Source organism: Citrobacter sp. Igbk 16 (genome assembly GCF_028069755.1).
In the GTDB taxonomy this organism is placed as follows: Bacteria; Pseudomonadota; Gammaproteobacteria; order Enterobacterales; family Enterobacteriaceae; genus Citrobacter.
In genome coordinates this window covers 1-115,343 of record NZ_JANEWJ010000013.1, presented here as the reverse complement: position 1 = coordinate 115,343, position 115,343 = coordinate 1, and the positions used below count along the sequence as shown (strand labels likewise).

Annotated in this window: 99 protein-coding genes and 3 tRNA genes; 29 read left to right on the top strand and 73 right to left on the bottom strand. The window is 51.9% G+C overall.

What is annotated here, in order from left to right:
* Window positions 1–76: 76 nt before the first annotated feature.
* The 4 genes from NNO03_RS11115 to NNO03_RS11100 form a co-directional block, all read right to left on the bottom strand.
* Window positions 77–229: a Hok/Gef family protein gene (locus tag NNO03_RS11115; RefSeq protein ID WP_043017378.1), complete on the bottom strand. Its 153-nt coding sequence runs from the start codon at window positions 227–229 to the stop codon at window positions 77–79.
* Between the two features lie 340 nt (window positions 230–569).
* Window positions 570–806 carry a non-oxidative hydroxyarylic acid decarboxylases subunit D gene (locus tag NNO03_RS11110; RefSeq protein ID WP_271442480.1) on the bottom strand — a complete coding sequence of 79 codons (237 nt, stop codon included), beginning with the start codon at window positions 804–806 and terminating at the stop codon, window positions 570–572.
* Window positions 807–816: 10 nt separating this feature from the next.
* Entirely contained in the window at window positions 817–2,244 is a 1,428-nt protein-coding gene (locus NNO03_RS11105; RefSeq protein WP_271449533.1) for a non-oxidative hydroxyarylic acid decarboxylases subunit C, read from the bottom strand.
* On the bottom strand, window positions 2,244–2,837 hold the full coding sequence (locus tag NNO03_RS11100) for a non-oxidative hydroxyarylic acid decarboxylases subunit B (protein WP_271442478.1): 594 nt from the start codon (window positions 2,835–2,837) through the stop codon (window positions 2,244–2,246). Before NNO03_RS11100 ends, NNO03_RS11105 begins: the two co-directional genes overlap by 1 nt.
* A 159-nt stretch (window positions 2,838–2,996) precedes the next feature.
* On the opposite strand from NNO03_RS11100, the gene NNO03_RS11095 reads away from it, so the two are divergent.
* The gene (locus NNO03_RS11095; protein ID WP_271442477.1) at window positions 2,997–3,401 is read left to right on the top strand and encodes a MarR family winged helix-turn-helix transcriptional regulator; all 405 of its coding nucleotides are present in this window, start codon (window positions 2,997–2,999) and stop codon (window positions 3,399–3,401) included.
* Window positions 3,402–3,497: 96 nt separating this feature from the next.
* Here the strand turns inward: NNO03_RS11095 and rpoS are convergent, their stop codons facing one another.
* The 12 genes from rpoS to cysD all read right to left on the bottom strand — a co-directional run bounded on the left by rpoS (window position 3,498) and on the right by cysD (window position 13,372).
* Complete coding sequence (rpoS, locus tag NNO03_RS11090) at window positions 3,498–4,490, bottom strand: RNA polymerase sigma factor RpoS (protein ID WP_000081498.1); 993 nt, start codon at window positions 4,488–4,490, stop codon at window positions 3,498–3,500.
* A gap of 61 nt (window positions 4,491–4,551) precedes the next feature.
* Window positions 4,552–5,634 (bottom strand): murein hydrolase activator NlpD, encoded by a 1,083-nt coding sequence (nlpD, locus tag NNO03_RS11085; protein WP_249357549.1) that lies wholly within the window; start codon window positions 5,632–5,634, stop codon window positions 4,552–4,554.
* A 186-nt stretch (window positions 5,635–5,820) separates the two neighbouring features.
* Window positions 5,821–6,447, bottom strand: a complete 627-nt coding sequence (locus NNO03_RS11080) for a protein-L-isoaspartate(D-aspartate) O-methyltransferase (protein ID WP_061068474.1) — start codon at window positions 6,445–6,447, stop codon at window positions 5,821–5,823.
* Window positions 6,441–7,202 (bottom strand): 5'/3'-nucleotidase SurE, encoded by a 762-nt coding sequence (surE, locus tag NNO03_RS11075; protein WP_202037906.1) that lies wholly within the window; start codon window positions 7,200–7,202, stop codon window positions 6,441–6,443. Before surE ends, NNO03_RS11080 begins: the two co-directional genes overlap by 7 nt.
* Window positions 7,183–8,232, bottom strand: coding sequence for a tRNA pseudouridine(13) synthase TruD (truD, locus tag NNO03_RS11070; protein ID WP_271449532.1), 1,050 nt, complete (start codon window positions 8,230–8,232; stop codon window positions 7,183–7,185). Before truD ends, surE begins: the two co-directional genes overlap by 20 nt.
* Window positions 8,229–8,708 carry a 2-C-methyl-D-erythritol 2,4-cyclodiphosphate synthase gene (ispF, locus tag NNO03_RS11065; RefSeq protein ID WP_005130881.1) on the bottom strand — a complete coding sequence of 160 codons (480 nt, stop codon included), beginning with the start codon at window positions 8,706–8,708 and terminating at the stop codon, window positions 8,229–8,231. Before ispF ends, truD begins: the two co-directional genes overlap by 4 nt.
* A 63-nt stretch (window positions 8,709–8,771) precedes the next feature.
* The gene (gene ispD, locus NNO03_RS11060) at window positions 8,772–9,485 is read right to left on the bottom strand and encodes a 2-C-methyl-D-erythritol 4-phosphate cytidylyltransferase (RefSeq protein ID WP_271442475.1); all 714 of its coding nucleotides are present in this window, start codon (window positions 9,483–9,485) and stop codon (window positions 8,772–8,774) included.
* A gap of 18 nt (window positions 9,486–9,503) precedes the next feature.
* Window positions 9,504–9,815, bottom strand: coding sequence for a cell division protein FtsB (gene ftsB / locus NNO03_RS11055; RefSeq protein ID WP_003034163.1), 312 nt, complete (start codon window positions 9,813–9,815; stop codon window positions 9,504–9,506).
* Between the two features lie 215 nt (window positions 9,816–10,030).
* Window positions 10,031–10,354, bottom strand: coding sequence for a DUF3561 family protein (locus tag NNO03_RS11050; protein ID WP_271442474.1), 324 nt, complete (start codon window positions 10,352–10,354; stop codon window positions 10,031–10,033).
* Between the two features lie 67 nt (window positions 10,355–10,421).
* Complete coding sequence (gene cysC / locus NNO03_RS11045; RefSeq protein WP_271442473.1) at window positions 10,422–11,027, bottom strand: adenylyl-sulfate kinase; 606 nt, start codon at window positions 11,025–11,027, stop codon at window positions 10,422–10,424.
* Entirely contained in the window at window positions 11,027–12,454 is a 1,428-nt protein-coding gene (gene cysN, locus NNO03_RS11040; protein WP_271449531.1) for a sulfate adenylyltransferase subunit CysN, read from the bottom strand. Before cysN ends, cysC begins: the two co-directional genes overlap by 1 nt.
* Window positions 12,455–12,463: 9 nt before the next feature.
* Window positions 12,464–13,372: a sulfate adenylyltransferase subunit CysD gene (gene cysD / locus NNO03_RS11035; RefSeq protein WP_137382749.1), complete on the bottom strand. Its 909-nt coding sequence runs from the start codon at window positions 13,370–13,372 to the stop codon at window positions 12,464–12,466.
* Between the two features lie 254 nt (window positions 13,373–13,626).
* On the opposite strand from cysD, the gene NNO03_RS11030 reads away from it, so the two are divergent.
* Entirely contained in the window at window positions 13,627–14,670 is a 1,044-nt protein-coding gene (locus tag NNO03_RS11030) for an aminopeptidase (protein WP_271442472.1), read from the top strand.
* Between the two features lie 45 nt (window positions 14,671–14,715).
* On the opposite strand, the gene cysH is transcribed toward NNO03_RS11030, so the two are convergent.
* The 3 genes from cysH to cysJ all read right to left on the bottom strand — a co-directional run bounded on the left by cysH (window position 14,716) and on the right by cysJ (window position 19,063).
* Window positions 14,716–15,450 (bottom strand): phosphoadenosine phosphosulfate reductase, encoded by a 735-nt coding sequence (gene cysH, locus NNO03_RS11025; RefSeq protein ID WP_271449530.1) that lies wholly within the window; start codon window positions 15,448–15,450, stop codon window positions 14,716–14,718.
* Window positions 15,451–15,551: 101 nt separating this feature from the next.
* Window positions 15,552–17,264 (bottom strand): assimilatory sulfite reductase (NADPH) hemoprotein subunit, encoded by a 1,713-nt coding sequence (gene cysI, locus NNO03_RS11020; RefSeq protein ID WP_271449529.1) that lies wholly within the window; start codon window positions 17,262–17,264, stop codon window positions 15,552–15,554.
* Window positions 17,264–19,063, bottom strand: a complete 1,800-nt coding sequence (gene cysJ, locus NNO03_RS11015; RefSeq protein ID WP_271449528.1) for an NADPH-dependent assimilatory sulfite reductase flavoprotein subunit — start codon at window positions 19,061–19,063, stop codon at window positions 17,264–17,266. The genes cysI and cysJ overlap by 1 nt, the downstream gene beginning before the upstream one ends.
* A gap of 304 nt (window positions 19,064–19,367) precedes the next feature.
* Here cysJ and queD point away from each other — a divergent pair, with 304 nt between their 5' ends.
* Window positions 19,368–19,730 (top strand): 6-carboxytetrahydropterin synthase QueD, encoded by a 363-nt coding sequence (gene queD, locus NNO03_RS11010; RefSeq protein WP_041686189.1) that lies wholly within the window; start codon window positions 19,368–19,370, stop codon window positions 19,728–19,730.
* Between the two features lie 97 nt (window positions 19,731–19,827).
* Here queD and queE read toward each other — a convergent pair whose 3' ends face one another.
* On the bottom strand, window positions 19,828–20,499 hold the full coding sequence (queE, locus tag NNO03_RS11005; RefSeq protein ID WP_040232204.1) for a 7-carboxy-7-deazaguanine synthase QueE: 672 nt from the start codon (window positions 20,497–20,499) through the stop codon (window positions 19,828–19,830).
* A gap of 429 nt (window positions 20,500–20,928) precedes the next feature.
* On the opposite strand from queE, the gene NNO03_RS11000 reads away from it, so the two are divergent.
* A complete protein-coding gene (locus NNO03_RS11000) occupies window positions 20,929–22,038 on the top strand; it encodes an SDR family oxidoreductase (protein WP_271449527.1) in 1,110 nt (369 codons plus the stop codon).
* Window positions 22,039–22,107: 69 nt separating this feature from the next.
* Here NNO03_RS11000 and eno read toward each other — a convergent pair whose 3' ends face one another.
* From eno to rlmD, 5 genes are all read right to left on the bottom strand, one after another.
* Window positions 22,108–23,406: a phosphopyruvate hydratase gene (eno, locus tag NNO03_RS10995; protein ID WP_202037895.1), complete on the bottom strand. Its 1,299-nt coding sequence runs from the start codon at window positions 23,404–23,406 to the stop codon at window positions 22,108–22,110.
* Window positions 23,407–23,492: 86 nt separating this feature from the next.
* Window positions 23,493–25,130, bottom strand: coding sequence for a glutamine hydrolyzing CTP synthase (gene pyrG, locus NNO03_RS10990; RefSeq protein ID WP_005130912.1), 1,638 nt, complete (start codon window positions 25,128–25,130; stop codon window positions 23,493–23,495).
* Between the two features lie 350 nt (window positions 25,131–25,480).
* Complete coding sequence (mazG, locus tag NNO03_RS10985) at window positions 25,481–26,272, bottom strand: nucleoside triphosphate pyrophosphohydrolase (protein WP_271449526.1); 792 nt, start codon at window positions 26,270–26,272, stop codon at window positions 25,481–25,483.
* Window positions 26,273–26,343: 71 nt separating this feature from the next.
* Window positions 26,344–28,578 (bottom strand): GTP diphosphokinase, encoded by a 2,235-nt coding sequence (relA, locus tag NNO03_RS10980; protein ID WP_137382740.1) that lies wholly within the window; start codon window positions 28,576–28,578, stop codon window positions 26,344–26,346.
* A 100-nt stretch (window positions 28,579–28,678) separates the two neighbouring features.
* Complete coding sequence (gene rlmD / locus NNO03_RS10975; RefSeq protein ID WP_271449525.1) at window positions 28,679–29,977, bottom strand: 23S rRNA (uracil(1939)-C(5))-methyltransferase RlmD; 1,299 nt, start codon at window positions 29,975–29,977, stop codon at window positions 28,679–28,681.
* A 57-nt stretch (window positions 29,978–30,034) separates the two neighbouring features.
* Here rlmD and barA point away from each other — a divergent pair, with 57 nt between their 5' ends.
* Window positions 30,035–32,791 carry a two-component sensor histidine kinase BarA gene (barA, locus tag NNO03_RS10970; RefSeq protein WP_271449524.1) on the top strand — a complete coding sequence of 919 codons (2,757 nt, stop codon included), beginning with the start codon at window positions 30,035–30,037 and terminating at the stop codon, window positions 32,789–32,791.
* A gap of 554 nt (window positions 32,792–33,345) precedes the next feature.
* Here barA and NNO03_RS10965 read toward each other — a convergent pair.
* The 8 genes from NNO03_RS10965 to syd all read right to left on the bottom strand — a co-directional run bounded on the left by NNO03_RS10965 (window position 33,346) and on the right by syd (window position 41,727).
* The gene (locus NNO03_RS10965) at window positions 33,346–34,488 is read right to left on the bottom strand and encodes a glycerate kinase (protein ID WP_271449523.1); all 1,143 of its coding nucleotides are present in this window, start codon (window positions 34,486–34,488) and stop codon (window positions 33,346–33,348) included.
* A 78-nt stretch (window positions 34,489–34,566) separates the two neighbouring features.
* On the bottom strand, window positions 34,567–35,907 hold the full coding sequence (gudD, locus tag NNO03_RS10960) for a glucarate dehydratase (protein ID WP_202037889.1): 1,341 nt from the start codon (window positions 35,905–35,907) through the stop codon (window positions 34,567–34,569).
* Between the two features lie 20 nt (window positions 35,908–35,927).
* Window positions 35,928–37,268 (bottom strand): enolase C-terminal domain-like protein, encoded by a 1,341-nt coding sequence (locus tag NNO03_RS10955; protein WP_271441043.1) that lies wholly within the window; start codon window positions 37,266–37,268, stop codon window positions 35,928–35,930.
* Window positions 37,269–37,270: 2 nt separating this feature from the next.
* Window positions 37,271–38,623, bottom strand: a complete 1,353-nt coding sequence (gene gudP / locus NNO03_RS10950) for a galactarate/glucarate/glycerate transporter GudP (protein WP_271441044.1) — start codon at window positions 38,621–38,623, stop codon at window positions 37,271–37,273.
* A 342-nt stretch (window positions 38,624–38,965) separates the two neighbouring features.
* Entirely contained in the window at window positions 38,966–39,415 is a 450-nt protein-coding gene (locus NNO03_RS10945; RefSeq protein WP_271449522.1) for a flavodoxin, read from the bottom strand.
* 19 nt (window positions 39,416–39,434) lie between these two features.
* A complete protein-coding gene (gene truC / locus NNO03_RS10940; protein WP_271449521.1) occupies window positions 39,435–40,217 on the bottom strand; it encodes a tRNA pseudouridine(65) synthase TruC in 783 nt (260 codons plus the stop codon).
* A complete protein-coding gene (locus NNO03_RS10935; protein WP_149692202.1) occupies window positions 40,217–40,546 on the bottom strand; it encodes a YqcC family protein in 330 nt (109 codons plus the stop codon). The genes truC and NNO03_RS10935 overlap by 1 nt, the downstream gene beginning before the upstream one ends.
* Before the next feature lie 635 nt (window positions 40,547–41,181).
* Window positions 41,182–41,727, bottom strand: coding sequence for a SecY-interacting protein (gene syd / locus NNO03_RS10930; protein ID WP_271441047.1), 546 nt, complete (start codon window positions 41,725–41,727; stop codon window positions 41,182–41,184).
* A 68-nt stretch (window positions 41,728–41,795) separates the two neighbouring features.
* Here syd and queF point away from each other — a divergent pair, with 68 nt between their 5' ends.
* The 5 genes from queF (at window position 41,796) to xni (ending at window position 48,318) form a co-directional block, all read left to right on the top strand.
* The gene (gene queF, locus NNO03_RS10925; RefSeq protein ID WP_271441048.1) at window positions 41,796–42,644 is read left to right on the top strand and encodes an NADPH-dependent 7-cyano-7-deazaguanine reductase QueF; all 849 of its coding nucleotides are present in this window, start codon (window positions 41,796–41,798) and stop codon (window positions 42,642–42,644) included.
* Window positions 42,645–42,757: 113 nt separating this feature from the next.
* Window positions 42,758–44,122 carry a nucleotide 5'-monophosphate nucleosidase PpnN gene (gene ppnN / locus NNO03_RS10920; protein ID WP_005130941.1) on the top strand — a complete coding sequence of 455 codons (1,365 nt, stop codon included), beginning with the start codon at window positions 42,758–42,760 and terminating at the stop codon, window positions 44,120–44,122.
* Window positions 44,123–44,682: 560 nt separating this feature from the next.
* Complete coding sequence (locus tag NNO03_RS10915; protein WP_005130942.1) at window positions 44,683–45,972, top strand: HAAAP family serine/threonine permease; 1,290 nt, start codon at window positions 44,683–44,685, stop codon at window positions 45,970–45,972.
* 53 nt (window positions 45,973–46,025) lie between these two features.
* Window positions 46,026–47,393 carry an L-serine ammonia-lyase gene (locus NNO03_RS10910; protein WP_271441049.1) on the top strand — a complete coding sequence of 456 codons (1,368 nt, stop codon included), beginning with the start codon at window positions 46,026–46,028 and terminating at the stop codon, window positions 47,391–47,393.
* 169 nt (window positions 47,394–47,562) lie between these two features.
* Window positions 47,563–48,318, top strand: a complete 756-nt coding sequence (gene xni, locus NNO03_RS10905; protein WP_271441050.1) for a flap endonuclease Xni — start codon at window positions 47,563–47,565, stop codon at window positions 48,316–48,318.
* A 94-nt stretch (window positions 48,319–48,412) separates the two neighbouring features.
* On the opposite strand, the gene fucO is transcribed toward xni, so the two are convergent.
* The 7 genes from fucO to NNO03_RS10870 all read right to left on the bottom strand — a co-directional run bounded on the left by fucO (window position 48,413) and on the right by NNO03_RS10870 (window position 56,588).
* Window positions 48,413–49,561 (bottom strand): lactaldehyde reductase, encoded by a 1,149-nt coding sequence (gene fucO, locus NNO03_RS10900; protein ID WP_048213086.1) that lies wholly within the window; start codon window positions 49,559–49,561, stop codon window positions 48,413–48,415.
* A 27-nt stretch (window positions 49,562–49,588) separates the two neighbouring features.
* Window positions 49,589–50,236, bottom strand: coding sequence for an L-fuculose-phosphate aldolase (gene fucA, locus NNO03_RS10895; protein WP_005130946.1), 648 nt, complete (start codon window positions 50,234–50,236; stop codon window positions 49,589–49,591).
* Window positions 50,237–50,378: 142 nt separating this feature from the next.
* Window positions 50,379–51,377: a LacI family DNA-binding transcriptional regulator gene (locus NNO03_RS10890; RefSeq protein WP_271449520.1), complete on the bottom strand. Its 999-nt coding sequence runs from the start codon at window positions 51,375–51,377 to the stop codon at window positions 50,379–50,381.
* A 66-nt stretch (window positions 51,378–51,443) separates the two neighbouring features.
* A complete protein-coding gene (locus tag NNO03_RS10885; RefSeq protein ID WP_271441052.1) occupies window positions 51,444–53,024 on the bottom strand; it encodes an FGGY-family carbohydrate kinase in 1,581 nt (526 codons plus the stop codon).
* Window positions 53,025–53,077: 53 nt separating this feature from the next.
* Window positions 53,078–54,028, bottom strand: coding sequence for an ABC transporter substrate-binding protein (locus tag NNO03_RS10880; RefSeq protein WP_061068495.1), 951 nt, complete (start codon window positions 54,026–54,028; stop codon window positions 53,078–53,080).
* 73 nt (window positions 54,029–54,101) lie between these two features.
* Window positions 54,102–55,085: an ABC transporter permease gene (locus NNO03_RS10875; protein WP_271449519.1), complete on the bottom strand. Its 984-nt coding sequence runs from the start codon at window positions 55,083–55,085 to the stop codon at window positions 54,102–54,104.
* Window positions 55,086–55,088: 3 nt separating this feature from the next.
* A complete protein-coding gene (locus NNO03_RS10870) occupies window positions 55,089–56,588 on the bottom strand; it encodes a sugar ABC transporter ATP-binding protein (protein WP_271441054.1) in 1,500 nt (499 codons plus the stop codon).
* A 463-nt stretch (window positions 56,589–57,051) separates the two neighbouring features.
* Between NNO03_RS10870 and fucI the strand changes: the two genes are divergently transcribed.
* The 4 genes from fucI (at window position 57,052) to fucR (ending at window position 61,561) form a co-directional block, all read left to right on the top strand.
* Window positions 57,052–58,827: an L-fucose isomerase gene (gene fucI, locus NNO03_RS10865; RefSeq protein ID WP_271449518.1), complete on the top strand. Its 1,776-nt coding sequence runs from the start codon at window positions 57,052–57,054 to the stop codon at window positions 58,825–58,827.
* A gap of 104 nt (window positions 58,828–58,931) precedes the next feature.
* Window positions 58,932–60,350 carry an L-fuculokinase gene (fucK, locus tag NNO03_RS10860; RefSeq protein WP_271449517.1) on the top strand — a complete coding sequence of 473 codons (1,419 nt, stop codon included), beginning with the start codon at window positions 58,932–58,934 and terminating at the stop codon, window positions 60,348–60,350.
* Window position 60,351: 1 nt separating this feature from the next.
* The gene (gene fucU, locus NNO03_RS10855) at window positions 60,352–60,774 is read left to right on the top strand and encodes an L-fucose mutarotase (RefSeq protein ID WP_271441056.1); all 423 of its coding nucleotides are present in this window, start codon (window positions 60,352–60,354) and stop codon (window positions 60,772–60,774) included.
* Window positions 60,775–60,832: 58 nt separating this feature from the next.
* Complete coding sequence (fucR, locus tag NNO03_RS10850; protein WP_271449516.1) at window positions 60,833–61,561, top strand: L-fucose operon activator; 729 nt, start codon at window positions 60,833–60,835, stop codon at window positions 61,559–61,561.
* A 31-nt stretch (window positions 61,562–61,592) separates the two neighbouring features.
* Here the strand turns inward: fucR and rlmM are convergent, their stop codons facing one another.
* From rlmM to NNO03_RS10830, 4 genes are all read right to left on the bottom strand, one after another.
* Window positions 61,593–62,693: a 23S rRNA (cytidine(2498)-2'-O)-methyltransferase RlmM gene (gene rlmM / locus NNO03_RS10845; RefSeq protein ID WP_271441058.1), complete on the bottom strand. Its 1,101-nt coding sequence runs from the start codon at window positions 62,691–62,693 to the stop codon at window positions 61,593–61,595.
* Window positions 62,686–63,081, bottom strand: coding sequence for a DUF423 domain-containing protein (locus NNO03_RS10840; protein ID WP_005130969.1), 396 nt, complete (start codon window positions 63,079–63,081; stop codon window positions 62,686–62,688). Before NNO03_RS10840 ends, rlmM begins: the two co-directional genes overlap by 8 nt.
* Before the next feature lie 18 nt (window positions 63,082–63,099).
* Complete coding sequence (gcvA, locus tag NNO03_RS10835; protein WP_005130970.1) at window positions 63,100–64,017, bottom strand: glycine cleavage system transcriptional regulator GcvA; 918 nt, start codon at window positions 64,015–64,017, stop codon at window positions 63,100–63,102.
* Between the two features lie 362 nt (window positions 64,018–64,379).
* Complete coding sequence (locus NNO03_RS10830; protein WP_202037874.1) at window positions 64,380–64,607, bottom strand: YgdI/YgdR family lipoprotein; 228 nt, start codon at window positions 64,605–64,607, stop codon at window positions 64,380–64,382.
* Between the two features lie 192 nt (window positions 64,608–64,799).
* Between NNO03_RS10830 and csdA the strand changes: the two genes are divergently transcribed.
* Both csdA and csdE read left to right on the top strand, forming a co-directional pair.
* Window positions 64,800–66,005 carry a cysteine desulfurase CsdA gene (gene csdA, locus NNO03_RS10825; protein WP_271449515.1) on the top strand — a complete coding sequence of 402 codons (1,206 nt, stop codon included), beginning with the start codon at window positions 64,800–64,802 and terminating at the stop codon, window positions 66,003–66,005.
* Window positions 66,005–66,448: a cysteine desulfurase sulfur acceptor subunit CsdE gene (gene csdE, locus NNO03_RS10820; protein ID WP_271441060.1), complete on the top strand. Its 444-nt coding sequence runs from the start codon at window positions 66,005–66,007 to the stop codon at window positions 66,446–66,448. The genes csdA and csdE overlap by 1 nt, the downstream gene beginning before the upstream one ends.
* Before the next feature lie 68 nt (window positions 66,449–66,516).
* Here the strand turns inward: csdE and tcdA are convergent, their stop codons facing one another.
* Both tcdA and mltA read right to left on the bottom strand, forming a co-directional pair.
* Window positions 66,517–67,323 (bottom strand): tRNA cyclic N6-threonylcarbamoyladenosine(37) synthase TcdA, encoded by an 807-nt coding sequence (gene tcdA / locus NNO03_RS10815; protein ID WP_271449514.1) that lies wholly within the window; start codon window positions 67,321–67,323, stop codon window positions 66,517–66,519.
* Between the two features lie 108 nt (window positions 67,324–67,431).
* Window positions 67,432–68,529, bottom strand: coding sequence for a murein transglycosylase A (gene mltA, locus NNO03_RS10810; RefSeq protein WP_048213098.1), 1,098 nt, complete (start codon window positions 68,527–68,529; stop codon window positions 67,432–67,434).
* A gap of 205 nt (window positions 68,530–68,734) precedes the next feature.
* Between mltA and NNO03_RS10805 the strand changes: the two genes are divergently transcribed.
* The 3 genes from NNO03_RS10805 to NNO03_RS10795 all read left to right on the top strand — a co-directional run bounded on the left by NNO03_RS10805 (window position 68,735) and on the right by NNO03_RS10795 (window position 69,268).
* A tRNA-Met gene (locus NNO03_RS10805) sits at window positions 68,735–68,811 on the top strand.
* A gap of 151 nt (window positions 68,812–68,962) precedes the next feature.
* Window positions 68,963–69,039 (top strand) — tRNA-Met (locus NNO03_RS10800).
* A gap of 152 nt (window positions 69,040–69,191) precedes the next feature.
* Window positions 69,192–69,268: transfer RNA gene (locus tag NNO03_RS10795), tRNA-Met, on the top strand.
* A 128-nt stretch (window positions 69,269–69,396) separates the two neighbouring features.
* Here the strand turns inward: NNO03_RS10795 and NNO03_RS10790 are convergent.
* From NNO03_RS10790 to amiC, 10 genes are all read right to left on the bottom strand, one after another.
* A complete protein-coding gene (locus NNO03_RS10790) occupies window positions 69,397–70,464 on the bottom strand; it encodes a fimbrial protein (RefSeq protein ID WP_271449513.1) in 1,068 nt (355 codons plus the stop codon).
* A 12-nt stretch (window positions 70,465–70,476) separates the two neighbouring features.
* Window positions 70,477–71,079, bottom strand: coding sequence for a fimbrial protein (locus NNO03_RS10785; RefSeq protein WP_271449512.1), 603 nt, complete (start codon window positions 71,077–71,079; stop codon window positions 70,477–70,479).
* Between the two features lie 11 nt (window positions 71,080–71,090).
* A complete protein-coding gene (locus NNO03_RS10780; protein ID WP_271449511.1) occupies window positions 71,091–71,678 on the bottom strand; it encodes a fimbrial protein in 588 nt (195 codons plus the stop codon).
* Window positions 71,675–74,281: an outer membrane usher protein gene (locus NNO03_RS10775; protein WP_271449510.1), complete on the bottom strand. Its 2,607-nt coding sequence runs from the start codon at window positions 74,279–74,281 to the stop codon at window positions 71,675–71,677. The genes NNO03_RS10780 and NNO03_RS10775 overlap by 4 nt, the downstream gene beginning before the upstream one ends.
* Window positions 74,282–74,328: 47 nt before the next feature.
* Window positions 74,329–75,054, bottom strand: coding sequence for a fimbria/pilus periplasmic chaperone (locus NNO03_RS10770; protein WP_271449509.1), 726 nt, complete (start codon window positions 75,052–75,054; stop codon window positions 74,329–74,331).
* An 83-nt stretch (window positions 75,055–75,137) separates the two neighbouring features.
* Window positions 75,138–75,728, bottom strand: a complete 591-nt coding sequence (locus NNO03_RS10765) for a fimbrial protein (protein ID WP_271449508.1) — start codon at window positions 75,726–75,728, stop codon at window positions 75,138–75,140.
* Between the two features lie 9 nt (window positions 75,729–75,737).
* On the bottom strand, window positions 75,738–76,292 hold the full coding sequence (locus tag NNO03_RS10760; protein WP_271449507.1) for a fimbrial protein: 555 nt from the start codon (window positions 76,290–76,292) through the stop codon (window positions 75,738–75,740).
* Window positions 76,293–76,302: 10 nt separating this feature from the next.
* On the bottom strand, window positions 76,303–76,827 hold the full coding sequence (locus NNO03_RS10755) for a fimbrial protein (protein WP_271449506.1): 525 nt from the start codon (window positions 76,825–76,827) through the stop codon (window positions 76,303–76,305).
* Window positions 76,828–76,886: 59 nt separating this feature from the next.
* Complete coding sequence (locus NNO03_RS10750; RefSeq protein ID WP_271449505.1) at window positions 76,887–77,462, bottom strand: fimbrial protein; 576 nt, start codon at window positions 77,460–77,462, stop codon at window positions 76,887–76,889.
* Between the two features lie 399 nt (window positions 77,463–77,861).
* On the bottom strand, window positions 77,862–79,115 hold the full coding sequence (gene amiC, locus NNO03_RS10745; protein WP_137382705.1) for an N-acetylmuramoyl-L-alanine amidase AmiC: 1,254 nt from the start codon (window positions 79,113–79,115) through the stop codon (window positions 77,862–77,864).
* A 234-nt stretch (window positions 79,116–79,349) separates the two neighbouring features.
* Between amiC and argA the strand changes: the two genes are divergently transcribed.
* Window positions 79,350–80,681, top strand: coding sequence for an amino-acid N-acetyltransferase (gene argA / locus NNO03_RS10740; protein ID WP_271449504.1), 1,332 nt, complete (start codon window positions 79,350–79,352; stop codon window positions 80,679–80,681).
* Window positions 80,682–80,766: 85 nt separating this feature from the next.
* Here argA and recD read toward each other — a convergent pair whose 3' ends face one another.
* The 12 genes from recD to rppH form a co-directional block, all read right to left on the bottom strand.
* Window positions 80,767–82,602, bottom strand: a complete 1,836-nt coding sequence (gene recD / locus NNO03_RS10735; RefSeq protein ID WP_271449503.1) for an exodeoxyribonuclease V subunit alpha — start codon at window positions 82,600–82,602, stop codon at window positions 80,767–80,769.
* A complete protein-coding gene (gene recB / locus NNO03_RS10730) occupies window positions 82,599–86,144 on the bottom strand; it encodes an exodeoxyribonuclease V subunit beta (RefSeq protein WP_271449502.1) in 3,546 nt (1,181 codons plus the stop codon). Before recB ends, recD begins: the two co-directional genes overlap by 4 nt.
* On the bottom strand, window positions 86,137–89,025 hold the full coding sequence (ptrA, locus tag NNO03_RS10725; RefSeq protein ID WP_271449501.1) for a pitrilysin: 2,889 nt from the start codon (window positions 89,023–89,025) through the stop codon (window positions 86,137–86,139). Before ptrA ends, recB begins: the two co-directional genes overlap by 8 nt.
* Before the next feature lie 178 nt (window positions 89,026–89,203).
* The gene (gene recC, locus NNO03_RS10720) at window positions 89,204–92,572 is read right to left on the bottom strand and encodes an exodeoxyribonuclease V subunit gamma (RefSeq protein WP_271449500.1); all 3,369 of its coding nucleotides are present in this window, start codon (window positions 92,570–92,572) and stop codon (window positions 89,204–89,206) included.
* Window positions 92,573–92,584: 12 nt separating this feature from the next.
* Window positions 92,585–92,908 (bottom strand): prepilin-type N-terminal cleavage/methylation domain-containing protein, encoded by a 324-nt coding sequence (locus NNO03_RS10715; RefSeq protein WP_271449499.1) that lies wholly within the window; start codon window positions 92,906–92,908, stop codon window positions 92,585–92,587.
* Window positions 92,893–93,300, bottom strand: a complete 408-nt coding sequence (locus NNO03_RS10710) for a DUF2509 family protein (RefSeq protein ID WP_271449498.1) — start codon at window positions 93,298–93,300, stop codon at window positions 92,893–92,895. Before NNO03_RS10710 ends, NNO03_RS10715 begins: the two co-directional genes overlap by 16 nt.
* Window positions 93,297–93,860 (bottom strand): prepilin peptidase-dependent protein, encoded by a 564-nt coding sequence (locus tag NNO03_RS10705; protein WP_271449497.1) that lies wholly within the window; start codon window positions 93,858–93,860, stop codon window positions 93,297–93,299. Before NNO03_RS10705 ends, NNO03_RS10710 begins: the two co-directional genes overlap by 4 nt.
* Window positions 93,851–94,321, bottom strand: a complete 471-nt coding sequence (locus tag NNO03_RS10700) for a prepilin peptidase-dependent protein (RefSeq protein WP_271449496.1) — start codon at window positions 94,319–94,321, stop codon at window positions 93,851–93,853. Before NNO03_RS10700 ends, NNO03_RS10705 begins: the two co-directional genes overlap by 10 nt.
* A 183-nt stretch (window positions 94,322–94,504) precedes the next feature.
* Window positions 94,505–95,299: a thymidylate synthase gene (gene thyA / locus NNO03_RS10695; protein ID WP_005123418.1), complete on the bottom strand. Its 795-nt coding sequence runs from the start codon at window positions 95,297–95,299 to the stop codon at window positions 94,505–94,507.
* A gap of 6 nt (window positions 95,300–95,305) precedes the next feature.
* Window positions 95,306–96,181 carry a prolipoprotein diacylglyceryl transferase gene (gene lgt / locus NNO03_RS10690; protein ID WP_048213109.1) on the bottom strand — a complete coding sequence of 292 codons (876 nt, stop codon included), beginning with the start codon at window positions 96,179–96,181 and terminating at the stop codon, window positions 95,306–95,308.
* 190 nt (window positions 96,182–96,371) lie between these two features.
* A complete protein-coding gene (gene ptsP, locus NNO03_RS10685; RefSeq protein ID WP_115642935.1) occupies window positions 96,372–98,618 on the bottom strand; it encodes a phosphoenolpyruvate--protein phosphotransferase in 2,247 nt (748 codons plus the stop codon).
* Between the two features lie 12 nt (window positions 98,619–98,630).
* Window positions 98,631–99,161, bottom strand: coding sequence for an RNA pyrophosphohydrolase (gene rppH, locus NNO03_RS10680; RefSeq protein WP_003825602.1), 531 nt, complete (start codon window positions 99,159–99,161; stop codon window positions 98,631–98,633).
* A 684-nt stretch (window positions 99,162–99,845) separates the two neighbouring features.
* Between rppH and mutH the strand changes: the two genes are divergently transcribed.
* The 4 genes from mutH to NNO03_RS10660 all read left to right on the top strand — a co-directional run bounded on the left by mutH (window position 99,846) and on the right by NNO03_RS10660 (window position 102,842).
* A complete protein-coding gene (gene mutH / locus NNO03_RS10675; protein ID WP_137382693.1) occupies window positions 99,846–100,541 on the top strand; it encodes a DNA mismatch repair endonuclease MutH in 696 nt (231 codons plus the stop codon).
* Between the two features lie 74 nt (window positions 100,542–100,615).
* Entirely contained in the window at window positions 100,616–101,329 is a 714-nt protein-coding gene (locus NNO03_RS10670; RefSeq protein ID WP_040232169.1) for a TerC family protein, read from the top strand.
* A 146-nt stretch (window positions 101,330–101,475) separates the two neighbouring features.
* Entirely contained in the window at window positions 101,476–101,694 is a 219-nt protein-coding gene (gene ygdR / locus NNO03_RS10665) for a lipoprotein YgdR (protein WP_005123410.1), read from the top strand.
* A gap of 107 nt (window positions 101,695–101,801) precedes the next feature.
* Window positions 101,802–102,842 carry an NADP(H)-dependent aldo-keto reductase gene (locus tag NNO03_RS10660; RefSeq protein ID WP_271441071.1) on the top strand — a complete coding sequence of 347 codons (1,041 nt, stop codon included), beginning with the start codon at window positions 101,802–101,804 and terminating at the stop codon, window positions 102,840–102,842.
* A 215-nt stretch (window positions 102,843–103,057) separates the two neighbouring features.
* On the opposite strand, the gene lplT is transcribed toward NNO03_RS10660, so the two are convergent.
* Window positions 103,058–104,251: a lysophospholipid transporter LplT gene (gene lplT, locus NNO03_RS10655; protein ID WP_271449495.1), complete on the bottom strand. Its 1,194-nt coding sequence runs from the start codon at window positions 104,249–104,251 to the stop codon at window positions 103,058–103,060.
* Entirely contained in the window at window positions 104,244–106,403 is a 2,160-nt protein-coding gene (aas, locus tag NNO03_RS10650) for a bifunctional acyl-ACP--phospholipid O-acyltransferase/long-chain-fatty-acid--ACP ligase (RefSeq protein ID WP_271449494.1), read from the bottom strand. Before aas ends, lplT begins: the two co-directional genes overlap by 8 nt.
* A 597-nt stretch (window positions 106,404–107,000) precedes the next feature.
* On the opposite strand from aas, the gene galR reads away from it, so the two are divergent.
* On the top strand, window positions 107,001–108,029 hold the full coding sequence (galR, locus tag NNO03_RS10645) for an HTH-type transcriptional regulator GalR (RefSeq protein WP_202037850.1): 1,029 nt from the start codon (window positions 107,001–107,003) through the stop codon (window positions 108,027–108,029).
* Between the two features lie 22 nt (window positions 108,030–108,051).
* A complete protein-coding gene (locus tag NNO03_RS10640; protein WP_271449540.1) occupies window positions 108,052–109,053 on the top strand; it encodes a LacI family DNA-binding transcriptional regulator in 1,002 nt (333 codons plus the stop codon).
* 91 nt (window positions 109,054–109,144) lie between these two features.
* Here NNO03_RS10640 and lysA read toward each other — a convergent pair whose 3' ends face one another.
* Window positions 109,145–110,401: a diaminopimelate decarboxylase gene (gene lysA / locus NNO03_RS10635; protein WP_271449493.1), complete on the bottom strand. Its 1,257-nt coding sequence runs from the start codon at window positions 110,399–110,401 to the stop codon at window positions 109,145–109,147.
* A 117-nt stretch (window positions 110,402–110,518) separates the two neighbouring features.
* Here lysA and NNO03_RS10630 point away from each other — a divergent pair, with 117 nt between their 5' ends.
* Complete coding sequence (locus NNO03_RS10630) at window positions 110,519–111,454, top strand: LysR family transcriptional regulator (RefSeq protein WP_271441075.1); 936 nt, start codon at window positions 110,519–110,521, stop codon at window positions 111,452–111,454.
* On the opposite strand, the gene NNO03_RS10625 is transcribed toward NNO03_RS10630, so the two are convergent.
* Window positions 111,426–112,133: an aspartate/glutamate racemase gene (locus NNO03_RS10625; RefSeq protein ID WP_271449539.1), complete on the bottom strand. Its 708-nt coding sequence runs from the start codon at window positions 112,131–112,133 to the stop codon at window positions 111,426–111,428. The genes NNO03_RS10630 and NNO03_RS10625 overlap by 29 nt on opposite strands.
* A gap of 141 nt (window positions 112,134–112,274) precedes the next feature.
* Here NNO03_RS10625 and NNO03_RS10620 point away from each other — a divergent pair, with 141 nt between their 5' ends.
* Window positions 112,275–112,601 carry a cupin domain-containing protein gene (locus tag NNO03_RS10620; RefSeq protein WP_271449492.1) on the top strand — a complete coding sequence of 109 codons (327 nt, stop codon included), beginning with the start codon at window positions 112,275–112,277 and terminating at the stop codon, window positions 112,599–112,601.
* A 196-nt stretch (window positions 112,602–112,797) separates the two neighbouring features.
* A complete protein-coding gene (locus NNO03_RS10615; protein WP_271449491.1) occupies window positions 112,798–113,685 on the top strand; it encodes an Rpn family recombination-promoting nuclease/putative transposase in 888 nt (295 codons plus the stop codon).
* Window positions 113,686–113,740: 55 nt separating this feature from the next.
* On the opposite strand, the gene araE is transcribed toward NNO03_RS10615, so the two are convergent.
* A complete protein-coding gene (gene araE / locus NNO03_RS10610) occupies window positions 113,741–115,159 on the bottom strand; it encodes an arabinose-proton symporter AraE (RefSeq protein ID WP_271449490.1) in 1,419 nt (472 codons plus the stop codon).
* Window positions 115,160–115,343 lie beyond the last annotated feature (184 nt).

Here is a 115,343-nt window from a genome sequence, read left to right as displayed (position 1 = left end):
CTGGCGCGCACTTCGGGAATGGGTGCGAGAGGACAAAACCAGGCCATCAAGACGCGGGGTTTCCCCCGCGTTGTTGCTACTTCTTCGGTTCGTAAGCGAGAACAGCTTTAAACTCCATATTACGCTCTTTGATACTTAACTCGCACAGCGAATCTCGTACCATTAACGTAAATCCCAGCACCGTGAAACACAGCACTACAATTGCCACCAGGGCATATTTTGTCAGCATGTCTTGCCTCCCTGCAAAGAAGAGACTAACATCCAAATGGTCTAGGTTTGTACGCTAGCCTCAGGTTGATAGAACTATCTCCTGGGGCTTTTGTCTTTCCGGGACCTTGCAAATGCTCAAAGCTCAGAAAGCCTCAAGCACCCGCAGCTATTCTATTCCAGGTGTCATCTCCTCGAACAAATTAAGCCATTTGCTACGAGCCTGCTCGCAAAATAACAAGCCCCGGATATTCCGAGGCTTAATATTGGTATGTTCTGCCCGATGACGCTTTGCTTGTCGGGCCTACAAAATACCGCTATGTGCAGGCCGGGTAAGGCGAAGCCGCACCCGGCAATGTTGATTAGCGCTTATCTTCTGCCAGCAGCGGTGGAATACTTGGCACCATCGGTGCTTCATCAATATCCTTCTGCGTCATGCGAAACGCCTGCGGGTAGTGCTCACGGCTGGTACGACGTAGAGGTTCGGTATCACGCCAGGTGTACAGACAATGCTGACACTGATATACCGTCCAGACACCTTTCACCGGCGAGACCGCCATCAATTCTATGTGTTCATCAGCACAACGTGGACAAATCATCTGCATCTCCTTATTTACGGTTGGCCAACATGGCGGTCAGCTTTTCAGCCCAGGCTTGAGTCTCAGGTAAATCACATACCGGCTGGCTGTAATGGCCACGGTTATCCGGGGCAACCGGAGTAGTGGCATCAATAATCAGCTTGTCAGTGATACCTGCCGGGCTGGAGCCTGGGTCCAGTTCCAGTACTGACATATTCGGCAACTGCACCAGATCGCCCGCCGGGTTAACCTTCGACGACAGCGCCCACATCACCTGCGGTAAGTTGAACGGATCAACATCCTCATCAACCATAATCACCATCTTCACATAGCCCAGGCCATGCGGCGTCGTCATCGCCCGCAACCCCACAGCACGGGCAAAGCCGCCGTAGCGTTTTTTGGTGGAGATAATCGCCAGCAAACCGTGGGTATACATGGCGTTAACCGCCTGCACTTCAGGGAATTCTGCTTTCAGTTGCTGGTACAACGGCACACAAGTCGCCGGGCCCATCAGGTAATCAATCTCCGTCCACGGCATGCCGAGATAGAGTGATTCAAAAATCGGCTTCGTACGGTAGGATACTTTATCAATGCGCACCACGGTCATGTTGCGCCCGCCAGAGTAGTGACCGGTAAATTCACCAAATGGCCCTTCTATTTCACGCTTGCGACTTTCGATGACCCCTTCAAGGATCACTTCAGACCCCCACGGTACGTCAAAACCAGTGAGCGGCGCGGTGGCGATCGGGTACGGGCTTTCACGCAGCGCCCCCGCCATTTCGTATTCAGACTGATCGTACTTCAGCGGCGTCGCCCCCATCAGAGTGATGATCGGATCGTTGCCAAGGGTGATCGCAATTGGCAGATCTTCGCCGCGTTCTTCCGCTTTATGCAGGTGCAGCGCGATATCGTGCATCGGCACCGGTTGCAGGCCCAGCTTACGCTTGCCTTTTACTTCCATACGGTAAATACCGACGTTCTGCTTACCGAAATTATCGACATCCAGCGGATCGCGTGAAACCACGCAGGCTTTATCAAGGTAGAAACCACCGTCGCCATCGTTCAGACGAAACAGCGGCAGAATATCAAACAGGTTAATATCATCGCCGTCGACGCTGTTTTCCGCCCACGCCGGATTGGCGCGACGTTCTGGTGCAACCGGAAATTTATCCCAGCGGCGAATAAATTCATCGATCTGTTTTTTCACCGGCGTATTCGGTGGTAAACCCAATGAAATTGCGTGGTTCTGCCATGAGCCGATAGTGTTCATCGCCACTCGGGCATCGGTAAATCCACGAATGTTGTCAAACCACAGCGCAGGCGCGCCGTCACCAATACGTCCGGTGGCATTGGCAGCAGCCGCTAAATCCGGTTCGGCGTTCACTTCTTCACTGATTTTCAGCAATTGTCCCTGGTCGTCCAGCGCTTGCAAAAAGCTGCGCAAATCATCAAATGCCATTACTCATTCTCCTGTGAAAAATTCTGCGCCTGCCGTAATCCCTGCCAGCGACGGGCGTTTGGGTGTTCCAGACCAAACTGATCGAGAACGCGAGCAACAATATGCTGCGTAATGTCATCGACCGTTTGCGGATGGTTATAAAACGCGGGCATCGGCGGAACCATTGCGACGCCCATACGGGAAAGTGCGAGCATATTTTCCAGATGAATGGTGCTCAGCGGCATTTCACGCGGAACCAGCACCAGCTTGCGCCCTTCTTTTAGCACCACATCAGCAGCACGCCCCACCAGTCCGTCCGCATACCCAGCCCGAATACCGGCCAGCGTTTTCATGCTACAGGGGATAACAATCATGCCGTCGGTCCGAAACGAGCCGGAGGAGATACTCGCCGCCTGGTCCGCCGGATGGTGGCAGTAGTCCGCCAGCGCAGACACATCGTGAACGCTGTACGGCGTTTCCAGCTCAATGGTCGTTTTCGCCCACTTCGATAACACCAGATGCGTTTCCACTTCCGGCATTTGCCGCAGCGCCTGTAGCAACGCCACACCAAGCGGTGCTCCTGTTGCCCCGGTCATTCCTACGATGAGTCTCATTCAACCTCTCAATATTGTTCGTGTACGAACATTTTGCTTAACATACTCCCACAACCGACTCCGGGCAAGGACACCTGGCACAGATAGCTAAAGTCGCGCTTGTTAAAAAAGTGCGCGTTACCCGCTATGATAGAGACCGATCGTTTGCCCGGAGTTCCCATGGAGTTACGTAATACCGCGTTTCATTTACTACGCCAGCTTTTTCAAAAGCATACGGCTCGCTGGCAGCATGCGTTACCGGAACTGACTAAACCTCAGTACGCAGTGATGCGGGCCATTGCTGAACGTCCTGGTATCGAGCAAGTTGACTTAACAGAGGCCGCGGTGAGCACGAAAGCTACGCTTGCGGAAATGCTGAGCCGGATGGAAAGTCGAGGGCTGGTAAAACGCGAGCACGATCCGACAGATAAGCGCAGACGATTTGTCTATCTCACGCCAGAGGGTGATACATTGCTTACCCATGTGACACTGCTGGGAGACGGTATAGATAATGAGTTTCTCGGGCGGCTTAGCGCGCAAGAACGCGAGCAGTTTACGTATCTGGTGCGTAAAATGATGGGGTAATGTCCCGGATAGCGGCTCCGCCTTATCTGGCCTGCATATCCGCTAAAGAAAAAGGCCAGTCCCAATGAGACTGGCCTTTCTTGATAGAACTTGTGCTTACTCGCGGAACAGCGCTTCGATATTCAGCCCCTGCGTCTGCAGGATTTCACGCAGACGACGCAGACCTTCAACCTGAATCTGGCGAACACGTTCACGGGTCAGGCCAATTTCACGGCCCACATCTTCCAGTGTCGCAGCTTCGTACCCCAGCAAACCAAAACGACGTGCCAGCACCTCACGCTGTTTGGCGTTCAGTTCGAACAGCCATTTGACGATGCTCTGTTTCATATCATCGTCTTGCGTGGTGTCTTCCGGACCGTTTTCCTTTTCGTCGGCCAGAATATCCAGCAACGCTTTTTCGGAATCGCCACCCAGCGGGGTGTCTACCGAGGTAATGCGCTCGTTGAGTCGGAGCATACGGCTGACGTCATCAACCGGTTTATCCAGTTGTTCCGCAATCTCTTCTGCGCTCGGTTCGTGGTCCAGTTTATGCGACAACTCACGCGCAGTACGCAGATAGACGTTCAGCTCTTTTACAATGTGAATCGGCAGTCGGATCGTTCGGGTTTGATTCATAATCGCCCGTTCGATCGTCTGGCGGATCCACCAGGTTGCGTATGTTGAGAAGCGGAACCCGCGCTCAGGGTCAAACTTCTCGACGGCACGGATAAGCCCCAGATTGCCCTCTTCAATCAGGTCCAGCAATGCCAGACCACGATTGCCATAACGACGAGCAATTTTCACCACCAGACGCAGGTTACTTTCAATCATGCGGCGGCGAGAAGCGACATCTCCACGCAGTGCGCGACGCGCAAAATAAACTTCTTCTTCGGCTGTTAACAGTGGTGAATAACCAATCTCACCAAGGTAAAGCTGAGTCGCGTCCAACACACGCTGTGTGGCCCCCTGCGATAACAGCTCTTCTTCAGCCAGGTCGTTATCACTGGGTTCCTCTTCACTCAAGGCTTTTTCATCAAAAGCCTCTACTCCGTTCTCATCAAATTCCGCATCTTCATTTAAATCATGAACTTTCAGCGTATTCTGACTCATAAGGTGGCTCCTACCCGTGATCCCTAACGGAACTAGCACGTGAAAGCCTGGTTCCGCCGAATTATCGCTGCGGTAAATAGCGCAGCGGGTTTACGGATTTCCCCTTGTAACGAATTTCAAAATGCAAGCGTGTAGAACTGGTTCCGGTGCTACCCATGGTAGCTATCTTCTGCCCCGCCTTGATTTCTTGTTGTTCCCGGACCAGCATTGTATCGTTATGGGCGTAGGCACTCAGGTAATCATCGTTGTGTTTGATGATAATAAGATTACCGTATCCACGCAGCGCGTTACCGGCATACACGACGCGTCCATCTGCGGTCGCGACAATAGCCTGTCCTTTGCTGCCTGCAATGTCGATTCCTTTATTGCCACCTTCGGTAGCTGCGAAGTTTTCGATCACTTTGCCGTCAGTCGGCCAGCGCCAGGTAGAGATCGGCGAACTGGTAGAAGTTGAGCTTGCAGTCGATTCGGTTGCACTAACTGCCGGAGCCGTTACAGGCGCTGTGACGACGGTCCCAGCAGGCTTGTTGTTCGGCAACATTTTGTTAGCACTTTGTTCACCTGAATCCTCAGAATACGTAATTGTTGGTTTCGAAGCAACAGCAACGGTGGAATTTTGTGCAGGGTTGGTCACAACTCCTTGCTGTGCTGCATCCGCCTGGGTGATGGCATTTCCACCGGTAATCGGTGCACCCGACGCGTTGCCCACTTGCAGAGTTTGTCCGACATTCAGGCCATACGGGGCCGGAACGTTATTGCGTTGTGCGAGGTCACGGAAATCGTTCCCGGTAATCCAGGCAATATAGAAAAGCGTGTCGCCTTTCTTAACAGTATAGGTACTGCCACCCGTATAGCTACCTTTCGGAATATTCCCATACTGACGATTGTACACAATCCGCCCGTTTTCCATCTGGACAGGCTGTTCTGCAACCGGCTGAACCTGTGTCGGCTGAGTCGCCGGGCGTTGCACCGGTTGGATCTGTGGCGTTTGTTGTACTGTCGCCGTTGATCCCATTTTTGGTGGAGGCGTAATCAGCATACCGGAGCTGGTGTTCGATGATGAGTTGCCGCCAACAGAGCTGACCGGCGCTGGTGGATTCGAGGTGTTTGAACAACCTGCCAGCCATAATGAAACCAGTGACAATGCCGCAATACGGCGAACGGTAAATTTGTGGCTTCCCGCGCTCATTTATCCCCCAGGAAAATTTGGTTAATACCCAGTGACGTAATCACCGTGCAAGGCATCGGACTGGACACTGGAAAACGTGACCACGATACGCTTACTAATTCCAGAATATCCAGGAAAACTCCAGGTATTCAGCAGCGTTAGCTACGCTAACTCCCCTTTGACTAAGGGAACAAAGCGTACGGCCTCCACGGTGTCGATAATAAATTCGCCTCCCCGACGACGAACCCGTTTCAAAAACTGGTGCTCATCGCCCACGGGCAAGACGAGAATGCCGCCTTCATCTAACTGCATCATCAATGCCGTTGGGATCTCAGGCGGTGCTGCCGTCACAATGATAGCGTCAAACGGCGCTCGAGCTTGCCAGCCTTGCCATCCATCACCATGACGGGTCGAAACATTATGTAAATCAAGCTGCTTCAGGCGACGACGCGCCTGCCATTGCAAGCCTTTAATGCGCTCAACAGAGCACACGTGATGCACCAGATGCGCCAGGATCGCCGTCTGGTAGCCAGAGCCAGTACCAATTTCCAGTACCCGGGATTGCGGCGTTAGCTCCAGCAGCTCGGTCATGCGAGCCACCATATAGGGCTGTGAGATGGTCTGCCCCTGGCCAATCGGCAGGGCGATATTATCCCAGGCCTTATGTTCAAACGCCTCATCAACGAACTTTTCACGCGGCACGGCGGCGAGCGCATCCAGGACATGTTCATCTCTGATGCCCTGCGCACGTAATTGTTCAAGGAGAGTGTGTACGCGTCTGCTTACCATTGCGTGTCGACTCCCACGCTGTCTAACCAGTCAGAAACAACCTCATGCGCACCGTATGCGGTTAAATCAACATGCAGTGGCGTGATTGAAACATAACCTTCATCAACGGCAGCAAAATCCGTATCCGGACCGGCATCGCACTTTTCGCCCGGCGGCCCGATCCAATACAGCGTATTACCACGCGGGTCCTGCTGTGGGATCACCTGATCCGCCGGATGACGGCTGCCGCAGCGGGTGACCCGCATACCTTTGATCTGATCCAGGGGTAAATCCGGAACGTTGATATTCAGAATGCGTCCGGTGCGCAGCGGTTCGCGGCTTAACGCGCGTAAAATCCGGCAGGTTATCGCCGCAGCGGTATCGTAGTGTTTATGCCCATCGAGCGAGACCGCCAGCGCAGGGAATCCGAGATGACGACCTTCCATTGCTGCCGCCACGGTACCGGAGTAGATGACATCATCCCCCAGGTTTGGACCCGCATTAATCCCGGAAACGACAATGTCCGGACGCGGACGCATTAACGCGTTCACGCCCAGGTAGACGCAATCGGTAGGTGTCCCCATTTGCACGGCGATATCGCCATTATCAAAGGTGAAAGTGCGAAGCGAGGATTCCAGCGTCAGCGAGTTAGACGCGCCACTGCGGTTACGATCCGGGGCAACCACCTGTACGTCAGCAAACTCACGCAGCGCTTTCGCCAGCGTTTGTATACCGGGTGCGTGGACCCCATCATCGTTACTCAGCAATATACGCATAATCACCCATTGTGTTAATAAGTTCCCTTACAACACTGGTGGCGAAGCTACCTGCCGGTAGCCAGAAGCGCAACTCGACGGTTACGTCATCCCACCAGTTCCAGCTTAATTGTTGTGGATACAGCAACATAGCGCGGCGCGATGCCTCAACTTTCTCGCGCAATAACAGAGACTGTAGCGCGGTTTCGTCAGCAATAGCAGCCTCTTCAAACGCCAGAGCATCGCGCTGAGTTCCCCACTCACCGCAGCCCGGTAGTGCCGCTGTTACCATCAATTCTTTTTCATCAACACGACGCTGTAATTCGGTCTGTTCGTCCCGTGTGGCGACAAACCAGCTTCCGCGTCCCGACAATTGTAGCGCATCGCCGTCAACAACTTGATTAAAGTCTGTTTTTTTCAAGCGTTCATTGACTATCTGATTAAACAACGCGCTACGGGCTGCCGACAACCAAAAACTGCGTTTATTGCGATCGCGCACCGGCGCATCGCTTTGTGCCCAGCGCAGCGCACCTTGCAGGTTGCTGCCGCCGATACCAAAGCGTTGGGCACCAAAATAGTTCGGGACGCCGCGCTCGCTAATCGCTTGTAAACGCGCTTCAACATCATCACGCTCGCTCACTTCACGCAACACCAGCGTAAAAGCGTTGCCTTTCAGTGCGCCTAAACGCAGCTTACGCTTGTGGCGGGCGTACTCCAGCACTTTACAGCCTTCCAGCTCAAATTTGCTTAAATCGGGCATTGTATTGCCCGGCACGCGCGCGCACAGCCACTGCTCGGTGACAGCATGCTTATCTTTCTGTCCGGCAAAGCTTACTTCGCGGGCGTGGATTTTAAGGAATTTGGCCAGCGCGTCAGCCACAAAACGGGTGTTACAACCGTTTTTCAGAATACGCACCAGAACGTGCTCGCCTTCGCCATCCGGTTCGAAGCCTAAATCTTCGACGACGACAAAGTCTTCCGGGTTTGCTTTCAGAACTCCGTGGCCGAGTGGTTTACCATGGAGATAGGTCAGATTTTCAAACGCAGTCATTTCGTTGCCTTAATGAGTAACGCCACCGCTTCACAGGCAATCCCTTCCCCACGCCCGGTAAAACCGAGTTTTTCCGTGGTGGTCGCTTTCACGTTAACATCATCCATATGGCAGCCGAGATCCTCGGCAATAAACACCCGCATTTGCGGAATGTGCGGCAGCATCTTCGGTGCCTGGGCAATAATAGTGACATCCACATTACCAAGCGTATAACCTTTAGCCTGAATACGCCGCCAGGCCTCACGCAATAACTCGCGGCTATCGGCACCTTTGAACGCGGCATCGGTATCCGGGAAGAGTTTACCAATATCACCCAACGCCGCTGCACCCAGCAGGGCATCGGTTAGCGCATGTAACGCCACATCGCCATCAGAATGTGCCAGCAGTCCTTTTTCATACGGGATGCGCACACCACCAATGATAATTGGGCCAACGCCTCCAAAGGCATGTACGTCAAAACCGTGTCCAATTCGCATTATGCATTCTCCTGATAGACACATCATCCTTCAAGCCGCCTTTATGTTGGCCGCCTCGGTACATCATGAATGATGCTGTGTAGGGGTTGTTCGGGTCAGATAAAATTCCGCCAGCGCCAGATCTTCCGGACGGGTGACTTTAATGTTGTCAGCGCGTCCTTCAACCAGCAGCGGATGAAAGCCGCAATATTCCAGTGCCGAAGCCTCATCCGTAATGGTTGCGCCTTCGTTTAACGCTCGAGTCAGGCAATCGTGTAACAGCTCGCGTGGGAAATACTGCGGTGTCAACGCATGCCATAAATCAGTACGTTCGACCGTATGAGCAATCTCGGTCTTACCAGGCTCCGCACGTTTCATGGTGTCGCGTACGGGGGCCGCCAGGATACCGCCGATACGGCTGGTTTCACTTATTGCCAGTAAGCGGGCTAAATCATCCTGATGCAGACATGGCCGCGCGGCATCATGCACCAGTACCCACTGAGCGTCTCCAGCGGCTTGCAAACCGGCAAGAACAGAATCGGCACGCTCATCGCCGCCATCCACCACGGTAATTTGCGGATGCGCTGCAAGTGGAAGTTGGGCAAAGCGGCTGTCGCCGGGACTGATCGCGATGACGACACGCGTCACCCGGGGATGCGCCAGTAGCGCATCAACCGAGTGTTCAAGAATGGTTTTATTGCCAATTGAGAGGTACTGCTTAGGACACTCCGTCTGCATTCGGCGGCCAAATCCGGCAGCCGGCACCACGGCGCAAACGTCCAATAAAGTGGCTGCCATGTTAAATCCTTGGCTGGTTTATCGATTGTTTTGCCCTGCGGTCTGTGCGCGTTTAGACGCGTCAGGGACCAGGCGATAAAACGTTTCGCCCGGCTTAGTCATGCTGAGTTCGTTGCGTGCGCGTTCCTCGATAGCTTCCTGACCGCCATTGAGATCATCAATTTCAGCAAAGAGCTGATCGTTACGCGCTTTAAGTTTCGCGTTTGTAGCTTGCTGCGCAGCAACATCATCGTTGACGCGACTATAGTCATGTATGCCGTTCTTACCGAACCACAGCGAATACTGTAGCCAGACCAATAAAGCCAGCAACAGCAGCGTTAGTTTACCCATCCTGCCCCCTGAAAAACGGCATTAACATCCCATAACTTCCGTCGACGATTTTACGTCTGCGGGCGGGAATGCCGCGACAACGCGGGCAAATGTACCACATTTGCCCGTTGTTACGTATACCCCGTGTAAGGAGAACATAATCTCATTGTTGGTTACGGTTTGAATTAGAGCTGCTGGTATGCAGCACCACTCACCATGGAAAAAGGGAAGAGAACCTAGCCCAGCAGCCACAGGAACAATGCGCCAAACATCGACCCAACCACCAGCAGGGTAAACGTAACGCTTAGCAGCAGCCGTCCCTTCAAAAGCGAATGCAGGGCAATACCCGCCACAATGGCGACGGGCAGCAACGCGAGGAAAAAAGGCCAGGTATAAAGGAAGAAAAACAGCGTATTAGGGCCATACATCAGGCACGGGAACCCCAGCGCCAGCAACCACGCCGCAAAACCGACAACGGCACCCGGTAGTGACCAGGTGGTTTCGTCGTCGGCGGCGAAAGTCTCTGACTCTGTGATAGTAATGTTATGGCTGTTGCGCATATCTAATCCTGTGACCATGACTGACCGGGCGTACCTGTTTTAAAATCGCGAGGAGTCCGGTGGTGTCTCAGGATCTGATAATATCTTCCTGCCTCAGCAGGTCTAATAATTGAGAGACCAAATTTGTTACTAATTGTTCACCATTCAGATGAATCTCTGGCGATTCAGGCGCTTCGTATACCGAGTCAATTCCAGTAAAATTGCGCAACTCACCCGCCCGCGCTTTTTTATATAGCCCTTTTGGATCACGTGATTCACAAGTTGCCAGCGGCGTATCGACAAACACCTCTATAAAACGCCCATGACCCACACGTTCGCGAACCATCTGTCGTTCAGCACGATGAGGGGAAATAAAGGCAGTCAGTACCACCAGCCCCGCATCCACCATCAGGTTAGCCACTTCCCCAACCCGGCGAATATTCTCCTTGCGATCGGCATCGCTAAATCCGAGATCGCTGCACAGACCGTGGCGCACGTTATCGCCATCCAGCAGATAAGTACTAACCCCCTGCTTGTGCAGCGCTTCTTCCAGCGCTCCCGCTACCGTGGATTTACCCGAACCAGAGAGTCCGGTAAACCACAGCACAACACCACGATGGCCGTGGTGTTGCTCCCGCTGTTGTGGCGTAACAGGATGGGCATGCCAGACGACGTTTTCGTCATGCAGCGCCATTATTTTCCTCCCAGCAGATCGCGCGCACCCCAGTGTGGGAAGTGACGACGCACCAGCGCATTGAGCTCCAGTTCAAACGCACTGAACTGGGATGCCGTGGCCGGCTCCTGGACGATCGGCTCGCGAACCAGTCCTGCCCCAACGGTGACATTCGTCAGACGGTCAATGATAATCAGGCCGCCCGTGACCGGATTATGCTGATAGGTATCCAGCACCAGCGGTTCATCAAACGTCAATCTCACCAGGCCAATACCGTTCAGCGGTAAGGCTTCGACTTCACGCTGGGTCAGGTTATTGATATCAACCTGATACTCCACGCTATCAACACGCGCACGCGTCTTCTTGCCCGCCACTTTGATGTCATAGCTCTGCCCTGGCGACAGTGCCTGCTCCGCCATCCACACCACATCAACGGCAGCGCTTTGCACCGCCGGCAGCGTTTCCTGGGCATCAAGCAGCAGGTCACCACGGCTGATATCGATCTCATCTTTTAGCACAAGGGTAATGGCTTCACCTGCATGCGCTTCCTGCAAGTCGCCATCAAACGTGACAATCCGGGCGACGCTCGACTCAACGCCAGACGGTAACACTTTGACGCGTTGTCCTACCTTCACGCTACCGGAGGCCAGTGTTCCGGCATAACCACGAAAATCAAGATTTGGGCGGTTCACATACTGCACCGGGAATCGCATCGGCTGAGTATCGACAACACGCTGGATTTCAACGGTTTCAAGCACTTCCAGCAGCGTCGGACCGCTGTACCACGGCATGCTGAAACTTTGCGACGCCACGTTGTCACCTTCCAGTGCTGAAAGCGGTACAAAACGGATATCCAGGTTGCCCGGCAACTGCTCTGCAAAGGTCAGATAATCTTCACGAATCCGGTTAAATGTCTCTTCGCTAAAATCCACAAGGTCCATTTTGTTGATCGCAACGATCAGATGTTTTATTCCCAACAGCGTAGAAATAAAGCTATGACGGCGGGTCTGATCCAACACGCCTTTACGTGCATCGATCAGCAGGATCGCCAGATCGCAGGTCGACGCACCGGTTGCCATATTGCGGGTGTACTGCTCATGACCGGGAGTATCCGCGATGATAAATTTGCGTTTTTCGGTGGAAAAATAACGGTAGGCCACGTCAATAGTGATGCCCTGTTCGCGCTCGGCCTGCAAGCCATCAACCAACAGCGCCAGATCGAGCTTCTCGCCCTGCGTACCATGACGTTTACTATCATTGTGCAGCGATGAGAGCTGATCTTCGTAGATCTGTCGGGTATCATGCAACAGACGCCCAATCAGGGTACTTTTCCCATCATCCACGCTACCGCAGGTTAAAAAACGCAGCAGGCTTTTGTGTTGTTGGGCGATCATCCAGGCTTCAACGCCGCCTTCATTAGCAATTTGTTGTGCAAGTGTCGTGTTCATGGCGGCTCCTTAGAAATACCCCTGACGTTTCTTCAGCTCCATGGAGCCCGCCTGGTCGCGGTCAATCACGCGGCCCTGACGTTCACTGGTGGTTGAGACCAGCATCTCTTCGATGATTTCCGGTAGCGTCTGCGCGTTAGACTCCACCGCGCCGGTCAGCGGCCAGCAGCCAAGCGTGCGGAAACGCACCATCCGTTTTTTGATAACCTCACCAGGCTGCAGATCGATTCTGTCGTCATCAATCATCATCAACATGCCGTCGCGCTCAAGCACCGGACGCTCTGCGGCGAGGTACAGCGGAACAATGTCGATGTTTTCCAGCCAGATGTACTGCCAGATATCCTGTTCCGTCCAGTTAGAGAGCGGGAATACGCGAATGCTTTCGCCTTTGTTAATCTGGCCGTTGTAGTTATGCCACAGCTCCGGACGCTGGTTTTTCGGGTCCCAGCGATGAAAACGATCGCGGAAGGAATAGATACGCTCTTTCGCGCGCGATTTCTCTTCATCACGGCGTGCGCCGCCGAATGCTGCGTCAAAACCGTATTTGTTCAGCGCCTGCTTCAACCCCTCGGTTTTCATAATGTCGGTATGCTTGGCGCTACCGTGGACAAATGGATTTATCCCCATCGCCACCCCTTCCGGGTTTTTATGCACCAGCAGTTCGCAGCCGTAGGCTTTTGCCGTGCGGTCACGAAACTCATACATCTCGCTGAATTTCCAGCCGGTATCAACGTGCAGCAGAGGAAACGGCAGTGAACCAGGATAAAACGCTTTGCGCGCCAGATGCAGCATTACGCTGGAATCCTTGCCGATGGAATACATCATCACCGGATTCGAAAACTCGGCGGCCACCTCACGAATGATATGGATGCTCTCCGCTTCCAGTTGCCGCAGGTGGGTAAGTCGTTTTTGATCCATAACCGTTCCTATGTATTGCCGTTATTTTGCTAACGAAGTTCAGATAACCTGACTATAGGGAGGGCAAGAGAGCGAATGAAATTACGAATTGGAATGAGTAGTTCCTCAAAGGAATAACGATCTGGAAAAGCAAATATCAAAAAGTGCTTAAGCCGCCGGATTTCGGGCATTTAGGAGCAAATGAAATTGTTTTACCTCGATCACGGTTTCATACTAACGGCTGAAAATTTCTGCTTGGTATTTAAGGACTCACTATGTTTTCCGCATTGCGCCACCTGACTACCGCCCTGGCGCTCGGCGCGTGCTTTATCCTTCCCGCACAGGCAACCTCTTCGAAGCCCGGAGATATGGCAAATACTCAGGCCCGATATATCGCAACATTCTTCCCTGGCCGCGTGACGGGCTCTCCGGCAGAAATGCTCTCTGCTGATTATTTACGTCAGCAATTTCAGCAGATGGGCTATCGCAGTGATATTCGGACGTTTAATAGCCGTTATATTTATACCGCTAAAGACAATCGTAAGAACTGGCATAACGTTACGGGCAGTACCGTCATTGCAGCGCATGAAGGCAAAGCGCCGCAGCAGATTATTATCATGGCGCATCTCGACACTTACGCTGCGCAGAGCGATGCCGATTCCGATGCTAATCTGGGCGGATTAACCTTGCAGGGCATCGACGATAACGCCGCAGGTTTGGGCGTCATGCTGGAGTTGGCTGAAAAACTAAAAAATGTGCCGACACAGTACGGCATTCGGTTTATCGCCACCAGCGGTGAGGAAGAAGGCAAACTGGGTGCAGAAAATATCCTTAAACGCATGAGTGCGGCAGAAAAGAAAAATACGCTGCTGGTTATCAACCTCGATAACCTGATCGTCGGGGACAAGCTCTACTTCAATAGTGGGAAAAGAACCCCGGAAGCCGTACGAAAACTGACGCGCGACCGGGCGCTGGCAATTGCACACAGCCGCGGTATCGTCGCCAGTACCAACCCGGGCCTGAACAAAGACTATCCGAAAGGAACCGGATGTTGTAACGATGCCGAGGTCTTCGACAAAGCGGGAATCGCCGTGCTCTCGGTAGAAGCAACCAACTGGAGCCTGGGTAAAAAAGACGGCTATCAGCAACGCGCCAAAACTGCCTCTTTCCCCGCCGGTAACAGCTGGCACGACGTGCGTCTGGACAACCAGCAGCATATCGATAAAGCGCTTCCAGGCCGGATTGAACATCGCAGCCGCGACGTAGTACGCATCATGCTGCCGCTGGTGAAAGAACTGGCAAAAGCGGGTAAATCCTGAAGAGGTGGTCCGGTAGGATGTAAATCTTACCGGACCACTTTCCTGTTACCCTTCGTGCAGCCCACATTCGCGCTTCAGCCCGAAGAAGCGCGTCTCTTCTTCTGCCATGCCTGGCTCCCATTTACGCGTCGTGTGGGTATCACCGACTGACAGGTAGCCTTGATCCCACAGCGGATGATATTTCAGATCGTGTTTTTGCAGATACTGGTATACCGTACGGTTGTCCCAGTCGATAATCGGCAGCACTTTAAATACGCCGCGCTGAATAGCCAATACCGGTAGATGTGCACGGCTACCGGACTGCTCGCGGCGCAGACCCGCAAACCAGGTTTGTGCATTCAGTTCTTTCAGCGCCCGGTTCATGGGTTCGACTTTGTTGATGTCATTGTATTTCTCAATGCCTTCAACGCCCTGCTCCCACAGCTTGCCGTAGCGCGCTTCCTGCCAGGCCGCGCTCTCTTTCGCTCGGTAGACCTGCAGGTTGAGTTTGAGTTTATCCGTTAACTCATCAATAAACTGGTAGGTTTCCGGAAATAAATAGCCAGTGTCGGTGAGGATCACCGGGATATCCGGGCGAATCTGGTTCACCAGATGCAAGCTGACCGCCGCCTGAATACCAAAACTTGATGAAAGGACATATTCGCCGGGTAGATTTTCCAGCGCCCACGCCACGCGTTCTTCCGCGCTCAGCTTTTCCAGTTGGCTGTTGGTTTCTGCCAGTGCCATAACACGCTCAACTTTTGGCAGTGCGTTTAAGCCGTTTAGATCGAGTCTGGACATAAGTTCCTCGCTGTATGTCTTGCCTGATGGCGCTTCGCTTATCAGGCCTACAGTCTACGTAGGCCTGATAAGGCATTTATGCCGCCATTCGGCAATTCGGGTTATTCCCAGAAATCACGCGCTGGATCGAGCACCGGGCGAACAATGCCCGCACGCACTGTAAAATCACCGAAGCCTTCACCCGCTTCGCGCTCTTTCGCCCAGCGCCCAATCAGTTCATCCAGCGAAGCCAGAATTTCCGGCTCTGTGATATTTTCTTTGAACATCCGTGGGATACGAGTCCCGATACGGTTTCCGCCCAGATGCAGGTTATAGCGCCCAGGCGCTTTACCCACCAGCCCCACTTCCGCCAGCATGGCACGACCACAGCCGTTCGGGCAGCCCGTGACTCGCATGACAATATTTTCATCACTTAAATCATGCTTCGCCATCAACGTATCAATGTTGTCGATAAACGTTGGCAGGAAACGTTCTGCCTCGGCCATTGCCAGCGGACAGGTCGGGAACGATACGCAGGCCATTGAGTTTTCACGCTGTGGGGTCACCGCATTCATCAGGCCGCTTTTCTGCGCAATCTTCTCAATCTTCGCCTTATCACTTTCCGGGACACCGGCAATGATCAGGTTCTGGTTGGCCGTGATACGGAACTCGCCTTTGTGGATCTTCGCGATCTCCAGCAAGCCGGTTTTCAGCGGGCGCCCCGGGTAATCCAGAATACGGCCGTTTTCAATAAACAGCGTCAGGTGCCATTTATTGTCGATCCCTTTCACCCAACCAATCCTGTCGCCTCGACCGGTAAACTCATACGGACGAATCGGCTCGAATTTGATCCCCGCACGACGTTCAACTTCTTCTTTAAACGTCTCGACTCCTACCCGCTCCAGCGTGTATTTGGTTTTCGCGTTTTTACGATCGGTACGGTTACCCCAGTCACGCTGCGTGGTCACCACCGCTTCTGCCACTGCTAAGGTGTGTTCCAGCGGCAGATAACCAAACTCACTTGCGGTGCGCGCGTAGGTTTTCTTGTTACCGTGCTCAATAGACAGTCCACCGCCAACCAGCAAGTTAAAGCCCACCAGCTTGCCGTTTTCGGCAATCGCCACGAAGTTCATATCGTTAGCGTGCAGATCAATGTCGTTCTGCGGCGGGATCACCACCGTCGTTTTAAACTTACGCGGCAGATAGGTCTGACCGAGAATCGGCTCTTCATCCGTCGTCGCGACTTTTTCCTGATCCAGCCAGATCTCAGCATAAGCGCGAGTACGGGGCAGCAAGTGTTCAGAGATTTTTTTCGCCCACTCGTACGCTTCAGCATGCAACTCAGACTCATACGGGTTGGAAGTGCACAGCACGTTACGGTTCATATCGTTGGCGGTCGCCAGCGCGTCCAGCCCCACTGAATGCAGCATCTGGTGCACCGGTTTCACGTTCTTCTTCAGAATACCGTGAAACTGAAACGTCTGGCGGTTGGTCAGACGGATGCTGCCGTAAATGGTGTTGTCATGGGCAAACTTATCGATCGCCTGCCACTGTTTGGTGGTGATGACTCCCCCCGGCAGGCGGCAGCGCAGCAGCATCGCGTGGCGCGGTTCCAGCTTCTGTTCGGCACGTTCGGCGCGAATATCGCGGTCATCCTGCTGGTACATACCGTGAAAACGGATCAGCAGAAAGTTATCACCTTTGAATCCGCCGGTGAGGCCGTCATTTAAATCTTCGGCAATGGTGCCGCGCAGATAATTGCTCTCCAGCTTCATTCGTTCAGCGTCGGACAGCTTACCTTCGACCACCAGTGGTCCTGGATGTTTTTCGCTCATTAGTAGACATCTCGCTGATAACGGCGCTCAACGCGCAGCTCACTCAAAAATTCATCCGCCGCTTCGATATCCATAGCACCGAATTCGGCAATCACTTCCAGCAAAGCCTGCTCAACGTCTTTCGCCATGCGATTGGCGTCGCCGCAGACATAAATGTGCGCACCGTCATTAATCCAGTGCCACAGTTCTGCACCCTGTTGGCGCAGTTTATCTTGTACGTAGACTTTATCTTTTTGATCACGGGACCAGGCAAGGTCGATACGGCTGAGTACACCTTCTTTGACGTAACGCTGCCATTCCACCTGATACAGGAAATCTTCAGTAAAGTGCGGATTGCCAAAGAACAGCCAGTTTTTCCCTTCTGCGCCGTCTGCGGCACGTTGCTGCATAAAGGCGCGGAACGGCGCAATCCCTGTTCCAGGCCCGATCATAATGACCGGTGTTTGCGGATTTTCCGGCAGGCGGAAGTTGTCGTTATGCTCAATAAACACACGCACTTCGCCCTCTTCTTCCACGCGATCTGCAAGGAAGCTGGAGGCACCACCTGCACGCGCGCGGCCTTCAACGTCGAAACGCACGGCACCCACGGTGATATGTACTTCGCTTTCCACTTCAGCCTGGGATGAGGCAATGGAGTACAAGCGTGGTGTCAGCGGACGCAGCAAGCTAATTAACGCGTCGGCATCGAGTTGTGCCGGGGAGAAACGCAACATATCGACAATGGGGGTGGTTGTAGCGTAATGCTGTAATTGCGCTTTATCACCTACCAACGGCAACAGCGTTTCGCTGCGCGTCAGGGTGGCATAGTTTTCCACGATATTGGCCGTGTTGACGGTCAATTCGAAATGCCACTCCAGCGCGTCAGCGAGCGGCAGCGTTTTGCCATCAACGGTGACCGGCTCAGTACCTTTCAGCCACAGCAGTTCCACAATTTCTTTGACCAGGGCCGGATCGTTCTGATACCAGACACCCAATGCGTCGCCTGGCTGATAGCGCAGGCCAGAATCACCCAGATCAATTTCGATATGGCGTACATCTTTTTCAGAGTCGCGCCCGGTAATTTTCTGGTTCACCGAAAGTGTTGCACTCAACGGTGCTTCTTTGGTGTAAGGACTGGTGTGCACCTCGTTAACCGCACCGCTCGCAGCAGCCTGTGCAGACGGTGCAACAGGCGCACGCGCCTTCAGTAAATCAACCAGGCGGGCACGCCATTCTGCCGCCGCCGATTGATACTCGACATCAGCGTCAACGCGATCCAGCAAGCGTTCACCACCCAACTCTGCCAGTTTCGTATCAAAGTCTTTACCTGACTGGCAGAAAAATTCGTAAGACGTATCGCCAAGGCCAAATACGGCAAAAGCCGTGTTTTCAAGCTTCGGCGCTTTTTTAGAAAACAAGTACTTATGCAACGCAACGGCTTCTTCCGCCGGTTCACCTTCTCCCTGAGTCGATGCCACCACGACCAGCAATTTTTCATTGGCAATTTGTTTGAATTTATAATCGCCAGCATTGATCAGGGTGACATTGAGCTGCGCAGCGATAAGATCGTCGCGTAAGGCTTCCGCCACGCGACGTGCATTACCGGTTTGCGAAGCCGAGATGAGTGTAATTCCTGGCATTTCAGCGACAGGCGCAGGCGCTGCAGCATTCGTTCCCGGCTGCTGATTCAGCACGCCCCAGAAATAGCCAGACACCCACGCAAGCTGTGTGGGAGTGAAATCAGTCGTGGCCGCCTGAAGGCGTGCCAGTTGCTCCGGGTTTAGCGGGAGCAAAGCGGAAGGTGGGGCCTGTGTCGTCATGCGTTGTCATGTTCCAGTAAGCAAAGCGGATTTCAGCAATAAAACCCAAACTGAAGATAAGGTTAACGGCGGTGATAGTAACAACTAAAGAAGGGATAGAAATAACAAATAACCAAATGAACTAACCTGTTTTAGTTATCGTTATTAACAGCAAAACAGATTATATAAGCATTTGATATATAGCTAATTATCAAATATTAACATCATGAATGAATCGTTCTGATGCTCAGCGCCCTTTTAAATAATGATAAAATTTGCTCTTTACGTTACCCTACGGCGTTTTTTGCATTCTTGAGAGTAAATAATGTCCACCACCTTGTTTAAAGATTTCACCTTCGAAGCCGCTCACCGCCTGCCGCACGTACCGGAAGGACACAAGTGTGGCCGTCTGCATGGTCACTCATTTATGGTGCGTCTTGAAATTACCGGTGAAGTCGATCCACATACCGGTTGGATCATGGATTTCGCCGAGTTAAAAGCGGCGTTCAAGCCGACTTACGACAGGCTTGATCACTACTACCTGAACGATATACCGGGCCTTGAAAACCCAACCAGCGAAGTATTGTCTCGCTGGATTTGGGAACAGGTAAAACCGGTTGTTCCTCTGCTGAGCGCAGTGATGGTAAAAGAGACCTGCACAGCAGGTTGCGTTTATCGCGGAGAGTGATCCCGACCTTGCCGGATGGCGACGCATCGCGTCTGATCCCGGCCTACCTTATTTACAAGCGTAGGCCGGGCAAGCGATGCGTACCCGGCAAAACTCATCAGGCAATATTCAGGTATTTATGCGTTTGCATCGACAAACGCCAGTTACGCGCAATACAGGTATCAATACACAAACGCGTAGCATCTTCTTTCTGACTGATTGGCTGCAACGCAATAATGCGTGGTTTATCATCGCTCAACGTGGCCAGCAGTTCATCCAGCGCTTCAATATCGCGAACGCGACCCACCGGATGCTTGATTTCATTGGCTCGTTCCAGCGCCTGTGACAGTACGTCATAGCCACCACGCATATTCACCTTCGGCGATACCGTCACCCAGGTATTCGGCGTACAGCGAACTTCGTGTGTCCCGCTGGTCTCAATCTGGCAGCTAAAGCCGTTTTTTTCCAGTAAGTCAGTGAGTGGCATCAGATCGTGAATGCAGGGTTCACCACCGGTGATCACCACGTGTCGGGCGGTATAGCCCTGACGCTGAATAACAGCCAGCAGATCTTCACTGCTCGCCGCGCCCCATTTATCACTCTCTTTCGTCTTGGCCAGGATGCTATATAAGGAGACTTCCCGATCCTCAAGCTTATCCCAGGTGTGTTTGGTATCGCACCAGGCACAGCCAACCGGGCATCCCTGTAAACGAATAAAAATGGCGGGGACGCCGGTAAAGTAACCCTCACCTTGCAGGGTCTGGAACATCTCGTTAATCGGGTACTGCATAGTCATCTCTGTTTTGGGTTATGAACGCGTATTATTGCAGATTTGCACGCTCAGGTCTTGCCCCCGGCTGCGCTGTCCCCTGAGTTAAAAAATCATGAAACATGATCTCGTGTTTGCGTCTGCAATGATCGAATAGCTGTGATTTAATTTCATAGCTGTTCAGGCAGCGTTTTGATGTAACAAAATATTTTTAATAATAACCTTATAAAAATAGTATAAATATTTTAAAAGTAAAATATTTCAAGCATGTACAAACGGATACATGAAATTATGAATTTATTAGTATAATGCATAGTCAAATTCGATCCGCGGTATTTTTTATATTAAAATAGGCTTAAGAAACCTAACCTTACGCTAATTTTCCATTTAATCTCCGTTTAATTATCCGCGCCTAGAATCCAGTCAACCACCCCTAATGAGACTGCATTCATGAATACACTATTAATTACTGGCGCAACCGGTTTTTTGGGCGGAGCCGTTTTAGAAAACATTCTGAATCAGACAAATGGATTTAATCTGCTGCTTTTAGTTCGTGCCGATAATGATGTATCTGCGCTGGAACGGATAAAGGAAAATCTGCGCAAATTTAATATTGCAGAAGAAAAGCTGACCGCACTTAGCCCGCGGAATATCCTGTTGGGTGATTTGGTAGAACCCGAAGCGTTTCTTCACGACCCGCGTCTGGACCAGGTTACTCATGTCATCAACTGCGCCGCCGTCGCCTCTTTTGGCAACAACCCGCTTATCTGGAAAGTAAATGTCGAAGGAACGCTGAAGTTCGCCCGGAGAATGGCCAGTGTCAGCAGCCTGCAGCGCTTTCTTCACGTTGGTACAGCGATGTCATGCTCCCCAGAACCCGATTCACTGGTGGCAGAAAGTGCAGAATTTCGCGAACGTGCTGAGCATCTGGTTGAGTATACGCACTCTAAATCCACGATAGAGCGTCTGATGCAACAGGAATGCCCAACATTACCACTGGTTATGGCGCGGCCTTCTATCGTTGTTGGCCACACTCATCATGGCTGCCAACCCTCCAGCAGTATTTTCTGGGTATTCAGCATGGGTCTGATGCTACAAAAATTTATGTGTTCGATGGAAGACCGTATTGACGTGATCCCGGTTGATTACTGCGCCGATGCATTGCTGATGTTACTGAGCAGTCCGCTCGCTCGCGGTGAAGTAGTGCACATCTCAGCAGGAGAAGAAAATAGCGTGAGGTTTGCAGATATTGATAGCGCGATGGCATCTGCGCTGGAACAAGCTCCCGTCGGCAATAAATACGCACAGGTCAGCTATGAAACGCTGGTCCAAATGCGCCGTGAACTGAAGAATATTTTTGGCCCCTGCAACGAACGACTGATGCTTAAAGCCATGCGTCTTTACGGTGCGTTCGCAACGCTGAACGTGCGATTCAGCAATGATAAGCTGCTCAGCATGGGGATGCCGAAGCCGCCGCGTTTTACCGATTACATTGAGCGCTGTGTGCAGACGACACGTGGGCTGACTATTCCACAGCAAATGGCGGTGGACTTTAAATAGGTTGCGATTGTGCAGGCAAAAAAATGCCAGCCCGAAGGCTGGCATTTTTAAATCAGAGAAAGAACAGGATTACGCCTGACCTTTGATCTCTTTACGACCGTTGTACGGAGCGTGTTCACCCAGAGCTTCTTCGATACGAATCAGCTGGTTGTACTTAGCAACACGGTCAGAACGGCTCATAGAACCCGTTTTGATCTGGCCTGCAGCGGTACCAACAGCCAGGTCAGCGATGGTAGCATCTTCAGTTTCGCCAGAACGGTGAGAGATGACAGCAGTGTAGCCAGCGTCTTTCGCCATTTTGATCGCAGCCAGAGTTTCGGTCAGAGAACCGATCTGGTTGAATTTGATCAGGATGGAGTTAACGATGCCTTTTTCGATACCTTCTTTCAGGATCTTGGTGTTGGTTACGAACAGATCGTCACCAACCAGCTGGATTTTGTCGCCCAGTACTTTTGTCTGGTATGCGAAACCGTCCCAGTCAGACTCGTCCAGACCATCTTCGATGGATACGATCGGGTACTGTTTGGTCAGTTCTTCCAGGAAGTGAGTGAACTCTTCGGAGGTGAACGCTTTGTTGCCTTCGCCAGCCAGAACGTATTTACCGTCTTTGTAGAATTCAGACGCTGCACAGTCCATCGCCAGAGTGATGTCTTTGCCCAGCTCGTAGCCTGCTGCTTTAACCGCTTCAGCGATTACAGCCAGAGCTTCAGCGTTGGAACCCAGGTTCGGCGCGTAGCCACCTTCGTCACCAACTGCAGTGTTCATACCTTTAGCTTTCAGAACTTTAGCCAGGTTGTGGAACACTTCGGAACCCATACGAACGGCTTCTTTCAGGGATTTAGCGCCAACCGGCTGAATCATAAATTCCTGGATGTCGACGTTGTTGTCAGCGTGCTCACCACCGTTGATGATGTTCATCATCGGAACCGGCATGGAGTATTTGCCCGGAGTACCGTTCAGTTCAGCGATGTGTGCATACAGCGGCAGGCCTTTAGCAGCAGCTGCTGCTTTGGCGTTCGCCAGGGACACAGCCAGGATGGCGTTTGCACCGAAGTTGGATTTGTTTTCAGTACCGTCCAGATCGATCATGATCTTGTCGATGCCAGCCTGATCTTTAGCATCTTTACCCAGCAGAGCCTGAGCAATCGGGCCGTTTACAGCTGCAACAGCTTTCAGTACGCCTTTACCCATGAAACGGGATTTGTCGCCATCGCGCAGTTCCAGTGCTTCGCGGGAACCAGTAGAAGCACCTGACGGAGCTGCTGCCATACCAACGAAACCACCTTCCAGGTGTACTTCGGCTTCAACAGTCGGGTTACCACGGGAGTCGATGATTTCACGACCGATGATTTTAACGATTTTGGACATTAGGTTTTCCTCAGTACAAGTTAAACTAAAACTCCAGACAAACAATGCACCCTGATGGGTGCATTGCCGTTCTAACTTTTTACTTCTTACTTCGCCTGACGCTTCTGATGTTCACTGGCGGCTTTCACAAAGCCGGCGAACAGCGGGTGCCCATCACGTGGCGTGGAAGTAAATTCCGGGTGGAACTGACAGGCCACGAACCACGGATGATTCGGTACCTCAATGATCTCGACCAACTGATCATCACCGGAACGGCCTGCAACACGCAGACCCGCAGCTTCAATCTGTTTCAACAGCATATTGTTGACTTCGTAGCGGTGGCGATGACGTTCAACAATTGTCGGCGTACCGTACAGTTGACGAACCAGACTCTCATCGCTCAGCTGACACTGTTGCGCACCAAGACGCATTGTGCCACCCAGATCGCTCTTCTCGGTACGGACTTCAACGTTGCCGTCTTCATCACGCCATTCAGTAATCAGGGCCACCACTGGGTACTTACAGTCTGGCACAAATTCTGTGGAGTTGGCGTTGTCCATTCCCACGACGTTACGAGCAAACTCAATCAACGCAACCTGCATACCCAGGCAAATGCCCAGATAAGGAATATTGTTTTCACGCGCAAAGCGCGCTGTCGCGATTTTCCCTTCAACACCACGGTAGCCGAAGCCGCCTGGGATGAGGATGGCATCAAGACCTTTCAGGATCTCAACACCACGCGTTTCAACATCCTGCGAATCAATCAGCTTGATGTTGACGGTGACACGATTCTTCAAGCCACCGTGCTTCAGCGCTTCGATAACTGACTTATAGGCATCCGGCAGTTCAATGTACTTGCCGACCATACCGATAGTCACTTCGCCTGCCGGATTCGCTTCTTCGTAGATAACCTGTTCCCATTCTGACAGATTCGCTTCCGGACAGTTCAAGCTGAATCGTTTACAAATATAATCGTCAAGGCCCTGAGATTTCAACAGGCCCGGAATTTTATAGATGGAATCGACATCTTTCAGAGAAATCACCGCTTTTTCCGGAACGTTACAGAACAATGCAATTTTTGCACGTTCATTAGCCGGAACTGCGCGATCGGAGCGGCAAATCAGGATATCTGGCTGAATACCGATAGAAAGCAGCTCTTTTACAGAGTGCTGAGTCGGTTTGGTTTTGACTTCACCTGCCGCCGCCATATACGGAACCAGCGTCAGATGCATAAACAGCGTGTGCTCACGGCCAATTTCTACAGCCATCTGGCGAATCGCTTCAAGGAACGGCAGAGATTCGATATCCCCAACGGTTCCGCCGATTTCGACCAGAACAACATCATGACCTTCACCGCCTTCCAGAACGCGCTCTTTAATGGCATTCGTGATGTGCGGAATGACCTGAACGGTCGCACCCAGATAGTCACCACGGCGTTCTTTACGCAGAACGTCGGAGTAGATACGACCGGTGGTGAAGTTGTTACGGCGGCTCATTTTGGTGCGGATGAAACGCTCATAGTGACCCAGGTCCAGGTCGGTTTCAGCGCCGTCTTCGGTAACGAACACTTCCCCGTGTTGGATAGGGCTCATAGTACCTGGATCGACGTTGATGTACGGATCCAGTTTCATCATGGTCACATTGAGGCCACGGGCTTCAAGAATGGCTGCGAGGGAGGCTGCGGCAATGCCTTTTCCCAGAGAGGATACGACCCCGCCGGTCACAAAAATATAGTTCGTTGTCATGCTGGACCTGAGAAGTTAGGGTGAAACGATGGAATTACCAAGACGGGAAAGTAGTATACCCGAACATGACGAGCGCCACAAACTTTCATTATTCCCTCTCCTTCGTTCTTCAAGCCGCACCGGTGTTGGCTTCCTTCACTCACCCCAGTCACATAGCATTTCTATGTTCCAGGGGATTCTTTCAGTCGCCGCCTTGTTGCGACTCGAATAACTCGAAGAGGCAGTATACAAGGTGTTTCATCAACATAACGGGAAGAGAAAATAGCCTCTTTTGGGTAAATGTTTTTGACGTAAATCAAGCGCTTGTTATTTAAAAAATCACACAAATCGTCCTTGACCGACGAAATCCCTTAGAGATCAATTTCCTGCCGTTTTACCTGTTGCCAGACTTCTTCCATTGTTTCCAGATCAACACCAGTCATTTCCAGACCGCGGGCTGCCACAATTCGCTCAACCTCACGAAAACGGCGCTCGAATTTTTCATTCGCTTTCTGCAATGCCGTCTCTGCTTTTGTCCCTAAATGACGGGCCATATTGACCGTGGCAAACAGCAGGTCGCCCATTTCCTCCTCCAGTTTAGCCTGGTCAACGACAGCCTGCTTCGCCTCGAACATGACTTCGTCAATCTCTTCATAAACTTTGTCGACAACCGGTCCTAAAGTCTTCCAGTCAAAGCCAACATTGGAGCAGCGTTTCTGGATTTTCTGGGCGCGCATTAGCGCCGGTAAACTACGGGGAATATCGTCCAGCGCGGAATGTTGTGCCTTCCCGGCACGTTCTTCGGTTTTGATCTGTTCCCAGCGGGTCAGCACTTCGCGACTAGTACTGGCAGAAACATCGGCAAATACATGCGGATGCCGACGTTCGAGCTTATCGCTAATCGCAGCGCAGATATCGTTAAAATCGAAGCGCCCTTCTTCCTGCGCCATTTGTGCGTAAAACACCACCTGGAACAACAGATCGCCCAGTTCACCACGCAGATCGTCGAAGTCTTCGCGCGCAATGGCATCAAGTACTTCATAGGTTTCTTCGAGGGTGTAAGGGGCAATCGTGGCGAAAGTCTGCTCTTTGTCCCACGGACAGCCGTTTTCCGGGTCGCGCAGGCGCTGCATAATACCGAGCAGTCGGTCAATTTGATTCATGTGAAAATCCTAGAGATTTGAAGAACTGTAGGCCGAATAAGGCGGCAGCCGACATCCGGCCTACAAAATAATTAATTACCGTGCAAGCGACGCGCGTCGATCACATCCGGCACCTGGTTCAGTTTGCCGAGCACGCGTCCGAGCACCTGCAGGTTGTAGATTTCAATGGTCATATCAATAGTAGCCAACTGTTGTTTGGTATCACTACGGCTGGCAACCCCCAGCACGTTTACTTTCTCGTTAGCAAGAATCGTCGTGATATCACGTAATAAGCCGCTCCGATCGTTTGCCTGCACACGGACAACCAGCGAGTACCCTGCCGAGTAGCTTTCACCCCAAACCGCATCAACGATACGTTCTGGGGCATGTGAGCGCAGTTCTGTCAGTTGTTCACAGTCAGCCCGGTGCACGGAAATACCACGTCCCTGGGTGATAAACCCGACAATCTCATCGCCAGGGATAGGCTGGCAGCAGCGCGCGATATGGTGCATCAGGTTTCCAACCCCTTCGACCACCACACGGCCATCGTCTTTTCGGCGAGTCTGCGGGGCCTGCGTTTTCTGCTGAAGTTGTTTCAGTGCAGCGGCATCCTGTTCAGCAGCGCTTGGTTTATTAAACTGCGCTTGCAGGAAGTTGACCATCTGGTTGAGGCGGATGTCACCGCCGCCGATCGCCGCCAGCAGCTCTTCCAGCTCATTAAAGCTGTAACGCGGAAGCAGGTGTTTTTCAGCCTCTTTCAGGCTAATACCCAGGTGCGCCAGTTCATCATCGAGGATCTGACGACCAGCCAGGATATTCTTGTCCCGGTCCTGTTTACGGAACCAGGCATGGATCTTAGAGCGCCCCCTGCTGGTCGTCACGTAGCCCAGGTTAGGGTTTAGCCAGTCACGGCTTGGGTTTGGCTGTTTCTGGGTGATAATTTCAATTTGATCGCCCATCTGCAGCTGATAGGTAAACGGTACGATGCGACCGCCAATTTTCGCGCCAATGCAACGATGCCCCACATCACTGTGGATGTGATAAGCAAAATCGAGCGGCGTTGAACCCGCCGGCAAGTCAACGACATCGCCTTTTGGCGTAAAGACGTAAACTCTGTCGTCAAAGACCTGGCTACGCACTTCATCCAGCATTTCACCGGAATCAGCCATCTCTTCCTGCCAGGCTATCAGTTTACGCAGCCACGCAATGCGATCTTCATGACCAGAACGCGCAGCGCCTGAAGCGGTACCTTCTTTGTACTTCCAGTGCGCGGCAACGCCCAGTTCGGCATCTTCGTGCATCTGTTTGGTACGGATCTGGATTTCAATGGTTTTACCGCCTGGCCCCAGCACAACCGTATGGATTGACTGGTAACCATTAGGCTTCGGATTGGCAACGTAGTCATCGAACTCATCAGGCAGATGGCGATAGTGAGTGTGCACGATCCCCAGTGCGGCATAGCAATCCTGTAAACGCTCAGCCACGATACGCACTGCGCGCACATCGAACAGTTCGTCAAAAGCCAACTGCTTCTTCTGCATTTTGCGCCAGATGCTGTAAATATGCTTCGGACGCCCGTACACCTCGGCTTTTACACCTTCGGTTTTCATCTCTGAACGCAGATGCCCAACAAACTCGTCGATATAGTGTTCTCTGTCGATACGACGTTCATGCAGTAATTTAGCAATGCGTTTGTATTCGGCTGGGTGCAGGTAGCGGAAGCAGTAATCTTCCAGCTCCCATTTTAATTGCCCGATGCCTAATCGGTTAGCCAGCGGGGCATAAATATTGGTGCATTCTTTTGCCGCCAGCACGCGTTCATCTTCCGGCGCGTCTTTCACTTCTCGCAGATGAGCAATACGTTCTGCCAGCTTGATGACCACACAGCGGAAGTCGTCGACCATTGCCAGCAGCATGCGACGAACGTTATCAACCTGCTCGGAAGAGACGGAGTCGGTATGCGTGGCTTTTAGCTGGCGTATTGCCGCCATATCACGCACACCATGGATAAGATTAACGATTGACGTGCCTACGCTCTCGCGCAGGATGTCTTCACTCACCACATTGGCATCCGCCAGAGGGAACAGCATCGCCGCTCGCAACGTGTCGATATCCATACTCAGCATGGAGAGTATTTCCACCATTTCGACGCCACGCCACAGCAGCAGATCCGCATCCGGATGCCCCTGTGTCTGCTGCAGGCAATACGCCCAGGTTTCGGCTAAGCGTTCACACGACTGCTGGCTGGAGATCCCCAGACTCGCGATCCATTTCTTAGGATCAAACTCACCAGCTTTATTTATATGTGCACTTCTTACCGCAACCATCGTCCTCTCCTTAAGGGGCCTGGCCTGTCGAAGTCGACAAGCCGTACCCATTGTCTTTCACGCTGCGTTACAACCCGAAATCCAATGGGTATAAAATTCATTACAAACGCTCAAACAGGACCATCGATTCCAGATGTCCAGTGTGCGGGAACATATCGAGCATCACCAGTCGCTGAACGGTATATCCTGCATTGAGTAACGCTTCGCTGTCACGAGCCAGCGTAGCAGGATTACAGGATACATAAACAACGCGGCCAGGGTTTAATTTTATAATATGTTGCATCACACCGGCAGCCCCCGCACGCGCGGGATCGAGCAAGACTTTGTCAAATCCGTTTTTTGCCCATGGTTGTTTGGTGACATCTTCTTCAAGGTTTTCATGAAAGAATGTCACATTGTGTAGTCCGTTATTCCGCGCATTTTCCCGGCCTTTTTCCACCAGCGCAGGGACACCTTCAACACCCACAACGCTCGCTGCTCGTACGGCCAACGGCAACGTAAAATTCCCCATACCACAGAACAAATCGAGCACACGGTCCTCTGGCTGCACATCCAGCCATTCCAGCGCACAGGAAACCATTTTCTGGTTTACCCCTTCATTGACCTGGATAAAATCACGCGGGCTGAAGGTTAAACGTAGTCCATTTGAATCATACCAGGGCGATTCTTCTGAATTTGATTCCAGTATCTCGCTTTGCGGAGCCAGAAACAAAGACAGTCCCTGAGAATGCGAAAAGCATTCCAGTTTTTCTTTATCTGCGGTATTCAGTGGCGCAGTGTGGCGCAAAATCATCAGGGTTCCACTTCCAGCCTGCACCAATTCGACATGCCCCAAGTGACGCAGCCCCTGCAGACTCTGCAGGCATGCCCGAATTTCAGGCAGCAGCGCCTCAAGTTGGGGCACCAAAATAGGGCATTGCTTCACATCGATAATGTCGCTGGAGCCGGACTTGCGAAACCCCATCTGCAATTGCTGCTCTTTCGAGCGATAGTTCAGACTTAAACGCGCGCGGCGCCGATAACCCCACGGGGTATCGGCGATAACGTCCGTCACCTCACATTTCATTAAACGCGACAACGCCGCACTTTTGCTACGCTGCTGCAAAGGGATGCTGGCGTGCTGCTGTTGACAGCCACCACAGACCCCAAAATGTGGGCAACGTGGCACTTCGCGTTCCGAACTGTCGTTTAAACGACGTTTGACTTGCGCACGGGCAAACTGTTTTTTATCTTCAGTAATCACCACTTCTGCGCTTTCCTGGGGCAGCAATTCCGGTATAAACAGGGCTTTCCCGTTATGACGAGCAACGCCCTGACCAAAAGAATCAAGGTCATTGACGGTAACGGTTATGATCTGACGCGTCGTCACGCGTCGTTTTGCAGAGTAGAATTGCGCCATCGACGAGATATTTCTCTATTTAACAGTGTGACCCTAATTGTCCCATAACGGAACTCCATGACCAACTACAGCCTGCGCGCACGCATGATGATTCTGATCCTGGCCCCGACCGTCCTGATAGGTTTGCTGCTCAGTATCTTTTTTGTTGTGCATCGCTATAACGACTTGCAGCGTCAACTGGAAGATGCTGGTGCCAGCATCATTGAGCCACTCGCGGTATCCAGCGAATACGGCATGAACTTGCAGAACCGGGAATCCATCGGCCAGCTTATCAGCGTGTTGCATCGTCGCCATTCCGATATTGTGCGGGCAATTTCCGTCTATGACGAAAATAACCGACTGTTCGTCACCTCCAACTTTCATCTTGATCCGTCAGAGATGCAATTGGCTACCGGATCGCCGTTTCCACGAAAGCTGAGCGTAACCCGGCACGGGGATATCATGATCCTGCGTACCCCTATTATATCGGAAAGCTATTCACCGGATGAATCTGCCGTTAGCGATGCGAAGAACACCAAAAATATGCTGGGGTATGTGGCGCTTGAGCTGGACCTCAAGTCCGTGCGATTACAGCAGTACAAAGAGATCTTTATCTCCAGCGTCATGATGCTGTTTTGTATTGGTATTGCGTTAATTTTCGGCTGGCGTCTGATGCGTGACGTGACCGGCCCAATTCGCAACATGGTGAATACCGTAGACCGAATACGTAGAGGTCAGCTCGATAGCCGCGTGGAAGGTTTCATGTTGGGCGAGCTGGATATGCTGAAGAATGGCATCAACTCGATGGCGATGTCTCTCGCCGCCTACCATGAAGAGATGCAGCACAATATCGATCAGGCGACGTCAGATCTGCGCGAAACGCTGGAGCAGATGGAGATCCAAAACGTTGAGCTGGACCTGGCAAAGAAACGCGCTCAGGAAGCTGCACGTATTAAATCAGAGTTCCTGGCGAACATGTCTCACGAGCTACGTACACCGCTAAACGGTGTCATTGGCTTTACACGTCTGACACTAAAAACCGAGTTAAATACCACTCAGCGCGATCACCTGAATACGATTGAACGCTCTGCCAACAACCTGCTCGCTATCATCAATGATGTGCTCGACTTCTCTAAACTGGAAGCGGGTAAACTGATTCTGGAAAGCATACCTTTCCCGCTGCGCAGTACACTGGATGACGTCGTAACGCTGTTAGCACACTCCTCCCATGACAAAGGGCTGGAGCTAACACTGAATATTAAAAATGACGTTCCGGACAATGTGATTGGCGACCCGCTGCGCTTGCAACAGGTCATTACCAACCTGGTCGGCAATGCCATCAAATTTACCGAGAGTGGCAATATCGACATTCTGGTTGAAAAACGCGCGCTCAGTAACACCAAAGTCCAGATTGAAGTTCAAATCCGCGATACCGGCATTGGCATTCCAGAACGCGATCAGTCACGTCTGTTCCAGGCATTCCGTCAGGCTGATGCCAGCATTTCGCGCCGTCACGGTGGTACCGGACTTGGCCTTGTGATCACGCAAAAACTGGTCAATGAAATGGGCGGGGATATCTCGTTCCATAGCCAACCAAATCGCGGTTCCACCTTCTGGTTCCATATCAGTCTTGATCTCAATCCTAATGTTCTGAGCGATCGCTCAACCACCCGCTGTCTGGCAGGTAAACGACTGGCTTACGTTGAACCAAATGCTACCGCCGCGCAATGTACGTTGGATATCTTGAGTGAAACGCCACTGGAGGTGATTTACAGCCCTTCATTCTCTGCATTACCGGCAGAACACTACGATATCCTGCTACTTGGTGTACCCGTCACGTTACGCGAGCCGCTCACCATGCAGCATGAACGGCTGGCAAGCGCAGCCGCGATGACCGATTTCCTGTTGCTGGCGCTGCCTTGCCATGCGCAGATTAACGCTGAAAAATTGAAGCAAGGCGGCGCAGCGGCATGTCTGCTAAAACCGCTCACCTCAACCCGATTGCTACCTGCATTAACCGAGTATTGCCACCTGAACCAAGGGTCAGAGCTCCAGTTGTTAGATGAAAGCAAGATTGCGATGACCGTGATGGCGGTGGACGACAACCCGGCGAACCTGAAGCTTATCGGCGCATTGCTTGAAGATAAAGTGCAGCACGTCGAGCTGTGCGACAGCGGGCATCAGGCGGTGGACAGAGCCAAACAAATGCAATTTGATCTGATCCTGATGGATATCCAGATGCCGGACATGGACGGTATTCGTGCCTGCGAACTGATCCATCAGCTTCCACACCAGCAGCAGACACCGGTTATTGCGGTAACGGCACATGCCATGGCAGGACAAAAAGAGAAGTTACTCAGCGCCGGAATGAATGACTACCTGGCTAAGCCGATTGAAGAAGATAAATTGCACAGTTTACTGTTGCGCTATAAGCCCGGTGCCGGCACATCAGCCCGGACTATCGTAGCGGAACCCCCTGAACCCGTGGTCAACCCGAATACGACCCTCGACTGGCAACTGGCGTTGAGACAGGCTGCCGGTAAAAACGATCTGGCGCGGGATATGCTGCAAATGCTGATCGATTTCTTGCCTGAAGTCCGTAACAGAATTGAAGAGCAACTGGTGGGTGAAAACCCTGAAGGGTTGGTGGATTTGATTCATAAACTACACGGCAGCTGCGGTTACAGCGGGGTTCCCCGCATGAAAAACCTGTGCCAGCTTATTGAACAGCAGTTACGTAGCGGGACCAAAGAAGAAGAGCTTGAACCAGAGTTTTTAGAGCTTCTTGATGAGATGGACAACGTCGCGCGGGAAGCAAAACGGATATTGGGGTGATATTCGCCGGAGGCGGCGTAACCGCCTTTTCCGGCCTACAGGTTTCGCTGTATACCACAGGCCCGATAAGCGTCGCGCCATCGGGCACATCGCCGGATGCGGCGTAAACGCCTTATCCGGCCTACAGGTTTCGCTGTATACCACAGGCCCGATAAGCGCCGCACATCGGGCACATCGCCGGAGGCGGCATCAGCGTCTTTTCCGGCCTACAGGTTTTGCTGTTTACCGTAGGCCCGATAAGCGCCGCACATCGGGCACATCGCCGGAGGCGGCATCAGCGTCTTTTCCGGCCTACAGGTTTCGCTGTATACCACAGGCCCGATAAGCGTCGCGCCATCGGGCACATCGCCGGAGGCGGCGTAACCGCCTTTTCCGGCCTACAGGTTTTGCTGTTTACCGTAGGCCCGATAAGCGCCGCACATCGGGCACATCGCCGGAGGCGGCGTAACCGCCTTTTCCGGCCTACAGGTTTTGCTGTTTACCGTAGGCCCGATAAGCGCCGCGCATCGGGCACATCGCCGGAGGCGGCGTCAGCGCCTTTTCCGGCCAACAACTCAGCGTAATTGCTGCCCTGCTTTAAGCGTTGCGGCCACGTTTCGTGCTGTCATCCGCACATTTTCACTCGCATTATCCAGCGCCTCATCCAGCGTGCAAATGGTATAAATCACGCTAAAAACGGCATCAATTCCATGCTCATGTACCACACCAACATCTGGCGTCAGGCTGCCTGCAATACCAATGACAGGCTTATTATATCGCTTTGCAACGTTCGCTACGCCAACCGGGACTTTGCCATGGATCGTCTGACTGTCAATACGCCCTTCCCCGGTCACAACTAAATCTGCATCCGCAACGCAGTCATCAAGGTGTAACGCATCCGTCACGATCTCGATACCACGGCGTAGCTGCGCGCCGCAAAACGCATACAGTGCAGCCCCCATGCCGCCAGCCGCGCCACCGCCCGCCAGTTCCAGCACGTTAACGTCCAGATCGCGGGCAATCAGTTGCGCATAGTGCGTCAGCGCATTATCCAGACGGGTAATCATCTCTGGCGTTGCCCCTTTTTGCGGACCAAATACTGCAGAAGCGCCCTCTTTACCGGTCAGCGGATTCGTGACATCGCAGGCCACTTCAATACGACAGGTAGCAAGGCGCTTATCTAACGCTGAAATATCTATCCTGGTGAGCGATTCCAGGCCGATCCCGCCTTGTGCAATCTGGTTATTCTGCGCATCCAGCAATTTGGCGCCCAGAGCCTGCACCATACCGGCACCACCATCATTAGTCGCGCTACCGCCAATCCCAATGATGATATGTTCTACACCCGCATTCAGCGCATGGCGAATCAACTCTCCGGTCCCCCATGAGGTGGTTTTCAGCGGGTCGCGCAACCCTGCCGGAACCCGCTCTAACCCACTGGCGGCCGCCATCTCGATAAACGCTGAGCGCTCATCTCCCGATAACCCATAAAATGCCCGTACCTTACTTCCCAGGGGACCCGTAACATCAACATGCACAAGGTGGCCCGCCGTAGCGGCAACCATCGCCTCGACCGTTCCTTCACCACCATCAGCAACCGGTATCTTTACGTAATCCGCATCAGGCCAGATCTCACGAAAACCCTGCTCAATGGCAGTTGCCACCTCAAGCGCACTCAAACTCTCTTTATAAGAATCCGGTGCAATTACTATTTTCATAAGCCGTCCTTACGCATGTTGATTCTGTTAATCATACACCTGGAGATGTGCCGGTTCCTGTCAGAACCGGCATAACGCTTAGCGCACCATGCATGGGCGTTTATTATCAAAGGTCCAGTTCGGGATCAGGTACTGCATTCCCATCGCGTCATCACGCGCCCCCAGGCCGTGCTGCTGGTACAGCTCGTGTGCTTTCATCACCTGATCCATATCCAGTTCTACACCCAGACCCGGCTTCGCTGGCACCTGTACCATGCCGCCTTTAATGTCGAACGGCTCTTTGGTCAGGCGTTGGTTACCTTCCTGCCAGATCCAGTGGGTATCAATGGCCGTAATTTTACCCGGTGCCGCTGCCGCGACATGAGTGAACATCGCCAGCGAAATATCAAAGTGGTTGTTAGAGTGTGAGCCCCAGGTAAGGCCAAACTCATGACACATCTGCGCCACGCGAACAGACCCCTGCATAGTCCAGAAATGCGGGTCAGCCAGCGGAATATCCACAGACTGCAACGACAGCGTGTGCCCCATCTGACGCCAGTCGGTAGCGATCATATTGGTCGCCGTCGGCAGGCCAGTGGCGCGGCGGAATTCCGCCATCACTTCACGCCCAGAGAACCCCTGCTCCGCGCCGCATGGATCTTCAGCATAAGCCAGCGATCCTTTCAGATACTTACCGATCTTGATCGCTTCATTCAACGACCAGGCGCCGTTGGGATCGAGCGTTACGCGGGCCTGTGGGAAACGCTTCGCCAACGCGACGATAGATTCCGCTTCCTCTTCCCCTGCCAGCACGCCACCTTTCAGTTTAAAGTCGTTAAAACCATATTTCTCATACGCTGCTTCAGCCAGGCGCACTACCGCATCCGGGGTCATGGCCTCTTCATGGCGCAGGCGATACCAGTCGCACTTCTCATCCGGCTGACTCTGATACGGCAGCGGCGTCGCTTTACGGTTGCCGACGAAGAACAGATACCCCAACATTTCCACTTCGCTACGCTGCTGACCATCACCTAACAGAGACGCGACATTCACCCCCAGGTGCTGGCCTAACAGATCCAACATTGCCGCTTCGATCCCGGTAACCACATGAATAGTGGTACGTAAATCGAAGGTCTGCAAACCACGCCCACCGGCATCCCGATCGGCAAAGGTATTGCGTACCGTATTCAGTACGTTTTTGTATTCACCTAACGTTTTGCCCACCACCAGCGGAATCGCATCTTCCAGAGTCTGACGAATTTTCTCGCCGCCGGGAATTTCGCCCACCCCGGTATGACCGGAATTATCTTTGATAATCACAATATTACGCGTGAAAAACGGGGCATGTGCGCCGCTCAGGTTCATCAGCATGCTGTCGTGGCCCGCAACCGGGATCACCTGCATAGCGGTCACTACTGGGGTAGAAAATTGTGCGCTCATTATCGTGTCCTTATTCAAAATCAGTGACGGCCGAAAACGGGACGTTTACGGTCAAAAGTCCATCCGGGGATCAGATACTGCATCGGTACTGCGTCATTACGCGCACCGCCGGGCAATGCCTTATAGGCTTCATGCGCTTTCTGTACCTGATCCCAGTCCAGTTCCACACCCAGACCGGGTGCATCTGGAACCGCAATTTTTCCGTTCTTTATTTCCAGCGGATTCTTCGTCAGACGGCAATCGCCCTCCTGCCAAATCCAGTGCGTGTCGATGGCTGTCGGATTGCCCGGCGCTGCCGCACCGACGTGAGTAAACATTGCCAGCGAAATATCAAAGTGGTTATTGGAATGGCATCCCCAGGTCAGGCCCCAGTCATCGCACAACTGTGCCACGCGCACTGCACCAGAAAGCGTCCAGAAGTGCGGATCGGCCAGCGGAATATCGACAGCATTCAGCATTACCGCGTGGCCCATTTCGCGCCAGTTGGTAGCAATCATGTTGGTCGCCACCGGCAAACCGGTCGCGCGGCGGAACTCAGTCATCACTTCACGCCCGGAAAATCCCTGTTCAGCGCCGCACGGATCTTCGGCGTAGGTCAGAACATCATTTAGCCCTTTGCACAAGGCGATCGCTTCATCCAGTAGCCAGGCACCGTTAGGGTCTACCGTAATACGTGCCTCCGGGAAGCATGCTTTCAGCGCACGGGCGGTTTCAATTTCTTGCTCACCCGGCAACACACCGCCCTTCAGTTTGAAATCTTTAAAGCCATAACGATCCTGTGACGCCTGCGCCAGACGCACCACCGCATCGCTGGTCATCGCTTGCTGGTGACGTAAGTGATACCACTCATGTTTACCCGGCGTACTTTCCAGATACGGCAGATCGGTTTTGGTGCGATCGCCTACATAGAACAGATAACCGAGCACGGTCACTGCATCACGCTGCTTACCCGGACCTAACAGCTCGCAGACCGGTACATTCAGCGCTTTGCCCAGCAGATCCAGCAGCGCGGCTTCCAGCGCCGCCACCGCATTGACGCGCAGCTCAAATGTCCAGGCGCCATTGCCGAAGGTATCAAAGTCAGCAGCCTGATTGCCTTTATGCACCTGCTGGACCACCTTATTCAGGCGGGCCACTTCCTGGCCTAACACCTGCGGAATAGCGTCCACCAGCGTTTGATAGATCACTTCTCCGCCCGGCGCTTCACCCACACCGGTGTGTCCGGCGTTATCAGTAAGGACCACGATATTGCGGGTAAACCAGGCATTATGCGCGCCACCAATATTGAGCAGCATGCTGTCATGACCAGCCACCGGAATGACTTTCATGTCGGTAATAACGGGACTCGATTGTGTTGTCATCATCATTGTCCTGCGACAGGTTTCAGTTCGATACGTTTAATATCGCCAACCAGCACCAGATAACTCACCACGGCAATCAGCGCATGCACTCCAACGTAAATCAAGGCACCATTAAACGACCCCGTCGTGCCCACAATGTAGCCGATAGCAATCGGTGTCACGATGCCGGAGATATTACCGAACATGTTGAACAGACCGCCGCTCAGGCCGCTAATCTCTTTAGGAGCCGTGTCCGCCATTACCGCCCAGCCCAGTGCACCAATACCTTTACCGAAGAAGGCCAGCGCCATAAAGCCGATAATCATCCATTCAACGTTGACGTAGTTACAGAACACCATCACCATTGACAGCAACATACCCAACACGATTGGCGTTTTACGGGCGATATTTAGCGAACCGGTGCGACGCATCAGCCAGTCGGAAATAATGCCGCCGAGCACGCCACCTGCGAATCCGCAAATAGCCGGGACCGACGCCACAAATCCCGCTTTCAGAATCGACATACCGCGCGCCTGTACCAGATAGACCGGGAACCAGGTGATAAAGAAGTAGGTCAGCGCGTTAATACAGTACTGGCCGATGTAGATACCAATCATCATGCGGGAACCCAACAACTGCTTGATTTGCCCCCATTTCACGCTGAACGGAACTTTAGCTTTAGCTGCTGCCTGATCCATGTTGATCAGTGCGCCACCTTCGGCAATGTAGTCCAGCTCTTTTTGGTTTACACCCGGATGCTGGTTCGGTTCGTGAATCACTTTCAGCCAGACAAAGCTGATGATGATCCCGAGTCCACCCATAAAGAAGAATACGTGTGACCAGCCCACTTCGTGGGTCAGCCAACCCATGATTGGCGCGAAGATAACAGTGGCGAAGTATTGCGCGGAGTTAAAAATTGCCACCGCGGTCCCCCTCTCCTGCGCCGGGAACCAGGCCGCAACAATACGACTGTTGCCAGGGAACGAGGGTGACTCAGCTAAGCCCACGAGGAAACGCAAGGTAAACAGTGCGACGATGATTCCGAAGCCGCTAAAGATATCGACGAAGCCTTGCAGCAAGGTAAACATGGACCAGATAAAGATGGACCAGAAATAAACGCGCTTTGAACCAAAGCGGTCAAGCAACCAGCCGCCGGGGATCTGGCCGATAACATAGGCCCATGAAAAAGCAGAAAATACATACCCCATCCCGACCGCATCCAGACCAATGTCTTTGGCCATTTCTGAACCGGCAATGGATAAAGTGGCGCGATCGCCGTAGTTGAAGGATGTGACGATAAACAACATCACCACTATCCAGTAGCGAGCGTTAGTGCGTTTTTCCGCGCTGCTCGCCGCCTGACTTAATGAACTCATTGTTGCACTCCTGAATCTTGGCTTTCGCCAGTTCATTCTGTACAGCACCTGTAGGGTGATCAGAATGAGAGGTTAGTGTGTGGCAGTTTTGGTACAGCTCGGGGCCGTTTTATTCTGACTCGCTGCCTTTCCGGGAACTGACGGGAAAAGTATATGAAGGAGTGCCTCTTTCCCTCACCGTGCAGGAACACAACATTAGAGAGGCAGTGAGAAGTTGTTTGGGGCATAAGCCCAAAGCAGTGGAAGTTAGTTCACGTAATTGGGGTTTTATTGCCGGGTGGCGGCTTCGCCTGACCCGGCCTACGGATCAAATGGGGGTTGCATGCCCGTGCGGGCGAGAGGTTATTTAAGCAAGGTTCCCCAGCTTTCTACCCAGGGATTAGATTCGCTTTCCGGTTCCGGATGTTCACCGGCATCAATCAGCAACATCTCACCCACTCGCTGGGCGCTCTGTTCTTGCAAAAGCGCATCAAACTGCTTACCGCCGCCGCAGAAATTGGCATATGAACTGTCACCGAGCGCAATAATGCCGTAGTGAACGTCAGGCTGGTAACCCAGTTGGTCTTTAATTCCCTGAAACAGCGGCACGATGCTGTCCGGCAGATCACCTTGTCCCGTCGTCGACGTTACGACCAGGATGTACTTGTCTTTGTATTTTTCCCAGTCCGCCAGTTCAGGATCTTCATAAACCGTGGCTTTATGCCCCTGATTTGCGAGGATAGCTTCGGCCTCTTCGGCAACCAGCAGCGCGTTTCCATACATTGTGCCGACAAAAATACCAATTTCCGCCATAACCTTTATCTCCAAGGACTTAAGAATCTGTCTGCTCATCCTGACCTGACAGCCCGCTGAACTCAACCCTTTCATTCTCAGGGAGAAGCCCACACCAGCCAAACTGTGATAGCGCCTGCATCCAGACGTTATCCAACCCGGCACGAATAACCAGTGGTTCACCGGTGAAGGGGTGCGTAAGTTCAAGCTGGCTGGCATGCAACATCAGGCGCTGGCAGCCAAAATGTTCTGCGGCGCTGCGGTTTTGTCGCAAATCACCGTGCTTACTATCGCCAATAATCGGATGACGCAAATGTGCCAGATGACGTCTGAGCTGATGTTTACGGCCAGTTTTAGGATCCAGCTCCACCAGCCCGTAACGGGTGGTTGGATAGCGACCGGTTGCCACGGGCATTTCTACCGTAGCCAGCCCGCGATAGTGGGTTACTGCAGGCTGTGGGCCTTTGTCGTCACGGGCAAATTTATCGGCAATCTTGTCCAGCTCTTCCACCAACGGATAATCCAGCACGGCGTCGTCCATCAGCCAGCCGCGCACAATGGCATGGTAGCGTTTTTGGATTTGATGCTGCTCAAACTGCTGTGCCAGCCGTCGTCCGGCCTCGCTGGACAGCCCCATCAACAGCACACCGGATGTCGGTCTGTCGAGTCGGTGGGCGGTAAAAACGTGCTGGCCAATCTGGTCACGCACGGTTTGCATTACCACCACTTTCTCATCGCGGTCGAGCCAGCTACGATGAACCAGCCAGTCCGAAGGTTTGTTGACTGCAACCAGCCATTGATCTTGATAGAGAATTTCCAGCATCAGGCGTCATCACGGGTAAATAGCGCATCCAGATCCTGCAATGCAATCAGGATCACATCGCGCTGCGGATGATCGGCTGCCAGCGCCATTTCATAATATGGCGCAATAGCGAACGCTTCCGGAAGTGGCTGCGCATTATCAAGCAGCGCATGCATACGGGGAATCAACACCCACTGCAGCCATTCAACTGGCTCCATGGTATCCATACAAAAAGGCTGCGTGCTGGAAAATAGATGCGCTTCTGGCTCATCCATCCGCCAGTGATTATGTTCACGCAGCAGTGCTTCAAGCGCATGCAACTGCTCGCGCACACGGTCATGAGTCGTCATGAAATTAACCTCAATGATGAAAAATCTGGCGCGAAGAATAGCACTAGTAGAAGGGAAATAAAAAAAAGGGAGCACTGTAAAAACAGTGCTCCCGGTTCGTTTCGCAGCATTCCAGCTACTTTTGGTGCTCCCTGCTCATCCGTGACAACTTTTCCTGTGGTCTTGCGACCTCGTTCATCCTGAACATTTGCATCCTGCTCACACCGCCCCCGATGTGAAAACTTCATCCTGAAGTGTCCCTGGCCATCCTGACCCGCCGAACATCCTGACCGGCTCTCGTTCTCCATCCTGGAGGTGTCCTTTAACGCTTCCCGCGTTTTCCTCTTTGCTTCATCCTGAAACCTGTCCTTGCAGCACCGTCCTGGTGTGTCCTGCCGAAGTGTCATCATCCTGATGTTCACTTCGTTGTGCGACTCCTTGTCGACGGAGATAGAATCGCCTGTTTCGCATTGTCTTACAAGACACTTACAGACATACCCTAATGATTATTTTCGTATGAAAGTTGACAATAAAACATTAACCGATTGAATTATAAATATTTAATATTATATCGGCCGATGAAGTCTTTACTGATCACCTGGCAATCTCCTACAGGGTTTGTAAGAGATCTCTCACACGCCCTAGGGCAAACTGGATTACAGAACAGGCTTAAGTTGAGTAAGAAATTCCGCAAGTGAGGCCGCCAAAACCGTTCGTTTACGGGTTCCCAGCGTTTCCTTGCAGACTTCCCCAGACAAGTTGCACACTGAAATAACATCAAGTTCATTGTCCAGTGTGGCAATAAAAAGCGTAGGAGAGAGCTTAAGGCGTTTTTGCGTAACCAGGTGGCCGATCAGGTTTTCCTGTACGCGTCTGAAGTCATCTTCAGACCAGGTTTGCAGAAGAGTAAGTTTTTCGTCCGCAAATTGTGCGTGCATGTCCCCGGCAAACTGGGTGGTATAAAACGCATGAACAGCGGGTTGTACCACAATATCAAAGGCACGTTCAACCGCGTTTACATTCGGCTCGCCTACAAAAGGCTGCGGTTGCCAGTACACCGCATCGTTCGTGGAGGAGATGATGCACGGAGACGGTACGCCATACAGCTCTTCACTCAGCGGCCAGCTGCTGTTTTTTTCATGCCATGCATCGCAATAACGCGTCGTAAAGGCTGTCAACGCCTGTGCGGTCAATTCGTCCACTGATTTCTCTCTTCACAAAAGCCAGGATACACTTGTCGCATAGTGTATCTGGTTTATGACGGTGAAACATGTCTTCTTATGAAAATCATCGGGCGCTTGACGGCCTGACTCTCGGAAAATCAACGGATTACCGAGATATTTACGACGCCAGCCTGCTGCAGGGTGTTCCGCGCAGCCTGAACCGCGACCCGCTGGATCTAAAAGCCGATAATCTGCCTTTTCACGGCGCGGATATCTGGACGCTGTATGAACTGTCATGGCTGAATGCCAACGGCTTACCGCAGGTTGCGGTCGGCCATGTAGAGCTGGATTACACCAGCGTTAATCTGATTGAATCAAAAAGTTTTAAGCTGTATCTGAACAGTTTTAATCAGACGCGTTTTGACTCATGGGAACACGTCCGTCAAACTCTGGAACACGATCTACGCGCCTGCGCGCAGGGTGATGTCAGCGTGGCGCTCTATCGTCTTGACGAACAAGAAGGGCAGCCGATAGCCCACTTCAATGGCACCTGTATCGACAATCAGGATATCGTCATTGATAACTACCAGTTCAGCACCGACTATCTGGAAAACGCCGTGAGCGGCGACAAGGCAGTAGAAGAGACGCTGGTCAGCCATCTGCTGAAATCCAACTGTCTGATCACCCATCAGCCTGACTGGGGTTCCATACAAATTCAGTATCGTGGACGCAAAATCGACAGGGAAAAGTTGCTGCGCTATCTGGTCTCCTTCCGCCACCACAATGAATTTCACGAGCAGTGTGTGGAACGCATTTTCAATGACCTTCTGCGTTTCTGTCAGCCGGAGAAACTGAGCGTATATGCACGCTACACGCGACGCGGCGGCCTCGATATCAACCCATGGCGCACCAACACAGATTTCACCCCCGCAACAGGAAGACTGGTGCGTCAGTAATCTTTTTTCTCAATTTTGCGTGTCGGATTCCGCGCGCAAGGTTGTGAAAGGTCATAAGCCAGGGCTATTGTAATCAGTAGAGGATGATATCTCTCGTCCCGTAAGGAGTTTACTTGATTACACATATTAGCCCGCTTGGCTCAATGGACATGTTGTCGCAGCTGGAAGTCGATATGCTTAAACGCACGGCCAGCAGCGACCTGTATCAACTGTTTCGTAACTGTTCGCTTGCCGTTCTGAACTCCGGCAGTTTGACCGACAACAGCAAAGAGCTGCTGTCTCGTTTCGAAAGTTTCGACATTAACGTGCTGCGCCGTGAACGCGGTGTGAAGCTGGAACTGATCAACCCACCTGAAGACGCGTTTGTCGATGGGCGCATCATTCGCGCGCTGCAGGCCAACCTGTTTGCCGTCCTGCGCGACATTCTTTTCGTCAATGGCCAGATCCATAACGCGGGTCGTTTTCAGCATCTGGATCTTGAAAGCTCGGTTCACATCACCAACCTAGTGTTCTCCATTCTGCGTAATGCCCGGGCACTTCACGTCGGTGAAGCGCCGAACATGGTCGTCTGCTGGGGCGGTCACTCAATCAACGAGAACGAGTACTTGTATGCGCGCCGCGTGGGCACTCAGTTAGGCCTGCGTGAACTGAACATCTGCACCGGGTGTGGTCCAGGCGCGATGGAAGCACCAATGAAAGGTGCCGCGGTCGGCCACGCTCAGCAGCGCTACAAAGACAGCCGCTTTATCGGTATGACCGAGCCGTCAATTATCGCTGCGGAACCACCAAACCCGCTGGTTAACGAACTCATCATCATGCCGGACATTGAAAAACGTCTGGAAGCGTTCGTCCGTATCGCTCACGGCATTATCATCTTCCCCGGCGGCGTAGGAACGGCTGAAGAGCTGCTGTACCTACTGGGTATCCTGATGAATCCGGCGAACAAAGATCAGGTTCTGCCATTGATCCTGACCGGGCCAAAAGAGAGCGCAGATTACTTCCGCGTACTGGATGAGTTTATCGTGCACACGCTGGGAGAAGAGGCGCGCCGTCACTATCGAATTATCATTGACGATGCAGCGGAAGTCGCTCGTCTAATGAAAAAAGCGATGCCGCTGGTGAAAGAGAACCGCCGGGACACCGGTGATGCCTACAGCTTTAACTGGTCAATTCGTATCGCGCCTGATTTGCAGATGCCGTTCGAACCGTCCCACGAAAACATGGCGAATCTGAAACTGTATCCAGACCAGCCTGTTGAAGTGCTGGCTGCAGACCTGCGTCGCGCATTCTCCGGTATTGTCGCGGGGAACGTGAAAGAAGTCGGCATTCGCGCCATTGAAGAATTTGGCCCGTACAAAATCCACGGCGACCCTGAGATGATGCGCCGCATGGACGATCTCCTGCAGGGCTTTGTTGCACAACATCGTATGAAGTTGCCGGGCACTGCGTATATCCCTTGCTACGAAATCTGCGCATAACCTTCAACACCGGGTAGCTGATGCTACCTCGGTGACAGTTTTGTCCATATCAAAGCCGGATTTGGCGCATCAGCCAACCGGCTTTTTTAGTGATACCAGTCACATAGCTCACACAATAACATAAACATCAATTATCCTTCGTCTGACAAGCCCCGAAACGCAAACGATTACCTTCCAAAGGAAACCGTGATTTATCACCGCAAATTATAATTAGTCGTCAGAATTCACTAAAAATAACAGTTTTTATAGCGCAACCCTCGTATCTTCGCGCCCTGTCTTTCATGCCATATGTCGTTAATGTTAGCCTTCACGCCCGTAAATTCGCTTTGACTATTTTTTAACAGATTAATGGTCCAAATTTATCCACATAAAAGGTGGATTATTGCATTTGAGATCGCGATCACTGATACATTCATTACTTAAATGTATCTTTCCGCCCGAAAATTATTACGGCGAAAAATTATATAAAAATCGCTAAACGAATTTCGTTTTACAGTCGGGTATTTTTTCATTGGATTGAACCCAAACCCGACTTTTTAAGCTTCCTCCAGGAGAAACAGATGGAAAACACTCAAACCAGCACTATCGTTACGGGCCAGACCCGCAGCGCATGGCGCAAGACAGACACCATGTGGATGCTGGGCCTTTACGGCACGGCGATTGGCGCGGGTGTATTATTCCTGCCAATTAACGCAGGCGTTGGCGGTATGATCCCGCTGATCATCATGGCCATTCTTGCCTTCCCAATGACCTTCTTTGCTCACCGTGGTCTGACCCGCTTCGTGTTGTCCGGTAAAAATCCGGGTGAAGACATCACTGAAGTTGTAGAAGAGCACTTTGGCGTTGGCGCAGGTAAACTGATTACTCTGCTCTACTTCTTCGCTATCTACCCCATTCTGCTGGTTTACAGCGTTGCAATCACCAACACCGTTGAAAGCTTCCTGACTCACCAGTTGGCGATTACGCCGCCGCCGCGTGCAATCCTCTCTCTGATTCTGATTGTCGGCATGATGACCATCGTGCGCTTCGGTGAGCAGATGATCGTGAAGGCGATGAGCATCCTGGTATTCCCGTTTGTTGCGGCACTGATGCTGCTGGCACTGTACCTGATCCCTCAGTGGAGCGGTGCGATTCTGGAAACCTTGTCTTTTGACTCTGCGGCAACCACCGGCAACGGCCTGCTGCTGACTCTGTGGCTGGCAATTCCGGTAATGGTGTTCTCCTTCAACCACTCCCCGATCATCTCCTCCTTCGCCGTGGCGAAGCGTGAAGAGTACGGTGATGAAGCAGAGAAGAAATGCTCCAAAATTCTGGCATTCGCTCACATCATGATGGTACTGACCGTTATGTTCTTCGTCTTCAGCTGCGTATTCAGCCTGACTCCGGCGGATCTGGCTGCAGCTAAAGAGCAGAACATCTCTATCCTGTCTTACCTGGCGAACCACTTTAACGCACCGATTATTGCCTGGATGGCACCGATCATCGCGATTATTGCTATCACCAAGTCCTTCCTCGGCCACTACCTGGGTGCGCGTGAAGGTTTCAACGGTATGGTAATTAAGTCTCTGCGTGGCAAAGGCAAGTCCATCGAAATCAATAAACTGAACAAAATCACTGCACTGTTCATGCTGGTAACCACCTGGATTGTGGCGACGCTGAACCCGAGCATCCTCGGTATGATTGAAACCCTGGGTGGCCCGATCATCGCGATGATTCTGTTCCTGATGCCGATGTATGCGATTCAGAAAGTACCGGCAATGCGTAAATACAGTGGCCATATCAGCAACGTGTTCGTTGTGATTATGGGCCTGATCGCTATCTCCGCTATTTTCTACTCTCTGTTCAGTTAATTCCCCTGCGCCGCTCTTCGGGGCGGCGCACCTCGATACACAATGGACGCCTCATGATTAGCGTATTCGATATTTTCAAAATCGGCATTGGCCCTTCCAGCTCCCATACTGTTGGCCCGATGAAAGCAGGCAAACAATTCACGGATGACCTGATTGCACGCGGAATTCTCACTGACGTAACCCGCGTAGTGGTTGATGTCTATGGCTCTCTGTCCCTGACCGGGAAAGGTCACCATACCGACATCGCGATTATTATGGGCCTGGCGGGTAATCTGCCGGATACCGTAGACATTGATGCTATCCCGTCCTTTATCCAGGATGTGAATACCCATGGACGCTTGTTGCTGGCAGACGGTCAACATGAGGTCGAATTCCCGGTTGATAAGTGCATGAATTTCCATACGGACAATCTGTCCCTGCACGAAAACGGGATGCGCATTACCGCGCTGGCTGGCGAAAAAGCCATTTACAGCCAGACGTACTATTCCATCGGCGGTGGATTTATCGTTGATGAAGAACACTTTGGTTTGCCGAATAACAATCCGGTAAGCGTGCCGTATCCGTATAAATCCGCAGCCGATTTGCAACGACACTGTCAGGAAACCGGCCTGTCACTTTCCGGCCTGATGATGCAGAACGAGCTAGCTCTGCACAGCAAAGAAGAGCTGGAACAGCACTTTGCAAACGTCTGGGAAGTGATGCGTAGTGGAATTGAACGCGGTATCACCACCGAAGGTGTTCTGCCGGGCAAACTGCGCGTTCCGCGTCGTGCGGCAGCACTGCGTCGTATGCTGGTTAGCAGTGACAAAACCACGACTGACCCGATGGCAGTTGTAGATTGGATCAACATGTTTGCGCTGGCCGTGAACGAAGAGAACGCTGCCGGTGGACGTGTAGTTACCGCCCCGACGAACGGCGCATGCGGGATTGTTCCTGCGGTGTTGGCGTACTATGACAAGTTTATCCGCGAAGTGAACGCTAACTCACTGGCACGCTATATGCTGGTCGCGAGCGCTATCGGTTCCCTGTACAAGATGAATGCCTCAATTTCGGGTGCTGAAGTCGGCTGTCAGGGTGAAGTCGGTGTAGCGTGTTCTATGGCGGCAGCGGGCCTGGCAGAACTGCTGGGCGGTAGCCCGACGCAGGTATGTATCGCCGCAGAAATCGGTATGGAACACAACCTGGGTCTGACCTGCGACCCGGTTGCCGGACAAGTTCAGGTTCCGTGCATTGAGCGTAACGCCATTGCCTCGGTGAAAGCGGTGAACGCGGCTCGTATGGCACTGCGCCGTACCAGCGAGCCTCGTGTATGCCTCGATAAAGTTATCGAGACCATGTACGAGACGGGTAAAGATATGAACGCCAAATACCGCGAAACCTCGCGTGGCGGTCTGGCGATGAAGATCGTTACCTGCGATTAATTCTCAGCACATTTTCGTATCTGTAGGCCGGATAAGGCGCTCGCCGCATCCGGCTTTTATTGCCTGATGGCGCTGCGCTTATCAGGCCTACGGATAGCACTATTTCACAATGCTCGTCTCCACTCGTCGTGAATGTTACCCTACAGACTAATTTGTTAGGGAGAACACCGTGGCCGTCCATCTGCTCATTGTCGATGCACTCAATCTCATTCGTCGCATTCACGCCGTCCAGGGGTCGCCCTGTGTGGAGACATGCCAGCACGCACTCGATCAGTTGATTGTGCACAGCCAACCCACGCACGCCGTGGCGGTATTCGATGATGAGGCGCGTAACAGCGGTTGGCGTCACCAACGGCTGCCTGACTACAAAGCAGGTCGCCCACCGATGCCCGACGAATTGCATCACGAAATGCCCGCCCTACGCGCCGCGTTTGAACAGCGCGGCGTCTGTTGTTGGGTCTCGAGCGGGAATGAAGCCGATGATTTAGCCGCAACGCTGGCGGTGAAAGTCACCCAGGCGGGACATCAGGCCACCATCGTTTCGACAGACAAAGGTTATTGCCAGTTGCTCTCCCCAACATTACGCATTCGCGACTATTTCCAGAAGCGCTGGCTGGACGCGCCATTCATTGAGAAAGAATTCGGCGTAATGCCTCAGCAGTTGCCGGACTACTGGGGACTGGCCGGGATCAGCAGCTCAAAAGTGCCGGGCGTTGCAGGTATTGGTCCCAAGAGCGCAACGCAGCTACTCGTGCAATTTCAGCATCTGGAAGGGATTTACGCACATCTGGAAGACGTGCCGGAAAAGTGGCGTAAGAAACTCGAAATACATAAAGAGATGGCGTTTCTGTGCCGTGATATCGCGCGCCTGCAAACGGACTTACATATTGACGGAAACCTCCAGCAGCTACGGCTGGCACGGTAGTTCTTTGGCGATAGCTCTGTTGCCGGATGGCGGTGTAAACACCTTATCCGGCCTACAAATCAATCACACTGTAGGCCGGATAAACGCCTGGTGATTACCAGGCAGTATGGTAAAGCTCGACGATATCGGCAATGCTTGCTTCACGCGGGTTACCGCCAGTGCAAACATCGTCAAATGCCGCCTGCGCCAGCGCAGGAATATCTTCCTTACGTACCCCAACATCACGTAAGTGCGGCGGGATCCCCACATCGCGGTTAAGCGCAAACACAGCATCTACCGCTGCCTTACGCGCCTCTTCCAGCGTCAAACCTTCCACTTTCACCCCCATTACCCGGGCGATATCGCGGAATTTCTCTCCGGTGTATTCGGCGTTGTAGTGCATCACGTGCGGTAACAAAATAGCATTGGCGACGCCGTGCGGAGTGTTATAAAAGGCCCCCAGCGGATGCGCCATGCCATGCACGAGTCCCAGACCGACGTTTGAAAATCCCATCCCGGCAACGTACTGACCCAGCGCCATTGCCTCACCGGACTGGCTGTCACCATTAACAGAGCCGCGCAACGCCCCGGCAATGATCTCAATGGCTTTGATGTGCAACGCGTCAGTAAGTGCCCACGCCGCCCGCGTAATATAACCTTCGATAGCATGGGTCAACGCATCGACCCCGGTCGCCGCTTTTAACGCGGCAGGCATACCGTCCATCATATCGGCATCAATAAACGCCACCTGCGGAATGTCATGCGGATCGACACAGACAAATTTACGCCGATTTTCTTCATCCGTGATCACGTAGTTAATGGTCACTTCCGCCGCCGTCCCTGCCGTCGTTGGGATTGCCATCACCGGTACGCTCGCAGCACGTGTTGGCGATAACCCTTCAAGGCTGCGGACATCGGCAAACTCAGGGTTATTGTGGATAATGCCAATCGCTTTACAGGTATCCTGCGGAGAGCCGCCGCCTATCGCTATCAGATAATCTGCGCCACTTTGCTGAAAGACTCCCAGCCCCTCCTTCACCACTGCAATTGTAGGATTCGGGATCACGCCGGAATAGATCTCCCACGGCAAACCGGCGGCATCCATACGGGATGTCACCTTATCGACAACGCCGCACTGTACCAGGTTTGCATCGGTGACAATCAAAGCCTTGCGATAACCCCGACGGATGACCTCATCCGTTAATGCCCCAACAGCTCCCCGGCCAAACCATGCCGTTTCATTCAGAATCATTCTGTTCGCCATCGTATTTCTCCTTTTCGCTATGCGAAATTACTCTTCAATTCGTAATCCGTAAGATTTGAATTTCTCCAGCACAATGGCGATCTCTTCGTCATCCAGCACCGGCACCGGGTCGACAATCGCCAGGGTGCTCAGATACAGGCGGGCCAAAACTTCCACTTCATGCGCCAGCCATAGTGCTTTTTCCAGATTCGCTTCACAGGCAATCAACCCATGGTGCTGCAACAGCGTTGCCTTACGGCTTTTCAACGCGACGCTCACATGCTCTGACAGCTCTCGTGTACCAAACGTCGCATACGGCGCACACGGGATAGAGTTCCCCCCAGCCGCGGCAATCATGTAATGGATTGCCGGAATAGGACGGTTCAAAATTGACACGGCGGTGCAATGAATCGCATGGTTATGAACGACCGCATTGGCATCCGGGCGCGTCTGATAAGCTGCCAAGTGAAAACGCCATTCACTGGAAGGTAATTGTCCTTTATCATATTTACCGTCGTTATCTACGAACACGATCATGTTTTCAGTGAGTCTTTCGTAAGGGATACCGCTGGGTGTGATCAGCATTCCATTTTCATATCGCGCACTCACATTTCCGGCGGTTCCCTGGTTCAACCCAAGACGGGTCATTTCCAGGCAGGTTTCGATGATTTCACGTGATAAACGCATTCTTTCCATAATGATTCTCCGGGTACAGTTGCCCCTCGTCTTTATTGCGAAAAAATGCTGCCGCAGAGTAAGACGGGTCAGGTTTCAGATATGAGCAGCCACTGAACATATTTATTCAGATTCAGTTGGCCGATTTAGTTAGTGCGACGAATTATTGTTGTCTTACACGCTTAATTAGTTTCATCTCAACTTTTACAGTTTCTTTAATTGGCTGATCATCAATAGCACTCATCATCATAGCGAAGGCTTTTTCCGCCCAGACATTTTCATCCTGCTGCATTGACCAGACATTATTCGCGAGGAATCCCAGCATCGGATGTTCATCAAATGTCCCGATATTAATGTCCGGTGGAATCACGCCAAAACGATTGCGAAGAGCAATGACGGCACCTTCCAGCACAGGTAATGATGAGGCAATAAACGCCTGCGGACAGCCCTGTTCGTTGATCAGTTTCTCCATCAACCGGTAGCCACCATCCGGCGTATTATCCGGACCTTCACGCACCCAGTCACGGTGAGCAATTCCATTATTGTTCAATGCGTTAAGATAACCTTTCAAACGATCACCAATACTGGGCAATCCGGTATCCCCGACTAAAAACCAGATCGGAGATTTTCCTGCATCAAACAAACTTTGCGTCAGCTTTTCACCACCTAAAATGTTATGACTTTCAACCAGTGCGTTATCGGTATACTTAAAATCCCTGTCGAGTAGCACCATCGGTTTTCTGACCTGACGCAAATGGTGTTGCTGATTCTCTAAGGTTGAGGGAACAATAAAAAGGCCATCAACATTACGAGCTATTAACGCTTTCGTTAATTTGTTTTCATAATCAACATCATCGTAGGTACAACTAATCGTTAATTGATATCCAGAGCGACGGCAACGTTGTTCAAGTTTTTCGGCAAGTGTGGCAAAAAAGACGTTAGATATATTGGGCACAATCAGCCCCAACGTATCTGTTTTATTCAGTTTCAGGCTGCGGGCTGAATGGTTTATGACATAACCATACCGTTCAACGTATTCATTAATACGCGTTTGGGTTTTGACACTGATACGATATTGCTCAGCCTTCCCGTTCAGCACCAGTCGCACGGTCGTCACCGATAAATTCAGATCGCTGGCTATCTGTTCTACTGTTTTAGCCATTTATATGTCCCAGTTCACATCCAAAAACGTCAATTCACAATCATAAAAGTATTTTAAACTTTTGTCTTACTGCATAACCTGGTTAAGCGCTTGCTGTTGATCCCACATCATCAGATATACCTGGAATTTACGGTCATAGAAGTCCTGTCGTGCCGGATTCGCTTTAATCACCCCGCCTGGGCGAACCATCGCCCGGCAGGCGGAGGGAACATCTGCCCACCCCCCGCAGGCTACCGCACCAGTAATAGCCGCACCTAACGTCACGGCATCTTCTTCCTGCAAAAGGTGAATATCGCATCCGGTGGCGTCTGCATACTCTCGCAACCACAGTGGATTATGTGTTGCACCACCACACAGCGTCAGTCGAGAAATGGTATGACCGTTTTCGCGCATCACTTCCATAATGTGTCGGGTGCCGCAGGCAATCGCCTGTAATGTCGCCAGATACAGACGAGCAACCTGCATCTCGCCTCGTTCAAGCGTCAAACCGCAAACGCTGCCCCGGGCATCAGGTCGCGCACGCGGGGAACGGTTACCGTGATGATCGGCCAGTACATGCAGATAACGACCAGGCTCTGACTCCTGTGCTTCCAATGCAGCCACCCATTCATTAACTAACACTATCGGATGACAACCTCGTGCCTCAGCCTTGTGATACAACTCAGCGCTGGCACCTGACTCCTGAAGCGTCCAGTCAACCAGCGCCCCGGCAGCGCTTTGTCCCCCTTCCGTCAGCCAGTAACCCGGCAGCATGGCGGACCAGTACGGCCCCCATACTCCCGGTGTATGAATTTCCTGCTCGCTGCACAACATATGGCAATTTGATGTTCCGCTGATCAACGCCAATGTTCCCGCAGGCTCGACACCAGCAAGCGCCACGCCCCCCGCATGCGCATCGATCATGCCACTGGCGACTACCACCGCAGTCGTCAGTCCCAGCGCTTGTGCCGCATCGGGGCTGAGCGTCCCAACGGCCGCGCCAGGGGGCAGGATCCGCGACGGAATTTTGCTCAACAAATCCGTTAATTCAACCGCATCCAGCAGGGAGTGGCTAAAGCGTTGTTCATGTGCCAGATAGTTCCATTTACAGGTTAAAGTACACAGACCTGCAACATCACAAGCGGTGGCTTGCCAGACCAAAAAATCCGCCAGATCGTAGAAGCGGTGTGCTCGCTGCCAGGTCGCAGGGAAATGGTTTTTTAGCCACAGCACTTTGGGCAGTTCCATTTCGACACTGACTTCACCCCCGACATAGCGCAACGCGGGGTCCCGCGTTGCGTTGATCCGCTGTGTCTCCTGCACCGCACGATGATCCATCCACATGATGATGTTGTGATCTGACGGTTCACCAGGTGAAACCGCCAGACCCTGCCCCTGTTCATCCAGAGCCACTAACGAACAGGTGGCATCAAACCCCAACGAGCGGATCTCCTCAACGCAAACCCCGGCTGACGACACTGCCTCCTTCACGGCATGGCAAACCTGCTGCCAGATTTCGGCAGATGACTGCTCTACCCGCTCAGGGCCAGGTCGAAACTGCGAGATAGGGAATGTCGCAAAAGCCAGCCGTTTGCCACTGGCATCAAAAACACCCGCCCTGACACTGGCAGAACCGACATCCACTCCGAGGAAATATCCACTGCTCATAGTAGCTCCCTGACGCTGGCTAATAATGGGGCGAATGCACCGCCCCCGCGGTCTTATTTTTTACCGAATGGGTGCAACAGCTTGTCGATTTCCGGTGTATCAATGTTCTGCGCATTCACAAATTTCACCGGAATATCAATTTCTTTCGGTACTGACTGACCTGACACGGCCGCATTCAGCGTCTTAATACCCTGATAGCCAATCTGGTACGCGTCCTGTACAACAAAGCCCTGGATTACACCAGATTTCAGGAAGGCAATGATTGCTTCAGTGCTATCAAAACCAATCACCTTCACTTTACCTTTCAGGTTTTGGCTATCAATGGCGTTCGCCACACCCAGCGTTGAGCCTTCATTGGTGCCGTAGATCCCGGCAATATCGGGGTTTGCCTGGATCATATCGATGGTTTTATCCATCGCTTTTTGCGGATCTCCATCGCTGTACTGAACCGGCAGCACTTTGATATCCGGATATTTTTCCTTCATTCTGGCCACAAAACCTTCCGAACGTTCAATTGCGGAAGAGGTTCCAGCCACGTGCGCAATAATGCCGACTTTCCCTTTGCTACCCACCTGTGCAGCGAGAGCATCTGCCGCTTCAGCCCCTGCTTTACGGTTATTCGTTGCCACAAAGCTGACAGGAATGTCAGAATTTACGCCTGAGTCAAACGTCACAACCTTTATGCCGCGTGAATTCGCTGTTTCCACTAATGGTGCAAGCGCATTGGCGTCTAATGCTGCCAACAGCAATCCATTAGGCTTTTGCGCCATTGCGTTTTCAACCAACTGAATCTGCTCAGCAATCTGAGTTTCATCAGCAGGCCCAACATAGCTGGTCTTATCGCCCAACTCTTTCGCTGCTGCTTCGGTACCCATTTTTACGGTCTGCCAGAATTCATGCTGGAAACCTTTACTGACCACAGGAAGGTTCATATCTTTAGCCAGTGCGCTGGATGTCATGCAGGCCAGCAGGGATAACGCATAGACAAAATTCCTGGTTCTCATTGTTTTACTCCGTTCTGAGTGAGTCACCCTAAACGTCAGGGTTATGTTGTCCCGAGACTTCCGGGTGCGTAAATCAACGAATTTTTTTGCGTAACGTGTCGAGATAAACCGCGGCGATAACGACTACGCCCATGGCCACCATTTGCCAGAACTGCGAGACACCCATCAGGTTCAGACCGTTTTTCAACACGCTCATAATGAATGCGCCGATAATGGTGCCGCCAATAGTGCCAATCCCCCCCATCAGGCTCGTGCCGCCAATGACCACCGCAGCAATGGCTTCCAGTTCATAGCCCACGCCGACGGTCGGCTGGCCCGAGTTAAGGCGAGAAGCCAGAATGACCCCAGCAATCCCGGTCAGCAGACCACAAAATGCGTAGACAAAAATTTTCACGCGCTGGACTTTAATCCCGGAAAGATGTGCAGCAACCTCATTACTCCCCACGGCATAGACATAACGACCAATCACCGTTTTCTTGAGGATATATGCGGCGATCAGTGCGACGACCACGAGGTAAAAAACGGGATAAGGCAGCACATCGAACAAGCGTCCCTGCGCCAGCATCTTGAAGGTGGGATAATCAGCAAAGTAAATTGCCCGGCCGTCAGTCATTACCATATTGATCCCCCGGACAGACATCATCAGACCCAGGGTGGCAATAAAGGGCGGAATAGTCATTTTTGTGACCAGCAAGCCATTGATATAGCCGCATAATCCACCAGCGAGTACGCCAGCCAGAATGCATATTGGCAAAGGCAAACCCAGGGTGGCGCAAATGCCTACTGCGACGCCAGAAAAGGCCACTACCGAACCGAGAGAAAGGTCAATTCCTGAGGTGATAATGACGAAAGTAACACCAATTGCCATGATGCCAATCACTGAGGTTTGCAGGGCAATTGTCATAATGTTTTCGGTGTTAAAGAAGAAAGGTGATCCAAAACTAAAAAATATCACCAGAATAATCAGACTCAAAAGCGGAGCCAGGCGCATTAAAAGCTCTTTGTTAATTTTTATTTTCTTATTATTGCTGTCTGAAGAGGTTACAGAGATAGTCATAAATTAGTCCTCTAACGTCGCATATTGCATGATTTTTTCTTGTGTGGCGTCATCAGAAGCTAACTCTCCGGTAATACGCCCATTACGCATAACTAAAATGCGATCGCACATACCCAGCACTTCCGGTAATTCAGAGGAAATCATGATAATTGATTTCCCTTTTGCCACCAGTCGATTCATTAATTCATAAATTTCAAGTTTGGCCCCCACATCAATACCGCGCGTGGGTTCATCAAAGATGAGAATGTCGGTGTCCTTGCATACCCATCTGGCAATAATAATTTTTTGCTGATTACCGCCGCTTAAATTCAACGCAGCCTGTTCTAGATGCGGCGTCTTAATACGCAGTGCTTTCACCTGCTCTTCGCTGGTTTGCTGACAGCGTTTGCTATCCACGTTGCCATATCGGTTAGAATACTCGGGGTAATTTCCTAGCATAATATTGCGTTCAACGGACAATCCTAATGCCAGGCCCTCTTTTTTTCTGTCCTCGGTTAAGTAGCTAATGCCCTGCTGGATGGCATCAGGAATATCCTTGATTACCGTCTCTTTACCGTTCAGCTTGATGGTTCCACTGTCGATGGGATCGGCACCAAAGATCGCCCGTGCAAGCTCAGTACGCCCGGCCCCCATCAGCCCGGCAAAACCTAAGATTTCCCCCTGATGCAAGGTAAAATCGATATTGTTCAGTACGCCTTTGCGCGTCAGACCACTAACTTCCAGCACAGGTTTACGCTGGGGTTGCGGCTCCCGGCGGGGATAAATATTGCCAAGGTCGCGCCCAACCATCATGGCAATCAGGTCGCTGATTTTGACCGAGTCATAATCCACTGTGGCAATAAACTGCCCATCCCGCATGACGGTAGCGCGATCGGCGATCAGCGCCAACTCTTCCAGTCGGTGCGAGATATAAACGATGCCCGTTCCCTGTTCTTTAAGTAAGCGTGTAACCCGGAATAAACTGTCAATTTCAGTTTCAGTCAACGCCGCCGTTGGTTCATCCATAATAAGAATCTTGGCATTCACCGATATCGCTTTCGCAATCTCAACCATTTGTTGCTGAGCAACAGTAAGATCGGCAACCAGCGTGTCTGGGGAGATATTCAGGTTTAATTTTTGCAAAATATCGATAGCAGCCTGTCGCTGTTGTTTCTCATCCAGACGCCAGCGGTTATTTTTGCAAAACTCCCTGCCAATAAATATATTGTCTTCGACCGTCAGTTCAGGAAAAAGGTTAAACTCCTGATGAATAATGGTGATACCTACGTTTTGTGCACTCAATGGGTTTGCAAACGAAACGGGTTGGCCCTCAAAAATAATATCACCTTCATCAGGTTGATATACACCGGATAAAATTTTCATCAGGGTAGACTTTCCCGCGCCATTCTCCCCCAACAGCGCATGAACCTCACCTTTGCGTAAAGTAAAATCCACATTACTCAACGCTAATACGCCGGGAAAGCGTTTCGTAATATGACTCATCTGTAAAAATGTTTCAGACATTGCTGCTTTCCTCAATATACAGAAACTGTAATCAGTGAATCAGGCGAAAAACAGCGTGCCAGGAAGCCATCGTCACCGTTAATGCGAATGTGCCTACAAGATCATATGCGTTTTATCAACGATGCTAACTCGAGTTAGCGATTGCCTTTTAAAGCTATTTTAGCTGCCAAAAATAGCCAAATCATTTGGTCTAAAACTGTGACACTGAACAGACAATTTATTTTATCTTATTAATTTAAAAAGAATTTAATGAAAAAGTCTGTATTTGTTTATTTGACGCAGATCGAATTTTAACCACTTCTCGTGAGGTTTCTCACAGTTCCATAACAAAAAAGTTGTGCAAAAAACCCTCTAATACCTAAGCTAACTCGAGTTAGCAAAAATGGGTAATTCAGCCAACTGCGACAGTGGTGTCCAACATCCGCTTTTGCAGCACGGCATAAAGTGAGATGAGGAACCTCGAATGAAAAAAAATAGTTTACCGAAAATCGGTATTCGTCCGGTGATTGATGGGCGTCGTATGGGTGTACGCGAGTCGCTCGAAGAACAAACCATGAACATGGCAAAAGCCACTGCAGCACTGATTTCCGAGAAACTTCGTCATGCCTGCGGGGCACAGATCGAGTGCGTTATCGCAGACACCTGTATTGCCGGATTGGCTGAATCTGCCGCCTGTGAAGAAAAATTCAGTAGCCTGAACGTCGGCGTGACAATTACCGTCACGCCATGTTGGTGCTACGGCAGCGAAACTATCGATATGGACCCCATGCGCCCGAAAGCCATTTGGGGTTTCAACGGGACGGAGCGTCCGGGTGCAGTGTATCTGGCTGCAGCCCTGGCTGCACATAATCAAAAAGGGCTTCCCGCCTTCTCTATTTATGGTCATGACGTGCAGGATGCAGGTGATACCACTATCCCTGCCGATGTTGAAGAAAAACTGCTGCGTTTCACCCGGGCAGGTTTAGCCGTTGCCAGCATGAAAGGCAAAAGCTATCTGTCCGTCGGCGGCGTTTCAATGGGAATTGCAGGCTCTATTGTCGACCATAACTTCTTTGAATCCTGGCTGGGAATGAAGGTTCAACCTGTTGATATGACCGAATTACGTCGTCGTATTGACCAGAAAATCTATGACGAAGCGGAACTGGAAATTGCCCTGGCGTGGGCGGATAAACATTTCCGTTATGGCGAGGATCAGAACGCACAACAGTATAAGCGAAATGAAGAACAGAGCCGTGCAGTGCTGAAAGAGAGTCTGCTGATGGCAATGTGCATCCGCGACATGATGCAGGGTAACCAGAAACTGGCAGAGAAAGGCCGGGTTGAAGAGTCGATGGGGTACAACGCGATTGCCGCCGGCTTCCAGGGCCAGCGCCACTGGACGGATCAATATCCAAACGGTGACACCGCCGAAGCGTTGCTGAATAGCTCATTTGACTGGAATGGCGTGCGCGAACCGTATGTCGTCGCCACCGAGAACGACAGCCTGAACGGTGTCGCAATGTTGTTTGGCCACCAGCTCACCGGCACAGCGCAGGTCTTTGCTGATGTACGGACCTACTGGTCACCGGAAGCAGTAGAACGCGTCACAGGTAAACCGCTGACCGGTCTTGCTGAGCACGGCATTATTCACCTGATTAACTCCGGCTCTGCGGCACTGGATGGTTCCTGCAAACAGCGTGACAGCGAAGGCCAGCCCACCATGAAACCACATTGGGAGATCTCACAGCAGGAAGCCGATGATTGCCTGGCGGCGACCGAATGGTGTCCGGCGATCCACGAGTATTTCCGCGGCGGCGGCTACTCTTCCCGTTTTCTTACCGAAGGTGGCGTACCGTTCACCATGACCCGCATCAATATCATCAAAGGCCTGGGCCCGGTGCTACAAATTGCGGAAGGCTGGAGTGTGGAATTACCGAAGGAGGTGCATGCTCAGCTTGATGCTCGTACCAACTCTACCTGGCCAACAACCTGGTTTGCGCCGCGCTTAACCGGCAAAGGTCCGTTCAGCGATGTCTATTCCGTCATGGCTAACTGGGGTGCCAACCACGGAGTGCTGACGATTGGTCACGTTGGCGCGGACTTTATTACGCTCGCCGCCATGCTGCGTATTCCAGTGTGTATGCACAACGTGGAAGAAGAGAAGATCTATCGCCCTTCCGCATGGGCTGCCCACGGTATGGACTGCGAAGGCCAGGATTATCGCGCCTGCCAAAACTACGGCCCGCTGTATAAACGTTAATGCGACTCAGCCCGGTGGCGCAAGCTTACCGGGCCTACGGTTGCACAACGTGTAGGCCGGATAAGACGTTTACGCCGCCATCCGGCACCGTCTCGGGAGTGATTATGAAGAATGACGTCATCCTGGTTCTCGACTGCGGCGCGACCAACGTGCGGGCAATCGCCGTTGACCGCCAGGGAAAAATTATCGCCCGCGCCTCAACCCCGAACGCCAGTGATACCGCCGTCGAGAACGCTGGCTGGCATCAGTGGTCCCTCGACGCCATTGTGCAGCGCTTTGCCGATTGCTGCCAACAACTCACCGCGGAACTGACCGCCTGTAACATTCGAGGGATAACGGTCACCACATTTGGCGTTGATGGCGCGCTGGTTGATGCGTATGGCAAACTGCTTTATCCGGTTATCAGTTGGAAATGTCCACGTACCGCCGCCGTCATGGCTTCTATCAGCCAACGGATATCACCTCAGAAATTACAGGATATATCAGGCGTTGGCGCGTTCAGCTTCAACACGCTGTACAAGCTGGTATGGCTTAAAGAGAATCACCCGCAATTGCTGGAACAGGCACACGCCTGGCTATTTATTTCATCACTGCTCAACCATCGCCTCACCGGTGAGTTCACCACAGATATCACCATGGCCGGTACCAGCCAGATGCTGGATATTCATCAGCGCGATTTCAGTGTTGATATTTTGCAGGCTACCGGGATACCACGCCGACTGTTTCCACGTTTAGTTGAAGCGGGAGAGCAGATCGGAACGTTGAAAAATGACGCGGCAAAGCAACTTGGGCTCACAGCGGGGATTCCGGTTATCTCTGCCGGCCACGACACGCAGTTTGCGCTCTTTGGTGCAGGCGCGCAGCCAGATGAACCCGTGCTCTCTTCCGGTACATGGGAAATACTGATGGTACGCAGCGCACAGGTGAATACGGCCTTACTCAGCGACTATGTGGGTTCTACTTGTGAACTGGACAGTCGGTCGGGACTCTATAACCCCGGTATGCAGTGGCTGGCATCCGGCGTGCTTGAGTGGGTACGTAAGTTGCTGTGGACACCCGACACCCCCTGGCAAACGCTCATTGATGAAGCGCAGGCCGTCCCGGCGGGCGCTGAAGGGATAACCATGCACTGCGACCTGCTTGCCAGTCCACGTGCAGGCTGGCAGGGCGTCACACTCAACAGTACCCGCGGACACTTTTACCGCGCTGCGCTGGAAGGATTGACGGCCCAGTTGCAGCACAATCTACACACACTAGAAACCATCGGTCATTTCAACGCGACAGAGCTACTTCTGGTTGGTGGAGGAAGTCGTAATGCACTATGGAATCAGATAAAAGCGAACGTTCTGGGTATTCCCATCAAAGTGCTGGATGATGCCGAAACGACGGTTGCCGGTGCAGCGATGTTTGCCTGGTCCGGTATCGGCGAATTTGCCTCTCCGGAGCAGGCTCGTGCGCAGGTGGACTATCAATATCGTTACTTCTACCCACAACCAGAACCCGTATTCACAGGAGTCGAGTGACATGCTCAAAACGATTTCCCCCTTAATTTCCCCTGACCTGTTAAAGGTACTGGCTGAAATGGGTCACGGTGATGAGATTATCTTTTCCGACGCCCACTTTCCGGCCCACAGTATGGGCCCGCAGGTTATCCGGGCCGATGGCCTGCAGGTCAGCGACCTGTTGCGGGCGATTATTCCGCTGTTTGAACTGGACAGCTACGCCCCACCACTGGTGATGATGGCCGCCGTCGAAGGAGACTCGCTCGACCCCGACGTAGAAGCGCGATATCGGCAGGCATTGTCATTACAAACACCTTGCCCGGACATCACGCGCATTGACCGTTATGCATTTTATGAACGCGCACAAAAAGTATTCGCAATCGTTATTACAGGGGAGCGGGCAAAGTACGGAAATATCCTGTTAAAAAAAGGGGTTACGCCATAATCTCTTACCTGAATGCCCGGCAGGTACGGGCATTCATCGCATGATGGGGGGAGAAAACATGAAAGCAGCACGCCTGCAAGCGATCCTGGATCTGTTGAGCAACCATAAAAGTCTGACGACTGAAACTTTATCCTCACAGCTTAATGTCAGTAAAGAAACTATCCGTCGCGATCTTACACAACTGCAGGCACAGGGTAAGGTACTGCGTAATCACGGGCGCGCCAAAGTGATACATCGGGTAAACCAGGACTGCGGCGAGCCGTTTCATATCAGACTGAAAAGCCATTATTCCCACAAAGCAGATATCGCCAGAGACGCGTTAACGTGGATAGAGGAAGGCATGGTGATCGCGCTGGATGCCAGTTCTACTTGCTGGTACCTGGCTCGCCTGTTGCCAGACATTAACATTCACGTATTTACGAATAGCCAACCGATTTGCCTCGAATTGGGAAAACGTGAAAATATTCAGTTGATCAGTTCCGGTGGTCGACTTGAGCGTAAATACGGTTGCTACGTTAATCCATCGCTCATCTCACAGCTAAAGTCACTTGATATCGATCTGTTTATCTTTTCCTGCGAGGGGATCGACCACGGCGGTACACTCTGGGATTCAAATGCTACCAACGCCGATTTTAAATCCATTCTGCTTAAGCGCGCGGCGCAGTCATTATTATTGATTGATAAGAGTAAATTTAATCGCTCGGGTGAGGTGCAGATTGGGCATCTGGCAAATGTGACGCATATTATTTCAGATACAGAAATGATTGAAACAATCCAGGCCGGATGAGGCGTTCACGCCGCCATCCGGCAAATAACGATTATCGCTCGTCGCGGCGACCACCGACGGCAGCCCACAGACGACGCACGTGCACGGTGACTTCTTCACGGTCGTGATAAAGCTGACGCGCCTGAATCTGCGCATTCACGCCATGCTCATCGAGCTGTGCCTGAATATAAGCCAGGTTTTGCGACACTTCCTCGTAGCGCTTTTTCATCGGCAGCTTAAGGTTAAAAATCGTCTCGCGGCACCAGCCGTTCACCAGCCATTGCGCCATCAGCGCTGCAACTTTGGCCGGTTTCTCCACCATATCGCAGACCATCCACGAGATGTTGTTACGATTCGGGCGATACTTAAATCCATCTTCCCGCAGCCAGGTGACCTGCCCGGTATCCATCAGGCTTTGCGCCATCGGACCATTATCCACCGAGTACACCCACATATTGCGTTTAACCAGTTGGTAGGTCCAACCGCCAGGACATGCGCCTAAATCAACGGCATACATTCCATTGGCCAGACGCTCATCCCACTCATCGGCAGGAATAAACACATGCAGCGCCTCTTCCAGCTTCAGCGTTGAACGGCTCGGCGCATCAGCCGGGAATTTCAGTCGCGGAATGCCCATATAGAACGGCGAGTTATTATCAGGCCAGGAGTAGCCAGTGTAGCAACAGCCAGGTGCAATAAAGAAAACGTGCACTACCGGACGTTTTGGCGTTTCATACTTTGCCAGCACACCCGCTTCACGCAGCGCGGCGCGCAGCGGTACGGTAAATTTGCGGCAAAATTTCACCAGCTCTTTGCTTTCATTCGTGTCGGCAACTTCGACACGCAAATCGCCGCCTTTCTCCACCACGCCCTGCAGCATACCGACGATCGGTGTGATGCGATCTTCCGGCGGCAAATATTGCAGTAGCTCGCCAACAACAAACATTTGGCGAGCAAAAATCAGCGAGCTAAACGGCAACTCTTTAACGAGCTTTTCCGCATCTTCCTGCTGATAGCATTCAAAGATGACATAACCCGCATTTTCTTTGACGCGGGCGAAACCAAAGATTTCGCGACGCCCTGCTTTATCCGTAATTTCTGCGGCGCACTCTTTTTCAAAACCTGGGCGACACAACAATACAACCTTATTCATGGCTTACGCCCTTACGTTTCAATCGAATAGCGCCCACTAACATCAGTGCCCAGCCTACAAGGAAGCTAAAACCACCGACAGGGGTAACAAACGCCCACAGGCGTAAATGAGAAAGCGCGAGGCAATACAGACTGCCGCTAAACAGCACGGTCCCTAATGCCAGAAACACGCTACTCCAGTAAAACCAAATGCTAATACGTCGCTGCATGGCGACGGCCAGACCAAAAATAGCCAGCGTATGAAATGCCTGATACTCAAGGCCAGTCTGGATCCACCCCATTTCAACAACGCCGAGGGTTTTACTCAGAACATGTGCCCCAAAGGCTCCCAGAGCTACAAAGATAAAGCCACTGATGGCGGCAAAAATCAGCATAAAACGGCTGGTCATGTTAATACCCTACGTAAATTATTGTTCATAACGAAAGCGGAATTTTTCTTGTTCCGTGGCCGCTTTCGCCAGTATCCACTGACGGAAGGCGGCTATTTTACCCAGTTCTGCCTGACTGTCATGACAAACCAGATAAAATGCGTTTTTGCTGACCAGAACATCATTAAAAGGACAAACCAGGCGTCCGGCTTCAATTTCGGACTGCGCCATAACGTTATTGGCCAACGCAACGCCCTGTCCATGGATAGCGGCCTGTAGCACCATGGCGCTATGGCTGAAGATAGGTCCCTGCTGTACGTTGATATGATTCAGCCCGAGCTGGCGCGTATAAGCTTGCCAGTCACGCCGCGATGCATCGTGCAATAACGTATGTTTTGCCAGATCTTCAGGCGTCTTCAGCGGTTTATCGCCGGTCAGCAACAAAGGAGAGCAAACGGGTAGCAAGTATTCTGCGTACAATTTCTCTACGCGTAAGCCAGGCCAGTTGCCTCGTCCGTAGAAAATAGCCACATCGACATCGTCGGCCAGTTTATCTTCCTGACGGTCCACGGCCTGGATCCTGACATCGATTCCCGGATAAGCTGAGTTAAAGCTAGAGAGTCTGGGCACCAGCCATTGAATCGCAAAACTGGGCAATAAACTGACGGTAAGCGCGCCTTTTGCACTGCGTGCCTGAAGTTTACGCGTCGCATCGGTTAATTGCGAAAAAATCTCTTTGATGTCGAGGAAATAGCTTTGACCTTCTTCCGTCAACAACAGCGATCGATTGCGCCGACGAAACAGCTTCAGCCCCAAAAAATCCTCAAGTGACTTGATTTGGTGACTTACTGCGGCCTGCGTCACAAAAAGTTCTTCTGCTGCGCGCGTAAAGCTTAAATGGCGCGCGGCAGCATCAAAAACACGTAACGCATTTAAGGGTGGTAATCGTTTTGACATGACTTTTAGGCTTTGATGTTAAATGAATTTAACAATTACCTAACAGGCTGTAACCTATTAGTTTTTTTAATCTGAGCCATTATAAATTGTCCGTTGAGGTTCTACCAGCAAATACCTATAGTGGCGGCACTTCCTGAAGCCGGAACGAAAAGTTTTATCGGAATGCGTGTTCTGGTGGGCTTTTGGCTTACGGTTGTGATGTTGTGTTGTTGTGTTTGCAATTGGTCTGCGATTCAGACCATGGTAGCAAAGCTACCCTTTTTCACTTCCTGTACATTTACCCTGTCTGTCCATAGTGATTAATGTAGCACCGCCAAATTGCGGTGCTTTTTTTTGTCCGAGTGTCTGCCAATGACGACCGGCTATTTCTCCAGTTCGACCATCTCTTTCACATCGGTACGGTTAATCTGCTGTTTGTTGCCGTTAGCGTCTTTATACGAAATCATTCCTGTCTCATTATCGGTCTTTGGCTTACCGTCAGACACGATTGTCCGGCCATCGTTGGTATGCATCACGTAATTCGGACCGGAACAGGCGCTCAGGGCAAAAGTCAGCATACAGGCAGAGATTATGGCGGCAGTCTTTTTCATATTCTTCTCCTCACAGCAATTTATGCCAGATAAAACGAATTCCATAACAGGCAAAATTATTCGCCTAACACTATTTAGCATAAGACACTGCACAGACTTCAGCGGGATATCCAGAGGATTCCGATGGTTAGCGCACCCCTTGTGTCTGCGCCCTTTTTGCGCCACGATCGGTTTACTGAACTGAGGAATACCATGAACGCTTTTAACCCCACGCAGTTTCGCGCACAATTTCCCGCACTCAACGATGCAGGTGTCTATCTCGACAGCGCCGCGACGGCATTGAAGCCGCAGGCAGTGATTGAGGCCACCCATCAGTTTTATAGTCTGAGCGCCGGGAACGTCCATCGCAGCCAGTTTGCTGAAGCCCAGCGTCTGACCGCGCGCTATGAGGCCGCGCGGGAAAAAGTCGCGCGTCTCATCAATGCTCCCGATGACAAGACGGTGGTCTGGACCCGCGGTACGACGGAGGCTATCAACATGGTTGCCCAAAGTTACGCGCGTCCGCGCTTACAACCGGGCGACGAGATTATCGTAAGCGTAGCGGAGCATCATGCCAACCTGGTTCCCTGGCTGATGGTGGCGGAGCAAACGGGGGCTAAAGTCATCAAGCTTCCGCTCAATGCCCATTTGCTGCCTGACACTGAATGTCTGGCGGACCTCATCACCTCCCGCAGTCGCATTCTGGCTCTCGGTCAGATGTCGAACGTCACCGGTGGCTGCCCTGACTTAGTCCGCGCGATTACGCTTGCTCATGCAGCAGGCATGGTGGTGATGGTAGATGGCGCTCAGGGCGTTGTACATTTCCCGGCTGACGTCCAGCAGTTAGATATTGATTTCTATGCTTTTTCTGGTCACAAATTATATGGTCCGACGGGCATTGGTGCATTATATGGTAAGCCAGAACTGTTGGAAGCCATGTCACCGTGGCTCGGCGGCGGTAAAATGATTAGCGAAGTCAGCTTTGACGGTTTCACCACACAAGCAGCACCGTGGAAGCTTGAGGCAGGCACGCCGAACGTTGCGGGCGTCATTGGATTAAGTGCGGCACTTGAATGGCTTGCGGATATTGATATCGTGCAAGCCGAAAACTGGAGCCGCAGTCTGGCAACGCTGGCGGAAGATGCGCTGGCGAAACGGCCGGGATTTCGCTCCTTCCGTTGCCAGGACTCAAGCCTGTTAGCCTTTGATTTTATAGGTGTGCACCACAGCGATATGGTGACGCTGCTGGCTGAGTATGGCATTGCGCTGCGCGCCGGACAGCACTGTGCGCAACCGTTACTGGCCGAGTTGGGGGTATCCGGGACGCTGCGCGCCTCATTTGCACCTTATAATACCCGAAGCGATGTTGATGCGTTGGTCACTGCCGTTGACCGCGCACTGGAAATATTGGTGGACTAATGACAAGCCCTCTGTTCGCCGGACACCCGTTTGGCACAATCGTAACGGAAGAGACGTTACGGAATACTTTTATCCCGCTCACTCAGTGGGAAGATAAATATCGTCAACTTATTCTACTGGGTAAGCAACTTCCGGCCCTTTCGGATGATCTGAAGGCGCAGGCAAAAGAGATTGCCGGATGTGAAAACCGCGTTTGGCTGGGATACAGTCTGCATGAGAATGGCACACTTCACTTCTTCGGTGATAGCGAAGGCCGAATTGTGCGCGGCCTGCTGGCGGTCCTACTCACGGCTATCGAAGGTAAAACTACTGCGGAGTTACAGGCTCGTTCGCCGATGGCGTTATTTGATGAGTTGGGCTTAAGCGCACAACTGAGCGCGTCACGTAGTCAGGGGCTGAATGCGCTCGTTGAGGCAGCTCAGGATGCCGGATGGCAACGTTGATGCGTCTTATCTGGCCGACAACGCCGCACAAAGCGTAGGTCGGATAAGCGCAGCGCCATCCGACACAATCAGGGCTGGCGCGCCGCCTTCGCCATCATCTTCTTCAGCGCGTGGGACACGGCCACAAAACCAAAAGTCGCCGTCACCATGGTGGCAGCGCCAAACCCGGATGCACAATCCATACGCTTCGGCCCTTCCGCCGTGGCCTTCATTGCACACACAGACCCATCGGCCTGCGGGTAAACTAACGCCTCCGTCGAAAACACACAATCCACACCCAACTTGCCTTTGCTGTTTTTCACTACCCCAAAATCACTTTTCAGCCGCTCACGTAGCTTCGCCGCCAGTGGGTCCTGGATGGTTTTTGCCAAATCAACCACCTGAATCTGCGTGGGATCAATCTGTCCCCCCGCGCCTCCGGTGGCCACCAGCGGAACTTTATTACGTCGGCAATATGCGATCAGTGCCGCTTTTGGGCGCACACTATCAATTGCATCAATAACATACGAGAATCCTGCGCTCATATATTCGGCAACGTTATCCGGCGTGACAAAATCATCAACCACGGTCACCCGGCACTCCGGGTTAATCTGACGTATACGTTCGGCCATCACCTCGGCTTTCGCCAGGCCGACGTTATCACGCAAAGCATGGATTTGACGGTTAGTATTAGTGACGCACACATCATCCATATCGATGAGTGTAATAGCGCCAATACCGGTACGCGCCAGCGCTTCCGCCGCCCACGACCCCACGCCGCCAATTCCAACGACACAAACGTGCGATTGGGCAAACAGCTGCAGCGCATTTTCGCCATACAGGCGTGCCGTACCGCCAAAACGCTGGCGCCAGGTATCACTGATAACCACAGACATAGAACCTCAAATTCATTAATACCGAGCAGTATGACTGCCGGATGGCGCTTCGCTTATCCGGCCTACATTATTGAGCAGGCCTGATAAAGCGCAGCCGTCATCAGGCAATTAACCGCTAAATACGTTACCCGCGTTGGCCGCTGTTTTCAGCACCCACACGCGTCCGTAGTGATTATACCACCCTGCACGGTGTCCGGCGTCTGCACCAATACCCTGGTAGATGTCGAAGTGCTGCCCTTTGATCGCCCCACCGACATCTAACGCGACCATCAGACGTAATTCATACTGACCGGTGAATTTCCCGTTATTGTCCAGCAGCGGAACTTCCGCCAGTAACGTCGTACCTGCAGGGATAATACTGCGGTCAGACGCCACGGATGCGCGACCAATCAACGGTACAGCACTGGCCCCTTTGACCGGTGCAAAAGATTGCGGCTTAAAGAAAACGAATGATGGGTTCTGCTCCAGCAGCTCACGCACTTCGGCTTCACTGTGCGTCTCACCCCAATGGCGAATGGCCTGCATCGACATATCTTCTTTCTTCACTTCACCGCGATCGATCAGCACCTTACCGATACTGCGATAAGCGTGGCCATTTTTCCCGGAATAGCTAAAGAAGTTAAGCGGGCTGCCATCACCAAAATCAATATATCCGCTGCCCTGAACATCCATGATGAAGTTATCCATCAGAGAGTTGCTGTACGCCAGAATGTAATTGTCGCTGAGCGCGCCTGCATAGATCTCGGCACGAGAGGGTAAGCGCCCACGTTTTGGCGGCATGCGATAGATAGGATACTGAAACTCGCCCTGGCGCGTATGCCGCGCCTGGATAACCGGCGTGTAGTAACCGGTAAACTGGACGTTACCATAATTGTCCGCCCCTTCCATTTGCCAGGCATCAATACCAAACTGGCGCATACTGCGCGTATCACCGCCCGCACGTAGCCACTGCTGGATAGCGTTGTAGACGTTGCTCTGGTTACCGTACAAACGCGGGGAAGCGCTGCGAATTTGATTAACCTGCTCGGCGAAATCACCGGCGTTAATTGGCGCGCCAACCGCATCAGGTTGGTTCACCAGTGAGAAAGGCTGGGTAAATTTCCCGTCTTTATACTGCTGCCCACGATCGGTGGGTTTTGAGGAACACGCGGCGAGCATCGCGACTACCGCTCCCGCCAGAAGATATTTTGCCCAACGTCCTTTCATTGTTCTCGTCTTATGTTGCCTGAATGCGAGACGAAGATAACAAACCCCCGAAGCTAATGAAATGCGTATACATACCCCAACGCAAATTTTGAGCAAAAAATAATCCAGAATGCGTTGTTTTTGTTCATTTTCAGCCTAAAAACGTGATCAAGGTGAAAAAAGGGTTGCATGAAAATGCGAGCAGAGTATAGTGCGCATCCACGGACGCGGGGTGGAGCAGCCTGGTAGCTCGTCGGGCTCATAACCCGAAGGTCGTCAGTTCAAATCTGGCCCCCGCAACCAATTAAAATTTGATGTAAGATTTTTGCAAAGTAGTTCGAATCACAGCAAGGCGGCGACGCAGTGAATCCTTAGGAGCTTACTCCAGTAAGTGACTGAGGTGAACGAGGAAAGCCAACGCGGATGTGGTTTGAAATACAAAGCAAAAGACGGACGCGGGGTGGAGCAGCCTGGTAGCTCGTCGGGCTCATAACCCGAAGGTCGTCGGTTCAAATCCGGCCCCCGCAACCAATCAAATTTGATGTGAAATTTTTTGCAAAGTAGTTCGAATCACAGCAAGGCGGCGACGCAGTAAATCCTTAGGAACTTACTCCAGTAAGTGACTGAGGTGAACGAGGAAAGCCAACGCAGATGTGGTTTGAAATATGAAGCAAAAAGACGGACGCGGGGTGGAGCAGCCTGGTAGCTCGTCGGGCTCATAACCCGAAGGTCGTCGGTTCAAATCCGGCCCCCGCAACCAACACAATCTGTTGAGGTCGCTTAATAAGGCCTTAAAAATAAAACCGCAAAAGCGCTGAGCTTGATGCGGTTTTTTTGTGTCTGCCGTTCGCCTGCATTGGTTAATGATACAGGCGGTAGTCGCCGGGATTAATAGTAATTAACGTTAATGGTAGCGGTAGCCTCGAATTTTCCATTCCTTAACGGCGTACCGTCGGGCTCAAGATAAAGTAAAACCGACATACCGGTATCAGGATCCATTGTATTGAACTGCGTGCTGCTGACGTTCGTCCCCGGAAGAGCATCAATAATATACGGTACATCGGACCAGGAATTGGTATAGACATTGGAATAGAACGCGACACCAAAACCACTGGCAGCATCATCGCCAGTCAGTTTGTTGAGTAACAAATGCTTGTCAGAACTCACTGAATTGCCATTGCTCAGTATGAGATACTCTATTTTAGTTAGCATCGTGCAATTACTGTTGCGCACTGAAATTGATTGCGTCGGCCCATTTTTAGTCCCACCTCCTCCATATTGCAGAAAGTTAAACGCCCCAAAATCAACGCTTGTTCTGTCAATGGACAAATTACACGTGGTTGGCGTAATCGGAATGGCAGGGGAATAAAAATAGAACCCTTTCATGATGCCAGCAAATCCTATCTTAAAATAGGTCGTGTTAATTGCGTTAACCTGGCTTACTTTCTGCCGATCGGCATAACTTCCGCCTGCATACCATAATTCGGCCTGAAACTCCCACTTAGCGTTATTAAGCTGAGCTGGCGTCGCGTTGAACATCGCGCCTTCCTTAAGATGTCCCGATGCACTCCCGCTACCGTCGCCATAGGTCACGGTATACCAGAACCCATAACCAAATACATATGAACCGGAAAACATCAACAATCCGCCATCAGGCATCGTTTCAGAAAGCGGAGCGGAAGAAAAATTATCCCCTGAAACGCTGATAGCGCCCCCCGTGGTCGGATTACAGGTGGAAATTACCGGTCCACCGGACAGTACCGAGCTCTGGAACAACTGCTGCGTACTCAGGGCAAGCCCCTTACCACTCAGCGTGACGGCCGTTATGGGCGATGATGCCATTGTTTGATCGATATATTGCTCCGCCGGCGTAGTGAATGAACAGCTCGCCAATACGCTGCGAACGCCACATAACCCCAACAGTAACAGCGTGATAACACCATATTTTTTCAGCATCAAATATCCTTTTTATTCATAAGCTGCGTTTACAAGAACGGACGCGCGATAAGACCCGGCCACAACCTCCTCAGTGCCCACTTTCTGAAAACGCGCCACGAAATGGAAAACTTGTTCACTATTCGTCGCAGTTTGATCGGTTAAGATAAATTCATTCAACAGGACATTTCTCGCGCTGGCGCCATCCGTATTAAAAATAACAACTCCGAGGTTTTTTGTAACACTACCACCAGACTCACTACTATAAGGAAAATACCTTGTTTCTAATACACCATCCACTATTGAAGGAGAAAACAATGTTAAACGCAGTGTCCTGGGTATTGGCACCGTTTCGCTACCGCAGTTAGTGAGCGTAATATTAAACGGTGTATAGATGTCGTCCCCACTGTAATCAGTGGGTCCTAAAGCGCTAAATATGCCGCCAGCAGCAAACTGTTCGGGATAGGCATGAGGAAGACCAACTGACTGTATAACATTAATATCGCATACGGGTAATGTGATTGCTGCTTTTACGGTAACATCCATCGTTGGTGCGGTAATAAACGTCTCTGCCGCCATCGTTAAAGTCGGAGAAGAGAGGATTACCGTCAATAAATAAGCAAGGTAATGGCGCATGATAATCCCATTTAGTTATAACGAACAATGATCTGAAATGACTTATCCAAATTACCAGGGTTGAGGGCATTTACGTAACGTTTAAAAAGATATATATCGTACATTGCAACATATCCCTCATCGCTACTCTTTAACATTATGTCTCTCTCTTTATTAAATGTGACGAAAGAAGCGCTGACCCGGTCCTTTATTCCGAGATCCACATTTAAAGTCTCATCAAATATACGATTCTCATAACCGGAGGAGACCGACGCAGAAAATGTTACCAACGCTTTATGAAGCATATTATCGCAACCCGTTAAAAATATACCTAAAGGGCGAACATAGCGCGACTCCCCCTTCGCACTAATCCCCAAATCGGTAGCAATAATCTGACCGAAATCCACGGTCATCGATTTGCCTCCCAGATTGCTTTCCCCACCTAAAGAGACATTGCATGAAGGGGTTTGATACGTTGCAGTAAACGTTACATCAACCGTCTTGCTACTCCCTATACATTTTGACACATCGGCTGCCTCACAAGCGGCAAAAGCCGTGGCGCTAAAGCAAAATGAAAACAGACCTAATGCTAAATGACGAAAAATTCGCTTATGTATCATGGTGTCACCTTAATGCTGGCTGAAGCGATCCGACAGCGCAGGCCGGAAATAAGCGGCGTTTTACCGATCATGCTGGCATGGTCATCCAGTTGATAGCTCACCTGGCAGCGCCCTTCAGCGCCATTACCCCAAATAACGGCAAGCGTACCGCTGTCCTCCGCGCCGCGCACAAAGGCGATCCCCGCCTGGCCGACGGTGCCGACCGAATTGCCAGCGCCATCCTGCACATCCGCCGCCAGCGGAATAAACCCGCCGTCATCGCGCGTCAGCTCCAGCATAAATGCCTTACGGGCATCGGTTTCGATATTCACGCGCACCAGCGCCCCACTGGTCGGTACCACGACGCCAGTGGTGTTACCGATCGCAACATCGTTTTCCATGGTGTCAATATTCAGACCAACGGTGTTTTCCCGGTAGGGACTCAGGCTGGTAACGATCATATTGCCAAAACCATCTACCTGCCCATTGCCCGTCGAGGCGGACGCGCCTTTGGCACCGCTGGCGTGCACCAGCGCCATCGCCGAGTCTGGCGTTAAATAGCCGGAAGCCAGCGTCAGTCCGCCACTGTGCAGCACCAGCCCGCCGGTTGTGCTCAGCGAATACTGTTGATCACCGTTAAGCCCTTGCGTCGCTGACAATGAGGTTGTGCTGTAGGCGCCGTTGCGCGTCACCCAACTGCCGATGGTGGTGAGATCTTCGCTGTCTTTGTTGCGACTGCTGGTGGTGTTCAGAGAGTAGTTATACATATTGTCTTGCGAACTCCCTGTCGCCATCGCGCTGATGCTGTCTCTACCTTTAAAATCGCTACTGCTGTTGAAGCTCATACTGGAGAACGGACGATAGTCCGATCTGGAGCCCGATCCCAACGGAATAGAGAAACCGAGGTTGATGCTGTCGTCTGCTTCGCCAAACTCGTCATAGCTGCGTTGGACGGAAATGCTGTAACTCACACTCCCCAGAGAATTGCTATACCCCACGGAATACTGCGACGTATTGCCATCATCTCCCCAATAGCTACGCCAGGTCCCGTTCAGATAAAACGAGCCAAAACTTTCACCATTGATAGTGACGTCCTGATAGATGTTGGCCTGTATCTCATTGCGCGTATGCGTATACGCGTGATACGCCTCCTGGGTGGAGGTGTTGTTATCAGAAGCATAATTATCCAGCGTATTTTTGAGCGACAGCGCATCGCTCATCGATAAGTAGTTTTCTGAGGAAAAACGGTAGCCTACCACGCTGAAGGTGGTGCCCGTCGCCGTGAAATTTTTACTGTAGTTAAGGCTGTAGCTCTGCCCTTTTAAGGTGCCAACGTCATCAGCAGTGGTTTGTGAATGCGTCACGTCGAATGAAAACGCCCCGATGCTGGTATTCATTGCCACACCGAGCATGCCGGCGGTGTATAAATTTTCTGCCATTTGCACACCGCCGTAGGCGGTAAACATATTGCTCAGGCCATAAGACCCGGTGGCGACGCCTGCCCACAGCGTGTCATCAACCGTGTCTTTATCCACCGTGCCGATACCGATATCCCAATCCACTTCGCCAGGACGCAGCAAATGGGCAATAGAGGCATAGGGCATTGAAAATACGCGAGTACTGCCGTCAGACTCCTCGACGGTAACATCCAAATCGCTGCCGTTTTGTGCGGCATAATAATCACTGATGGCAAACGGCCCTGGCGGGACGGTAACCTGCGTGACAATACGCCCTTCCTGGCGTACGGTCACTTTAGCATTGCTATTCGCGACGCCACGAATAACCGGTACATAGCTATTGGCCGATGGGTCCATCTGCGCATCGTTGTACAAGTGCACGCCATCCAGCGAGACGGAATCCATCATGTTAGCGTTGGTGCGTACGTTTCCCGCTTCCAGTTTTGCGCGTAACGGCACAATATCGCGTGCAACAAAGAGATCGTAGCTGCTGTACTTTCCGCCGTTGTCGTTATCCCAGTTGTACGCACCATTTGAACGTAAACGCCATGCGCCAAGGTTAACCCCCAGCATCACCCCGCTGTAAAAGGTGTCCTGCGTGGTATTGTCGCTTTTGCTATGCCAGGCGTTGGCGTTATAAGATAGCAGCGCCATCGGGATCCCGGCATCCCAACGCGAGGGCGATATATATCCCGCCGGGTGGCTGACCAGATAAAGTTGCGGGATAGTCACATCCAGCTCCTGAGTCAACGGGTCGTAGCGGCTGGATGACTTTGGTAGCGTGGCGACCAGATCGTAACAGGCGTCCTCATCCTCCTGATGCAACGACTCAGGGTTCACATTAAGCTGCTCCAGCACCGCATGGGTAAAGCATACCGACGCATAATCAGTATTATTTTCGTTAAAGGTCAACCGCGTCTTGAACATTTCCTTGCCATTAAGGAAAACTTTAACGTTGTATGTCCCAGGGAGAACGGGATTTCCGCGTGAAAAACGCTTCAGGTCAAGTTGACTGCCCGCCTCCCCCATTAAAAATGAATCACTAAACTCCACAATCTCAGGGCTGGCGCTTTCTTCAGGAATACTGTCATCCGCCTGTGCGGATGCCAGAGAAAAAAAACCGGACAGAAACGTTGATAAATAAACAGCTCGAGATAATCGGCGCACTATCCCTTCCCTTATATTAATAATCCTGTAAAAAACGCAAGCTGGTTTTATTTAACCGTTTTGACAACTTCCGAATCCGCACCGTAGTCATTCAACGCAACCCACGACACTTTATTAACGGAAGTCGTCGTAAGCTGTGGCACAACAAAGCGCTCTTCGCTAAGAGGACTCAACATTTTTGGCTTATAATCATATTTTTTCGCCCCAGCCCATACCGAGCCGCCTATCAGCGAGAGATAATAGGGTGAGTCATTTTTCAGCACGATCGCCACGTTACCCGCATCGTTGACCAGCGACCACTTAACGTTATTCAAACCATCAATAAAACTGCCCTGCAGTGACGCCGGGCGATAAAAGAATTTAATGCGCGAACGCAGCGCCAGATTGAGCTTACTTTTGCCTTCTACACTCTTATCTTTAGGCGGAATTTCCAGCACGTTAAACCAAAAAATACTCTCTTTATCCTGTGGCAATGCCTGACCGGTCCAGTTAATACGCACACTCTGACCTTTTTGCGGATCAAGTCGCGAGACCGGTGGCGTAACAATAAACGGTAACTTCATTTTGGCCGGATCGCCATTTTCATTACCGTCATCCAGCCACGACTGTACTAATAAAGGCGATGTGCCTTCATTGACCATTTTTACCGTCACTTCTTTTGCCGCTTCAGGATAAATAACCCGCGTTCCCTGAATCACTACGCTGGCCCATGACGCCGTGCTACTCAAGGCCAATGAGAACGCCATCAAAGTCGAATATAAACATTTTTTCATATAAAATCCCTTTCATTTTCACAACAATATTAATTATCAGACTCTGGAAATATCTAAAACAAATAAAAATACACCCAGCTTATTTAATCAAAATTGATAGTCACTGTTGCGTCGGCGGTCACTATCCCCGCCCCAGCCGTGCCATAGGTTATATAGCCAACTGAATATTCAGTTGCCCAGTTGATACAACCACTACCTTCCAAACCATAACAATTTCCATTTCCATAGATATAATCAGCACTACCTATCTCGTAACCTTTACTGCTCCCCGACTCAAAATCCACCACGGAAGCAGGGGATGTCGATTGATCGTTCACCACAAAACCGACATTGTTCGCTCCTGAAAAGGTGGTATTTTTCAGCGCCTGGGTTGCTGAATCCACCTCCCCCGTGGTTGCCCAGCGAACATGGAACGGATATGTTTCAGCGTACGAATTACACACAATACGGACAGTAAATGGCTTTACGGCAGTGGTGGCCTGCTGAATATCCTGCAAAGAGACAGTATCCAGGGTAATTACCGTGGTTTTCACCCCATTAACCTCCATCCAAATATTACATTTTACAGGGAAAGGAAAAATAGACACGGCGATGGAGATCTCCGGTGTCTGTAGGCTATCTGCACTATAGACAGAAAAAACCATCAGGAACAAAAAAAACGGGAAATAGTTCATATATTCCTCTTACTGAAAGGTCGCAGAAAATACAATAAACGACTCCACGAAACCATAGTCCACACTCTCGCCATAACGCACCAGTCCCACGTCAAAATTAAAATCCGCCACCCGAGTATCCCCCGTCTGAGTAAAAGATTGGGTATTCTCGACCGTGCTGAAATCGATCATCTTATTTTGATCGGTATCTTTAAGTACAATGCCGAACTGATTGGTGTCGTCATACATATTTTTCAGTGCCATGGTGGCAGCATCAATTTCCTGCGATGTACTGATTTTGCCGGTCACTTCTGTCGACGCATTCCCGGATGGGCAGGTGACGCGGAAATAGAAGGAGTTGGTACCCCCTCTCGACGTCCACACAATATTACCGATGGCTGGCATTGCATCTGAATAAAAGGGACTGTTAATACTGGTAACCACTGAGCCAGACAGGCGGTAAAGCTCAACCTTACAGGTTGTGTCCGTTACCCGGCCGGTAAAGTCATATTCCAGCGTATCGGCAGCATGCGCTGAATTTCCCCACACGAGCCCAAACAACAGTATAGTAATTAATTTATTCACCAGCGCTCCGTCAGGCATAGGTCAGGGTAAAGGTCGCCGCCGCATGTACATCGCCTTTCCCCGGTTCACCGAGGCTGATATAACCAACTTCAAAGCGAAATAAGGCCTCGTCATAGTCCAAAGCCAGTGTGAACTGCTGTGTTGTACTGAAATCAACAATGGCACCAGTCGTTTTATCTTTAATCTGTAATCCGACATTTTTTGCGCCGCTGGCATCGACAATCGTATTTTTTAACGCTTTTACGTCGTTATCGACCTCACCATTGGTAGTAAACGTCCCCGTCACTTTCTCCAAGAGCGACCTGCCTGTACGTGAGGTACAACTGACGTAAATAGTAAATTCTTTTGCAGAAACGCGGGTCGTCGAGTCGCTTAACGTCTGCGTACTCACCTCTGCTAAGGAGATTGAAGTCCCATCTCCCGTTTGTAGGGTACAGGTTTGTTCAAAAATGTTCCCATATACTGTAAATTCGGTCGCCAGGGACTTTTGGCCAAATATCATCAGGAGCAGCAATAACGGTATTCCTTTACGCATATTTTCTCCTTGCTGAACAAAAAGCAGGGCTTTACCAGCCCTGCCTGACCTTATTTTTATTACTGATACTGTGCGATAAACATGGCGTCAGCCGCAACCAGACCGCCGCTGACGGTGCCAGAGCCAGTGTTCAGGTAGCCCACGTTATAATTGAACACCATTGGCGCAGCCGTATTGATCACTTTCGAAACTCTATCCGCAGAGGTAAAAGTCTGGACTGCATTGCCGTTATCTTTATTCTGGACCTGGAAACCAACCCCTTGCGCACCCGCCGCCGTAACGTCGGTGTTATCCAGCGCAGGAGTGCTGGAATTGACTGATGTCCCGTTTCCCGGCGACAGATAGCCTGTTACGGTGTCATAGCTCGCACCGCTAATGGCATCTTTGGAGCCCTGAGCGGTACAGTCCAGGGAAACTGCGAAATCTTTTTTCATTACCGAGTCGGTAGTCGCTGCCGAGACAGTCTTAACATCTGTTGGATCCAGTTGCACTGAAGTCCCGCCACCCAGAAGCGATGCTGTACAGATGTTAGTCTGCACTTCGCCAGCAAAATGAATATCTGCTGAGTCCTGATCGCCAGCAAAAGCTGTTCCTGCAAATGCCATAGCAATAGCCGCAATAGTTAATTTTTTCATCGTTTCCCTTATTAATTAATATATATCCAGATACCGCAATTCGCGGTGATTGCATTTCCTACCAGAGGTTATGCAGCAACATTATATTTCAGGAAAAGATATACTATCTAGCGAAAGGAAAGAGTTAGGCTCATTTTAGGAAAAAACAAATACAAAAAATCTATCCATTAAAAATGGATATAAAAACAAATAATGAATTGTTATAAATATTATATTTAATATAAATAAGACAACCTCAAAAACCAACTAAACCAACTAAACCAATAATTCCCCCCCCTTTAAATATAAATTCATTGACACCCGCTTGATGATATTAACGAGTCCTGTAAATAATTCAATTATAATATCTCACCCTGGACATTAGTACGTTTTATTGCGGCAGAATGCCAGGGCGTGTATTTATCCCCTTCTCGCCAGCGTCGCCCCATCAGCAAAGTAAGCTTTAATCCCGGCCAGAATCGACTCTGCCACTTCCTGCTGGAAAGTCGCCGTTTTGAGCTTGCGTTCTTCTTCAACGTTACTGATGAATGCAGTTTCTACGAGAATGGACGGAATATCCGGCGCTTTCAACACGGCAAACCCGGCCTGTTCAACCTGATTTTTATGCAGATTATTAATCTTACCGAGTTTATTCAGCACCGCTTTTCCGAACTTCAGGCTGTCGGCAATAGTCAGCGATTGCACCATATCAAACATGGTGTGGTCGACGTAGCGATCACCGCTTTTGCTGACGCCACCAATTAAATCCGAGGCGTTCTGGGTTTGTGCCAGATATTTTGCCGCTGTACTGGTCGCGCCTTTGGTTGAGAGTGCAAACACCGACGAACCACTGGGTTGGCGACTGGTAAACGCATCTGCATGAATAGAAACAAACAGGTCAGCACGCTGTTTCTGGGCTTTCGCCACGCGCACTTTTAACGGAATGAAGATATCTTCATTACGCGTCATATAGACCTTCATGTTGCCTTCTTTCTCTATAAGTGCTCGCAGGCGACGGGCTATCTGCAATACCACATCTTTTTCACGTGTCTTGTATTTCCCCACGGCACCGGAGTCTTCTCCACCGTGGCCAGGGTCAAGCATAATAACAATCGGACGATCGCGTCCCGCTTTACCCGGCTGTGGGCCGCTTTGCGCAGGTGGCACCTGTTTATCCAGATCGCCTTTGTTGTAATCTTCAAGCAATGCCAGCAGCGGATCCTGGACATCCTGAGCATTGGCAGGATAGAGATCCATCACCAAACGTTCTTTGAAGCCTGCAACTGGCGCTAATGCAAAGAGTTGAGGTTTCACATTTTGTTTCAGTTCAAACACCATACGCACGGTCTGCGGGTCAAACTGCCCGACGCGTGCGGATTTAATGTAGGGATCGTCTGGGCGGATCTGCGTCCCAATGCCCTTCAGCACCGAGTTCAAATTAACGCCTTCAATATCTACAACCACACGCTCAGGATTACTCAGGGCAAACTGTTTGTATTTCAGCAGACGGTTGGATTCCACCGTAACGCGGGTATAACTGGACGCGGGCCAGATACGTACGGCAACGACCTGACTCACAGCAGCCAAACCGACCTGGCTGACGCTTAAAAGCCACATAGCACCCGCACCTTGCAGTAAACGGCGGCGACTGATTGCTGAGTTGGATCCCGACATGCTTCTCCCGAGCAAAAGAAATCTATATTGAGGTAATACGTAAAACGTCCGAATTGACCGGAAACTTTAGCGAATGACGCATAATCTGTCATCAATAAAAGGGTAAACATTGTTTTTATATTCACGGTATTACTGAAGAAAATCTTCGGCTGGGGTAAAAATTACGCTTGCACACAGGGCAGAAACAGAATAAAAATACATTAATTACGAATAATCATGCAATGAGGGTGTGCCGTGGTGAAGGAACGTAGAACCGAACTGGTACAGGGATTCCGCCATTCTGTTCCCTATATCAATACCCATCGGGGAAAAACGTTTGTCATTATGCTGGGCGGCGAAGCCATCGAGCATGAAAACTTTTCCAGTATCGTCAATGACATTGGTCTCCTTCATAGCCTCGGCATTCGCCTTGTCGTAGTCTATGGCGCACGGCCGCAGATTGATGCCAATCTGGCCGCGCATCACCATGAACCGGTGTATCACAAAAATACGCGCGTTACCGACGCCAAAACCCTGGAGCTGGTCAAGCAGGCTGCGGGTTTGCTTCAACTTGATATTACCGCCCGCCTGTCGATGAGTCTGAACAATACGCCTTTGCAGGGCGCACACATCAATGTGGTCAGCGGTAATTTTATTATCTCGCAACCGTTGGGTGTGGATGACGGTGTTGATTACTGCCATAGCGGACGTATTCGTCGAATTGATGAAGAAGCAATTCACCGTCAACTGGACAGCGGTGCTATTGTTCTGCTGGGCCCGGTCGCCGTTTCCGTGACCGGCGAGAGCTTTAACTTGACGTCCGAAGAGGTCGCCACCCAGTTGGCGATCAAACTGAAAGCAGAGAAAATGATCGGTTTTTGCTCCTCTCAAGGGGTGACTAACGATAATGGCGATATTGTTTCCGAACTCTTTCCCAACGAAGCGCAAGCGCGTGTTGAGTCACAGGAAGAGAAAGGTGATTACAGCTCCGGTACGGTGCGTTTCCTGCGCGGTGCCGTTAAAGCCTGTCGTAGCGGTGTGCGCCGTTGTCACCTGATTAGCTATCAGGAAGATGGCGCGTTGTTACAAGAACTGTTCTCCCGCGATGGGATCGGTACGCAAATCGTGATGGAAAGCGCCGAGCAGATCCGTCGCGCCACCATTAACGATATTGGCGGCATTCTTGAATTGATTCGTCCTTTGGAACAGCAAGGTATTCTGGTACGTCGCTCCCGTGAACAACTGGAAATGGAGATCGATAAGTTCACCATAATTCAGCGCGATAATCTGACCATTGCCTGTGCAGCCCTGTACCCTTTTCCGGAGGAGAAGATTGGCGAAATGGCGTGCGTGGCAGTGCATCCGGACTACCGTAGCTCATCCCGCGGTGAAGTTTTGCTGGAGCGGATCGCTGTGCAGGCCAGACAAATGGGGCTCAGCAAGCTGTTCGTGCTGACGACGCGCAGCATTCACTGGTTCCAGGAGCGCGGCTTCACGCCAGTCGATATCGATCTGCTGCCGGAAAGCAAAAAAGAGATGTACAACTATCAGCGGCGGTCAAAAGTATTGATGGCGGATCTGGGATAGTAGTCATTGCCGGATGCGGCATAAATGCCTTATCCGGCCTACCTCGCTGGCACCGTAGGCCTGATAAGAAGCGTTAGCGTCGCCATCAGGCACACTGCAGGCCGTCATTAAATAATGCTGACAATCCGCTACGTCGTTCAGTGCGCGTGGCAATGGCGCTACTCAAAATCCGCTCATCGGCATACAGTGACAAGCGGCGGCGGGCACGGGTCACTGCGGTATACACCAACTCTCGGGTAACAACTGGCGAATGCTGGCTGGGCAAAATCAACGCCGCATGGTCGAACTCAGAACCCTGTGATTTGTGTACTGTCATCGCCCAGGTCGTTTCATGCTCCGGCAAACGGCCAGGCAGCACCGACTTGATAGAGCCATCAGGTAATGCAAACCACACGCGTAAACCATCACCACGATCGAGCGCGATGCCGATATCACCGTTAAACAGCCCCAGCGAACTGTCATTACGCGCAATCATTATCGGTCGCCCTTCATACCAGCGAGAGTGTGCAAATCGGTAAATTTTACGTTTTTGCACCATCGCAAGCTCAATGCGCTCATTCAATCCGCCAACGCCAAATGGACCTTCGCGCAGTGCACACAGCAACTGATAATCATTGAAGGCCTGAATAATGGTGTCCGGCGCAGCCCCTTCACGCAGTAAATCCAGGTAGCGACCATACCCCGCCAGGGCTTCATCCAGCATCGCGGTGTAATCTTCGCTGCTATTAAGCGTACGCTTTTCGATATCACCGAATCCCTGTTGGAAAACGGTTTTAACCGCGGCCTTGTCACCCCGATTAATGGCCGCAGCCAGTTGACCGATGCCAGAATCACTGCCAAAACGGTAACTCTTTTGCAGCAAGCATAAACTGTCACGCAAAGACGCGGCCTGAGTTCCGGTTCCCGCTGGAATGGGACTACCGGTCAGCCGACTGAGTTGTTTGGCACGTTCCGGGGTAAATCCGTCATTCACAAATGCACAAATGTCTCCCAGCACGGCCCCCGCCTCGACAGAAGCAAGCTGGTCACGATCACCCAGAAAAATCACCCGTCCGTGCTGCGGTAGTGCATCGATAAGGCGCGACATCATGGGCAAATCAATCATGGAAGCTTCGTCCACCACCAGCACGTCCAGATGCAGCGGATTACCCGCATGATGGCGCAGACGCTGGCTGCCTGGCTGTGCACCTAACAACCGGTGCAGCGTGCTGGCATCATCAGGAATACGTTTCTTTTGCTCATCGGTCAGCGGTAACTCACGCAGTGCCGCCCCCAGCGATGCCGTCAGACGTGCTGCCGCTTTTCCCGTCGGTGCTGCCAGACGGATGCGACAACGCTCCCCCTCCGCCATCTGTATCAATGCTGCCAGCAGTCTGGCTACCGTTGTCGTTTTACCGGTGCCAGGTCCCCCGGAGATCACCGATATACGGCGGGTCAGCGCCACAGCAGCCGCCACTTTTTGCCAGTTCACGCCTTCCGATGGCGGGAAGAGCGCTTCCAGCGTGCGGATCAACCGAGGCTCATCCACCTCAATGGCCTGGTTTACCTCACTGAAAAAACGGGCCACCGCGCGTTCGTTATTCCACATACGGTTCAAATACAGGCGATTGTCATATAACACCAGCGGCGTTGGCTGTTCGCCGTGACTTACCGCAGCGGAGGCCAGCAGGCATTCCGACCAATCTTCCGGTTCACCGGCCTCGCACAGCCAGGCGCTCAACAGTGGATGGGCATCTTCGCGTAAAGATAGTCGGGAAAGCGGTAAGCAAACGTGCCCCTCGCCCGCGTCACGGCTGAGCAGAGCCGCCGCCAGCGTAACGGCAGGGTTGTCATTTCCTGCAACCGCCAGCGCAAACTGTGCATCCAGAGGACGGAGCTGTTTTTGCTCTACGGCCTCCAGCAATCGTTTCTGGATTGTCATTGCATCTCCTCCAGAGCCGCACCGGCAAACATCTCGTCCATCAACGCGATCAATTCCCCATTGGGTCGGGTGGCGTAAATTCCCTGCTGCGGATCGTTGCCGTCGACGCCGCGCAGGAAAAGATAGATAACGCCGCCAAAATGGTGTTCATAGTCATAATCAGCGATGCGATGACGCAGATAACGGTGCAGCGCCAGGGTATACAACTGATACTGCAGATCGTAGCGGTGCGCCTGCATGGCTGAGGCCATTGCCTGCTGGGTATACGCAGAACTGTCTTCACCCAGCCAGTTTGACTTGTAGTCGAGCAGGTAATACCGCCCCTGGTGGCGGAACACCAGGTCAATAAACCCTTTCAGCATGCCGCGTACCTGCATAAAGTCCAGCGGCGGGCAGCCAGCCGAAAGAGGATCGTATTTACGGAGCACTGCATCGAGCTGGTCGGCCACCAGCGGTTGCGAAATCGGCAGGTAAAACTCCATCTCCACCTGTTTTTCACGCGCAGAAAGATCGCTCAAACTCACACCGGTTTCATTGAGCGGCGCATGCAAAATAGTATCCAGCCACTGCGTCAGAACGGGCTCCCAGTGCGCGTCATATCCGCCAAGCGCAAGCTTTTCTTGTACCCACATTGGCTCAACCGGCTGGGTGAAATCCAGATCTTCAAACAAGCTATGCAAAAATGTCCCCGGTGACGCGCCGCGAGGAAACTGGTGTGGCGTAAGGCCCGATTCCTCAATGGTTTCACCAACACCTGCCGCGTCGATATCCAGGCGTGGGATCAGATCCTGTGCAATACCATGCCCACGCTGTTGCAGACCGGAATAGCTTGTAACACGCCAACTGTCACCAGGCGTTCGTTGCAGCATTTTTGCATTCAACGTAGAACTGGCAGGCTGTACAACCTGCCAGCGCTCTCCATCCGGTTCATTCGGCGTCAGGCAGGCGATATCCTCACCGCACAGCGCCTCAATAGCGCTACGCAAACCTGCGGCATCCATTGGTTCACCCCGTTGCAACAGGCGACCAAGAGCACTTTGATGCACATCGGTATCACCTTTCTTATCGCTCCGACGGCGCACCAACGGTGCCACGCCAAGACTACAGTGCCAGACCGAGCGGGTGAGCGCGACGTAAAGCAAGCGCAAGTCTTCTGCCAGACGTTCAGCCTCTGCCAGTTCAACGCTTTCATCCGCTTCGCTGAGATCCAGCACGGCTTCAAACGAACTGCGATCGTGATAGAACGCCTGATCCTGGACGCGAAAATTCGTGATAAACGGCAGCCAGACGAGTGGATATTCCAGCCCTTTCGATTTATGGATAGTGACGATTTTGACCAGATGCTTATCACTTTCCAGCCTGAGCTGCTGGCTGGACGCATTGCTGTCGGGCTCCAGAATATGTTGCGATAACCAGCGTACCAGCGCATGCTCGCTTTCCAGTTGCGCCCCCGCCTCCTGCAACAGCTCGCTGATATGCAAAATGTCGGTCAGACGGCGTTCGCCCCCTGCCGTTGCCAACAGGTTTTCCGCAATATGGCGAGCGGACATCAGCGCGCGCAGCATGGGCATCACGCCGCGTCGATTCCAGATCTGTCGGTAGCTATCAAATTCCTCAACAACCGCATCCCAGGCTTTTTCGTCAGTATTCAGCGCTTCAATATCCTGCGCATTCAATCCCATCATTGAGGTTGCCAACGCACTACGCAGCGTATTTTCACGCTCCGGCGTCATCACTGCCTGCAGAACCCACAGCAGTTCCTGGGCTTCCAGCGTATCAAAGACGCTGTCACGGTTAGAAAGATACACCGATGGGATGGCCAGTTGCGTCAACGCATCGCGTACCAGCGCCGCCTCCTGACGGCTGCGCACCAGTACGCTGATATCAGACGCGCGTACCGGCCTGGACGTTTTACCGCTGACCAGCAACGCTTCGCCAGAGTGCCCGGCTTTAAGCCAATCGCGAATTTGTGTCGCACACACCTGGGCCATAAAGTTCTGATAATCACCCACACCGCAACTGTCCCCTTCCATCAGCCACATACTCATCGCCGGCTGCGTTTCCCCTTCCAGCACAAACCGTAGCGACTGATTTTTCTCTGCGGACCTCACCGGGCTAAAAGGGATTTCGCGGAACATAAAAGCGTCGCTCATCTGGCTGAACAACGTATTGACACTGTTAACCATGCCAGGGGCCGAACGCCAGTTAGTATCAAGCGTATAGTGCGCGCTGACTTCGCTACGCGCCTTCATGTAGGTAAAAATATCCGCGCCACGAAAGGCGTAAATAGCCTGTTTAGGATCGCCTATCAGCAACAACGCTGTACCCGGTTGATGCTGCCAGATACGGCGGAAAATACGGTATTGCTGCGGGTCGGTATCCTGGAATTCATCAATCATCGCCACCGGGAAACGGGTACGAATGGCCGCCGCCAGCGCATCGCCGCTTTCGCTACGCAGCGCCGCGTCCAGGCGACTGAGCATATCGTCAAAACCAAGCTCACCGCGTCGGCGTTTCTCCTGTGCAACCGTCTCGCGGATTTCCGACAATGCCCGGGTGATCACCAGATCGCGGATTGTCAGCGGTTCACTCAGCAGTTCATCAATCGCGACAAACAGCGGATGTTGAGGGGTTACACCACCAGCTTTGGTGCGGTCTTCCAGAAAACGCTGAGAGAATTTCTCCAGTGCGTCAGGAAGCTGGTAGCTTCGGGTTTCTTCCTGTGCCCAGGCGCTGATCTTTTCGATCCACTTTCCCTGATTACCACGATTAAATTTACGTCTGTCGATCCCGGATGCTTCCAGTAAACCGTCCAGTTCAGCAACGGAATCTCGCCATTGCTGCTTAATCTGGTCGATACGCGCCAGAATTTTTTCGTGCCGGGCTGCCAGCGTTTCATCGGCTGGCGGTGGCGCTTTAATCACCGGGGATTCACCCTGCAGGTAGCGATCGATATCCCTCAGCAGCGCCTGTGGACCTTTCCACGTTTCAAAAACAACCTGTGCAATGTCGCGAGGCAGCGGGTAACAATGTCGACGCCAGAAGTCTGCGCAGGCCTGATAGCGCAGCAGCGACTCATCCTCAATCAACTGCTGTTCAAACAACATGCCTGACTCAAAGGCATTCAGACTAAGCATGCGCTGACAAAAACCGTGGATGGTAAACACCGCGGCTTCATCCATCTGCCTTTCAGCCAATAACAACCACTGTGCGGCCTGCTTTTTATCGGCGATTTCTTCCAACAAACGAGCGTAGAGCGGGTTATCCGTGGTTTCACGCAGGCAGGCGATGCGTAGTTCATGAATGTTGCTACGAATTCGACCTCGCAGCTCTTCTGTCGCAGCTTCTGTGAAAGTAACCACGAGCAGCTCTTCAACAGTCAGAGGACGAGGAAAGGCGGCAGGGCCGCCCAGTCCAAGCAGTAAACGTAAATACAGGGCGGCGATGGTAAAGGTCTTACCGGTGCCTGCGGAGGCTTCAATCAGACGCTCGCCCGTCAGGGGCAAGCGTAGGGGATCAAGGGGCTCAGCGGCATCATTCATTCTTTTCACTCATCAGGGGTAAGGTTTGCTGCAACGCGCTGACGGTCTGCCACACTTTCCAGCCTTCCGGGTGCACATATTCTGCTTTCCCATTCTGGCTACCGGAAACCTGTGACAGTATCGCCATGCCTTGCGGCTCAACCACCGCCTGATGGAAGAAGTCGGCAAGCTTTTGCGGCGTCAGCAGTTTAATCTGAGCCACGATTTTATCACGTGAATCGAAGCGCATATTGCCGCGATCGAAATCTTTGCTTAACTGAGAGGCTTCGGCCCCCAAAGTTTGCGGAGCCTGCAGCATTTGCGCGATGATCGCCTGCTGAATTTGTGCAAACTCATCAGCGTTCATCGCCCGCAGCTTCGCTTCCGCCGTCGGGAAAAATGCCTTATAGCGTTCCCAGAGATAGGACGGTTGCTTGTCACTGCTTTGCAACAGGAAGCCCATTCCCCACTGGCGGCCAACGCTCATTGGGAAAGCAAAGACGGCATAACCTAATTGCTCTTCAGTACGCAGTTGATTGTAGAACCACGGTTGAACAATCTGTCCTAACATCGCGCTGTAAGCCGAGCTGGTGTACTCGTCATAGCCGGTGGGTACAAACACCGCCGCCAGCGCTGAATCCGTACTACTGCCCGCTTTTTCAAAGATGACTGACTGCTTCTTGTCTACCACAACATCTTTGTTTCGGCACCACTGTGAGCCATTCGCACCAAGCTGCTTCTGGATATCCCGAGCCATGGTTTTTGCCTGAGTTTCACTCATATTGCCGATCACCAGGAATTCGGGACGCGCACCGGCTTTTAAGGTGTCACGGTAGGCCATCACTTCTTTCAACGTAATAGATGGCAACAGCTCACGCCGTTCATCACGTGAAAAGTACGGTACCTGGGACAGCATCTGAACCGGCATGATCGCCTGATCGTAGGCTTTGCCTTTCTCCGCAGAGTCCATCATCTGGGCATACCAGGATTTCGCCTGTTCCAGCTGTTCATCTGTTGAGGTGTAACTGAAATAACCGCTCAGCAGCGCCTGAAAAAGCTGTGGCAAACGCTGAGTATAGCCATTGGCATTGAGCATCAGCCCGTTATTAGCGTTAGTAGAAAAACCAATACCACCCACTGCGGCCTGGTTACTTAACTGGTCGAGTGCAATACCCGCCAGATAATCGTTCAGGGCGAATAAGACCTGGTTTCTGGCACTGTCCATCGCTTTCGGGTTACGCAGTATCACGCTGACATCAACCTTTGGCTCGCTGGCAAAATATTGACTCGGGGCATACACCACGCGTAAATCAGGCTCATCAACGATCAGCTCCGGATGAGCATATTTTTTATCCGTCTTAATCAGCGTGAAATCATCTGGAATATACGGGTTCAGCTCCGGCAACGACAGCGCAATGCCCTGCGCTTTTTTCTGCCAGTCGGCGAATGTTTTCTCACTGATTTTATCTACCTGATAAGGCGCATCGACAAAATAAGCGGTTTTATTGTGTGGCTCTTTCTCACTGATATACCAGATGCGCGCATTCTGCGGCGTCATCATCGCTAGCCGTTGCTCAACGGCTTTGGCATCGTACTGGTCGGCAATGTTTACTGCATCGAGCGTATGTTCCACGGGAACACGGATCATGGTATCCGCCAACCATTCAACGTAGTCCATATCACGGGTGATAGAGGGGTAACGGAAGTCGAGATCCAGCACGTGCGCCAGCTCGTCAAAATAGCGTTTATCGACACCTTTTTCACGTAACAGATTGAGATAGCTAAAAATTGCGGCAACAACCTCATCTCGATTTGCCAACCCTTTGTCGGTTAACGTCGCGGAAATCGCTAACACACCGCTGTTGCCATTAACGACAGGATCGGAGTCCGCACGAATGCCCTCAACTAATCCCTGCTTTTGCAACCAGTCAGACAACGTTCCCGGGCTGCGATTACCAATCAGGTAGGTCACCAGCTCATCGGTTTTGCTGCGGAACTGTGCGCTGTTGTTATCGATACGAAACTCAACGCGCAGCACTTTACGCGGCATCGCGGGAACATAGTGGATGATGACGCCCTTTTGCGCGTCGGTGACAACCGGGACGGTTATTTCCGGTTTTTCGATATTTCTGTTTGGCACGCGTCCAAAGGTGTCAGCAGCTATCTTCGCCAACTCTGGCAACGGTTTATTGCTGTAAATCACCGCCTTCATCAGGTTAGCGGAGTAGTACTTTTCATGGAATGTCAGTAACGCTTTCAACACCGGGTTACCCGGCTTATCGCTCAACGTTTCCAGATTTCCGCCGGAGAAGCGCGAACCAGGGTGCGCCGGGTTGATCGTCTCCGCACTCACCTGTGCCATACGCATACCGTCTCGGGTACGCGCCAACGTCAGCTCAGAATTAACGGCATTTCGCTCGCGATCGGCATATTTTTTATCCAGCAACGGATCGGCAATCGCATCCGCCAGACGATCTACCGCCCCGACCAGCGCGTCATTTTCGACTTCAAGATAGAAAGCGGTGCGGTAAGGCGCAGTGCTGGCATTATGGCTACCGCCGTGCATTTTCAGAAACTCGGCCAAGCTGTCCGGCTGTGGGTATTTTTTCGACCCCATCAGACACATGTGTTCAAGGTAATGTGCCAGCCCCTGATGATCGTCCGGATCTTCCAGCGAGCCGACAGGCACCACCAGTGCAGAGAGGGATTTCACGGCCTGAGGATCGGATACCAACAACACGACCATGCCATTATCAAGGCGCACAGCCTGATACTGGCGGGTATCTTTATCGCTTTTACGGATGGTTTCAGCTAAAGGCTGCCAACCGGTATCTGCCTGACTTACGGGTGCCCAAAAGGCGACGAACAACAGTAATGCGCTGAACCAGGTGCTGCGGGGCATTCACAAACCTCATCATTAACGTATTCACCTGTTCACTGCAAACAACGCATTTAGCGTGGTCTGAACAGGGCAAGACTCTGTGCTGAACGCGTCAGCCTCTTCTCTTTGTAAGAATCAGTCCGTGACAGAAAGCGCATCATAGTGGAAGCCATCAAATTGCGCAATTTTTATACAATCGTCACGACTGATTAAATCGAAAAATCGGTAACAGATAACGTTGAGACTGTAAAACAATAGTCTCCAGAGTTTCAGGTTCCAGTTGACGCCACAGGCGTTGATACCAGATATCATCACCTTCACCACGGACCATCATATTGCCTTCATAGGCCTGCAAAAACTTACTGCGCGCTTTTTGCAACGTATCATCGTCATCTAACATGGCATCATTTACGGCGTCATAACAGGTTTTTATCCACGCCCCACCACTTTCCGGTAATACCAGTAGCGGTGATGACATGCCTTCCCGATATCCCTCAATAAGTTGCGACAGATACTGTAACGCCTGTTCAACTTCCAGCGGAGGGAAACGCCACTCACCGTCTTTACGCAAGAACAACCGGCTTTCTCCCGTGCCGCCACTGGCACAATAGACAAGATGTTCCAGCCAAAGTTGCACACCCTGCGAAACGCTTATCAGAGATGGGCGCCAGCGCAACAATCCGTCTTCTTGTACCTGCGGGAGCCAACCCGTAATTTGTACACCATTACAGGTCAGGTCAATTTCCATGCTTTGGCTGGGCTGACGACAGGCAATAATGCGCTCAGCCAGCGACTGCATCTCCTGGTGTTGTGTATCCCAGAGAATCTCGCCAAATGCACCATAGGGAAGCGACCCCGCAGCGCGGAAGCGGCGGAACAAACGTTCTGCATCGTGTTCTTCGACCAGCGTGTTAAGCAACTGCTGATTAAGCTGATAGCGGCTAAGCCCTTCAAGGATAAAGGGTTCAGTTTCCGGGATCTCGCTCTCTTCAGAGCGGAAATTTACCCTCAGGCGCATCTGGAAAAACGCCCGCACCGGATGAGCCCAAAAGCGTTGTAGCGTATCCAGCGTCAGGGTTTCAGGCATTTCAAAGGGGAGCGGCTGGACAAAGTCCGTATGCGCTTTACCTGACAGGCTTGCCGCAGGCAACCACTCGCGCGCATAACTTTGCTGCTCACCAGGCAGATAGTTTTGAGCATCAAAGGGCATACGGGTATGTAAACGGGTAATGTGCGCTTTTACTTTCGCTTCGCTTTGATCGCTAGTGAGTAATTCATCGCCCGGCAAATAGTGGCTTTGCCCAATGTAATCCATAAGTTCCTGCACCAGCACCGACGGGAAGCGCTCACTGTTATCCTGGATTGAGCGGCCGATATAGCTGATATAGAGCGTTTGCTGCGCCGAAATCAGCGCTTCCAGGAACAGATAGCGGTCATCATCACGGCGGCTTCGGTCACCACGCCTCGGTTTTTGGCTCATCAGATCAAAGCCCAGCGGCGCAAGCTGGCGCGGATAAACGCCATCGTTCATACCAAGCAGACACACCACTTTGAAAGGAATGGAGCGCATCGGCATCAGCGTACAGATATTGACAGGCCCGGCCAGGAAACGCTGGCTGATTCGTTCCTGATCGAGTCGCTGTGCCAGCTCATCACGCAACAACGAAAGCGGTATGGCACCGTCATACTCGGCTCCCAAACCTTCGCCAATAATGGCCTGCCACTGCTGTTCAATCAGCGTCATCGCGGCTTCGGTATCAGCATCCGGCAGGAAGAAATCATTCAGCATTTCGCGACAAACAGGCAGCCACACCGCCAACGGACGCTCTACTGCCAGCTCCCGGCGCCAGAGATTAAGCTGCATTAGCAGCGAGGCCAAATGCCCGACTAACTCGGCAATCAAACCACTGGACTCATCATAGGGCAATACCGACTGCCACTCACCCTGTGCGCTTTCCATCGCATAGCCCAGCAGCATACGTGTTAAACCAAATTGCCAGGTATGCTGGCCAGTTGGGGGAAGCGCGAGTTCGCGCACGTTGTCATCATCAATGCCCCAGCGAATTCCAGACTCATTGACCCACAAACGAAGATAGCGCAGCCCTTCTTCATTGATGTTGAAACGCGCAGCCAGCACAGGCACATCCAGTAATGCCAGCACATCCTCCGAAACAAAGCGGCTATCCGGTAGCGAAAGCAGGCTAATGAACGCCTGTAACACGGGGTGAGACTGACGCGCTCGGCGATCGGAAATAGCATACGGCAGGTAACGGTCGGCCGGTGCACTGCCAAAGACAGCCTGAATAAATGGACTGTAGCTGTCGATATCCGCCACCATCACGATGATGTCGCGCGGCGTCAGCGTTGGGTCCGCTTCCAGCATTGCCAGCAACCGGTCGTGGAGTATTTCCACTTCGCGTTGTGGGCTATGACAGACATGGAACGTCACACTAGTATCATTCGGCTCAAGCAACCGTTTATTGTCGCTACGTGAATACTCCTCCAGACTGACTCCCGCCACAGCCCGACTGTCTAGCTCAAGAATATCTGACTGAATATTATGCAAAAGGTTATCAGGGATGATATCGACAAACGCATCCAGCTCCTGGCTGTTTTCCAGTTCCGAAAGCAGATATATGTAGTCACGTCCGAGTTTTCCCCATGAGGCCAACATCGGATTCCCCACATCCTGCTCACCATCGCTGTTAAACAGTCCTTCAGCATTCTGACTATCGCGAAACAGCGGTAAATGTCGTTCTTCAAAGCTATGCCGACGCTGACGCGCCAACAGTTTAGCCAGATAAGCGGGGTCTTTAATATCTCCCCAGTAGTAACGACAGGGATTGGTAAAAAGCAGATGAATATCAATGTGCTTACCCAGCGCTTGTAATGCCTGCAGATACACGGGCGGTAGCGCGGAGATACCACAGATAAAGACGCGCGAGGGTAAGCCTTGTGGGCAGTCAGACGTACTTTCCAGGGTCTGAATAAACCGCTGATATAAATTGGCACGATGCCAGCGTGGCTGTCCCAGTTCAGCCGTGTATTCCACCAGTGCTTTCCACAATGGCGCTTGCCAGGCCTGAGCATCCCCTAATCCTTCCACCTGCTGCCCCGCCTCCCACTGCGTCAGCCATTCAGGACGGTAGACTAAATACTGGTCGAACAAATCCGCGGCGCGTGATGAAAGCTGAAACAGCTTACGTTTGTCTGTGTCGTCGGTGAGATAGTGGCGTAACAGTGCGAACTCATCGTTATTCAGCAATTGGGGGAGCAGCGTCATCAGCTTCCAGCTCATGCTCTGTTTGCTGAATGCGCTTTCTTTTGGGATATCCGGCAATACGCGCACAAACATATCCCAGATAAAACTCGCTGGCAGCGGGAAATCAATGTTAGCGGCAATACCAAACTTCTGTGCCAGAGTCATTTGCAACCACTGCGCCATACCGGTGCTTTGAACCAGGATCATCTCGGGCTCAAAGGGGTCGTCCAGCCGCTCGCGCTCAACGATATATTCCATCAACGCTTCCAGCACATCCAGACGATTGGAGTGGTAGACCCTTAACATAGCGACTCCTGACTACTGACGATTTGGGCAGTGCAGTCGTGTCATCTGACCCTGCCTGCCCAGAGGGGAAGTAATTTTAACATTGATGCTGACACATCCCGCTACCGTTGTCTGCATTCGGTTAATTTGCCAGTTTAAAGGTGGTGAAAACACATGCAACTGTGTTTGCTGCCAGGCGTGATGCCACAATTGTTGATGCTGGCTTCTGACTAAAAAGCTCTTCATCAGCGCCCGCTGATATCCCGAAAGCGCGGTCACGATCATAATCATCAGCACCATTGCCAACATCACTTCCGGCAGGCTAAAACCACGCTGTCTGTTCAGGGTATCAGACATAGCGCCAGCACCTTTAACGGGCAGAAATCGCTCCAGCCATGCGCTGAGAATTCGATAGTACCCTCGATAATCATCCCCTGACGCCATAACGATATACCTTCATATTGCGCAATAAGCAGCACAAGATCGTCGTCGAGCACACGCAGGCAGACTGTCGCCCCCTGCGTGGTATAGCGTCGACACTGCGTTGCCATCTGCAAACTCCAGGGCTGCATACGTGCCCATTCCATGGCGGATTGCACCACTGCCTGATGTTGTAGCGACTGGCTTTCCGTTGCCACCCGCGACGCAAAACTCGCCTCCTGTCGGCTCACGCCTTGCAGCAACAGACTGCCGAGTACCAGGAGTAAAAGCACCATTGCAAGCGATGAAACACCTCGCTCACGGTTCACAGATTGAATCCTGTGACGCCATAGAATGCCTCAATGACCTTTTGAGGATCGGCGTTGCTTCTCCCGCGCAGGTGCAACGAAAGCACTGGCGCAAATCCGTTAATATTCAGGCGCTCCACCTGAAATACCTCAATCTGAATAGAATTCGGATCGGTCATTTTCTCCCAACCTTTTCCCACGCAGGTTGTTGCACCACGCAAGGTTTCCAGCACCTTATCTTGAACACGAAACCCAACGACATCGGCCTCCTTTGCCGGAGTATCTTCCCAGACACCGTTGCTGTTGGCATCCCAGCGTGCAATCACACAGTCTCCCGCGGCTGATATCATCAGCCCTTCTCCGATACAGTTTCCCCGACAATAGCCAGCCCGCTGGAGATGCTTCGCCACGGTATAGATCCGCTGCCAAAGCTCATCTTCAAGCACTAGCTGACGAGTGTTATGCAAAATCTCTCGCTGCAGCGCAGGTAAAAATCGCGCAGCGCTGAGGAGTAAAATGCTGCTTATCACCATAGCGATAAGCACCTCAAGCAGTGAAAAACCACGTTCACTTACCGACATTGATCCGCCTCACCGCGTTCGCAAAGCCTGATTCGTCCCCAACCAGACACCACCACACGCCATTCACCTGCAGCATTCTTCAGATAGATATGCCCGGCCCATGCGGTATTACGTAGGCCGAAAAAAGCCAGTGACGGCGTTATCTCTGCCATCTCGACATCAGCCCAGAGTGGCGTAAATATCAACGGTGAAACAGGCTGACACGAAGTTTGTGACGTCGCTGAGCTTGCCAGACACCATGTCCCCCCTTCGCGGAGCACGTTGATGACGTGATCACGATTGCGCCAGTTAGCATCTTCACGCAATTGCAGCAGGTAATCCCGCACCTGGCTGGCTGTTTGCCATAACCGCTGCTGTTGTTGCCAGCGCTGCCAACCGTACAACCCCGATGCGCCAAGCACCGCGACAATCAGTATTGCAATCAGGGTTTCGAGAAGCGTGTAGCCTTGTTGTTTTTTCATGCAGCCAGTATGGCGTGAGAGAAATTAATAACGAGAGGGAAATTCAGCTTCTTCGGCAAGCTACGGAGAATATTTATCGTATTGCATCACGTTGCAAAACTTCAGGAATCAGCGCCGCAGAATGGAATGTAAGGCAAAAAAAACCGACGCGTAAGGCGCCGGTTGTGACAGGATTAACCCCGATCAGATAGCGACCGGTGCTTTAATGCCTGGGTGCGGATCGTAACCCTCAATTTCGAAGTCGTCGAAACGATAGTCGAAAATTGAATCGGGTTTACGTTTGATAACCAACTTCGGCAACGCGCGTGGCTCACGGCTAAGCTGCAGATGTGTTTGATCCATATGGTTGCTGTACAGGTGCGTGTCGCCGCCAGTCCAGACAAAATCACCGACTTCAAGATCGCACTGCTGCGCCATCATGTGAACCAGTAAGGCGTAGCTGGCAATATTGAACGGCAGACCGAGGAACACATCGCATGAACGCTGATACAGTTGGCAAGAGAGTTTGCCATCCGCCACGTAGAACTGGAAAAACGCATGACACGGTGCCAACGCCATCTTATCCAGTTCGCCTACGTTCCACGCGGAAACGATAATACGACGGGAATCCGGGTCGTTTTTCAACTGGTTCAGCACCGTCGTGATCTGGTCAATATGACGGCCATCCGGTGTTGGCCATGCACGCCACTGTTTGCCGTACACCGGACCTAAATTACCGTTCTCATCAGCCCATTCATCCCAGATTGAGACGTTGTTTTCATGCAGGTAGGCAACGTTGGTGTCGCCCTGCAAAAACCACAACAACTCATGGATAATCGAGCGTAAATGGCAGCGTTTAGTCGTAACCAGAGGAAACCCTTCCTGCAGATTAAAACGCATCTGATGACCAAAAATGGAAAGCGTTCCGGTTCCGGTGCGGTCGTTTTTCTGTGTGCCTTCATCCAGCACTTTTTGCATCAGTTCTAAATACTGTTTCATGGTTCCTCAGGAAACGTGTTGCTGCGGGCTGCGACGATACGCCCAAACCATCATAATAATACCTGCGACAATCATCGGGATAGACAGGATCTGCCCCATGCTGATGTACTGGACCCATGTGCCGGTAAACTGTGCATCCGGCTGGCGGAAGAATTCGACGATAATACGAAATGCGCCATAGCCAATCAGGAACAGACCGGAAACCGAGCCCATCGGACGAGGTTTGCGAATAAACAGGTTAAGAATGATAAACAGCACAACCCCTTCCAGCGCCATCTCATAAAGCTGTGAGGCATGGCGAGGCAAAGAACCGTATGTGTCAAAAATAGACTGCCACTGTGGGTTGGTTTGCAGCAATAAAATATCTTCAGTACGGGAGCCAGGGAACAACATGGCATACTTGAAGTTCGGGTCGACGCGTCCCCACAGTTCACCGTTAATAAAGTTACCCAGACGACCTGCGCCCAAACCAAACGGAATCAGTGGAGCAATAAAATCAGAAACCTGGAAGAATGTACGCTTGGTGCGTTTGGCGAAGATAATCATCACCAGGATCACCCCGATAAGCCCGCCATGGAAGGACATGCCCCCATCCCAGACGCGGAACAGATACAGCGGATTATCAAGGAACAGCGGGAAGTTATAGAACAGCACGTAGCCAATACGCCCGCCGAGGAAGACCCCGAGGAAGCCTGCATAAAGTAAGTTTTCTACTTCGTTTTTGGTCCAGCCACTACCCGGGCGATTAGCCCGGCGCGTCGCCAGCCACATCGCAAAAATAAACCCCACCAGGTACATCATGCCGTACCAGTGAAGCGCGACGGGTCCAATTGAGAAAATGACCGGATCGAAATCCGGAAAATGCAGATAGCTACTGGTCATCTGTCACCACAAGTTCTTGTTATTTCGCTGAAGTCAGACAGCAATTGATAAGCGCGCCTGCATAATGCAGGCGCTCCAAAGGTGCGAATGATAGCACAAGGGGATCGCAGCGGATGCCGGGAAGATGTAAAAGATCTGTATAGGTAATCTTTACCCCCCGTATTGCCTGATGGCGCTACGCTTATCAGGCCTACAATCCTCCGCGAATCAATCCCCCCATGCCACGGCGCTCCATAAAGGCCGCCACCTGATGGCGTACTTCCGTCGCCAGTTGCGCTTCCAGGCTGCGCTGCGCCAGCGTTTGCGCTTCGTCAAAATCGATATGGCGCAGCAGGTATTTCACACGTGCTACAGAACGCCCGTTCATCGATAAATGACGGAAACCAAGCCCAATAAGGATGGTGACACACATCGGGTCGCCCGCCATTTCACCACACAATCGCAAATCGATGCCGCTTTTCTCCGCTTCCTGCGCAATCATCGCCAGCGCACGTAACATCCCCGGATGCAGGCTGTCATAAATGCTGGCAACGCGCGTGTTGTTCCGATCGACAGCCAAAATATACTGGGTCAGGTCGTTGGTCCCGACCGAGATAAAATCGATCCTGTTTGCCAAATGCGGCAACATAAACACCATCGACGGGACTTCCAGCATGATGCCAATGCGTGGTTTTGGGATCTCGTAGCCGATCATCTCTTCCACTTCGCGTCCGGCACGTTCTATCAGGCGTCGCGCTTCATCCACTTCATCAATACTGGTCACCATCGGCAGTAAAATGCTCAGGTTTCCGGTTGCCGCATTCGCACGCAGCATGGCGCGAACCTGGATCAAAAAGATCTCCGGTTGATCGAGCGTTATGCGGATACCCCGCCAGCCAAGGCATGGATTCTCTTCGCTGATGGGCATGTACGGCAGTTGTTTATCGGCCCCGACATCCAGCGTACGCAGAGTTACGGGCTTATCGTTAAACATCTGCAGCATGCCCTGATACTGCGCAACTTGCTCTTCTTCAGATGGAAAGCCGCTTTGCAGCATGAACGGGATTTCAGTACGATACAGCCCGATACCGTCAATTCGGCTACCTAACTTCTCTTCATGTTCCGGGCTTAGCCCCGCGTTGAGCATCACCTTCACGCGCTCGCCGCTTTTCAACTGCGCCGGTTGATTAACATCATCTTCCGCCAGGCGGCTCAGTTCGATCTCTTCACTAATGAGACGCTGATATTCCTGGATTAATACCGGCTCCGGATCAACCAACAGTTCGCCACGATAACCGTCCACCACCAACGTGCGGCGGTGCAACACAGACGGCTGGATATCAGCCCCCATTACGGTCGGGATCCCCAGCGCACGAACCATAATCGCCGCGTGAGAGTTGGCGGCACCATCCCTGACGACAACCCCTACCAACCGGTCCTGGGGAAGTTCCGCCAGCGTAGTGGCAGACAGCTCATCCGCCACCAGCACGAAACGTTCCGGCCAGGCATTCGGTCCCTGAACAGAGTCATCAAGATGGAACAGCAGACGCTGCCCCAAGGCGCGCAAATCCCCGGCGCGTTCTTTAAGATAGTTATCGCTTAGCGCGGCAAACTGTTCGGCAAACTTCTCAATGATCGTCTTAACCGCCCACTCGGCCACCGAGCCGTTATCCACTTCTGCAAACAACTCGCGGCGTAGACGGGTATCGGAGAGCAGGTGCGAATAGAGATCAAAAATTGCCGCCGTCTCTTTCTGTGCCCCGGCAGCAAAACGCTTACTGTAGCGGCGAAATTCATTCGCGGCTTCTTCCAGTGCGCCAGTCAGACGTTCACGCTCAAGCACCGGGTCCAACGTTGAAGCCTGATACACCTGCTCCATCAGCGGCAGCGTGGCATCCTGCCAGCCTTCAGCGATCGCCACACCGGGTGCGGCAGGCAACGCGCGGATACGCGTTTGCCGGTATTGCCCAAATAGCGCGGTTAACTGCGACTGAGACAGAATAGCGGCCATCTGTGTGGCAAGCGTAACCAGAAAAGATTCTTCGCTTTCGTCGTACTGGCGCAACTCACGTTGCTGTACCACCAGGACGCCTAATAACTGGCGCCGCTGGATGATCGGTACGCCTAAGAACGCACGAAAACGTTCCTCTTTCACCGAAGGAATATATTTAAAGCTGGGGTGTTTTTGCGCATCGGCGAGGTTGATAGGTTCCGCCAGCCTGCCAACCAGGCCAACGATCCCTTCATCAAACGCCAGTGCAACAGTGCGACCGCGTGGTTTTTTAAGTCCTCGGGTCGCCATCAGGTAATAACAGCGTCGGTCGTGATCGGCCAGGTAGACCGAGCAGACCTCTGTATCCATCGCAAGACAGATGTCAGTAACCAGAATATTCAACGCCTCATTGAGACGTGGGGCACTGGCCACCTTTTCGACTATTTCGCGCAGGCGGGTGAGCATAATTTGCGTAGCTTAACCTCTTTTACGTCTGTACGCAGGTGCGCTTTGCGGCTTAGGAGTGCTCTCCTGAAGCGCCATCACAACACTTGCGAATTCTTTCATCACCCTGCGATAGACATCGCGTTTAAATGACACCACCTGTCGAACCGGATACCAGTAACTCACCCAGCGCCAGCCGTCGAACTCAGGTGTACTGCTGGTTTGCATATTGATTTCAGCATCGCTGCTGACCAACTGCAGAAGAAACCATTTTTGTTTCTGGCCGATACAAACCGGCTTTGTGTCCCAACGCACCAAACGTTTCGGTAACTTGTAACGCAACCAGTTACGAGTAGAAGCAAGGATCCGTACATCTTTACGACTCAGACCGACTTCTTCAAAGAGTTCCCGGTACATCGCCTGCTCTGCTGTCTCTCCTGCATTTATCCCGCCTTGCGGGAATTGCCAGGAGTGCTGACCAAATCGCCGGGCCCACATGACCTGCCCCTGGCGGTTACAAATTACTATCCCTACATTCGGGCGGTAGCCATCGTCATCAATCACCGGACTACCTCAACATAAACCTTATATACAAACGATTGTTTCACACTCCAGAGGGGCGGTAAACCACTCTGTTAAGGGCGCGATATTCTAATAACAATTGAATAACTCACAGCAAAGGGCCAAGTTATAAACAGAAGATACGCTACATAGGCGATTTTATTCACCTTTTCTGTGGATATAGTTGTGAAGAAGTACGGAATTACTATGGGAAAACCCGGAACAGTCTGAATAAGACATCCGTCACATAACAAAAATAGTCTTATATATTCATTAAGTTAAAAGCAACAACTGTAGCTAAACATGCAGAAATGTGATGTGCATCACGCATACGATCTCCGACCTGATGAAAGATCGACCAGCGTTGGTTTTATCCACAGATTATGCCAATAAGTTAGGCACAATTTGTGTGAAAATTCGATTTTCGTCGCACGTCAAGGCTGTAAATTGAAACAGTAGTGGGGGTTTTTCACAGTTATCCCATCTTTCTGTGGATAACATGGTGTAAGATCCTGTTCATTGTCAGTGACCAGAATTGGAAAACCCCGTTTTCTGTTGCGCAACACTTTACATAAAAATATAAAAACCACTATAAATCATGCAATTGGATAAAGCATGTGGAAAAAGATAAACTCTGTCCACACGGTATAAAATCATTGCTCATTTTTTAACCCAAGGGTAAACCTGATGCCAGAACTCCATCCATTGCTTTCGCCTCCTGAATCCGAAGCCCAGTTGCTGCACCAGGCACGGCAACTTTCGGGCTACACGCTGGGAGAACTGGCGGCGATGGCTGGACTCGTCGCGCCAAAGGATCTGAAGCGGGACAAAGGCTGGATTGGCGTGCTGCTGGAAATCTGGCTTGGGGCCAGTGCGGGCAGTAAACCGGAGCAGGATTTTGCCGCGCTGGGCGTGGAGTTAAAAACGATCCCTGTGGATAGCCTTGGCAGACCGTTGGAAACGACCTTTGTCTGCGTGGCACCGTTAACCGGCAATACCGGCGTGACCTGGGAAACCAGCCATGTTCGACACAAGCTTAAACGCGTATTGTGGATACCCGTAGAAGGTGAACGCAGCATCCCTGTGGCTGAACGTCGCGTTGGCTCCCCGCTGTTGTGGAGTCCGAATGAAGAGGAAGATCGACAGTTACGTCTGGACTGGGAAGAGTTAATGGACATGATTGTGTTAGGGCACGTCGAACGTATCACCGCCCGTCATGGTGAAGTTTTACAACTACGCCCAAAAGCCGCCAACGCCCGGGCGCTTACCGAGGCTATCGGTGCCCATGGTGAACCGATCCTGACTCTGCCACGCGGATTTTACCTGAAGAAGAACTTTACGCGCGCACTGCTGGAACGGCATTTTCTATTCCAGGCTCAATAACACACCCTGACCTTTCGCCCGTCGCGTTACGCGCCTATAATTACCGCTTCTTTTTTTTGGCAGGACTTTGTTCGATGTTATTTGCATGGATAACCGATCCTAACGCCTGGCTGGCGCTCGGTACGCTGACGCTGCTGGAGATCGTTCTCGGGATCGACAATATTATTTTCCTTTCTCTGGTTGTAGCAAAACTCCCAACAGCACAACGCAATCATGCCCGACGAATCGGGCTGGCGGCAGCGATGGTGATGCGCCTGGCGCTGCTGGCATCCATCGCCTGGGTAACGCGGCTCACTAACCCGTTATTCGAGCTGTTTGGCGAGGCGATTTCAGCGCGCGATTTGATCCTTCTGCTCGGCGGATTGTTCCTGATTTGGAAAGCGAGTAAAGAGATCCACGAGTCCATTGAGGGCGAAGAGGAAGGGCTGAAAACCCGCGTGTCCTCTTTTCTCGGCGCGATTGTGCAGATCATGCTGTTGGATATTATCTTCAGTCTGGACTCAGTAATCACCGCAGTAGGCTTGTCCGATCATCTGTTTATTATGATGGCAGCCGTCGTGATTGCCGTGGGTGTAATGATGTTCGCAGCCCGCCCAATCGGTGAGTTTGTTGATCGTCACCCTTCGGTAAAAATGCTGGCACTCTCTTTCCTGATACTGGTTGGCTTCACGCTAATCCTGGAAAGCTTCGATGTCCATGTGCCGAAAGGATACATTTACTTCGCTATGTTCTTCTCTATCGCTGTAGAGACTCTGAACCTGTGGCGCAATAAAAAAAATCCGCTCTGACAGATACTATCGCTCCCCGTATGGGGAGCGAATACTCCCTGCGCACCTTCCCTCTCTCACAGATTAAGATTTTACTGCTTTCGCCCTGCACAACTTCGCGTTATTACTAAACTAGTGTCAGACGCAGGCCATGTGAGGATAAGCAGATGAAAAAATGGGCAGTTTTAATTTCCGCCGTCGGGCTGGCTTTTGCCGTTTCCGGATGCAGCAGTGATTATGTGATGGCAACAAAAGATGGTCGAATGATCCTGACCGATGGTAAACCAGAAATTGACGATGATACCGGTCTGGTGAGTTACCACGATCAGCAAGGCAATGCGATGCAAATTAACCGCGACGAAGTCTCTCAAATCATTGAGCGTTGATGGTTAAGGTCAGCCACGCTGCTGGCCTTAACAATTTTGCTTCCCTTTTTCCCTTCCCTCAGCCATTTTTATAATCCTTATGTCGTGATTATAAAAAGGAAACGGCTATGCAATATCACCGTATACCCCACAGCTCGCTGGAAGTCAGTACACTGGGGCTGGGCACAATGACGTTTGGTGAACAAAACAGCGAAGCCGACGCACATGCACAGCTCGACTATGCCGTTGCACAAGGCATAAATTTAATCGACGTTGCCGAGATGTATCCGGTACCGCCTCGCCCTGAAACCCAGGGACTCACCGAAACTTATGTGGGCAACTGGCTTGCCAAACACGGCAGCCGCGAAAAACTGATCGTTGCCTCTAAAGTCAGCGGCCCGGCACGTAACAATGACAGCGGTATTCGACCGAATCAGGCGCTGGATCGTAAAAACATCCGTGAGGCACTGCACGACAGTCTGAAAAGACTGCAGACCGATTATCTCGATCTCTATCAGGTCCACTGGCCGCAGCGTCCGACAAACTGCTTTGGTAAGCTGGGATATAGCTGGACGGACTCCGCGCCGGTCGTTTCCCTGCTGGATACGCTGGACGCGTTGGCAGAGTTTCAGCGTGCAGGTAAGATTCGTTACATCGGTGTTTCCAACGAAACGGCGTTTGGCGTAATGCGTTACCTGCACCTGGCAGACAAACATGACCTGCCGCGTATCGCCACTATCCAGAACCCGTACAGCTTGCTAAACCGCAGCTTTGAAGTTGGACTGGCCGAAGTGAGCCAGTATGAAGGCGTTGAGCTACTGGCCTACTCGTGCCTTGGTTTTGGCACCTTAACCGGTAAATACCTGAACGGTGCGAAACCTGCTGGCGCGCGCAATACGCTGTTTAGCCGTTTTACGCGCTACAGCAGCGAGCAAACGCAAAAAGCGGTAGCTGCCTATGTGGATATCGCCAAACGCCATAACCTTGATCCCGCGCAGATGGCGCTGGCCTTTGTTCGTCGTCAGCCGTTTGTCGCCAGCACACTGCTGGGCGCAACGACGATGGAGCAGCTAAAAACCAACGTTGAAAGCCTGCATCTGGAGTTGAGTGAAGAAGTACTGGCGGAGATTGAAGCGGTGCATCAGGTGTATACCTATCCTGCACCGTAACAGTTAGCGCCTGATGGCGCTACGCTTATCAGGCCTACAAAGTGAGCATCCTGTAGGCCGTATACGGTAACGCCGCCATCCGGCACATTCATAGCATACTTATCTCGCACCGCGACGATTAGCGCCTGATGGCGCTACGCTTATCAGGCCTACAAAGTGAGCGTCCTGTAGGCCGGATAAGGCAACGCCGCCATCCGGCAACAGCATACAACAGACTAATGGCGGCGCTGCCAAATCCACAGCGCCGTAATCGCCAGGGCAAACAGCGCACCAAATCCAACGCCAATGGCTACCGCAGGAATACCCACCAACACCGCCAGTGAGTAGATACCGAGCATCAGCAACATCGCGCTGTTTTCACCGAGGTTTTGCACCGCTATCGCATTACCCGCACCGACGCTTTTCTTGCCCCGCTCCTGCAGCAACGCATTCAACGGCACCACAAAAAAACCGCCCAACACGCCGATAAGCATCAGTAAGGCATAGGCTGGCAACAGCGCATGCTGGAGCGAGAAAATCAGGACGACCACGCCGATCAGGATCCCCGCAGGCATGCAACGCGACACCGTTTCCAGCGTCACCAGTTTTGCTGCCGCACCGGCACCCACAACAATCCCGATAGCCACCATAGCGTTAAGATAGGTCGGTGTGGCGTTATCGGTAATGCCCAACGCCACCGGCACCCACAACACCAGAAGAAAACGCAGTGTGACGCCCGCGCCCCAAAACAGGCTGGTTCCTACCAACGAGAAACGTGTTTCGCCGTTACGCCACAGCGAAGAGGCGGCACAGAAGAAACTGCGCGTCATTTTCCCCAAATGCCACGACTGACCGGGGCGAGCCGCGGCCAGTTTCGGGATAAACAGGTTAGCCACCACGGCACCAGCATAGGCCAGGGCGCAGGCGGAAAGCGCAGCAATGACATGCCAGTCGGCCAGCACACCGCCAGCAACAGAACCCAGCAAGATAGCGGCAATGGTTGACGCCTCCATCAGGCCATTCGCTTTCACCAGTTTGTCGCCAGTCGTCAGCTCACCCAGGATGCCATACTTGGCCGGAGAATACGCCGCTGCGCCAATACCCACCAGCGTATACCCGAGAAATGGGTTAACGCCGAAACAGATACTCGCCGCCCCCAGCAGCTTGAGACCGTTGGCGAACATCATCACTCTGCCTTTCGCAAAGCTATCCGCGACCTGCCCGACAAAAGGGGCAAACAGAATGTAAGCGCCCACAAACACCATTTGCAAGATTGGCTGACTCCAGTCCGGGTAGAACTGCGCCTTGAGCAAAGCCAGGGTAGCAAACAACAACGCGTTATCGCCAAACGCTGACAAAAACTGCGCGGCGATAACAGACATCATCCCTTTGGACCAGATTGAAGTGCTAGTGTGTGCTGACTCACGCATGTTGTTTTTCCGGTTCATCAACCCAGCTTTTCAGCGTGACAAAATCTGGCTTACCGCTGCCGAGCAGAGGGAGTTGTTTCAGGTGGCGGATATCACGCGGTACGGCAAGCTCTGGAATGCCGTGGATGCGCGCATACTGGAGTAATTTTTCACGGGTCAGCTCGCCGTCGGTAGTAAACAGCACCAGCGCTTCCCCTTTATTGGCATCGCTCTTGATAGCCGTGGCATGCATTTTGTCAGCAGATACCGCCAGCGCCAGTTGTTCAACCATTTCCAGTGACACCATCTCACCGGCGATTTTGGCAAAGCGCTTGGCGCGCCCCTGAATCTGTACAAAGCCATTTTCATCAAAGCGCACGACATCACCGGTATCGTACCAGCCGTGTTCTATCTGGCCCTGGGCATTTTCTGCGGTTGGGACTTCCAGTACACCCGGCTTTTCGACGCGCAGATAGCCGCTCATAATATTAGGGCCTTTCAGCTGTAAACGCCCGCCATCTTCAATACCAGGAACCGCCAACAGTCGGGCATCCATACCAGGCAGAATGCGCCCTACCGTTCCCGATTTCGCCGCCATTGGTACGTTAATCGACACCACAGGCGCGCACTCCGTCACCCCATAGCCTTCAAGAACGCGGAGACCGAATTTCTCCTGCCACAACTGCTTCGTGCTGTCTTGCAGCTTTTCGGCCCCGGCAACAACATAGCGCAGACGGTGGAAATCATAGGGATGAGCAAACCGCGCATAATTGCCAAGGAACGTTGAGGTACCAAACAACACGGTGCAGTTACGGTCATATACCAGCTCAGGAACGATGCGGTAATGCAGCGGACTGGGGTACAAAAACACTTCAGCACCGGTCAGCAACGGCGTAAATAACCCTACCGTCAGGCCAAAGGAATGAAATAGCGGCAATGCTGACATAAAGCGATCGTCGGCGGTGAAATCGGCAATCGTCTTAATCTGTTCGACGTTCGCCAGGAGGCTCTTATGGCTGTGTACAACACCTTTCGGGTGGCCTTCTGATCCCGAGGTAAAGAGGATCACCGCGGCCTCTTCCGGCTGCTGTTTCACCTGTGCCAGGTGCGGAGCCAGCAGATGTGAAAAAATCCACAGCTTATCGCCAAAGGTCACATCGGCCTTCAGGTCTTCCAGGTACACCCAGCGCACTTGAGTAAGTTGTTCCGGCAAATGCCAGAGCTTGCCTTTATCGAGAAACTGCCGGGAGGTAAAAATGGTTTTGATTTCTGACGCGGTAATGGCGCTGGTTAACCCCTTCACACCCGCGGTGTAGTTCATCATGGCCGGGATACGTCGACGCGCAATAGCACCAAAAATAACCGCCGCGCTGATACCCGCATTTGGCAGCATCAGGCCAATTCTTTCCCCCTCGGCGCTGTATTTTTCCAGAATACGTGCGACAAACAGCGTTTTCGTCAGCAGTTTGCGATAGCTGTCCGGCGTGAAATTAATATCTTCAATGCAGTTTTTGCCTGCGCCAAACCGGTATTTTGCCGCCAGCAGAGACTCGTATAACGTTTCACGCGGGCGGACGGCCATACGCGCTTCCATCATAATCTGATGCAGCATTTCACCGGCCATTTTGCGACGATCGCGCGCGCGCGGCGCTTCCGGCATCGGCAATGACGTTGGCGGTAGGATATGGATGCTGATTTGCGGGAAGAATCGCTGTTTAACCAGACCTTTCAGACGGCTGAAATGGGTCAGTTCCGCGCCTTCAATACGCACAGGCACCACCGTCGCCTTTGATTTTGCGGCAACAAACCCGGCACCGTCGTAGATTTTCATCAGTGAACCGCTGGTCGAAATACGCCCTTCCGGGAAGATAACCACCGGACGGCCCTGTTCAACCAGGCGTACCAGATGTTTAATCGACATCGGTTTGGTTGGGTCTAACGGTACAAAATCAATCAGTGGAGTGAGCCAGCGCATATACCATTGCTGACTAATAGAAGTATAAACGGCAAACACAGGGCGAATCGGTAAAAAGAGCGCCAGCAGGATACCATCGATAAATGAGACATGGTTAGGCGTGATTAAGACACGTTCTCCCCGTAGCACGCTGACATCGCCCGTGACGCGAACACGAAAAAGTACGCGAAACAGCTTACGAAAAAAGCCAAATAGCATCTCAACTCCCTGTGCCATTAATTATATAAACATCAATGATGGGAGAGTATACGAGTTGGGGAATGGGCGCGACAGGTAACGGGTAAATAGAGTCCGAAAAAAAACCTGCGCATCCGCGCAGGTCGGTGCAAGAGACAGGTACGAAGTGCGTACCGAATAATCTCACCAATCAATACCTCTGGGATCTTGATTGTGGTCGTCACCGCGCCGTTCCGCCAGTTGGAAAACGCAAAGGAATGAACCCAAGTGCAACGAGTTGTGTAAATTATCGGTTACTGTTACAGATACGCTGAACGCAAAAAAAAACCTGCGCATCTGCGCAGGCTGGTGTAAATCTTGTGATCAACCCGAAAGTTGATTTCACCTATCAATACCTCTGGGATCTCAACTTTATCAATCCGCTCTCTCCCCTCACCAGCGAACAATCGCAACAGCACATCGCAAAGTGTAAGCAAAGGTTTTCATTTTCAATTTTCTGTCTTACTTCGCTCGTGTCCGCTCACATTTGCGGCGTCCTGACGGGCAATCTGCTTGAACAGACAGCCGTTTTCCGTAACACTGACGGGATGTAAGCGTTTACCCACAACAGGTACTATCATGGCGACCATAAAGGATGTAGCCCGACTAGCTGGTGTATCAGTCGCCACCGTTTCTCGAGTGATCAATGACTCCCCCAAAGCCAGCGAAGCATCGCGTCTGGCTGTAATGAGTGCAATGGAATCACTCAGCTACCACCCCAACGCCAACGCGCGTGCGCTGGCACAACAATCTACTGAAACCGTCGGTCTGGTAGTAGGTGATGTGTCCGATCCATTCTTTGGGGCAATGGTTAAAGCTGTCGAGCAGGTGGCCTATAACACCGGTAATTTTTTACTGATTGGCAACGGCTACCATAACGAACAAAAGGAACGTCAGGCGATTGAGCAACTTATTCGCCACCGCTGCGCAGCCCTCGTGGTCCACGCTAAAATTATCCCGGATGCCGAACTGGCATCATTGATGAAACAGATCCCCGGTATGGTACTGATCAACCGAATCTTACCGGGGTTCGAACAACGCTGCGTTGCGCTGGACGATCGTTACGGTGCCTGGCTGGCAACCCGTCATCTTATTCAGCAGGGCCATACGCGCATCGGTTATCTGTGTTCCAACCACAGCATTTCAGATGCGGAAGATCGTTTGCAAGGCTATTACGACGCGCTGGCGGAAAGCAATATTCCGGTAAACGATCGACTGGTCACGTTTGGCGAGCCCGATGAAAGCGGCGGCGAGCAGGCAATGACTGAGCTGCTTGGTCGCGGCAAAAACTTCACGGCTATCGCCTGCTATAACGACTCAATGGCGGCGGGCGCTATGGGTGTATTAAACGATAATGGCATTGATGTACCGGGCGAAATCTCGCTGATTGGTTTTGATGATGTACTGGTTTCACGCTACGTGCGCCCACGGCTGACGACGGTACGCTACCCTATCGTGACGATGGCAACCCAGGCCGCCGAGCTGGCGCTGGCGCTGGCCGAAAAACGTCCGGTCCCGGAAATCACTCACGTCTTTAACCCAACGCTGGTACGTCGGCATTCCGTTTCAGCGCTGACAGAGCCGGGAAATTCTTCGTCAAACGATTAATCAGGATTGCGTCATGACAACGATGTTAGACGTTTCACGACATGCTGGCGTATCGAAAGCGACCGTTTCACGCGTACTTAATGGTACGGGGCAGGTTAAAGAAAGCACGCGCCAGAAAGTCTTCAAAGCCATGCAGGCGTTAGATTATCGGCCTAATTTTTTAGCCCGCTCACTGGCAAACCGCACCAGCAACAGCATTGGTTTGGTGGTGTCTACATTTGATGGATTCTACTTTGGTCGTTTGCTGCAACAGGCATCGCGCCAGACGGAATCTCACGGCAAACAGCTGATTGTCACCGACGGCCATGATACACCAGAGCGTGAGCAGGAAGCCGTTCAAATGTTGGCCGACCGACAGTGCGACGCCATTATTCTCTACACCCGCTACATGAGCGAAAAAGCGATTATGTCGTTGATGACCCGCATTGATATGCCATTGCTGGTCATTAACCGCGACGTCAGCCAGGCCCGCGACCGTGCGATTTTCTTTGAACAGGAAGACGCGGCGTTTCAGGCAGTCGATTACCTCATCTCGCAAGGACATCGTGATATTGCCTGCATCACCGTCCCCGGCCATACGCCAACCGGTAAATCCCGGTTGATGGGATATCGTAAGGCGCTGGAAAAAAATGGTATTCCCTGGGAACCCACCAAGGTCAAATACGGCGATTCAACGATGACCAGGGGCTATGAAGCCTGTCGTGAACTGTTGGATGAAGGGGTGAAATTCAGCGCACTGTTCGCCTGTAACGATGACATGGCGTTAGGTGCATCGAAAGCATTACATCAGGCTGGACTAAAGATCCCCGAGGATGTTTCGCTGTTCGGTTTTGATGATGCGCCCAGCGCGAAATGGCTGGAGCCAGGACTCTCCACTGTCTATCTGCCGATCGATACCATGATAACCACGGCAATCGATCAGGCGATTCGTCTGGCTAATGACGAAGACGTAGAACCCATTCCACCGTTTACGGGCACCCTGGTGTTGCGTGACTCCGTAACGCCTGGACCGTACTTTAAGTAATCAGAGGCCGGATGGTGACTTCGCTTATCCGGCCTACAGACCCATCGTTAATTTCATAGGCCGGATAAGCGTAGCGCCATCCGGCATGCAATCAGATAAGCTCCAGCGCCAGTAGCTCTTCAATGGTCTGGCGACGACGAATCAGTCGCGCCACGCCGTTATCAAACAGCACTTCCGGTAGCAGCGGGCGGCTATTGTAGTTCGACGACATCGATGCGCCATACGCACCGGTATCATGCAATACCAGGTAATCTCCCGGCACTACCGCAGGTAATAGACGGGTTTCGACTTTGCCACCTTCCTGTTGGGTAAAAACATCGCCCGATTCGCACAGTGGGCCGGCAACCACCGTCTCAATCTGCGCCGCATTATCCAGCGAGCGGCCATCCCCGGCCAGTGCGGAGATATGGTGATAGCTGCCGTACATTGCTGGCCGCATCAGATCGTTAAAGCCAGCGTCGATCAACACGAAGTGACGACTGCCCATCTCTTTCACACTGCGCACCTGCGCCACCAGAACACCCGCTTCCGCCACCAGAAAGCGTCCTGGCTCGATCTCAAGCTTCACCGGATGCCCCAGATGTTTGGCTATTTGATCGCGTGCCGCGCTCCACAAACCAAAGTAGTGATCGGTGTTGATCGCCTCTTCTCCTTCGCGATACGGGATCGACAAACCTCCGCCCGCAGATATAGCGTCCAGATCCTGACCTAATTCAACAACCTGACGCACCATCGCGCCACACACTTGCTCCAGATGGCCGTAATCCACACCGGAACCTATATGCATGTGAATGCCCACCAGTTTCAGCTGATAACGCTGAATCACCTCCAGCGCTGCCGGAAGGTCGCTATACCAGATACCGTGCTTGCTGTTCTCGCCGCCGGTATTGGTTTTCTGGCTATGCCCGTGACCAAAACCTGGGTTGACGCGCAGCCATACACGATGCCCTGGCGAAACCTGGCCCAGCTGTTCCAGCATATCAACCGACCCGGCATTTACAGGAATACGTAGCTCATGCACCCGGGCCAGCGTCGCCTGGTCAATCATATCGGCGGTAAAGACGATTTCATCATTCTCCGGCACAAAACCTGCCGCCAGCGCACGCTCAATCTCACCCAGCGAGACTGAATCCACCTTCACGCCCTGCTCACGCATCAGACGCAAAATATGGATATTCGAGCAGGCCTTTTGGGCAAAACGCACCACATCAAACTGACCCAGTTTGGCTATCTGCGCGCGGATAATCTGCGCATCGTAAACCCATACTGGACAGCCGAATTCGGCGGGCAGACGCAGCAGGTTATCTGCGGTCAGGTCAGTATCAGTGCTGTTGAGTGGGCGTGGCATGGTGTGCTCCGGTATTGGCTTTTTTATGATTACGCCACAGCACGAAGAGAATAAAAAATATCGTTTTATCGCGAGTCTATGCAAAAATGATATGGGATGTTTATTTGAGGATCGACAATGCCTGCCGTTAACTTACGCCACATTGAAATTTTTCACGCCATTATGACAGCAGGCAACCTGACGGAAGCCGCACGGATGCTGCATACGTCGCAGCCTACCGTCAGTCGCGAGCTGGCAAGATTTGAAAAAGTTCTGGGGTTAACACTGTTCGAACGTACGCGAGGTCGGCTGCATCCTACAGTGCAAGGTCTACGCCTGTTTGAAGAGGTGCAGCGATCCTGGTATGGCCTGGATCGGATCGTCAGCGCCGCCGAAAGCCTGCGTGAATTTCGTCAGGGTGAACTGTCGATTGTCTGTCTGCCAGTGTTCTCACAGTCCTTTTTACCTCCGTTGCTACACCCCTTCCTCACCCGCTACCCGCAGGTTAACATTCAGATTGTGCCGCAGGAGTCGCCGCTGCTGGAAGAGTGGCTATCAGCACAACGTCACGATCTCGGGTTAACTGAGACCCTGCATACCCCCGCTGGGACTAAACGCACTGAGTTACTGTCGCTGGATGAAGTGTGCGTGCTGCCGCAGGGACATCCGCTAACCGGGAAAGCAGTATTAACACCGCAAGATTTTCAGGGGGAAAACTATATCAGCCTGTCGCGCACCGACAGCTATCGCCAGTTGCTGGATACCCTGTTTAATGATCATCAGGTCAAGCGCCGAATGGTAATAGAAACGCACAGTGCCGCATCAATTTGTGCGATGGTGCGTGCCGGCGTGGGGATCTCAGTAGTGAACCCGCTGACCGCACTGGATTACGCAGGCAGCGGGATTGCCATCCGGCGTTTTAGTGTTTCAGTGCCTTTTACCGTCAGCCTCATTCATCCACTGCATCGCCCGGCATCCGCGCTGGTTGATGCTTTTACGGCACATCTACAGGACCATCTCCACCGGCTTACCGATCCACTGGATGCTATTTTGCAGTCTCAGGTGAAAGCATAAACGTCACAGCATCCTGCGCATGGATCGCTGCGGTATCGAAGACCGGCAACGGGCTTATTTCAGTGGGAACCAGCAGGCCAATTTCGGTGCAGCCGAAGATCACCCCTTGTGCACCCTGACGAGCCAGTCGCTCAATCACGCTCAGGTAATAATCGCGGGACGTTTCGCTAAATTCACCAAGGCACAGTTCCTCGAAAATAATCTGGTTTATTTTCTGTCGGTCATCAGCGTCAGGGATTAGCGTGCTAATGCCAAATTCCGTCTGTAAACGCCCACGATAGAAATCCTGTTCCATGGTGTAACGCGTGCCCAACAGCGCGACGTTACTCATCTTCTGCTGTTGTATGGCCCGCCCTGTTGCATCGGCAATGTGCAAAAACGGGACATCGCAGGCCGTTTCAATGGCCTCGGCCACTTTATGCATGGTGTTGGTACACAGCACAATCCCTTCAGCACCCGCTTGCTGTAACCCCACCGCAGCCTGCGCCAGGATCTCCCCTGCCCGCTGCCAGTCACCGTTCGACTGACAGGCTTCAATCTCATGGAAATCGACGCTGTGCAGCAGAATCTTCGCAGAATGCAGACCGCCCAGACTCTGCTTAACCCCTTCATTAATCAGACGATAATAGGGAATAGTGGATTCCCAGCTCATTCCGCCTAACAGACCAATCATTTTCATCATTTGCCCTTATTCGTGGTTGTCCTCCCAGTGAACCAAAGATGTGATCAACTTTCCACATCTGTCGGCGCACATTTCCTTTTTTTATTTTCTGATATAAATTTAATGAAATAATGTTTCATTTTATTGCGAGAATACCGAATGTTTATTTTTCATAAAGAAACCACGCTTGAAGATCTGGGTAACGGCGTTACTCGGCGTATTCTGGCTCACGATGGCAAAATGATGGCCGTGGAAGTGAATTTCGAGCAGGGCGCAGTTGGCCCGATGCACAACCACCCGCATGAACAACTCACGTACGTTTTATCGGGTGAGTTTGAATTTACGATTGGGGAAGAAAAGCATGTCGTCAGTGCAGGAGACACCCTGTACAAGCAACCCAATATCATGCACGGCTGCGTCTGTTTAAAGCCGGGGACATTGCTTGATACCTTCACGCCCATACGCGAAGATTTTCTGCACGGGTAATTTCGCTGTTCTCAAGCCGTGCTACTGAACGGTTTGAGAACACGCTAAAATGCGTACTCAGTTCCCTAAAAATGAATGCGTTACAAGGTGGGGCATTTTCCTTCGATACCAGCTCGCATAAGCGTTAATCACCCAATGCGCCTCGCCATGTGGGCGATTACAGTCACGTTATCTTAATTAACGGTGACGGATCGCCATGACAAAAATGACAACAGCCACTCCACATGACGCAGTCTTCAAACAGTTCTTGTACCATCCCGATACCGCAAGAGATTTTCTGGATATCTATCTTCCATCAACCTTGCGGGAGCTATGTGATCTGCAAACGCTAAAACTGGAATCAGGCAGTTTTATTGAGGATAGCCTGCGAGCCAGCTACTCCGACGTGCTGTGGTCATTAAAAACAAACGAAGGCGATGGGTATATCTATGTTGTTATCGAGCATCAGAGTTCGCCAGACGCTCACATGGCATTTCGGCTGATGCGCTATGCCATGGCTGCAATGCAACGCCATTTGGATGCTGGCCATAAAACATTACCTTTGGTGATACCGATGTTGTTTTATCATGGCGCTCTCAGCCCCTACCCCTTTTCACTCTGCTGGCTGGATGAGTTTGACGATCCCGCACTGGCACGACAGCTTTACTCAGCAACATTTCCGCTGGTGGATATCACAGTAATACCCGATGACGAAATTATGCAACATCGCCGTATAGCACTGCTGGAATTGATGCAAAAACATATCCGCAAGCGTGATTTAATGGGGTTAGTGGAGCAACTGGTCTCGTTGCTGGCTACGGGATACGCTAATGACAGCCAGCTCAAAACGCTATTTAATTACATGATGCAGTTTGGAAATACGCCTCACGTTGATAAATTTATCCGTGAGGTTGCCCATCGGGTACCACAGCAAAAGGAACGTCTGATGACTATCGCGGAAGTCTTGCAACAGGAAGCCAAACAACAAGAGGCATTACGCATTGCCCAGATGATGTTAGCGAATGGTATTAGTCATGAAATTATACTAAAGATAACCGGGCTGTCTGCTAAGGATCTCCTCGTCAGGCAGGCGGATCCACATTGAAATAGGTAGCAATGGGAGCCCGATAATCAATTGATCTATCGGGCTTCCTGCTCACTTACACCCCAATATCTCTTAGTTTCTCGCCAGCCATCAGCTTGCGCTCGATGTGTTCCAGCGTGACGTTTTTGGTTTCAGGAATAAGCCAGAATGTAATACCGATAAAGACGACGTTCAGTGCGGTATAAAGCCAGAACGTACCCGCGGCGCCAATACTGTCGAGCAACGTCAGGAAGGTTGCGCCGATAATCATGTTCGACACCCAGTTCGTGGTGGTGGAACAGGTGATGCCAAAATCGCGACATTTCAGCGGCTGAATCTCAGAACACAGGATCCACACCACCGGTGCGGCGCTCATTGCATAACCGGCGATACACATCATGGTCATGCCGACTGACAGCCAGGAAAGCCCACTGGATGCGGTGCCGTTATCAAACTGCATCAGGCAATAGCCGAGGACCAGGGTCCCAATGGCCATCACGCTGAAACCAATTTTCAGCGCCGGTTTGCGCCCGGCTTTATCGACTGTAAAAACAGCAATAAAAGTCGCGAACATAAAGGTTAAGCCAACGACCAACGTCGCAATCATCTGCTGTTCAGTGGTGGTAAAACCAGCCATTTTAAAAATACGCGGCGCGTAGTACATAATGATGTTCATCCCGGTGAACTGCTGCATTGCCTGCAACAACATGCCGAGGAAAACCGCGCGCCGTACGTTACGGTTAATTTTAAACAGTGCCCAACCGCCCTGCTTCAGCTTCAGGCTTTCACGAATTTCGTTCAGCTCATCACGGGCCTTTTCTGAGGTATCACGCAACATGCGTAATACTTCTTCTGCTTCAATATGGCGACCTTTCTCTGCCAGCCAGCGCGGGCTGTTAGGCAGGAAAACGACCAGAACAATCAGCAATACTGCCGGGAGCGCCAATACGCCCAGCATAGCGCGCCAGTTACCGCTGTAGCTAAACGCGGTATCGGATAAAAAGGCCAGCACAATGCCCAACGTAACCATCAGTTGATACATACTGATCATCTTACCACGCACATTCTCACTGGCCATTTCAGACAAGTAGAGTGGCGCAGTGTAGGAGGCGATACCTACGGCAACGCCCAGTACCACGCGGGCAACAATGAGCATTTCCACGCTGGAAGCAAATGCCGACCCCAGAGAACCGACGACAAACAGGATCGCCCCGGCCATCAGGCTGTATTTGCGCCCCAGTCGGAATGACAACCAGCCATTAAACAGCGCACCAATTGCCGCACCCAGCATCATACTGCTCACCACCCACTCCTGCAGACGGCTGGTCAATACAAAGTGATCGGTGATAAAAGGCAACGCGCCGGCAATTACGCCGATATCGAGACCAAATAACAACCCTGCGACAGCCGCAGAAATAGAGACAAACAAATTCATACGTCGCGTATCGCGCTGCGTACGCGGTGTTAAAGCAGCTTCATGATTAATTGAGACCATTTTTTCCTGCCAGATACAGAGTAAGCCATGTCGATGAAAGTAAGGGATCCCTTGCAGGAAGCGTCAGGCGGGAAACGGCAAAAACATGGATGAAATTGCTGCACCACATCGTTATGTGATGGATATTCCAATTTTAAAATTTACCGTTAATTACTCAATTAAATTTAATACACTGATATTAAAG

What these genes read in the sequence shown, in the direction of transcription:
- NNO03_RS10915 (WP_005130942.1), top strand. Translation starts at nt 44,683, where the DNA reads ATGGAAAACACTCAAACCAGCACTATCGTTACGGGCCAGACCCGCAGC.
- lplT (WP_271449495.1), bottom strand. Translation starts at nt 104,251, where the DNA reads ATGCGTGAGTCAGCACACACTAGCACTTCAATCTGGTCCAAAGGGATG.
- fucI (WP_271449518.1), top strand. Translation starts at nt 57,052, where the DNA reads ATGAAAAAAAATAGTTTACCGAAAATCGGTATTCGTCCGGTGATTGAT.
- NNO03_RS10780 (WP_271449511.1), bottom strand. Translation starts at nt 71,678, where the DNA reads ATGATACATAAGCGAATTTTTCGTCATTTAGCATTAGGTCTGTTTTCA.
- queE (WP_040232204.1), bottom strand. Translation starts at nt 20,499, where the DNA reads ATGCAGTACCCGATTAACGAGATGTTCCAGACCCTGCAAGGTGAGGGT.
- NNO03_RS10715 (WP_271449499.1), bottom strand. Translation starts at nt 92,908, where the DNA reads ATGTCTGATACCCTGAACAGACAGCGTGGTTTTAGCCTGCCGGAAGTG.
- queF (WP_271441048.1), top strand. Translation starts at nt 41,796, where the DNA reads ATGTCTTCTTATGAAAATCATCGGGCGCTTGACGGCCTGACTCTCGGA.
- eno (WP_202037895.1), bottom strand. Translation starts at nt 23,406, where the DNA reads ATGTCCAAAATCGTTAAAATCATCGGTCGTGAAATCATCGACTCCCGT.
- NNO03_RS10840 (WP_005130969.1), bottom strand. Translation starts at nt 63,081, where the DNA reads ATGACCAGCCGTTTTATGCTGATTTTTGCCGCCATCAGTGGCTTTATC.
- truD (WP_271449532.1), bottom strand. Translation starts at nt 8,232, where the DNA reads ATGACTGCGTTTGAAAATCTGACCTATCTCCATGGTAAACCACTCGGC.
- mltA (WP_048213098.1), bottom strand. Translation starts at nt 68,529, where the DNA reads ATGAAAGGACGTTGGGCAAAATATCTTCTGGCGGGAGCGGTAGTCGCG.
- ftsB (WP_003034163.1), bottom strand. Translation starts at nt 9,815, where the DNA reads ATGGGTAAACTAACGCTGCTGTTGCTGGCTTTATTGGTCTGGCTACAG.
- NNO03_RS10700 (WP_271449496.1), bottom strand. Translation starts at nt 94,321, where the DNA reads ATGAAAAAACAACAAGGCTACACGCTTCTCGAAACCCTGATTGCAATA.
- NNO03_RS11095 (WP_271442477.1), top strand. Translation starts at nt 2,997, where the DNA reads ATGGAGTTACGTAATACCGCGTTTCATTTACTACGCCAGCTTTTTCAA.
- NNO03_RS10945 (WP_271449522.1), bottom strand. Translation starts at nt 39,415, where the DNA reads ATGGCGGAAATTGGTATTTTTGTCGGCACAATGTATGGAAACGCGCTG.
- NNO03_RS10625 (WP_271449539.1), bottom strand. Translation starts at nt 112,133, where the DNA reads ATGAAAATGATTGGTCTGTTAGGCGGAATGAGCTGGGAATCCACTATT.
- rpoS (WP_000081498.1), bottom strand. Translation starts at nt 4,490, where the DNA reads ATGAGTCAGAATACGCTGAAAGTTCATGATTTAAATGAAGATGCGGAA.
- gcvA (WP_005130970.1), bottom strand. Translation starts at nt 64,017, where the DNA reads ATGTCAAAACGATTACCACCCTTAAATGCGTTACGTGTTTTTGATGCT.
- NNO03_RS11000 (WP_271449527.1), top strand. Translation starts at nt 20,929, where the DNA reads ATGAATACACTATTAATTACTGGCGCAACCGGTTTTTTGGGCGGAGCC.
- fucA (WP_005130946.1), bottom strand. Translation starts at nt 50,236, where the DNA reads ATGGAAAGAATGCGTTTATCACGTGAAATCATCGAAACCTGCCTGGAA.
- NNO03_RS10750 (WP_271449505.1), bottom strand. Translation starts at nt 77,462, where the DNA reads ATGAAAAAATTAACTATTGCGGCTATTGCTATGGCATTTGCAGGAACA.
- NNO03_RS10660 (WP_271441071.1), top strand. Translation starts at nt 101,802, where the DNA reads ATGCAATATCACCGTATACCCCACAGCTCGCTGGAAGTCAGTACACTG.
- NNO03_RS10640 (WP_271449540.1), top strand. Translation starts at nt 108,052, where the DNA reads ATGTTAGACGTTTCACGACATGCTGGCGTATCGAAAGCGACCGTTTCA.
- ygdR (WP_005123410.1), top strand. Translation starts at nt 101,476, where the DNA reads ATGAAAAAATGGGCAGTTTTAATTTCCGCCGTCGGGCTGGCTTTTGCC.
- NNO03_RS11050 (WP_271442474.1), bottom strand. Translation starts at nt 10,354, where the DNA reads ATGCGCAACAGCCATAACATTACTATCACAGAGTCAGAGACTTTCGCC.
- lysA (WP_271449493.1), bottom strand. Translation starts at nt 110,401, where the DNA reads ATGCCACGCCCACTCAACAGCACTGATACTGACCTGACCGCAGATAAC.
- mutH (WP_137382693.1), top strand. Translation starts at nt 99,846, where the DNA reads ATGCCAGAACTCCATCCATTGCTTTCGCCTCCTGAATCCGAAGCCCAG.
- amiC (WP_137382705.1), bottom strand. Translation starts at nt 79,115, where the DNA reads ATGTCGGGATCCAACTCAGCAATCAGTCGCCGCCGTTTACTGCAAGGT.
- ispD (WP_271442475.1), bottom strand. Translation starts at nt 9,485, where the DNA reads ATGGCAGCCACTTTATTGGACGTTTGCGCCGTGGTGCCGGCTGCCGGA.
- ptrA (WP_271449501.1), bottom strand. Translation starts at nt 89,025, where the DNA reads ATGCCCCGCAGCACCTGGTTCAGCGCATTACTGTTGTTCGTCGCCTTT.
- fucU (WP_271441056.1), top strand. Translation starts at nt 60,352, where the DNA reads ATGCTCAAAACGATTTCCCCCTTAATTTCCCCTGACCTGTTAAAGGTA.
- NNO03_RS10705 (WP_271449497.1), bottom strand. Translation starts at nt 93,860, where the DNA reads ATGTCGGTAAGTGAACGTGGTTTTTCACTGCTTGAGGTGCTTATCGCT.
- NNO03_RS10870 (WP_271441054.1), bottom strand. Translation starts at nt 56,588, where the DNA reads ATGTCTGAAACATTTTTACAGATGAGTCATATTACGAAACGCTTTCCC.
- NNO03_RS10670 (WP_040232169.1), top strand. Translation starts at nt 100,616, where the DNA reads ATGTTATTTGCATGGATAACCGATCCTAACGCCTGGCTGGCGCTCGGT.
- NNO03_RS10755 (WP_271449506.1), bottom strand. Translation starts at nt 76,827, where the DNA reads ATGCGTAAAGGAATACCGTTATTGCTGCTCCTGATGATATTTGGCCAA.
- lgt (WP_048213109.1), bottom strand. Translation starts at nt 96,181, where the DNA reads ATGACCAGTAGCTATCTGCATTTTCCGGATTTCGATCCGGTCATTTTC.
- fucO (WP_048213086.1), bottom strand. Translation starts at nt 49,561, where the DNA reads ATGGCGAACAGAATGATTCTGAATGAAACGGCATGGTTTGGCCGGGGA.
- csdE (WP_271441060.1), top strand. Translation starts at nt 66,005, where the DNA reads ATGACAAGCCCTCTGTTCGCCGGACACCCGTTTGGCACAATCGTAACG.
- NNO03_RS10790 (WP_271449513.1), bottom strand. Translation starts at nt 70,464, where the DNA reads ATGCTGAAAAAATATGGTGTTATCACGCTGTTACTGTTGGGGTTATGT.
- mazG (WP_271449526.1), bottom strand. Translation starts at nt 26,272, where the DNA reads ATGAATCAAATTGACCGACTGCTCGGTATTATGCAGCGCCTGCGCGAC.
- aas (WP_271449494.1), bottom strand. Translation starts at nt 106,403, where the DNA reads ATGCTATTTGGCTTTTTTCGTAAGCTGTTTCGCGTACTTTTTCGTGTT.
- recC (WP_271449500.1), bottom strand. Translation starts at nt 92,572, where the DNA reads ATGTTAAGGGTCTACCACTCCAATCGTCTGGATGTGCTGGAAGCGTTG.
- cysD (WP_137382749.1), bottom strand. Translation starts at nt 13,372, where the DNA reads ATGGATCAAAAACGACTTACCCACCTGCGGCAACTGGAAGCGGAGAGC.
- NNO03_RS10615 (WP_271449491.1), top strand. Translation starts at nt 112,798, where the DNA reads ATGACAAAAATGACAACAGCCACTCCACATGACGCAGTCTTCAAACAG.
- recB (WP_271449502.1), bottom strand. Translation starts at nt 86,144, where the DNA reads ATGAATGATGCCGCTGAGCCCCTTGATCCCCTACGCTTGCCCCTGACG.
- cysH (WP_271449530.1), bottom strand. Translation starts at nt 15,450, where the DNA reads ATGTCCAGACTCGATCTAAACGGCTTAAACGCACTGCCAAAAGTTGAG.
- rlmD (WP_271449525.1), bottom strand. Translation starts at nt 29,977, where the DNA reads ATGGCGCAATTCTACTCTGCAAAACGACGCGTGACGACGCGTCAGATC.
- cysJ (WP_271449528.1), bottom strand. Translation starts at nt 19,063, where the DNA reads ATGACGACACAGGCCCCACCTTCCGCTTTGCTCCCGCTAAACCCGGAG.
- NNO03_RS11115 (WP_043017378.1), bottom strand. Translation starts at nt 229, where the DNA reads ATGCTGACAAAATATGCCCTGGTGGCAATTGTAGTGCTGTGTTTCACG.
- queD (WP_041686189.1), top strand. Translation starts at nt 19,368, where the DNA reads ATGTCCACCACCTTGTTTAAAGATTTCACCTTCGAAGCCGCTCACCGC.
- NNO03_RS10880 (WP_061068495.1), bottom strand. Translation starts at nt 54,028, where the DNA reads ATGAGAACCAGGAATTTTGTCTATGCGTTATCCCTGCTGGCCTGCATG.
- cysI (WP_271449529.1), bottom strand. Translation starts at nt 17,264, where the DNA reads ATGAGCGAAAAACATCCAGGACCACTGGTGGTCGAAGGTAAGCTGTCC.
- NNO03_RS11030 (WP_271442472.1), top strand. Translation starts at nt 13,627, where the DNA reads ATGTTTTCCGCATTGCGCCACCTGACTACCGCCCTGGCGCTCGGCGCG.
- truC (WP_271449521.1), bottom strand. Translation starts at nt 40,217, where the DNA reads ATGCTGGAAATTCTCTATCAAGATCAATGGCTGGTTGCAGTCAACAAA.
- NNO03_RS10830 (WP_202037874.1), bottom strand. Translation starts at nt 64,607, where the DNA reads ATGAAAAAGACTGCCGCCATAATCTCTGCCTGTATGCTGACTTTTGCC.
- NNO03_RS10785 (WP_271449512.1), bottom strand. Translation starts at nt 71,079, where the DNA reads ATGCGCCATTACCTTGCTTATTTATTGACGGTAATCCTCTCTTCTCCG.
- araE (WP_271449490.1), bottom strand. Translation starts at nt 115,159, where the DNA reads ATGGTCTCAATTAATCATGAAGCTGCTTTAACACCGCGTACGCAGCGC.
- relA (WP_137382740.1), bottom strand. Translation starts at nt 28,578, where the DNA reads ATGGTTGCGGTAAGAAGTGCACATATAAATAAAGCTGGTGAGTTTGAT.
- NNO03_RS10890 (WP_271449520.1), bottom strand. Translation starts at nt 51,377, where the DNA reads ATGGCTAAAACAGTAGAACAGATAGCCAGCGATCTGAATTTATCGGTG.
- NNO03_RS11110 (WP_271442480.1), bottom strand. Translation starts at nt 806, where the DNA reads ATGATTTGTCCACGTTGTGCTGATGAACACATAGAATTGATGGCGGTC.
- gudP (WP_271441044.1), bottom strand. Translation starts at nt 38,623, where the DNA reads ATGAGTTCATTAAGTCAGGCGGCGAGCAGCGCGGAAAAACGCACTAAC.
- cysC (WP_271442473.1), bottom strand. Translation starts at nt 11,027, where the DNA reads ATGGCGCTGCATGACGAAAACGTCGTCTGGCATGCCCATCCTGTTACG.
- NNO03_RS10770 (WP_271449509.1), bottom strand. Translation starts at nt 75,054, where the DNA reads ATGAAAAAATGTTTATATTCGACTTTGATGGCGTTCTCATTGGCCTTG.
- NNO03_RS10630 (WP_271441075.1), top strand. Translation starts at nt 110,519, where the DNA reads ATGCCTGCCGTTAACTTACGCCACATTGAAATTTTTCACGCCATTATG.
- NNO03_RS11080 (WP_061068474.1), bottom strand. Translation starts at nt 6,447, where the DNA reads ATGGTAAGCAGACGCGTACACACTCTCCTTGAACAATTACGTGCGCAG.
- cysN (WP_271449531.1), bottom strand. Translation starts at nt 12,454, where the DNA reads ATGAACACGACACTTGCACAACAAATTGCTAATGAAGGCGGCGTTGAA.
- ptsP (WP_115642935.1), bottom strand. Translation starts at nt 98,618, where the DNA reads ATGCTCACCCGCCTGCGCGAAATAGTCGAAAAGGTGGCCAGTGCCCCA.
- gudD (WP_202037889.1), bottom strand. Translation starts at nt 35,907, where the DNA reads ATGAGCGCACAATTTTCTACCCCAGTAGTGACCGCTATGCAGGTGATC.
- NNO03_RS11100 (WP_271442478.1), bottom strand. Translation starts at nt 2,837, where the DNA reads ATGAGACTCATCGTAGGAATGACCGGGGCAACAGGAGCACCGCTTGGT.
- NNO03_RS10935 (WP_149692202.1), bottom strand. Translation starts at nt 40,546, where the DNA reads ATGACGACTCATGACCGTGTGCGCGAGCAGTTGCATGCGCTTGAAGCA.
- NNO03_RS10965 (WP_271449523.1), bottom strand. Translation starts at nt 34,488, where the DNA reads ATGAAAATAGTAATTGCACCGGATTCTTATAAAGAGAGTTTGAGTGCG.
- barA (WP_271449524.1), top strand. Translation starts at nt 30,035, where the DNA reads ATGACCAACTACAGCCTGCGCGCACGCATGATGATTCTGATCCTGGCC.
- csdA (WP_271449515.1), top strand. Translation starts at nt 64,800, where the DNA reads ATGAACGCTTTTAACCCCACGCAGTTTCGCGCACAATTTCCCGCACTC.
- rlmM (WP_271441058.1), bottom strand. Translation starts at nt 62,693, where the DNA reads ATGAATAAGGTTGTATTGTTGTGTCGCCCAGGTTTTGAAAAAGAGTGC.
- surE (WP_202037906.1), bottom strand. Translation starts at nt 7,202, where the DNA reads ATGCGTATATTGCTGAGTAACGATGATGGGGTCCACGCACCCGGTATA.
- ispF (WP_005130881.1), bottom strand. Translation starts at nt 8,708, where the DNA reads ATGCGAATTGGACACGGTTTTGACGTACATGCCTTTGGAGGCGTTGGC.
- NNO03_RS10765 (WP_271449508.1), bottom strand. Translation starts at nt 75,728, where the DNA reads ATGAACTATTTCCCGTTTTTTTTGTTCCTGATGGTTTTTTCTGTCTAT.
- recD (WP_271449503.1), bottom strand. Translation starts at nt 82,602, where the DNA reads ATGACAATCCAGAAACGATTGCTGGAGGCCGTAGAGCAAAAACAGCTC.
- NNO03_RS10620 (WP_271449492.1), top strand. Translation starts at nt 112,275, where the DNA reads ATGTTTATTTTTCATAAAGAAACCACGCTTGAAGATCTGGGTAACGGC.
- thyA (WP_005123418.1), bottom strand. Translation starts at nt 95,299, where the DNA reads ATGAAACAGTATTTAGAACTGATGCAAAAAGTGCTGGATGAAGGCACA.
- NNO03_RS10955 (WP_271441043.1), bottom strand. Translation starts at nt 37,268, where the DNA reads ATGACAACACAATCGAGTCCCGTTATTACCGACATGAAAGTCATTCCG.
- NNO03_RS11105 (WP_271449533.1), bottom strand. Translation starts at nt 2,244, where the DNA reads ATGGCATTTGATGATTTGCGCAGCTTTTTGCAAGCGCTGGACGACCAG.
- NNO03_RS10875 (WP_271449519.1), bottom strand. Translation starts at nt 55,085, where the DNA reads ATGACTATCTCTGTAACCTCTTCAGACAGCAATAATAAGAAAATAAAA.
- pyrG (WP_005130912.1), bottom strand. Translation starts at nt 25,130, where the DNA reads ATGACAACGAACTATATTTTTGTGACCGGCGGGGTCGTATCCTCTCTG.
- galR (WP_202037850.1), top strand. Translation starts at nt 107,001, where the DNA reads ATGGCGACCATAAAGGATGTAGCCCGACTAGCTGGTGTATCAGTCGCC.
- NNO03_RS10910 (WP_271441049.1), top strand. Translation starts at nt 46,026, where the DNA reads ATGATTAGCGTATTCGATATTTTCAAAATCGGCATTGGCCCTTCCAGC.
- fucK (WP_271449517.1), top strand. Translation starts at nt 58,932, where the DNA reads ATGAAGAATGACGTCATCCTGGTTCTCGACTGCGGCGCGACCAACGTG.
- tcdA (WP_271449514.1), bottom strand. Translation starts at nt 67,323, where the DNA reads ATGTCTGTGGTTATCAGTGATACCTGGCGCCAGCGTTTTGGCGGTACG.
- fucR (WP_271449516.1), top strand. Translation starts at nt 60,833, where the DNA reads ATGAAAGCAGCACGCCTGCAAGCGATCCTGGATCTGTTGAGCAACCAT.
- NNO03_RS10885 (WP_271441052.1), bottom strand. Translation starts at nt 53,024, where the DNA reads ATGAGCAGTGGATATTTCCTCGGAGTGGATGTCGGTTCTGCCAGTGTC.